Origin of the sequence: Micromonospora sp. NPDC093277, assembly GCF_044765245.1 — a bacterium.
Taxonomy (GTDB): domain Bacteria; phylum Actinomycetota; class Actinomycetes; order Mycobacteriales; family Micromonosporaceae; genus Micromonospora.
In genome coordinates this window covers 56,163-170,993 of record NZ_JBIWJO010000011.1, presented here as the reverse complement: position 1 = coordinate 170,993, position 114,831 = coordinate 56,163, and the positions used below count along the sequence as shown (strand labels likewise).

At 71.8% G+C, this 114,831-nt stretch carries 104 protein-coding genes, 1 tRNA gene and 1 pseudogene (1 of these 106 cut by a window edge); 65 read left to right on the top strand and 41 right to left on the bottom strand.

Translation table 11 applies throughout. From position 1 onward, the window contains the following. The 9 genes from ACIRG9_RS24005 to ACIRG9_RS23965 all read left to right on the top strand — a co-directional run. Positions 1–423, top strand: the end of a protein-coding gene (locus ACIRG9_RS24005; RefSeq protein WP_402859920.1) for an LCP family protein. The gene continues 819 nt to the left of window position 1, outside the view; 423 of the gene's 1,242 nt are visible here — the last part of the coding sequence; its start codon lies off the left edge, out of view; the stop codon is at positions 421–423. 204 nt (positions 424–627) lie between these two features. Then, entirely contained in the window at positions 628–1,839 is a 1,212-nt protein-coding gene (locus ACIRG9_RS24000; RefSeq protein ID WP_402859917.1) for an LCP family protein, read from the top strand. A gap of 182 nt (positions 1,840–2,021) precedes the next feature. Continuing rightward, positions 2,022–2,957, top strand: a complete 936-nt coding sequence (locus ACIRG9_RS23995; RefSeq protein WP_402860104.1) for an LCP family protein — start codon at positions 2,022–2,024, stop codon at positions 2,955–2,957. A 28-nt stretch (positions 2,958–2,985) separates the two neighbouring features. After that, positions 2,986–3,321: a rhodanese-like domain-containing protein gene (locus tag ACIRG9_RS23990; protein WP_402859914.1), complete on the top strand. Its 336-nt coding sequence runs from the start codon at positions 2,986–2,988 to the stop codon at positions 3,319–3,321. 15 nt (positions 3,322–3,336) lie between these two features. Continuing rightward, complete coding sequence (locus tag ACIRG9_RS23985) at positions 3,337–4,128, top strand: glycerophosphodiester phosphodiesterase (protein ID WP_402859911.1); 792 nt, start codon at positions 3,337–3,339, stop codon at positions 4,126–4,128. 80 nt (positions 4,129–4,208) lie between these two features. Beyond that, complete coding sequence (locus tag ACIRG9_RS23980; protein ID WP_402859908.1) at positions 4,209–5,657, top strand: ATP-binding protein; 1,449 nt, start codon at positions 4,209–4,211, stop codon at positions 5,655–5,657. A 63-nt stretch (positions 5,658–5,720) separates the two neighbouring features. Continuing rightward, the gene (locus ACIRG9_RS23975; RefSeq protein ID WP_402860102.1) at positions 5,721–6,137 is read left to right on the top strand and encodes an ATP-binding protein; all 417 of its coding nucleotides are present in this window, start codon (positions 5,721–5,723) and stop codon (positions 6,135–6,137) included. Positions 6,138–6,197: 60 nt separating this feature from the next. Next, positions 6,198–6,338: a hypothetical protein gene (locus ACIRG9_RS23970; protein ID WP_402859905.1), complete on the top strand. Its 141-nt coding sequence runs from the start codon at positions 6,198–6,200 to the stop codon at positions 6,336–6,338. Then, positions 6,335–7,222, top strand: a complete 888-nt coding sequence (locus tag ACIRG9_RS23965) for a DUF5926 family protein (RefSeq protein WP_402859902.1) — start codon at positions 6,335–6,337, stop codon at positions 7,220–7,222. The genes ACIRG9_RS23970 and ACIRG9_RS23965 overlap by 4 nt, the downstream gene beginning before the upstream one ends. A 55-nt stretch (positions 7,223–7,277) precedes the next feature. Here ACIRG9_RS23965 and ACIRG9_RS23960 read toward each other — a convergent pair whose 3' ends face one another. Further along, positions 7,278–8,489 carry an arginine deiminase gene (locus ACIRG9_RS23960; RefSeq protein ID WP_402859899.1) on the bottom strand — a complete coding sequence of 404 codons (1,212 nt, stop codon included), beginning with the start codon at positions 8,487–8,489 and terminating at the stop codon, positions 7,278–7,280. Positions 8,490–8,653: 164 nt separating this feature from the next. On the opposite strand from ACIRG9_RS23960, the gene ACIRG9_RS23955 reads away from it, so the two are divergent. The 4 genes from ACIRG9_RS23955 to pheA all read left to right on the top strand — a co-directional run bounded on the left by ACIRG9_RS23955 (position 8,654) and on the right by pheA (position 11,706). Then, on the top strand, positions 8,654–9,391 hold the full coding sequence (locus ACIRG9_RS23955) for a hypothetical protein (RefSeq protein WP_402859896.1): 738 nt from the start codon (positions 8,654–8,656) through the stop codon (positions 9,389–9,391). 234 nt (positions 9,392–9,625) lie between these two features. Further along, positions 9,626–10,081, top strand: coding sequence for a hypothetical protein (locus ACIRG9_RS23950; protein ID WP_402859893.1), 456 nt, complete (start codon positions 9,626–9,628; stop codon positions 10,079–10,081). 100 nt (positions 10,082–10,181) lie between these two features. After that, positions 10,182–10,739, top strand: a complete 558-nt coding sequence (locus ACIRG9_RS23945; RefSeq protein WP_402859890.1) for a hypothetical protein — start codon at positions 10,182–10,184, stop codon at positions 10,737–10,739. A gap of 10 nt (positions 10,740–10,749) precedes the next feature. Further along, positions 10,750–11,706, top strand: a complete 957-nt coding sequence (gene pheA, locus ACIRG9_RS23940) for a prephenate dehydratase (RefSeq protein WP_402859887.1) — start codon at positions 10,750–10,752, stop codon at positions 11,704–11,706. A 43-nt stretch (positions 11,707–11,749) separates the two neighbouring features. Here the strand turns inward: pheA and ACIRG9_RS23935 are convergent, their stop codons facing one another. From ACIRG9_RS23935 to ACIRG9_RS23925, 3 genes are all read right to left on the bottom strand, one after another. Further along, positions 11,750–12,472 (bottom strand): AIM24 family protein, encoded by a 723-nt coding sequence (locus tag ACIRG9_RS23935; protein ID WP_402859884.1) that lies wholly within the window; start codon positions 12,470–12,472, stop codon positions 11,750–11,752. 86 nt (positions 12,473–12,558) lie between these two features. Further along, positions 12,559–12,903 carry a metallopeptidase family protein gene (locus tag ACIRG9_RS23930; protein ID WP_402860099.1) on the bottom strand — a complete coding sequence of 115 codons (345 nt, stop codon included), beginning with the start codon at positions 12,901–12,903 and terminating at the stop codon, positions 12,559–12,561. 115 nt (positions 12,904–13,018) lie between these two features. Further along, entirely contained in the window at positions 13,019–13,447 is a 429-nt protein-coding gene (locus tag ACIRG9_RS23925) for an OsmC family protein (protein ID WP_402859881.1), read from the bottom strand. 171 nt (positions 13,448–13,618) lie between these two features. Here ACIRG9_RS23925 and ACIRG9_RS23920 point away from each other — a divergent pair, with 171 nt between their 5' ends. The 3 genes from ACIRG9_RS23920 to ACIRG9_RS23910 all read left to right on the top strand — a co-directional run bounded on the left by ACIRG9_RS23920 (position 13,619) and on the right by ACIRG9_RS23910 (position 16,155). Continuing rightward, positions 13,619–14,353 (top strand): hypothetical protein, encoded by a 735-nt coding sequence (locus ACIRG9_RS23920; protein WP_402859878.1) that lies wholly within the window; start codon positions 13,619–13,621, stop codon positions 14,351–14,353. Between the two features lie 168 nt (positions 14,354–14,521). After that, complete coding sequence (locus tag ACIRG9_RS23915; RefSeq protein WP_402859875.1) at positions 14,522–15,343, top strand: HAD family hydrolase; 822 nt, start codon at positions 14,522–14,524, stop codon at positions 15,341–15,343. Further along, complete coding sequence (locus tag ACIRG9_RS23910) at positions 15,343–16,155, top strand: HAD family hydrolase (RefSeq protein WP_402859872.1); 813 nt, start codon at positions 15,343–15,345, stop codon at positions 16,153–16,155. The genes ACIRG9_RS23915 and ACIRG9_RS23910 overlap by 1 nt, the downstream gene beginning before the upstream one ends. A 92-nt stretch (positions 16,156–16,247) precedes the next feature. On the opposite strand, the gene ACIRG9_RS23905 is transcribed toward ACIRG9_RS23910, so the two are convergent. Beyond that, positions 16,248–16,838, bottom strand: coding sequence for a bacterial proteasome activator family protein (locus ACIRG9_RS23905; protein WP_402859869.1), 591 nt, complete (start codon positions 16,836–16,838; stop codon positions 16,248–16,250). 85 nt (positions 16,839–16,923) lie between these two features. Here ACIRG9_RS23905 and ACIRG9_RS23900 point away from each other — a divergent pair, with 85 nt between their 5' ends. Both ACIRG9_RS23900 and ACIRG9_RS23895 read left to right on the top strand, forming a co-directional pair. Further along, positions 16,924–17,751: an alpha/beta hydrolase family protein gene (locus ACIRG9_RS23900; protein ID WP_402859866.1), complete on the top strand. Its 828-nt coding sequence runs from the start codon at positions 16,924–16,926 to the stop codon at positions 17,749–17,751. A gap of 49 nt (positions 17,752–17,800) precedes the next feature. Further along, entirely contained in the window at positions 17,801–19,015 is a 1,215-nt protein-coding gene (locus tag ACIRG9_RS23895) for an ABC transporter substrate-binding protein (protein ID WP_402859863.1), read from the top strand. A 76-nt stretch (positions 19,016–19,091) separates the two neighbouring features. On the opposite strand, the gene ddaH is transcribed toward ACIRG9_RS23895, so the two are convergent. Then, a complete protein-coding gene (ddaH, locus tag ACIRG9_RS23890; RefSeq protein WP_402859860.1) occupies positions 19,092–19,925 on the bottom strand; it encodes a dimethylargininase in 834 nt (277 codons plus the stop codon). A gap of 59 nt (positions 19,926–19,984) precedes the next feature. On the opposite strand from ddaH, the gene ACIRG9_RS23885 reads away from it, so the two are divergent. Next, positions 19,985–20,443, top strand: coding sequence for an Lrp/AsnC family transcriptional regulator (locus ACIRG9_RS23885; protein ID WP_402859857.1), 459 nt, complete (start codon positions 19,985–19,987; stop codon positions 20,441–20,443). A gap of 105 nt (positions 20,444–20,548) precedes the next feature. Beyond that, the gene (locus ACIRG9_RS23880; protein WP_402859854.1) at positions 20,549–21,505 is read left to right on the top strand and encodes a zinc-binding dehydrogenase; all 957 of its coding nucleotides are present in this window, start codon (positions 20,549–20,551) and stop codon (positions 21,503–21,505) included. A 130-nt stretch (positions 21,506–21,635) separates the two neighbouring features. Here ACIRG9_RS23880 and ACIRG9_RS23875 read toward each other — a convergent pair whose 3' ends face one another. The 3 genes from ACIRG9_RS23875 to ACIRG9_RS23865 all read right to left on the bottom strand — a co-directional run bounded on the left by ACIRG9_RS23875 (position 21,636) and on the right by ACIRG9_RS23865 (position 23,628). After that, complete coding sequence (locus ACIRG9_RS23875) at positions 21,636–22,733, bottom strand: T3SS (YopN, CesT) and YbjN peptide-binding chaperone 1 (RefSeq protein ID WP_402859851.1); 1,098 nt, start codon at positions 22,731–22,733, stop codon at positions 21,636–21,638. A gap of 89 nt (positions 22,734–22,822) precedes the next feature. After that, on the bottom strand, positions 22,823–23,080 hold the full coding sequence (locus tag ACIRG9_RS23870; protein WP_402859848.1) for a DUF6457 domain-containing protein: 258 nt from the start codon (positions 23,078–23,080) through the stop codon (positions 22,823–22,825). Continuing rightward, on the bottom strand, positions 23,077–23,628 hold the full coding sequence (locus ACIRG9_RS23865; RefSeq protein WP_402860096.1) for a molybdenum cofactor guanylyltransferase: 552 nt from the start codon (positions 23,626–23,628) through the stop codon (positions 23,077–23,079). Before ACIRG9_RS23865 ends, ACIRG9_RS23870 begins: the two co-directional genes overlap by 4 nt. 416 nt (positions 23,629–24,044) lie before the next feature. Between ACIRG9_RS23865 and fdhD the strand changes: the two genes are divergently transcribed. Continuing rightward, entirely contained in the window at positions 24,045–24,920 is an 876-nt protein-coding gene (fdhD, locus tag ACIRG9_RS23860; protein WP_402859846.1) for a formate dehydrogenase accessory sulfurtransferase FdhD, read from the top strand. Here fdhD and ACIRG9_RS23855 read toward each other — a convergent pair. Continuing rightward, positions 24,917–25,132 (bottom strand): DNA-binding protein, encoded by a 216-nt coding sequence (locus tag ACIRG9_RS23855; protein WP_402859843.1) that lies wholly within the window; start codon positions 25,130–25,132, stop codon positions 24,917–24,919. The genes fdhD and ACIRG9_RS23855 overlap by 4 nt on opposite strands. A 160-nt stretch (positions 25,133–25,292) precedes the next feature. On the opposite strand from ACIRG9_RS23855, the gene ACIRG9_RS23850 reads away from it, so the two are divergent. The 4 genes from ACIRG9_RS23850 to ACIRG9_RS23835 all read left to right on the top strand — a co-directional run bounded on the left by ACIRG9_RS23850 (position 25,293) and on the right by ACIRG9_RS23835 (position 27,535). Next, positions 25,293–25,466 (top strand): hypothetical protein, encoded by a 174-nt coding sequence (locus ACIRG9_RS23850; RefSeq protein ID WP_402859840.1) that lies wholly within the window; start codon positions 25,293–25,295, stop codon positions 25,464–25,466. Continuing rightward, positions 25,463–25,711, top strand: a complete 249-nt coding sequence (locus ACIRG9_RS23845; protein WP_402859837.1) for a flavin reductase — start codon at positions 25,463–25,465, stop codon at positions 25,709–25,711. The genes ACIRG9_RS23850 and ACIRG9_RS23845 overlap by 4 nt, the downstream gene beginning before the upstream one ends. A 103-nt stretch (positions 25,712–25,814) precedes the next feature. Continuing rightward, complete coding sequence (locus ACIRG9_RS23840; protein ID WP_402859834.1) at positions 25,815–26,360, top strand: RNA polymerase sigma factor; 546 nt, start codon at positions 25,815–25,817, stop codon at positions 26,358–26,360. Beyond that, positions 26,357–27,535 carry a CU044_5270 family protein gene (locus ACIRG9_RS23835; protein WP_402859831.1) on the top strand — a complete coding sequence of 393 codons (1,179 nt, stop codon included), beginning with the start codon at positions 26,357–26,359 and terminating at the stop codon, positions 27,533–27,535. Before ACIRG9_RS23840 ends, ACIRG9_RS23835 begins: the two co-directional genes overlap by 4 nt. A 79-nt stretch (positions 27,536–27,614) precedes the next feature. Here the strand turns inward: ACIRG9_RS23835 and ACIRG9_RS23830 are convergent, their stop codons facing one another. Then, complete coding sequence (locus tag ACIRG9_RS23830) at positions 27,615–28,658, bottom strand: DUF4192 domain-containing protein (protein ID WP_402859828.1); 1,044 nt, start codon at positions 28,656–28,658, stop codon at positions 27,615–27,617. A gap of 163 nt (positions 28,659–28,821) precedes the next feature. On the opposite strand from ACIRG9_RS23830, the gene ACIRG9_RS23825 reads away from it, so the two are divergent. The 5 genes from ACIRG9_RS23825 (at position 28,822) to ACIRG9_RS23805 (ending at position 35,560) form a co-directional block, all read left to right on the top strand. Continuing rightward, positions 28,822–29,736, top strand: a complete 915-nt coding sequence (locus tag ACIRG9_RS23825; RefSeq protein WP_402859825.1) for a fructosamine kinase family protein — start codon at positions 28,822–28,824, stop codon at positions 29,734–29,736. Next, a complete protein-coding gene (gene moaA / locus ACIRG9_RS23820; RefSeq protein ID WP_402859822.1) occupies positions 29,733–30,749 on the top strand; it encodes a GTP 3',8-cyclase MoaA in 1,017 nt (338 codons plus the stop codon). Before ACIRG9_RS23825 ends, moaA begins: the two co-directional genes overlap by 4 nt. Before the next feature lie 3 nt (positions 30,750–30,752). Beyond that, on the top strand, positions 30,753–30,998 hold the full coding sequence (locus tag ACIRG9_RS23815; RefSeq protein WP_402859819.1) for a MoaD/ThiS family protein: 246 nt from the start codon (positions 30,753–30,755) through the stop codon (positions 30,996–30,998). A gap of 19 nt (positions 30,999–31,017) precedes the next feature. Then, entirely contained in the window at positions 31,018–32,277 is a 1,260-nt protein-coding gene (locus tag ACIRG9_RS23810) for a metallophosphoesterase (RefSeq protein WP_402859816.1), read from the top strand. A 94-nt stretch (positions 32,278–32,371) separates the two neighbouring features. Beyond that, entirely contained in the window at positions 32,372–35,560 is a 3,189-nt protein-coding gene (locus tag ACIRG9_RS23805) for a UvrD-helicase domain-containing protein (RefSeq protein ID WP_402859814.1), read from the top strand. A 268-nt stretch (positions 35,561–35,828) separates the two neighbouring features. Here ACIRG9_RS23805 and ACIRG9_RS23800 read toward each other — a convergent pair whose 3' ends face one another. Both ACIRG9_RS23800 and ACIRG9_RS23795 read right to left on the bottom strand, forming a co-directional pair. Continuing rightward, the gene (locus ACIRG9_RS23800; RefSeq protein WP_402859811.1) at positions 35,829–36,524 is read right to left on the bottom strand and encodes a prepilin peptidase; all 696 of its coding nucleotides are present in this window, start codon (positions 36,522–36,524) and stop codon (positions 35,829–35,831) included. A gap of 11 nt (positions 36,525–36,535) precedes the next feature. Next, positions 36,536–37,543: an EamA family transporter gene (locus ACIRG9_RS23795; protein WP_402859808.1), complete on the bottom strand. Its 1,008-nt coding sequence runs from the start codon at positions 37,541–37,543 to the stop codon at positions 36,536–36,538. Between the two features lie 86 nt (positions 37,544–37,629). Between ACIRG9_RS23795 and ACIRG9_RS23790 the strand changes: the two genes are divergently transcribed. Further along, on the top strand, positions 37,630–38,400 hold the full coding sequence (locus ACIRG9_RS23790) for a flagellar basal body protein FliL (RefSeq protein WP_402859805.1): 771 nt from the start codon (positions 37,630–37,632) through the stop codon (positions 38,398–38,400). 134 nt (positions 38,401–38,534) lie between these two features. After that, the gene (locus ACIRG9_RS23785) at positions 38,535–39,770 is read left to right on the top strand and encodes an AAA family ATPase (protein WP_402859802.1); all 1,236 of its coding nucleotides are present in this window, start codon (positions 38,535–38,537) and stop codon (positions 39,768–39,770) included. A gap of 70 nt (positions 39,771–39,840) precedes the next feature. Here the strand turns inward: ACIRG9_RS23785 and ACIRG9_RS23780 are convergent, their stop codons facing one another. Next, entirely contained in the window at positions 39,841–40,383 is a 543-nt protein-coding gene (locus ACIRG9_RS23780; RefSeq protein WP_402859799.1) for a GNAT family N-acetyltransferase, read from the bottom strand. A gap of 146 nt (positions 40,384–40,529) precedes the next feature. Between ACIRG9_RS23780 and ACIRG9_RS23775 the strand changes: the two genes are divergently transcribed. Both ACIRG9_RS23775 and ACIRG9_RS23770 read left to right on the top strand, forming a co-directional pair. Then, positions 40,530–41,075 (top strand): DoxX family protein, encoded by a 546-nt coding sequence (locus ACIRG9_RS23775; RefSeq protein ID WP_402859796.1) that lies wholly within the window; start codon positions 40,530–40,532, stop codon positions 41,073–41,075. 202 nt (positions 41,076–41,277) lie between these two features. Then, positions 41,278–42,720, top strand: a complete 1,443-nt coding sequence (locus ACIRG9_RS23770) for a glycosyltransferase 87 family protein (RefSeq protein WP_402859793.1) — start codon at positions 41,278–41,280, stop codon at positions 42,718–42,720. A gap of 18 nt (positions 42,721–42,738) precedes the next feature. Here the strand turns inward: ACIRG9_RS23770 and ACIRG9_RS23765 are convergent, their stop codons facing one another. From ACIRG9_RS23765 to ACIRG9_RS23740, 6 genes are all read right to left on the bottom strand, one after another. Further along, the gene (locus tag ACIRG9_RS23765) at positions 42,739–43,170 is read right to left on the bottom strand and encodes a molybdenum cofactor biosynthesis protein MoaE (RefSeq protein ID WP_402859790.1); all 432 of its coding nucleotides are present in this window, start codon (positions 43,168–43,170) and stop codon (positions 42,739–42,741) included. 14 nt (positions 43,171–43,184) lie between these two features. Then, the gene (locus ACIRG9_RS23760) at positions 43,185–44,450 is read right to left on the bottom strand and encodes a molybdopterin molybdotransferase MoeA (RefSeq protein ID WP_402859787.1); all 1,266 of its coding nucleotides are present in this window, start codon (positions 44,448–44,450) and stop codon (positions 43,185–43,187) included. A 37-nt stretch (positions 44,451–44,487) separates the two neighbouring features. Beyond that, complete coding sequence (locus ACIRG9_RS23755; RefSeq protein WP_402859784.1) at positions 44,488–44,958, bottom strand: molybdenum cofactor biosynthesis protein B; 471 nt, start codon at positions 44,956–44,958, stop codon at positions 44,488–44,490. Next, positions 44,955–45,446, bottom strand: a complete 492-nt coding sequence (gene moaC / locus ACIRG9_RS23750) for a cyclic pyranopterin monophosphate synthase MoaC (RefSeq protein ID WP_402859781.1) — start codon at positions 45,444–45,446, stop codon at positions 44,955–44,957. The genes ACIRG9_RS23755 and moaC overlap by 4 nt, the downstream gene beginning before the upstream one ends. A gap of 346 nt (positions 45,447–45,792) precedes the next feature. Next, positions 45,793–48,843 carry an AfsR/SARP family transcriptional regulator gene (locus tag ACIRG9_RS23745; protein WP_402859778.1) on the bottom strand — a complete coding sequence of 1,017 codons (3,051 nt, stop codon included), beginning with the start codon at positions 48,841–48,843 and terminating at the stop codon, positions 45,793–45,795. A gap of 493 nt (positions 48,844–49,336) precedes the next feature. Next, positions 49,337–49,513 carry a hypothetical protein gene (locus tag ACIRG9_RS23740; RefSeq protein ID WP_402860117.1) on the bottom strand — a complete coding sequence of 59 codons (177 nt, stop codon included), beginning with the start codon at positions 49,511–49,513 and terminating at the stop codon, positions 49,337–49,339. Here ACIRG9_RS23740 and ACIRG9_RS23735 point away from each other — a divergent pair. The 4 genes from ACIRG9_RS23735 (at position 49,478) to ACIRG9_RS23720 (ending at position 54,418) form a co-directional block, all read left to right on the top strand. Then, entirely contained in the window at positions 49,478–51,916 is a 2,439-nt protein-coding gene (locus ACIRG9_RS23735; RefSeq protein ID WP_402860093.1) for a putative bifunctional diguanylate cyclase/phosphodiesterase, read from the top strand. The genes ACIRG9_RS23740 and ACIRG9_RS23735 overlap by 36 nt on opposite strands. A 102-nt stretch (positions 51,917–52,018) precedes the next feature. Beyond that, the gene (locus tag ACIRG9_RS23730) at positions 52,019–53,380 is read left to right on the top strand and encodes a glycosyltransferase 87 family protein (RefSeq protein WP_402859775.1); all 1,362 of its coding nucleotides are present in this window, start codon (positions 52,019–52,021) and stop codon (positions 53,378–53,380) included. A gap of 10 nt (positions 53,381–53,390) precedes the next feature. Next, positions 53,391–54,023 carry a phosphoribosyltransferase gene (locus ACIRG9_RS23725; protein WP_402859772.1) on the top strand — a complete coding sequence of 211 codons (633 nt, stop codon included), beginning with the start codon at positions 53,391–53,393 and terminating at the stop codon, positions 54,021–54,023. Between the two features lie 23 nt (positions 54,024–54,046). Then, positions 54,047–54,418, top strand: coding sequence for a zf-TFIIB domain-containing protein (locus ACIRG9_RS23720; RefSeq protein WP_402859769.1), 372 nt, complete (start codon positions 54,047–54,049; stop codon positions 54,416–54,418). Between the two features lie 41 nt (positions 54,419–54,459). Here the strand turns inward: ACIRG9_RS23720 and dnaB are convergent, their stop codons facing one another. After that, on the bottom strand, positions 54,460–57,279 hold the full coding sequence (dnaB, locus tag ACIRG9_RS23715; protein ID WP_402859766.1) for a replicative DNA helicase: 2,820 nt from the start codon (positions 57,277–57,279) through the stop codon (positions 54,460–54,462). 395 nt (positions 57,280–57,674) lie between these two features. Between dnaB and ACIRG9_RS23710 the strand changes: the two genes are divergently transcribed. Next, positions 57,675–59,084 carry a hypothetical protein gene (locus ACIRG9_RS23710; protein ID WP_402859763.1) on the top strand — a complete coding sequence of 470 codons (1,410 nt, stop codon included), beginning with the start codon at positions 57,675–57,677 and terminating at the stop codon, positions 59,082–59,084. A gap of 112 nt (positions 59,085–59,196) precedes the next feature. Here the strand turns inward: ACIRG9_RS23710 and rplI are convergent, their stop codons facing one another. From rplI to rpsF, 4 genes are all read right to left on the bottom strand, one after another. Further along, complete coding sequence (rplI, locus tag ACIRG9_RS23705) at positions 59,197–59,643, bottom strand: 50S ribosomal protein L9 (RefSeq protein ID WP_402859760.1); 447 nt, start codon at positions 59,641–59,643, stop codon at positions 59,197–59,199. Positions 59,644–59,657: 14 nt separating this feature from the next. After that, positions 59,658–59,897 (bottom strand): 30S ribosomal protein S18, encoded by a 240-nt coding sequence (gene rpsR, locus ACIRG9_RS23700; RefSeq protein ID WP_013289355.1) that lies wholly within the window; start codon positions 59,895–59,897, stop codon positions 59,658–59,660. A gap of 41 nt (positions 59,898–59,938) precedes the next feature. After that, on the bottom strand, positions 59,939–60,469 hold the full coding sequence (locus ACIRG9_RS23695; protein ID WP_172967885.1) for a single-stranded DNA-binding protein: 531 nt from the start codon (positions 60,467–60,469) through the stop codon (positions 59,939–59,941). A gap of 79 nt (positions 60,470–60,548) precedes the next feature. Continuing rightward, positions 60,549–60,839 carry a 30S ribosomal protein S6 gene (rpsF, locus tag ACIRG9_RS23690; protein WP_088643630.1) on the bottom strand — a complete coding sequence of 97 codons (291 nt, stop codon included), beginning with the start codon at positions 60,837–60,839 and terminating at the stop codon, positions 60,549–60,551. Positions 60,840–61,520: 681 nt separating this feature from the next. On the opposite strand from rpsF, the gene ACIRG9_RS23685 reads away from it, so the two are divergent. Together ACIRG9_RS23685 and ACIRG9_RS23680 are read left to right on the top strand one after the other, a co-directional pair. Next, positions 61,521–62,312, top strand: a complete 792-nt coding sequence (locus ACIRG9_RS23685; protein WP_402859756.1) for a deoxyribonuclease IV — start codon at positions 61,521–61,523, stop codon at positions 62,310–62,312. Beyond that, on the top strand, positions 62,309–64,396 hold the full coding sequence (locus ACIRG9_RS23680) for a hypothetical protein (protein ID WP_402859753.1): 2,088 nt from the start codon (positions 62,309–62,311) through the stop codon (positions 64,394–64,396). Before ACIRG9_RS23685 ends, ACIRG9_RS23680 begins: the two co-directional genes overlap by 4 nt. A gap of 25 nt (positions 64,397–64,421) precedes the next feature. Here ACIRG9_RS23680 and ACIRG9_RS23675 read toward each other — a convergent pair whose 3' ends face one another. The 3 genes from ACIRG9_RS23675 to ACIRG9_RS23665 form a co-directional block, all read right to left on the bottom strand. After that, positions 64,422–65,930, bottom strand: a complete 1,509-nt coding sequence (locus ACIRG9_RS23675) for a glycosyltransferase family 87 protein (protein WP_402859750.1) — start codon at positions 65,928–65,930, stop codon at positions 64,422–64,424. Positions 65,931–66,092: 162 nt separating this feature from the next. After that, positions 66,093–68,918: a transglycosylase domain-containing protein gene (locus tag ACIRG9_RS23670; RefSeq protein ID WP_402859747.1), complete on the bottom strand. Its 2,826-nt coding sequence runs from the start codon at positions 68,916–68,918 to the stop codon at positions 66,093–66,095. Positions 68,919–69,112: 194 nt separating this feature from the next. Further along, on the bottom strand, positions 69,113–69,577 hold the full coding sequence (locus tag ACIRG9_RS23665) for a DUF5318 domain-containing protein (protein WP_402859744.1): 465 nt from the start codon (positions 69,575–69,577) through the stop codon (positions 69,113–69,115). 175 nt (positions 69,578–69,752) lie between these two features. Here ACIRG9_RS23665 and ACIRG9_RS23660 point away from each other — a divergent pair, with 175 nt between their 5' ends. Continuing rightward, positions 69,753–70,391: a PadR family transcriptional regulator gene (locus ACIRG9_RS23660; RefSeq protein ID WP_402859741.1), complete on the top strand. Its 639-nt coding sequence runs from the start codon at positions 69,753–69,755 to the stop codon at positions 70,389–70,391. 23 nt (positions 70,392–70,414) lie between these two features. Further along, positions 70,415–71,494: an inositol-3-phosphate synthase gene (locus tag ACIRG9_RS23655; RefSeq protein WP_402859738.1), complete on the top strand. Its 1,080-nt coding sequence runs from the start codon at positions 70,415–70,417 to the stop codon at positions 71,492–71,494. An 84-nt stretch (positions 71,495–71,578) separates the two neighbouring features. Here the strand turns inward: ACIRG9_RS23655 and ACIRG9_RS23650 are convergent, their stop codons facing one another. Then, the gene (locus tag ACIRG9_RS23650; protein ID WP_402859735.1) at positions 71,579–72,058 is read right to left on the bottom strand and encodes a methylated-DNA--[protein]-cysteine S-methyltransferase; all 480 of its coding nucleotides are present in this window, start codon (positions 72,056–72,058) and stop codon (positions 71,579–71,581) included. A 71-nt stretch (positions 72,059–72,129) separates the two neighbouring features. On the opposite strand from ACIRG9_RS23650, the gene ACIRG9_RS23645 reads away from it, so the two are divergent. Genes ACIRG9_RS23645 through ACIRG9_RS23630 form a run of 4 tightly spaced genes read left to right on the top strand, consistent with a single transcriptional unit; the run spans position 72,130 to position 75,835 of the window. Beyond that, positions 72,130–72,642: a SigE family RNA polymerase sigma factor gene (locus ACIRG9_RS23645; protein ID WP_402859733.1), complete on the top strand. Its 513-nt coding sequence runs from the start codon at positions 72,130–72,132 to the stop codon at positions 72,640–72,642. Continuing rightward, positions 72,639–73,736, top strand: coding sequence for a hypothetical protein (locus ACIRG9_RS23640; RefSeq protein WP_402859730.1), 1,098 nt, complete (start codon positions 72,639–72,641; stop codon positions 73,734–73,736). The genes ACIRG9_RS23645 and ACIRG9_RS23640 overlap by 4 nt, the downstream gene beginning before the upstream one ends. Before the next feature lie 39 nt (positions 73,737–73,775). Further along, complete coding sequence (locus ACIRG9_RS23635; RefSeq protein ID WP_402859728.1) at positions 73,776–74,297, top strand: hypothetical protein; 522 nt, start codon at positions 73,776–73,778, stop codon at positions 74,295–74,297. 26 nt (positions 74,298–74,323) lie between these two features. Further along, positions 74,324–75,835, top strand: a complete 1,512-nt coding sequence (locus ACIRG9_RS23630) for a flotillin family protein (protein ID WP_402859725.1) — start codon at positions 74,324–74,326, stop codon at positions 75,833–75,835. A gap of 62 nt (positions 75,836–75,897) precedes the next feature. On the opposite strand, the gene ACIRG9_RS23625 is transcribed toward ACIRG9_RS23630, so the two are convergent. Further along, the gene (locus ACIRG9_RS23625; protein ID WP_402859722.1) at positions 75,898–77,358 is read right to left on the bottom strand and encodes a CCA tRNA nucleotidyltransferase; all 1,461 of its coding nucleotides are present in this window, start codon (positions 77,356–77,358) and stop codon (positions 75,898–75,900) included. Between the two features lie 129 nt (positions 77,359–77,487). Between ACIRG9_RS23625 and murJ the strand changes: the two genes are divergently transcribed. The 7 genes from murJ to ACIRG9_RS23590 all read left to right on the top strand — a co-directional run bounded on the left by murJ (position 77,488) and on the right by ACIRG9_RS23590 (position 85,905). Further along, positions 77,488–79,227, top strand: coding sequence for a murein biosynthesis integral membrane protein MurJ (gene murJ / locus ACIRG9_RS23620; RefSeq protein ID WP_402859719.1), 1,740 nt, complete (start codon positions 77,488–77,490; stop codon positions 79,225–79,227). Positions 79,228–79,645: 418 nt separating this feature from the next. After that, entirely contained in the window at positions 79,646–81,268 is a 1,623-nt protein-coding gene (locus ACIRG9_RS23615; protein WP_402859716.1) for a protein kinase family protein, read from the top strand. A 40-nt stretch (positions 81,269–81,308) separates the two neighbouring features. Beyond that, entirely contained in the window at positions 81,309–82,043 is a 735-nt protein-coding gene (gene sigM, locus ACIRG9_RS23610) for an RNA polymerase sigma factor SigM (protein ID WP_402859713.1), read from the top strand. Beyond that, positions 82,040–83,017, top strand: a complete 978-nt coding sequence (locus tag ACIRG9_RS23605) for a hypothetical protein (protein WP_402859710.1) — start codon at positions 82,040–82,042, stop codon at positions 83,015–83,017. The genes sigM and ACIRG9_RS23605 overlap by 4 nt, the downstream gene beginning before the upstream one ends. 194 nt (positions 83,018–83,211) lie before the next feature. Beyond that, complete coding sequence (trxB, locus tag ACIRG9_RS23600; protein WP_402859707.1) at positions 83,212–84,165, top strand: thioredoxin-disulfide reductase; 954 nt, start codon at positions 83,212–83,214, stop codon at positions 84,163–84,165. A gap of 35 nt (positions 84,166–84,200) precedes the next feature. Next, positions 84,201–84,524: a thioredoxin gene (gene trxA, locus ACIRG9_RS23595; protein WP_402859704.1), complete on the top strand. Its 324-nt coding sequence runs from the start codon at positions 84,201–84,203 to the stop codon at positions 84,522–84,524. A 199-nt stretch (positions 84,525–84,723) separates the two neighbouring features. Continuing rightward, positions 84,724–85,905, top strand: coding sequence for an N-acetylmuramoyl-L-alanine amidase (locus ACIRG9_RS23590; RefSeq protein WP_402859701.1), 1,182 nt, complete (start codon positions 84,724–84,726; stop codon positions 85,903–85,905). 126 nt (positions 85,906–86,031) lie between these two features. Here ACIRG9_RS23590 and ACIRG9_RS23585 read toward each other — a convergent pair whose 3' ends face one another. After that, positions 86,032–86,700, bottom strand: a complete 669-nt coding sequence (locus ACIRG9_RS23585; protein ID WP_402859698.1) for a GNAT family N-acetyltransferase — start codon at positions 86,698–86,700, stop codon at positions 86,032–86,034. A gap of 290 nt (positions 86,701–86,990) precedes the next feature. On the opposite strand from ACIRG9_RS23585, the gene ACIRG9_RS23580 reads away from it, so the two are divergent. Then, positions 86,991–88,304: a PLP-dependent aminotransferase family protein gene (locus tag ACIRG9_RS23580; RefSeq protein ID WP_402859695.1), complete on the top strand. Its 1,314-nt coding sequence runs from the start codon at positions 86,991–86,993 to the stop codon at positions 88,302–88,304. 7 nt (positions 88,305–88,311) lie between these two features. Then, positions 88,312–89,310, top strand: a complete 999-nt coding sequence (locus ACIRG9_RS23575) for a D-alanine--D-alanine ligase (RefSeq protein ID WP_402859692.1) — start codon at positions 88,312–88,314, stop codon at positions 89,308–89,310. A gap of 48 nt (positions 89,311–89,358) precedes the next feature. Here the strand turns inward: ACIRG9_RS23575 and ACIRG9_RS23570 are convergent. The 9 genes and pseudogenes from ACIRG9_RS23570 to rpmH form a co-directional block, all read right to left on the bottom strand. Then, positions 89,359–90,048 (bottom strand): annotated as a pseudogene (locus ACIRG9_RS23570) (hypothetical protein); the annotation flags it as partial. A 2,950-nt stretch (positions 90,049–92,998) separates the two neighbouring features. After that, positions 92,999–94,030: a ParB/RepB/Spo0J family partition protein gene (locus ACIRG9_RS23565; protein WP_402859689.1), complete on the bottom strand. Its 1,032-nt coding sequence runs from the start codon at positions 94,028–94,030 to the stop codon at positions 92,999–93,001. Positions 94,031–94,057: 27 nt separating this feature from the next. Continuing rightward, positions 94,058–95,428 carry an AAA family ATPase gene (locus ACIRG9_RS23560; RefSeq protein WP_402859686.1) on the bottom strand — a complete coding sequence of 457 codons (1,371 nt, stop codon included), beginning with the start codon at positions 95,426–95,428 and terminating at the stop codon, positions 94,058–94,060. A 251-nt stretch (positions 95,429–95,679) separates the two neighbouring features. Continuing rightward, positions 95,680–96,459: a 16S rRNA (guanine(527)-N(7))-methyltransferase RsmG gene (gene rsmG / locus ACIRG9_RS23555; RefSeq protein ID WP_402860090.1), complete on the bottom strand. Its 780-nt coding sequence runs from the start codon at positions 96,457–96,459 to the stop codon at positions 95,680–95,682. Positions 96,460–96,895: 436 nt separating this feature from the next. Beyond that, positions 96,896–97,483: a protein jag gene (locus ACIRG9_RS23550; RefSeq protein ID WP_402859683.1), complete on the bottom strand. Its 588-nt coding sequence runs from the start codon at positions 97,481–97,483 to the stop codon at positions 96,896–96,898. Between the two features lie 211 nt (positions 97,484–97,694). Beyond that, the gene (yidC, locus tag ACIRG9_RS23545) at positions 97,695–98,669 is read right to left on the bottom strand and encodes a membrane protein insertase YidC (RefSeq protein WP_402859680.1); all 975 of its coding nucleotides are present in this window, start codon (positions 98,667–98,669) and stop codon (positions 97,695–97,697) included. A 4-nt stretch (positions 98,670–98,673) separates the two neighbouring features. Then, the gene (yidD, locus tag ACIRG9_RS23540) at positions 98,674–98,913 is read right to left on the bottom strand and encodes a membrane protein insertion efficiency factor YidD (protein ID WP_402859677.1); all 240 of its coding nucleotides are present in this window, start codon (positions 98,911–98,913) and stop codon (positions 98,674–98,676) included. 44 nt (positions 98,914–98,957) lie between these two features. Next, positions 98,958–99,371 (bottom strand): ribonuclease P protein component, encoded by a 414-nt coding sequence (gene rnpA / locus ACIRG9_RS23535; protein ID WP_402859674.1) that lies wholly within the window; start codon positions 99,369–99,371, stop codon positions 98,958–98,960. 33 nt (positions 99,372–99,404) lie between these two features. Beyond that, positions 99,405–99,542 carry a 50S ribosomal protein L34 gene (gene rpmH / locus ACIRG9_RS23530; RefSeq protein WP_402859671.1) on the bottom strand — a complete coding sequence of 46 codons (138 nt, stop codon included), beginning with the start codon at positions 99,540–99,542 and terminating at the stop codon, positions 99,405–99,407. Positions 99,543–100,117: 575 nt separating this feature from the next. On the opposite strand from rpmH, the gene dnaA reads away from it, so the two are divergent. From dnaA to ACIRG9_RS23505, 5 genes are all read left to right on the top strand, one after another. Continuing rightward, a complete protein-coding gene (dnaA, locus tag ACIRG9_RS23525) occupies positions 100,118–101,935 on the top strand; it encodes a chromosomal replication initiator protein DnaA (protein WP_402859669.1) in 1,818 nt (605 codons plus the stop codon). A 764-nt stretch (positions 101,936–102,699) separates the two neighbouring features. Then, complete coding sequence (gene dnaN / locus ACIRG9_RS23520; protein WP_402859666.1) at positions 102,700–103,833, top strand: DNA polymerase III subunit beta; 1,134 nt, start codon at positions 102,700–102,702, stop codon at positions 103,831–103,833. A 41-nt stretch (positions 103,834–103,874) separates the two neighbouring features. Then, complete coding sequence (gene gnd, locus ACIRG9_RS23515; RefSeq protein ID WP_402859663.1) at positions 103,875–104,747, top strand: phosphogluconate dehydrogenase (NAD(+)-dependent, decarboxylating); 873 nt, start codon at positions 103,875–103,877, stop codon at positions 104,745–104,747. A 16-nt stretch (positions 104,748–104,763) separates the two neighbouring features. Then, complete coding sequence (gene recF, locus ACIRG9_RS23510; protein ID WP_402859660.1) at positions 104,764–105,897, top strand: DNA replication/repair protein RecF; 1,134 nt, start codon at positions 104,764–104,766, stop codon at positions 105,895–105,897. Between the two features lie 154 nt (positions 105,898–106,051). Beyond that, positions 106,052–106,558, top strand: a complete 507-nt coding sequence (locus tag ACIRG9_RS23505) for a DUF721 domain-containing protein (RefSeq protein ID WP_402860087.1) — start codon at positions 106,052–106,054, stop codon at positions 106,556–106,558. Between the two features lie 82 nt (positions 106,559–106,640). Here ACIRG9_RS23505 and ACIRG9_RS23500 read toward each other — a convergent pair whose 3' ends face one another. Next, complete coding sequence (locus ACIRG9_RS23500) at positions 106,641–107,195, bottom strand: hypothetical protein (RefSeq protein ID WP_402859657.1); 555 nt, start codon at positions 107,193–107,195, stop codon at positions 106,641–106,643. Positions 107,196–107,773: 578 nt separating this feature from the next. Between ACIRG9_RS23500 and gyrB the strand changes: the two genes are divergently transcribed. The 4 genes from gyrB to ACIRG9_RS23480 all read left to right on the top strand — a co-directional run bounded on the left by gyrB (position 107,774) and on the right by ACIRG9_RS23480 (position 114,815). Next, positions 107,774–109,720: a DNA topoisomerase (ATP-hydrolyzing) subunit B gene (gene gyrB / locus ACIRG9_RS23495; protein WP_402859654.1), complete on the top strand. Its 1,947-nt coding sequence runs from the start codon at positions 107,774–107,776 to the stop codon at positions 109,718–109,720. 235 nt (positions 109,721–109,955) lie between these two features. After that, positions 109,956–113,642 (top strand): intein-containing DNA gyrase subunit A, encoded by a 3,687-nt coding sequence (gyrA, locus tag ACIRG9_RS23490; RefSeq protein ID WP_402860084.1) that lies wholly within the window; start codon positions 109,956–109,958, stop codon positions 113,640–113,642. 3 nt (positions 113,643–113,645) lie between these two features. Continuing rightward, a complete protein-coding gene (locus tag ACIRG9_RS23485; protein ID WP_402859651.1) occupies positions 113,646–114,560 on the top strand; it encodes a DUF3566 domain-containing protein in 915 nt (304 codons plus the stop codon). 181 nt (positions 114,561–114,741) lie between these two features. Continuing rightward, positions 114,742–114,815: transfer RNA gene (locus ACIRG9_RS23480), tRNA-Ile, on the top strand. Positions 114,816–114,831 lie beyond the last annotated feature (16 nt).

The following is a 114,831-nucleotide window of genomic DNA, read 5'->3' as shown; positions in this document are numbered from 1 at the left end:
CACATGGACGGCGCCGAGGCCCTGGACTGGGTCCGGCAGCGCAAGCAGTTCCCCGACGGCGACTTCGCTCGGATGCGTCACCAGCAGGAGTTCCTGAAGGCGCTGATGGACAAGGCGGCCAGCACCGGCACATTGACCAATCCCAAAAAGCTGAACAGTTTCCTCAAGGCGGTCACCAAGGCGGTCACGGTCGATCAGGGATTCTCCGTCACCGACATGGCCTTGGAGTTCCGGAGCCTGCGCGGCGAGAACCTTACCTTCGTCACCAGCCCCAACCTGGGCGGACGGGACGTCGACGGCCAGTCGGTGGTGGTCTCCGACCGCGAGAAGGCGCTGTCGATGTACCAGGCCATCGGCGCGGACAAGATGGCCGACTGGGTGCAGGCCAACCAGCAGGGCAACGGTACGGGCAACGGCGGCTGACGCCGTCCCGAGGCATTCGGGCCGGTCGGCGGGCAGGTTCGTCACACGGCGAGCCAACCGCCGACCGGCCGCTTTCAATTAGCCGTTCGGTCAATTCACCGACACGAGTACCAGAATCTGCGGAAACGGTCGCCGAACGAGGTCGCGGGAACGGGAGCGGATACGTAAAGTAGTCCCGCCCCCGATCATCGAGCTGGAGCACGCATGCCGGTTCAGACCAGCCGTCGCCCTCCGTCACCGCAGCCCGGGGCACCCGGGCGGGTGCCCCCGATCATTCCGTCCCAGGGCGGCGCGGGAGGTCGTGGCCCCGGCGGGGCGCGGAAGCGCAGACGCAAGGATCCGCTGTGGGCACGGCTCACCCTGATCTTCGGTGCGGTGCTGATGATGACCAGCGGCGTCGCCATCGTCGGCGTCAAGGCGTTCATCGGTAAGGCCACCAGCAGCATCGACCAGGGCAACCTGCTCGGCGAGGCGGGCAAGACCAAGGCCGAGGGTGGCAAGAACCTCAAGGGCCCGATCGACATGCTGCTGCTCGGCGTCGACGCCCGTAAGTCCTGGGCCGCCGACGACGTCCGCTCGGACTCGATCATCATCCTGCACATCCCGGCCACCCACGACCAGGCGTACCTGATCTCGATCCCCCGGGACACCGAGGCGCACATTCCGGCGTTCGAGAAGAGCGGCTACAAGGGCGGCACCGACAAGATCAACGCAGCCTTCCAGGCGGGCGCCCGCAACGGCGGCGGCTGGGAGGGCGGCGCCCAGCTGATGGCCAAAACCATCAAGGGGATGACCGGGATCGGCTTCGACGGCGCCGCGATCATCAACTTCGGCGGCTTCAAGAAGATCATCGACACCCTCGGCACCGTCCACATCTGCGTCAGCCACGAGGTCAAGTCGAAGCACATGTCGTACGTCGACGGCAAGCCGATGTGGAACTCCGACGCCGAGAAGCTCCACAAGCCGATGACGGCGGTGGTGCACAAGGCGGGCTGCCGGGACATGAAGGGCTGGGAGGCCCTCGACTACGCCCGCCAGCGCTACGGCCTGCCGAACAGCGACTACGACCGCCAGCAGAACCAGCAGCAGCTGATCAAGGCGATGGCGAAGAAGGCCACCGAGAAGGGCATGCTGACCAACCCGATCAAGCTGAATCAGCTGATCAAGGCGGCCGGCGAGTCGCTCATCCTCGACACCGGCGGCGTACCGATGGCGGACTTCATCTTCACCCTCAAGGGCGTCACCGGCAACGACCTGGTCACCCTGCGGACCAACGGTGGCACGTACGCCACCAACGCGAACGGGCGGGAGTCGCTCAACGACCTGAGCATGCGGATGTTCGAAGCGGTCACCAAGGACGATCTCGCCAACTTCGTGGTGGCGAATCCGCGGGTCCTCTCCACCAGAAAGTCGTGACCCAGGGGTAGCTACGCCGAAAGCGTCCACCGCCGGGTGACCGGACCGTAGCCTGACGTGAGCGGGTCTCATGTCAGGGCTGCGGGAGGGATGTCACGGCCAGGCCAGCACGGACCAGACGCGGGCGGGGACGATCCGCCCGCTGGATCCGATTCCTCCTCGGCGGTGGCCTCGCCCTGGTCCTGCTCGCCACGCTCGGGCTGGCCGGGCTGCACTGGCTCACCCACCGGTACGACCGCTCGGTGGCCAAGCAGCAACTGCTCGATTCGGCCGCCCGGCAGCCGCGTACCGACCTGTCCCGCGCGCTCAACTACCTGCTGATCGGCTCGGACCACCGGCCCGGCGCCAATCCCGAGGACCAACGCTCGGACAGCATCCTGATCGTGCACGTGCCCGCCGGGATGCGGCAGGCGTACCTGATCTCGATTCCGCGCGACCTGCTGGTCACCATCCCGCCGGCGCCCGGCTACGGCGGCGGCCGGGACAAGGTCAACTCGGCGTACGAGCACGGCGGCGGCGGCGAGGCCGGCGCCCGGCTGCTCTCCACCACCCTGAGCCGGCTCACCGGGATCCGCTTCGACGGCGCCGCGTTGGTCGACTTCTCCGGTTTCAAGGAGGTCATCGACCTGCTCGGCGGCATCCGGATGTGCGTCGACACCGAGGTCCGGTCGATCCACACGAAGACCCTGTTCACCCCCGGGTGCCAGCAGATGGACGGCGCCCGGGCCCTGGACTACGTCCGGCAGCGCTACGACCTGCCCGATGGCGACTACGACCGGCAGCGCCACCAGCAGCAGATGCTCCGCGCGGTACTGGACAAGGCCGGCCAGACGCACCTGCGCGACGACCCGGTGAAGCTCGACCGGGTGCTCCGGGCGGTCGGCGGCGCGCTGACCGTCGACACCAACGGCGTGTCGCTGGACGACCTGCTCTTCGCGTTCCGCGGGCTGCCGGCGGACGCGCTGCGCGGCGTGCAGGTCCCGTCGTATCCGCAGATCATCGACGAGGTCTCGTACGTGGTACTGGACAACGGCGGCAGCGGACTCTTCGACGCGCTGCGGGCCACCCGGTTGCCGGAGTGGGCCGGGGCCAACCCCCGCTGGGTCAACCGGCTGTGACCGGTCGGGCGGGCTAGGCTTCATAGCCGTGTTCGGACCCCAGGTTCCCAGCGTGCCCGCGTCGGCCGTGCCCGACGACACCTATCTGCTCGACGTCCGGGAGGACGACGAGTGGGCCGTCGGCCACGCGCCGGCCGCCCATCACCTGCCGATGACCGAGCTGCCCGGCCGGCTGGCCGAGGTGCCCGACGACCGCGAGGTGGCCGTGATCTGCCGCTCCGGCGGCCGCTCCGCGCAGGTCGTCGCGTATCTCCTGCGCAACGGCTGGGAGCAGGTGTGCAACGTCGACGGCGGGATGGGCGACTGGGCCGCCGCGGGCCGTCCGGTGGTCACCGACGACGGGCAGCCGGGCCGGGTCGCCTGAGGCGCGCCGACCGACATGACCACGCCCCTGGTCTTCGCGCACCGCGGCTCCTCGTACGACCTGCCCGAGCACACCCTGGCCGCGTACCTGCGGGCGCTCGACGAGGGAGCCGACGGGCTGGAGTGTGACGTCCGGCTCACCCGCGACGGGCACCTGGTGTGCGTACACGACCGCCGGCTGGACCGGACCAGCAACGGGCACGGGCTGGTCAGCGCGCGTACCCTCGACGAGCTGGAGGCACTGGACTTCGGCTCGTGGCACCCCGGCGGGGTGGCGGCCGAGGGCGACGAACCGCTCGACGAGTCGCTCACCCGGCTGCTCACCCTGGAACGGCTGCTCGACGCCGTGCTGGACGCCGGCCGGCCGGTCCGGCTGCTGGTCGAGACCAAGCACCCCTCCCGGTACGGCGGGGACGTGGAACGCCGCCTGGTCACGCTGCTGCGCCGGTACGGCCTCGCCGAACCCGGCCCGGACGATCGGGTCCGGGTCACCGTGATGTCCTTCTCCCCGCTCGCCGTACGCCGGATCCGCGACCTCGCCCCCGGCCTGCCCACGGTGCTGCTCCTGGAGGTGCTCCCGCGCTGGCTACGGCTGGGCCGGCTGCCGTTCGGCAGCCGGATCGCCGGGCCGGGGATCGGCCTGATCCGGGCCCGTCCGCAGCTCGTTGCCGCGCTGCGGTCGGCCGGGAACCAGGTCTACGTCTGGACGGTGAACGAGCCGGAGGACCTGGAGCTGGTGCTGGAGGCCGGGGTGGACGGGGTGATCACCGACCGGCCCGCCCAGGCGCTGGCCCGGCTCGGCCGTTGAACCCGATCGATCCATCCGGCGGCCGGTCCGGCCCCGGCCGGGGGGTGTCCCCGAGCCGGCCGGCGCGGCACACTCGGGGCATGCCGGAGCGAACCGACTACCCCGCCCTCATCGCCGGGCACACCGGTGTGATCACGCTGATCAACTCTGGGGCCTCCGGACTGCCCGTGCTCACCCGCCTGCTCCGGGTGGTCCAGCCTGCGGTGGGCGCGGCCGGCATGGCGTTCGTCGAGTTCACCCCCGCCGGAGGGCGGGTGATCGCGGCGACCGGCAGCGCCGAGTTCGTCGTCGGCCGGCCGCTGCCGGCGAGCGACCCGGCCACCGTCTGCCTGCTCGCCGGACCCGTCCTGCGCCAGGTCCGGTTGGACGCCATCCCGGGGACCCTCGCCGACGAGGTGGCCGGGCGAGGGCTGCACCGGATGATCGTCGCGCGTGCCGAAATCGCCGGCCTCACCGTGGGCAGCCTGCACGCGCTCTATCCCGACGGGGAGCCGCTCGACGACTCCCAGTGCGCCGTCATCGGGTACGTCGCCGCCTGCATCGCGCACATGTACGGCGACCACACCGGCCTGCCGGTGCACGGCGACGGCCCGGTGGTGGCAGCGCTCGCCGACGGCCTCGCGGTGGTGGACCGCGCGGACCACGTACGGCTGTGGAACCCCGCCGCCGCGCAGGTGACCGGCCGTCCGGGCATCGAGGCGCTGAACCGCCCGTTCCCGTTCCCGCTGCCCCCGTGCGGGCAGGTGCTCGACCATCGGCTGCCGGACGGCCGCTGGCTGCGGATCACCTCCGGGGAGCTGCCCGCGGGCGCGCTCCGGGTGATCACCTTCCGGGACATCACCGACCAGCGGCACCGCGACCACGACCGGGACCTCTTCGTCGCGGTGACCAGCCACGAGCTGCGGACCCCGGTCACCGTGATCAAGGGGTACGCGGACACCCTCACCGACCACTGGGAGTCGCTGAACGACGACGACCGTCGGCACGCCGCCCGGATCATCGGACAGCGGGCCAACGAGCTGGCCCGGCTGGTCGACCGGCTGCTCACCGCCGCCACGGAGCACCGGCGCGGGGATCCGGCCGCCCCCTTCGACCTCGCCGACGCGCTGCGGGCGGCGGTCACCGACCTGCCGGCGGACGTCCGGCACCGGATCGTCCTCGACCTGCCGGGCGACCTGCCGAAGGCGCTCGGCGACCGGCACAGCCTGGCCACCGTGCTCACCGAGCTGGGCACCAACGCCGGGAAATACTCCCTGCCCGACACCCCGATCGAGGTCAGCGCCGGGGCAAACGAACGCACGGTGTCCTTCCGGGTCGCCGACCGGGGCATCGGTATCCGGCCGGAGCACGTGGAGCGGGCGTTCGACCGTTTCTGGCAGGGCGAGTCCGGCGACCGCCGGCGCTATCCGGGGGCCGGACTGGGCCTGTATCTCGTCCGCCAAATTGTTGAACAGCAGAATGGCTGGGTATCCCTCCGGCCGAGGGCCGGTGGGGGTACGGTCGCAGAGGTGTGGCTGCCCCGGGGATGACCAGGGCAGTTGCGGGGTGGAAGGACGGCGGTGGGGACGCGTTCGGCCGAGCGATCGTGGTGCGTGGTGGTGCCGCACCACGCGACCGGCGCGCGCCTGGCCCGGCACCGGCTCGCCGACGAGTTGGCGAACGTCGTACCCCCGGCGCTGCTGGCGGACCTGGTCGCGGTCCTCGCCGAGTTGGTCGGCAACGCCGTACGCCACGCCGATCCGCTGCCCGGCGGAGTGGTCCGGGTGGCCTGGCGGCTGCGCCCGGCGGCCGACGGGCAGTGCGTCCAGGTCCGGGTCACCGACGGCGGCTCCCCGTCGGGTCCGCTGATGCGTCCGTCGGCCCCGGAGGCGATCGACGGACGCGGGCTGCACATCGTCGCCGGCCTCGCCAGCCGCTGGGGGGTCGAGCGGGACGGCCTCGGCCAGAGCGTCTGGGCCGAGTTCGACCCGGCCGGCTCGACCCGACCTGACCTGGTCGTCGCCGGCTGAGCAAGCGGGCAAGCGGGTCCTGCCCACGCCGGCTCGGCGCGGCATCTAGGCTGTGTCGCCATGAGCGAGCGCAGCGAGCGAATCATCCGGCGCGGTGCCGGGGGTTCGTGCGGCCACCGAGCGAAGCGGGGCGGCAGCATGAGTGAGCGCAGCGAGCGAATCATCGGCCGCATGAGCGAACGCAGCGAGGTGCCTGCATGAGCAAGCGTCGGAAGTCCCAGCGGGACGCCGCCGAGGTGACCCCGAAGCGGGAGAAGGTGCGCGACGTCTTCGTGCCCCGACCGTTCGACGGGCTGGTCGACGAGCCGGAGTGGATCGCGCTGCGCGAGCTGGTCCCGGCCGCCAGCGCGCCGCTGCGGCTGACCCCCGAACTGGTCGAGGAGTACGGCGAGCGGCCGGTCATCCTGGCCACCGTGCTGCCGATGGCCGCCCCGGCGATGACCAAGCCGGACGGGCGGGTCTTCATCGGCCTGCAGCGGCACCAGCAGTCCGGCGACGTCTCCCGGGACCTGGCGGACGCGCTGCTCTGCGCCCTGCGTACCGAGCCGGGCGGCCAGGTGGCGGTGCCGCCGCTGCCCGGCCCCGGGCCTCGCCTGCAGGACGTTCTGGTGGACGGTCCGCTGGAGATCAGCATGCACGACGGGTTCGAGTTCTGGCTCGACCCCGGTGCGACCGACGACCCGAACGTGCAGGCGTCGCTGGAGCGGGCCAACGCGGCGGTCTACCCGACCGTGAAGCTGGCGGCGGCCCGGGCCGCGTACTGGTGCCAGGTGCCGGAGAAGGCGCACGTGCGCTGGGTCCTGCCGGACGACGAGGACAGGGCGCTCGACGCGCTGTCCCGGCTGAGCGTGGCCGGCAGGCTGCCCCTCGGCGACAACACCCGCTTCGCCGGCATGTTCCGGGCGCACGGCCGCCTGGTGCCGGTCTGGGACCTGCCCGAGGCGGTGCCGGCCGCCGACTGGGAGGAGCCGGTGACCGAGTTCGCCAAGCGGTACGCCGAGGCGCTGGAGGAGCGGGAGCCGCTGGACGCCGCCGGGCGCCGGGCCCGGCAGGGTCTTCTCGGCCGCCAGCTCACCCTGCGCTGAGGTGTGAGGAGGGGCCCCTTCTCAATAGACGTCTGTTGAGAAGGGGCCCCTCCTTTCAGCGGCGCAGCGGCTCGCGGAGCAGCGGGCAGGACATGCAACGCGGCCCGCCCCGGCCGGAGCCCAGCTCCGAGCCGGCGATCGCGATCACCTCGATGCCGGCCCGTTCCAGCTGGGCGTTGGTCTCCACGTTCCGTTCGTAGCCCACGCAGAGCCGGGGCGCGAGGGCGAGGGTGTTGTTGCCGTCGTCCCACTGCTCCCGTTCGGCGGTGACCGGGTCGAGGCCGGTGTCGATCACCCGGAGCTGGTCGAGGTCCATCGCGTCGGCGGCGGCGCGCAGGAACGGCGCCGGGCCGTCGACGCGCGGCTCGCCGCCGTCCGCCCCGGCGATCACCGTGTACGCCGACAGTTCGCTGGCGATGTTGGGGTACATCAGCACGGCGTCCACGTCGACCATGGTGCAGACCGTGTCCAGGTGCATGGTGGCCCGCTCCTGGGCGATCGGCACCACCAGGATCGTGTGCGCCAGGCCGGCGGCGAAGACCTGCCGGGCGAGCCGCTCCGCTCCGGCCGGTGTGGTCCGCTCGCCGACCCCGACGGCGAGCACCCCGGGTGCGAGCAGCAGTACGTCGCCACCCTCCAGGTGCTCGAGCTCGGAGTGGTAGACGAACTCCGTGCCGGCGAAGCGCGGGTGGTGGCGGTAGATGGCGTCGGTCAGCGTGGTCTCCCGCCGCCGGGCCGGCATGGCCAGGCTGGTCACCCCGACGCGGTCCCCGATCCAGACCGAGGAGTCCCGGGTGAACAGCAGGTTGGGCAGCGGGGCGACGACGAAGTCGTGCCGGTCCATCAGGGTCCAGACCAGGCCGCCCGGCCGATCGGCGCCGACCCGCAGTTCCTCGTGGGCGAGCCCGGCGATGAACACGTCGGCCAGGGCGGCCGGGTCGAGGTACCCGAGGTGGTCGGCGACCCGTCGGCGCAGCGTGTCGCCCAGCCGGGGCGAGCGCAGTACGGCTTGGGTCAGCTCGGCCCGGGCGTCCGGCACGGCGAGCGTCTCGGCCAGCAGGGCGGCGAGGTAGAGCACCTCCACCCCGCGGGAGCGCAGCGCGGCGGCGAACGTGTCATGCTCCTCCTGCGCCCGACCCACCCATGGGATAGCGTCGAAGAGCAACGCGTCGTTGTTGCGCGGCGTGAGGCGGGCCAGCTCCGGGCCGGGGCGGTGCAGCAGCACCGTGCCGAGCCGGGCGACCTCGCTGTCCACATAGTGGGTCACCCTCGCAGCGTAGGATGAGGTGGCTACGGCATCCGGGAAAAGAAGTGTGAATGAATATGGCATTCATCCGCACTCATTCCGGCGCTCCACCTTGCCGACCACCGGGGTGCGCAACGTAGGGTAGTGGAGACATAACTTCGAGAGACCTTTTGCCGGAGGTCGCGATGACTGTCTCACCCGCTCGTCGAGCCATGCCGACCCGAGCCCTGCCACCGGTCGCGGTGCCGCAGCCCCGAGTCGAGTCCACCTCGGTACTCGACCCGGCCCGCCCGACTCCGCTCGGGTGGGCCCGCCGCCGCCGCGCCGAGCGGGGTGCCCGCCGGCTGGAGGCGGCCGGAGCCCGGGCGCTCGGCCAGCTCGACCACCTCGGTCCCGCCTGGCACGTCGTGGAATGGCCCCGGACGGACGTGTCGGACGTCCTCCTCGACCGTGGCCAGGACGACCGGGCCGGGTTCCTCGCCATCGGGCCGAGCGGGCTCTTCGCGGTCACCGTCGCCGACCACGGTCGAGCCCGGGTGCTCGTCGCCGGCGACGTGGTGCAGATCAACGGCAAGCGTCCGCCCTATGTGGCCGACGCGCGCCGGGACGCCAAGCGGGCCAGCAAGGCCCTCTCCGAGGCGGTCGGCCTGCCGATCCCGGTCGCCCCGGTGCTGACCTTCGTCGGTTCCGGGGTCATCAGCGTCTACGGCCTGCCCAAGGACTGCCTCATGGCCACCCACCGGGAGCTGGACCGGCTGCTCGTGGCGGGCGGAAACCGGATCAGTCCGGCCACCGCCGAGAAGCTCTCCCAGGTCGCCCAGCACCCCTCCACCTGGTTCAACGGCACATACCGTCCAGCAGGCGACTACCGGTGGTACGAGGAGGGCCGAACGGCCGCTGACAAGCGCGCCGCCCGCCGGTAACGTCTGCGGGGGCGCCACGCGGCCTCCTGGCTCCGCCTCCGGCGGTTCCGTCGGCCCGCGCCGTCGCCGACCGCCCGACACCGGGCACCCGTCGCTCCGACCCCTGTCCCCTCGGTCCGTCAATGCTCCGGGGGCGCCCGGAGCAGCACGGCGACCGGTGCGCCCAGCGCGGTCGCGCGGTCGGCGCGCGGACCGGCTAGCGTGGACGGACCGTCGGTGTACATAGGAGGCGCGGTGGCCCACGTCGAACTCTCGCTCTCGGAAGTCTTCGTGCCCGCGCCGGGGACACCGACCGAGCAGGAGTCCGGCAACGTCGGGCAGTGGTCCGTCGCGGTCTACCGAGCGGCCGAGCCCTGCCTGCTGATCGACGCCGACACCAGTGTGGTGGCGATCTCGTCGTCGGGCTGCGAGCTGCTCTGCCTCGGCGCACCCGAGGACGTGATCGGGCGGCCGTTGCTGGACGGCGGCCTGCGCCTGGTCGACTTCACCGCCGTGCCGAACGAGCTGACCGAGCAGGACACCGACAAGATCCCACCGCTGCTCGCCCTGCACTCCAAGCGGCTGGCCCGCGGACTGCTCCGGGTCCAGGGGTCCGGCACCGAAGCCGGCACCACGGTCGACGCCATCTCCACGCCCGTGCTGGACAACGGCGAGGTGGCCGGTTCCCTCACCTTCTTCTCCAAGGTCTGACCTGGGTGCACCGGTGACCTTCACCTGAGCAGGTGATCCTCCTACGATGGGCTCGGCCAACCGGTCGCAATGACGCCCCTCGATACCCGAGGATCGAACCGTGCCACCCACCCCACACTGCCCCAGCACCCGCCGGCAGCCAAGGCGTCCGGCGGCGCCGCCACGCGCCCCACGGGCCGTCGCGGCGGCCCTGGTCACGCTGCTGTCCCTCGCCGCCTGCGACGCCCCGCCCGAACTGAGCGAGCCGGCCCGCCCGACGGCCACCGCCACCCCCACGTCCACGGCGACACCGACCGCGACGCCGACCGCCCCGGACATCCTGGACACCCCGCCCCGTAGCCCCACCCCAGACCCGAGCGCCACGCCCTGCGGGTCCGGCCCCACCGGCGACCGGGTGATCGCACTGCTGCGCGGCGACGCGCGGGTGTTGCCCCGGGACGTCCGGGTCACGGTCCGGAAGGGGCCGCTCTGCGCCGAGGACTGGCAGTACACCGTGCTGGCGGTGACCGGGCACGAGGAGCTGCAGGCGGTCACCCGGGGGAAGCCGACCGCCCTGGAGCTGGTGACCGCCGGGACCGACGTCTGCTCCGCCGAGGTACGCGCTGCCGGCCCGCCCGGCATCCGGACCGTGGCCTGTGACGGCGTACCGGGTGCGTAGGCTGGTCGGCATGCCGGGAACACCGCCGACCCGCTTCGTCTACCTGGGTCCCGAGGGCACCTTCGCCGAGCAGGCGCTGCGTACCGTCCCCGCCGCCGAGCGCGGCAGCCGGGAGCCGGCGCGCAGCGTCGGCGAGGCCCTGGACGTCGTTCGCGCCGGGGAGGCGGACGCGGCGCTGGTGCCGCTGGAGAACTCGATCGGCGGCGCAGTCGGGGTGACCCTCGACGAACTGGCCGAGGGGGACCCGCTGATGATCACCCGCGAGGTGATCCTGCCGGTGGAGTTCGTGCTCGCGGCCCGCCCCGGCGGTTCCCTGGCCGAGGTGCGGAGCATCGCCGCGCACCCGCAGGCGTCCACCCAGTGCCGGGGCTGGTTGCGCGACCACCTGCCCGAGGCGACCGTGGTCGACGTGCTGTCCAACGGCGCCGCCGCGGCCGGCGCGGCTGCGGGCGAGTACGACGCCGCCATCTGCGCCCCGATCGGGGCGGCCCGACACCGGCTGGCCGTGCTGGCCGACAAGATCGCTGATCACCCGGACGCGGTGACCCGGTTCGCGCTGATGTCCCGCCCCGGCCCGCCCCCGCCGCCCACCGGCGACGACGTCACGTCGCTGGCGGTCTACATCGCCCACGACCGGGTGGGCGCGCTGCTCTCGGTGCTCACGGAGCTGGCGGTACGCGGGGTGAACCTGACCCGGATCGAGTCCCGCCCGACGGGCGAGGCGCTCGGCCGATACGTCTTCTTCCTGGACTGCACCGGGCACGTCGCCGACGTACGCCTCGGTGAGGCGTTGCAGGGGCTGCACCGGGTCTGCGCCGGCGTACGCTTCCTCGGGTCGTACCCCCGGCACCGCTGGAACCCGGCGGCTAGCGAGCGGCCGGTCCCCGCTCCGGCCGGCCTCTCCGACGTCGACTACGCCGACGCGGCGGCGTGGCTGGCCCGGCTGCGCGCCGGCCGGCTGAGCTGACGCGGCGCGGGACGCCCGGGCGGACGCCCTGCGCCGCGGACGGTCACTGCAGCAGGCCGCCGAGCAGGCCGCCCTGTTCCTGCTGCTGGTTGCCGCCGTGCCGCCCCGGTCGCTCCTCGGACGGCTGGACCACGACGAAGCCCTGCCCTGCGAAGCTCATCGTGAACGCCTCACCGGTGGTCCGCCCGATCAGCGTGCCGAGGCCGAGCTGGTCGGCCCGGTGGTAACCGGTCTGGAGGCTGGCCGACCAGCAGACCGCCGCCTGTGGGTCGACGTACGTCGGGGCGTCCACGTTGAGCACCACCGGGGCGCCATCGGTGGTGATGGCGATCCGGCCCTGGCCGGTGAAGACGCAGTTGAACAGCCCGGAGGAGGCGAAACCCATGCCGCTGACCATCTTGATCTCATAGCTCAGCGTGGAGTCGAAGGCGAGGACGCTCGATCCGTTGATCGACAGGGCGTCACCGGGCTCCAGGTCGATGATGTGCACGTCCTTGGCGAAGTCGGCGAGGAAGACGTCGCCGCGACCGCTGACCTTCATCAGCGGGACACCCTCGCCGGTGAGCCGCTGCTTGAGATATTTGCCGATACCGCCGGAGCCGAGCGCCTGGAACTGCACCTGACCCTGGTACGCGACCATGGAGCCGACCCGGGCCATCGCCTCGCCGTTCAGCTCGATCTTCAGCATCTTGGAGTTCTGCAGCCGCATGCCCGGCTGCTGGGACTCCTTTTCCAGGTTCTCCGCGGAGAACAGCGCGCTACGCATGGGTTTCCTCCTGCATCGGGGTGCGCCTGTCCAGGAGGCTAAGAGACCCCCGCAATGCCGGGGAGCGGAGGGCGGCCGGGCGCCGGTCAGCCCCAGCCGAGGGCGTGCAGCCGCTCCTCGTCGATGCCGAAGTGGTGGGCGATCTCGTGCACCACGGTCACCGCGACCTCCTCGACGACGTCGTCCTCCGTGTCGCAGATCCGCAGGGTCGGGCGGCGGTAGATGAGGATCCGGTCCGGCAGGACGCCGGAGTAGTTCCAGCCCCGCTCGGTGAGGGCGTGCCCCTCGTAGAGCCCGAGCAGGTCCTCGCCCGGCGGTGGGTCGTCCTCGACCAGGATGACCACGTTGCTCATCAGCCCGAGCAGTTCCTCGGGCACCTCGTCGAGGGCCTCGCCGACGAGTTCCTCGAACCGTTCCCGGCTCATTTCCACGGCCACGCCACCCATCCTCCCCGACCCGCCGCCACCCGACCAGCCGTGTCCGGGTCGGGTCCGACGCCCGCCCGGGCGTACGCGGTCGTGTGGCGTGGGTCGGGTCGGGAGTGGTTCAGGCGAGGCGGGCGGTCAGCGTGATCTGGGCGCCCGGGGAGAGCAGCCGCGAGATGGGGCAGCCCTCCTTGGCCGCCTCGGCCAGCTTGGTGAACTGGGCCTCGTCCATGCCCGGAACCTGGCCGACGGTCTCCAGGTCGATCCGGGTCACGGTCATGCCCGCATCGGTCTTGTCGAAGTGCACCTTGGCGGTGGTGTCCACCGAGGTACCGGTCGCGCCCGCGTCGGCGAGCTGCTTGGAGAGGGCCATCGAGTAGCAGCTGGCGTGGGCGGCGCCGATCAGTTCCTCGGGGTTGGTCCCCTCACCCTCCTCGAAGCGCGACTTGAACGAGTAGTTGCCGGTGAGGCCGCCCTTACCGGTGCGGACCGTGCCGGCGCCCCCGGCGAGATCACCCTGCCAACGTGCGGAAGCGGTACGGATAGGCATGCCACCGACGCTAACCGAAACCGGACGTCCCCGCACTGCCCGTGGCGAGTCGGGCACAGCCCAACCGGCCACGATCCGCGGCGGAGCGGCCGGGCCGGCTCGCCGTCCCCGTCGCCGGGTGCCGGCTGTGCCATGATTCGACGCAGGCCCGCGCGGAGCGGAAGGTGGCCGATGTCTCAGGATCTCCCCATCCCAAAGCAGGACAGCCGGTCCGACGGCATGACCGTCGTGGAGTGGGGCGACGCCGAACCCCCGCCGCCGGGCCGGGCCGGCCGCTCGCTGGCCGGGCTGGGGCGGGACCGCCGGATGCCGCCACTGCTCGCCGGCCTCGGCGCGGTGGCCGCGGTCGCCTCGCTCATCGGCGAGTGGCTGGTGATGACGGTCCCGAACGACGGCCCCGCGGGGATCGGCACTGTCCGGGTGCCGGGCGGGGTGACGGACGTGGACGGCTTCGGGGTCGGCTACCTGGTGGGGCTGCTCGGCCTGGCCGGCGCGGTCGCGCTCGCCCTGCGCGGTACCGGCCCCGTGCGACAGAACGCGCGGGTGGCCGGTCTCGGCCTCGCGGCCGCGATGCTGGCCGTGCTGACGGCCACCGCGTTCACCCTGGACGACACGGGTCAACGCGCCCTGTTCGGCTTGCTCGCGGAGGGGTTCCATGTCGAGCGCGGGCGCGGCCTGGTCGCCGCCTTCGTGGCCACCGTGCTGCTCGCGGGTGCCCTCTACCTGTCCGGCCGGGAGGGCGGCGCGGCACCCGATCCGGACGGCGGGGCCAAGAAGTCGCCGCCGGAGCGTGACCGGACGGGCTGGGGCCCGCGCGGGGCGGTCGGGGACGAGTTGCCACCCGCCCCGGCCGACCTGACGGTCGAGCCCACCATGCCGTTCGCCCGGCCCGAACCGCCACACTGAGCCGGGGCGCGGCCGGACACCGGACCGCCGCCACGGGTTGGCGCCCGATTCGCCGAAAAGCCATGGTTGCGACCTGTTCCCCGAGATACGGTTGCGGCCCGCCGGTCGTGGGCCGAGGCACCGACGACCTGGACGGCTGGCGCGACGGCGGCGGGCGAAGGAGGAACCATGACCCGCCCGGGGCTGCCCAAGCTGATCGCCACCGACCTCGACGGCACGCTCGTCCGCAGCGACGACACCGTCTCGGCGTTCACCCACCAGGTGCTCGACCGGGTACGGGCCGCGGGGATCCCGGTGGTCGGCGCGACCGGCCGCGGACCGCGCCTGACCGAACTGACCCGCAACGACATCCGCGCCGCTGACTTCCTGGTGATGGCCGGCGGGGGACGGGTGGTCGACCAGAGCGACCCGACGGGCCCGCTGCTGCTGCGCGACGAGCGACTCTCCGGGGTGGCGCTCGCCCGGCTGCTCGTCGACCTGGAGGCCGCGGTCGGCCCGCTGACGGTGATGGTGGAGGCGTCCGACGAGCACGACGCGCCGCTCTGGGGCGACTACCACCCGAGCTGGCCGTACCCGGACCGGTTCGAGGCGCGCAGCCGCGAGGAATGCCTCTCCGGCGACGTGATCAAGGCGTTCGCCCGGACCGCCGACCACCACGTGGACGAACTGCTGTCGGCGGCCCGGCGGATCGTCCCGCCGGAGCTGGCCACGCTCACCCAGGCCGGCCTGGGCTTCATCGAGATCTGCCCACCCGGGGTGGACAAGTCCACCGGGCTCAGCGTGGTGGCCGAACGCCTCGGCGTCGACCCGGCGGAGGTGCTGGTCTTCGGGGACCAGCCGAACGACCTGCCGATGTTCGGCTGGGCCGGCTGGGCGCGGGTGGCCGTGGCCAATGCCCATCCGGAGGTCCGCGCGGCGGCCGACGAGATCACCCTGCGCAACGACGACGACGGGGTCGCGATCTACCTGGACCGACTACTCTCCCGGTGATGGGAGAGACACCTCGGCTGATCGCGACCGACATCGACGGCACGCTGCTGCGTGACGACCGGACGCTGAGCCCGCGCACCGTCGGGGTGCTGGCCCGGATCTCCGCGGCGGGCACGCCGGTCGTGCTGGTCACCGGCCGTCCGATCCGCTGGCTCCAGCTCGTGTACGACCAGCTCGCCGCCCCGCTGCCGGCGATCTGCGCCAACGGGGCGGTGGTGTACGAACCGGCCGCCGACGAGGTGCTCCGGGCCGACCCGCTCGCCCCCGAACTGCTCGCCGAGGTGGCCCGACGGCTGCGGGCCCAGGTGCCCGGGGTGAGTTTCGCGGTGGAGATCGTGGACAGCCGGCAGATGCGGCACGAGGCGCACTACCCGCTGCGCTGGGACGCCGACACCGACGCGATCCGGGCCATCGAGTCACCGGAGGAGCTGCTGGCCGTCCCGGCGGTGAAGCTGCTGGCCCGGGCCGGCGAGCAGGACCCGGACGCGTTCGTACGGGTGGTGGCCGGGGCGCTGGAGGGGCTGGCCGAGGCGACCCACTCCTCGTACAGCGGGCTGGTGGAGATCTCCGCCGCGGGCGTGACCAAGGCGGCGGGCCTGGCCTGGTACGCCGCCCGGTTCGGGATCGACGAGCGGGAGGTGCTGGCGTTCGGGGACATGCCGAACGACGTGCCGATGCTGACCTGGGCCGGGCGGGCGGTGGCGGTCGCCAACGCACACCCGGCCGTGCTGGAGATCGCCGACGAGGTGACCGGGTCGAACGCCGAGGACGGCGTGGCGGCGTACCTGGAGCAGATCTTCGGGGTGGCCTGAGCGCGACGGCTCCAGCGATGGCCTCAGGTCGCCGCGCGGCGTCAGACGCGCCGAACTGAAGTCGTCGTAGCGGCGCGGGCGCGCCCGGGCCGTCAGAGGTACTGGCCCGGGGCGTGCCCCTCATTGGTCGGCGGCATGCCCGGCATGCCGGGGACCGCCCCGCCGGGGCCGCTGGGCAGCGCGGCCCGGCCGGAACGCATCTGCTCCAGCTGGACCCGGGCGGCCATCTGCTGGGCCACCAGGGCGGCCTGGATGCCGTGGAACAGCCCCTCCAGCCAGCCGACCAGCTGCGCGTGGGCGATCCGCAGCTCGCTCTCGCTGGGTGCCTTGTCCTCGGTGAAGGGCAGCGAGATCCGCTCCAGCTCCGCACGCAGCTCGGGGGCGAGTCCCTCCTTCAGCTCGACGATCGACCGCTCGTGGATCTCCCGCATCCGGTGCCGGCTGGCGTCGTCGAGGGGGGCCGCCTTGACCTCCTCCAGCAGCTGCTTGATCATGCTGCCGATCCGCATCACCTTCGCCGGCTGCTCCACCAGCCGGGTCGGGTCCTCGCCCTGTCCCTCCTCGGTCAGCACCGTGCCGACCGGCCGACCGTCCGGCCCGACCACCACCACCGTGCCGGGGATACCGTCGTTGTCCTGTTCGTCGTGCTGTCCGGCAGAACGCGCTTCGGTCATGCCACCCATCTTTACCCAGCCGCCGCCACCCCCACGAGCCGGGACCGGCTCCGGAGCGGGAACCGTCCGGCCGGGGCGCGCTAGCGTCGCCGTCATGTCCACAGATCCGCGCGCCGTACTGACCCGGCCGGCCCCGCCGCCGGACGTGACGGTCGCCTACGGCGACCACCCGGAGCAGCTTGTCGACCTGCGCCGCCCGGCCGGCGGCGGGCCGGCCCGGCGGCTGGTGGTCGTGGTGCACGGTGGCTTCTGGCGAGCCGAGTACGACCGCACCCACACCGGCCCGATGGCCGCCGCGCTGGCCGCGCTCGACCACCCCGTCGCCCAGCTCGAATACCGGCGCACCGGACAGCCCGACGGGGGCTGGCCGAACACCCTCACCGACGTGCTGGCCGGGGTGGCCGCGCTGCCCGGGCTGGCCGCCGCGGCGCTGCCCGGCCTGGTGGCGCCCGCCCCGCCGATCCTGGTCGGGCACTCGGCGGGCGGGCACCTGGCGCTCCACGTGGCCGCCCACGCCCCGGCCACCGTCGGGGGCGTGCTCGCGCTGGCGCCGGTCGCGGACCTGGCCGAGGCGTACCGGCTGGACCTGGACGAGGGGGCGGTGGCCGCGCTGCTCGGCGGCGGCCCGGCCGAGGTCCCCGACCGGTACGCGGCCGCCGATCCATCCGCGTCGGTGGCGATCCAAGCGCGGACAGTAGTCATGCACGGTGCCCTCGACCGTCAGGTTCCGGTCACGATGAGCCGTTCCTGGGTGGCCGCGGCTCGGGCCGCCGGCACCCCCGCCACCCTGGTCGAGCTGCCCGAGTGCGAGCACTTCGGGCTCATCGCCCCCGACTCGGCGGCCTGGCCCCAGGTGGTCGCTGCGTTACGGTCCCTTCACGATGATCTTCCGAGCATTGACGCAGCGTCGCCGAGCAGGTAGAACGCCGGAGGGGTGTCCGCCCTGGCAGCCCTTTCTGGGAAGGAAATCGGTGTCGCAGATGAACCGCAGGCGTGCCCTTCAGCTGCTGGCCGCGCTGGGTACCACCGGCCTGGCGGCGGGCTGCGCCTCCGACTCCCAGGGCACCGACCGCCCCGGCAGCCCGATCAAGATCGGCCTCATCGTGCCGGGGAGCGGCCCGAACAAGGCCATCGGCGACGAGATCACCAACGGGTTCCGGCTCTTCCTCGGCCTCAACAACCAGCAGCTCGGCGGCCACCCGGTGACCCTGGTGACGGCCGAGGAGGGCGACAGCAAAGCGACCGGCAAGGCGGCCCTCGACCGGCTCCTCAAGGAGGGCGTGCTGGCGCTCACCGGCGTGGTCAGTCCCGCCGTCATGCTCGGCATCCGGGCCGACGTCGAGAAGGCCCGCATTCCGCTCGTCGGCTCCAACGCCTCCCCGATCAACCTGCAGAGCGTCGTCTACATCTGGCGCACGTCGTACGTGCTCAACGAGCCGGGCCAGGCTATCGGGCGGTACCTGCGGCAGAAGCTGGGCGAGAAAAGCAAGGTCGCCGTCTTCGCCTCGCAGAACCCGAGCAGCCACGACATCATCGAGGGCTTCCAGCGCGACTACGAGCAGGGCCGTCGCAAGATCAGCGATCCGGTCTACACCCCCGACACGGCCAACCCGGCCAAGGGCATGTACGCCTCAGCGATTCACAAGGCGTTGCTCCGCAATCCGGACGCGGTCTTCTGCAACTACACCGGTGCCGCCGCGGTGAGCTTCATCAAGCAGCTCTACGACGAGGGCTACCGGGGCCCGGTCTACGCGCCCGGATTCCTCACCGAGGGCACCGTGCTGGGCCAGCTCGACGACGGGGAGGGAGGCGAGCTGCGGGGGGAGATCCAGAAGTTCGGCATCGAGACCGCGCTGAACTACTCGGCCGACCTCAACAACAGCGCCAACCGGGTGTTCGCGTCCGAGTACCGGAAGGCCCACAACGCCACCCCGACCACCTACGCGATGGCCTCGTACGACGCCGCTCAGGTGCTCGACAAGGCGATCCGGCTGGCCGGCGCGGAGCCGAACTCGCAGCAGGTCAACCTGGCGCTCGGCAAGATCGGGCAGATCGACAGCCCGCGTGGGGCCTGGCAGTTCAACCAGTCGCGCACCCCGCAGCAGAAGTGGTACCTGCGCCGGGTCCAGCTCGACGGCCGGATGCTGTCGAACGTCGCGGTCAGCGAGCTGGACACGCTCGGCTGACCTCCCCCGCGTACGCCGAACGGGCGGCCTCCCCAGGAGGAGGCCGCCCGTTTCTGCGCTCGGCGTGGGACGCGCGTCAGTGGCGCAGCTCGGCAATGCAGCACTTCACGCTGCCGCCGCCCTTCTTCAGCTCGGCCAGCTCGACCGGCACGGGGGTGTACCCGGCCGTCTTGAGCTTGCCGGCCAGCCGGGTCGCCTCGCTGTTCAGCACGACGTTGAGCCCGTCGCTGACCAGGTTCAGGCCGAAGGCCAGGGCGTCGGAGTCGTCGGCGAGCACCGCGTTCGGGAAGAGCTGGGCGAGGACCTTCTGGCTGGCCGTCGAGAAGGCGCCCGGGTAGTAGACGATGTTCTCGTCGTCGATCGAGGCGAGCGCGACGTCCAGGTGGTAGAAGCGCGGGTCGACCAGGTGCAGCGAGACCACCGGTCGGCCGAGCGCCTCCTGCGCCTCGGCGTGCGCCGCCAGTTCGGTACGGAAGCCGTGCCCGGCGAGGATCAGGCCGCCGTGCGCGTCCGGCAGGTAGGCGAAGTCGCCCTCCCCCTCATTGGTCTCGCTCGGCGCGATGAACCGCCAGCCGTTCTCCTCGTAGAACGCCCGGTGCGCGGCGGCCTCGGCGGTCCGCTGTTCGTGCTTGAACTGGGCGCCGTAGACCGTGCCGTCCACCACGAAGGCGCCGTTGGCCGCGAAGACCATGTCCGGCAGGCCGCGCTCGGGCGCGAGCAGGTGCACCTCGTGGCCGAGGCCGACGAGGGTCTCCCGGAGGTGGTCCCACTGCTTGACCGCCAGCTCCGCGTCGACCGGCGTGGTCACGTCCATCCACGGGTTGATCGCGTACTCGACCGCGAAGTGCTCGGGCGAGCACATGAGATATGTCCGCTTTCGCGGGACTCGCTGCTGGTTCACGGTCACCAAGAGTAGGTACGGTACAACTTTGGTAACAGCCACAACCATTGCTTCCAAGGGGCGGAACGTTGCAGATAGACGCGGTCGACCAGCGAATCATTGCGTTGCTCGTGGCAGATGCCCGCGCCTCGTACGCGGACATCGGCGCCCGGGTGTCACTCTCCGCCCCGGCGGTCAAGCGACGCGTCGACCGACTCCGATCCGCGGGGGTCATCCGGGGCTTCACCGCGGTCGTCGACCCGGCCGCCGTCGGCTGGACCACGGAGGCGTTCGTCGAACTCTTCTGCGCCGGACGGACCACCCCGGCGCAGATCGGGGCCGCCGCACGCCGCCACCCCGAGGTGGTCGGCGCGTACACCGTCTCCGGGGAGGCGGACGCGCTGGTGCACCTGCGGGCCGCCGACATCGCTCACCTGGAGGAGGCGTTGGAGCGGCTACGGGCCGAATCCTTCGTCACCTCGTCCCGCAGCACCATCGTCCTCTCCCGGCTGGTCGAGTCCCCCGGCGTCGGCCCGTCCGGTTTCTGACCCGACTCCGCCCTCCCCGGCGGGTCGCCGGTCCCACCCGCCGCCAGTTGACCTCAACCCCCGTTGAGGTTGTTGGCTGAGAGCCGGCTATCGGAGGGGGCGGGCGTGCGCGCGGTGTGGTTACGGGAATTCGGCGGTCCGGAGGTGCTGGTGCCGGGGAGCGCGCCCGATCCGGTGCCCGGGCCGGGTCAGGTGGTGATCGACGTCGCGCACGCCAACCTCACCTTCGTGGAGACCATGTTCCGGTCGACCGGGTTCGGGCCGTTCGCCGGCTCGCCGCCGCTGATCCCGGGCAACGGGGTCGGCGGGGTGATCACCGAGGCCGGTCCCGGTGCCGATCCGGCGCTCGTGGGAAAAAGGGTGGTGAGCAGCACGGGCGGCTCCGGCGGGTACGCCGAGCGCGTGGCGGTGGACCAGGACGCGCCGTACGAGGTGCCGTCCGGGCTGCCGCTGGACCAGGCGGTGGCGTTGCTCGCCGATGGTCGTACGGCCGTCATGCTGGTGCACGCGGCCCGGCTGCGCCGTGGCGAGCGGGTGCTGGTCGAGGCGGCGGCGGGCGGGGTGGGCGGCCTGCTGACGCAGCTCGCCGAGGCCGCCGGGGCGCGGGTCGTGGCCGCCGCCGGAGGCGCCCGGAAGGTGGCCCTGCTCCGCGACCGTGGTCTCGACACGGTGGTGGACTACCGGCAGCCGGACTGGCCCGACCGGGTACGCGCGGCCGCCGGCGGGGTGGACGTGGTCTTCGACGGGGTGGGCGGCCAGCTCGCCCGCGACGCGTTCGACCTGCTCGCCCCGGGCGGACGGATGCTCAGCTTCGGGCTGGCCAGCGGTGCGTGGGCCGATCTGCCCGCCGAACTCGCCACGGCGCGCGAGGTGGCGCTGCTCCGGCCGTCCGCCGCGCCGGCCGAACTACGGGCGTTCACCGAACAAGCGCTCGCCGAGGCTGCGGCCGGGCGGCTGCGCCCGTTGATCGGGCAGCGCTTTCCGCTGGAACGGGCCGCCGATGCGCACGCCGCCATCGAGTCCCGCGCCACAGTCGGCAAGACCCTCCTAGACCTCCCGTAGCCCCCCTCCCCCTCCCCACGCCCCTCCCAAGATCTGGGCAAGTTCAGAGAAAGAGTGGTCATTCCATGCTCGGAGGCCACTCTTTCCCCGAATTTGTCGCCTCTGCGCGGCGGTGGGGGCGGCGGGGTGGTCAGAGGTACATGCCGGTGCGGTGTTCGGGTTGGGAGGGCTTGTCGGCCTCGCCGAAGAAGCGCTTACCGCCGAACTCGCCGTGCAGCCGGTCGTCCAGTTCGTCGGCCAGCCCGGTCATCACCTGCACGGCGAGCATCAGGTGGGTCGGCTGGAAGTTGCGGCCGAAGACCGGGATCGAGGCCCAGACCGTGTCGTCCGCACAGTAGAGGCGGCCGATCGGCATCCGGTTGGTCAGCTCGGAGAGCTTGACGTAGAGGCGCTCGGTCGGCTCGACCTCGGTGAGCACCGGGGAGAAGACGTCGACCAGGGGCGGGTTGTCGCGCACCCGGACGAAGACCATCGCCGAGCCGGCACGGATGTTGATGTCCCCGTCCGAGTCGACCTGCAACTGGTCGGACTTCGACCGCAGCATGGTGGAGACGACCGTACGCACCCGCTCCTCCAGCGCGAGCACGTCGCTGTCGTTGGTCTGGGCGGTCGCGGCGGCGGCCAGCGCCTCGTCGAGGTCGGCCTCCGCCTCCCGATCCGGGCCGAACTCGCTGCGGGCGGTGCCGAGCGGCTCCACCGGCAGCGGCTCCCCCTCGGCGTCCTGCATCAGATAGACGAGGAAGGCGGGGTGCGGGGCGCCGTACACGTCCCGGAGGGTCCGGGACAGCGCCGCCGCCAGCCGGGCCGCCTCCCCAGCGGCGCAGTCCAGGCCGAACTGCTCGCCGGAACCCTCCAGCACGCCGGGCGGGGACCAGCCGAGCGCGATCATGTCGGCGACGGCGGCCCGGTCCAGCCGGTAACCCGCCGGCAGCGTGGCGTTGCCGACGGCCCGCGCCGACAGTCGCCCTTCCCCGCCGACGTCAACGCTGATCGAGTAGACGGCGTCCCCGGTGCCGGAGGCGGTGGGATCGAGGGTCAACTCCAGGTGCGCACCCTCGGGCAGGGCGCGAAGCCGGTCGGCCAGCGCGCGGGCGAACTCCCGCCAGGCCTCGGTCACCTTGGCCCGGAGGTCGGCCGTGGTCGGCTCGTCGAGCAGAATCGACTCGTACTGCTCCGAAGCTGGGCCGGCGGGCTCGTCGGCGGGCGCCGAGGGGTGGTCTGCCGTCATGATCGTCTCCGTCCGTCATCGCCACCCTACCCACGGGCGCTGGAGATCCAATCACGCCGGACCAGGATCGGACACCCGACCGGAGGGGGCTACTCGGCCGGTGCGCTCCCGCCCAGTTCGATCGGCCAGGAGCCGGCCAGCTCACTGAGCCGGGCGGCCGTCGCGGCCGGGTCGGCCCCCCGCCCCACAGCCACCCCCAGGAGGTACGCGGTGACCGGCGCACCCGGACGCAGCACCTGGTGGGCGACGTCCCTGGCCAGGTCGAGCACGATCGGCACCGACACCTCACCCGGGTCCAGCCCCAGCTCGACGCAGGCCGCCGTGACCCAGTCGTCCATCACCGTCATCGCGTCCACTCCTCGGCCCGGCGTACGTCCTCGTCAGTGTCGCAGTCGAACCAGGGCGGCGGCCCCGAGCCGGACCAGGACACCTCCCGTACGGCCGTCCCGGCCAGCAGCCCGCGTACCGGAGCCCCGTCGACCGTGCCGCCCCGCTCGGCGGCCAGCCGGTCGACGGCGACCCGCAGGGCGGCGACCCGCCACACGGCGCAGAGCTGCTGCCGGCGGCCGTCCCCGTCGACGTAGCAGGCGACGTCGGCCGCCGACTCGTCGAGCGCGCGCCGGAGGTCGGCCACCGCCGCCGGGGTGAGCAGCGGCAGGTCGGCGGCGAGCAGTGCGACGACGTTCGTGCCCGGGTCGAGCAGGGCCAGCCCGGCTGCGGTGGCGGCGACCGGACCACCGCCGGGCGGATCCTCACGGGTCACCCGTACCCCGTCGGGGACCGGGCCGGCCGGGCCGACCACGATCCGCGGCGCCGCGTCGGCGACCGCGGCCAGCACCCGGTGCAGCATCGGCCGGCCACCGACCGCGCGCCCGGGCTTGTCCACGCCGCCCATCCGCCGGGCCGCACCACCCGACAGCACCACCGCCGCGTACGTCACCCGCCCAAGGTATCCGCGCCGGACCGCCTCCACCCGCCGGCCCGCCGCCTCGCGATCCGACCGGCGCGACCGGCGCGATCGGCACGACCGGCACGACCGGCGCGACCGGTGCGATCGGTCCCGCTGGCACCGGTCGGTGCGGCCATTCCCGCCAGCACGGTCGGCCCCGCCAGCACGGTCGGCCCCGCCAGCACGGTCGGTGCGGCCATGCGGCCGGTCTCGCTGGTGCGGTCGCAAGATCCACTCCACTTGCGGCGAGTCGGTGTCTCCGCGCCGGTTGAAGGGCCGACATGCCGCAAGTTGTGCGGGTTACCTCAGGCCGGGCGGGCGTCGCCGTGCGGGCGGCCGGTGGCGCGGGGCAGGATGGCGGGATGGGACGGGCGACTGACCGGCGTGGCGTGCTCCGGATCGACCTCGACGCGGCGGCCGACGGGCGCACCCGGGTACGCCGGCAGGACACCCTGGCCGTGGAGGAGCCGCTGGAGATCCGGGTCGGCCCGGCGGGCCCGGGTCGACGGAAGCCGCTGGCGGTCACCATGCGTACCCCCGGTGACGACCTGGACCTGGCGATCGGGTTCCTGCTCACCGAGGGGCTGATCCGGTCGGCCGAGGACGTGCACACCGCGCAGCTCTGCGCCGGCGCGGAGACGCCGAACACCTACAACGTGGTCGACGTGGTGCTGACCCCGGGCGTACCCGAACCCACCACCGACCCGGCCCGCAACTTCTACACGACCAGCTCGTGCGGGGTGTGCGGCAAGGCGAGCATCGATGCCATACGCACCCGGTCGCGGTTCGCCGTACGCGACGACGCGCTCAGCGTGACCGCGGCGACGCTGGCCGCCCTGCCGGACCGGCTGCGTGCGGCCCAGCGCGCCTTCGACCGGACCGGTGGCCTGCACGCCGCCGGGCTGTTCACCGCCGACGGCGAGCTGGTGGTGCTGCGCGAGGACGTCGGCCGGCACAACGCGGTGGACAAGGTGGTCGGCTGGGCGGTGCGGGAACGCCGGCTGCCGCTCGCCGGGCACGTGCTGCTGGTCTCCGGCCGGGCCAGCTTCGAGCTGACCCAGAAGGCGTGGATGGCGGGCGTGCCGCTGCTGGCGGCGGTCTCCGCGCCCAGCAGTCTCGCCGCGGACCTGGCCGAGGAGGCCGGGATGACCCTCGTCGGCTTCCTGCGCGGCCAGACGATGAACGTCTACGCGGGTGCCGAGCGGATCGTTGCCGAGGACGCCGTGCCGACCGCCTAGCTCGGGTCACCCTCGTCCGGCTCGGTGATCGGGACCGGCCGGCCGTGCCGTGCGGCCCATGCGCGAATGTCATCAGCGAGCCAGATTCGGCCGACGGCCAACGTAGCGACCGGAGTCGGGAAGTCGTGCCGGGTGGCAAGTTGCGACACGCGCTGCCGTGACACGTTCAGAAAATCCCCGATTTCCTGCGCAGCCCACAGCTCCAGCTCCATTACCTGAACCTCCGGTGGCCATGTCCTTGTCGCACGCCTACCGGGGCTTGACGCTTGCCTAGAGCTTCGTCAAGATGAGCCTATGTCCTTACACAGAGCCATTGGGCCGATACTGTCCAATCTCGCGCACCGGCGGCGGCACTGGTGGTCAAGGTGCTGCGTGTGCGGCCTGCGGTGGCCGTGCCCCGACCGGCACTACCGCCCCGCACCCGCCGAACCGCCGAACCAGGGCCGGTGGATCGACAACGCCCAGACAGCAGCCTTCCCGCAGGTCGGCCAAGCCAGCTGGTTGACGCTGGCGCAGACGTGGCGGGCGAACGGGGGCCGGTGGTGAGCCGACCCTCGCGCCCGCACCTGCCGATGCGCCCGCTCTGGCGCTGCCGGGTGTGCGGGTCCGACTGGCCCTGCCAGCCCGCCCGACTGGCCCTGCTGGTCGAGTACCGCAACGATCGAACCGCCCTGATGCTCTACCTGAGCGCCCTCCTGGCCGAGGCCGGCGCGCAACTCTCCCAGCTCAATGGAGAGGCTCCTCCGGAGGGCCTGACCGAGCGATTCCTGGGCTGGGCCCGCGCCCGATAGGTGGGGCCGGACGGCCGTGGACGAAAACGGCGGTAAGAAACCGATCCCTGCGCGCACTTCCTGGTGACGGCGTACCTTCCCGCGTACCAAGGAGCAGGAGTCAGTGACAGAAGCCGACGCGAGCAGACGATTCACCGCGATGTACGACGCGCACCACGCACAGGTGTACGCGTACGCGGTGAGCCGAGCCGGACGTCAACTCGCCGACGACGTGGTCAGCGACACCTTCCTCGTGGCGTGGCGCAAGCTGCCCACGGTGCCGGTGCCGCCGCTGCCGTGGTTGCTCGGGGTGGCCCGCAACGTGCTGCGGGAGCGATACCGCGACGAGGTGCGGCAGGCCAGCCTGGCGGCCGAGTTGCGGGCCTGGGCCGACGAGTCGGCGGCGGACGTCGCTGACGGGGTTACGGAGCGGGTCGCTGTGCTCGCCGCGCTCGCCCGGCTCGCCGACGACGACCGGGAACTGCTGACCCTGGTGGCCTGGCACAACCTGTCGGCCCGGGCAGCCGCTCGGCTCGTCGGCTGCTCGACGGCCGCCTTCTTCGTACGGCTGCACCGGGCCAGAAAGCGACTGCAAGCGGCGCTGGCCGGGGCGGATCAGGTCGCCCGTCGTTCCCCGATCGCCCTTCCTGTCGAGGAGTACAGCAAGTGAGTCCCCGTAGAGATGTCATGAAGGCGCTGGCCGACGCCCGCCCCGCCCGACTCGAACCTGACCTGGACAGCTGCCACGACCCGTACGCGATCATGGCGCACCCGCAGCCGACCGGAGCTGGGGCCGTGCGCCGGCCGACCCGCCGGCTGGTCATGGCGGGCCTGGTGCCCACCGTGGCCCTGGCGGCGGCCGGTGCCGTCTTCCTCACGCTCGGCGGGGGAAGCACCGGGCCGGCGGGCGTGGCCGGCGCGGGCAGCCGGGCGGCCGACCCGGCGACCGCCTCGGCCCCGCACACCGCCCGGGACGTGCTCCTGGTCGCGGCCGAGCGGAGCGCGGCCGATCCCACCACCGGCGGCCGTTACTGGGTCACCGACCAGGAACACGGCAACGTGCGCGAGGTCGGCCCGGCAAACCGGCGCTATCAGATCGTGGAGCGGCAGGGCCTGCGGGCGTGGGACGCGCTGTCCCCGAGTGCCCGGGGTGTGGGCTTCTTCCGCGACCTCGGCGCCGTGCCGTTCACCGCCGCGGACCGGGCCGCGTGGCAGGCCGACGGCGCACCGACACAGTGGGTGGAGCCCGCACCCAAGGGCATCCCCGACGCCAAGCCGATCATCATCCGCGGCACGCCCGGGCCGGAGACCGCCGAGTGGGGCGCCGCCAGGCCGATGCCGCCAGATGCGAAGAACGGCCACGCGCCCCACTTCCTCGCCGGCGGCCCCATCTCGCAGGCTGAACTGGCTGCGGTGCCCACCGAGCCGGCCGCATTGAAGGCATGGCTGCGCAACCGGCTGAAGGCCAGCGAGGTGCAGAAAGCCACCAACGACTCCCTCTGCTGGAGCGCCCAGGATCTCGTCTTCGACCTGCCGGTGTCGCCGCAGGTGCGGGCGGCCGCGTACCGGATGCTCGCCGACCTGCCCGGGGTGACCTCGCTCGGTGAGGTCACCGACCAGCGGGGACGCGCGGGTGTAGCGGTCGGGTTCGCCCGCAAGGGCGACGGCGGCCACTGGAGCCAGGCCCGGCTGATCATCGACCCGCGGACCGGCCAGGCGCTCGCCACCGAATCCTGGGACCTGGGCTCCGGCCGAACCCCGAACGCCACCGGGACGTTGCAGAGCTACGCCCTCCTGGTGAGTGCGCACTTCACCAACGACGACCCACCTGCCGCGCAGAAGTAACCTGCTCTCCCTCCCCGGTGTGCGGTGCGGACGCCTCGGTGCCCGCACCGCACACCTGTCTCGGCAGCCTGTCGGCGGGTCAGCGGGCGCCACGACGCCTCCGCCTGCGGCGGACGACCTCGCGGGAGGCGACCGCGGGCCAGCCGTCCAGCTCGGACGGGGGCAGTCCGCGCCGGAGCACGTCGTCCAGGAGCAGCGCGAGCGAATAGTCGGGGTGGGCGGCGAGCACCCGTTCCAGGGCCACCGCCGCCAGGGCGCCGTAGCCGGCACGCCAGGCCGCGAAGGCGAGCAGGCTGCCCGGGGCGGCGATCAGCTCCGGCTCGGCCCGGCGCAGCACCTCCGTCCAGAGGCCGATGTCGGTGTCCCGCCCGTCGGTCCGCTCCCACGCGTGGTCGCGTACCGGGAGGTGGGTGAGGAGCACGGTCAGCCAGGCCACCTCGTCGTCGCCGAGCCGCTCGCCACGCCGCTGCCGGCGGAACGCGCCGCGCAGGGCTGACACCCCGGCCGAGCGAACGGAACGCCCGCCCGCCAGTGCGGTCTCGGCCGCGTCCTCGGTCAGCTCGCCCAGCCGGCGACGTGCCCGGATGGTGGCCCGGCGCATGGCGACCCGGACCGGCCCGTCGAACGGGGACACCTGCGCGGTCAGCGCGGCCCGGTCGGGCAGGGCGACCTGACCGGCGAAGACGGCCGCCGCGCTGACCTCACTGGCCGTCGGGTCGTACGGGGTGCCGTCGGGCGGGCAGCATTCCGCGTCGGTGCAGAGGTAGGACCACCAGCGCCCGTCGGTGACCCGCAGCGCGTCGAGGACGTGCAGCCCGGACTCGTCCAGCGCCGCGCCGACCGCGTCGACCGCGCCGGTCACCCGGGCGGCCGGACCGTAGCCGATCACGGTGGCGGACTCCGTGCTCTGCCGGGCGACGACCTGCGCGAGATGCCGGGCGGCGGGTCGCGGGTCGGCACCCGGCTCGGGCAGGTCACCCCGGGCGGCGAAGACGACCCGGCGACCGCGCAGCGCCACCACGACCACGCTCTCGGCGGGATGGAAGCCGAGCAGGTACGGCACGGCGGCGATGAGGTCGGCGGGGGAACGGACGGCGAGCCGGGGGTGGTCGGTGGGAGTCATGCGGGCAGCGTGCGGCGGCGGGCCACCTGCTCGACAGGCCCTGTGGACGACACGCCGCTCATCCACAGATACGGAGAGTATCGGCGCAGGTGAGCGCGGTACGGCGGGCGCCTGGACGACGCACGACCCACCGGATGTCGGTCGGACCGGCTACCTTGCGCTCATGGACCTGGCGTACCTGCGGGCGCACCCGGAGCACCTGCCGACCTTCCTGACCCATCAACGGATCCGGGAGACGCCGGTCTCCGGCGGGGACATCTGCGTCGCGTCCCGGCTGACCCTCGACGACGGGCACTCGGTCTTCGCCAAGACCTGGCCCGAGCACGCGGGGCGCCCGCTGCCCGAGGGCTTCTTCGCGGCCGAGGCGGCCGGGCTGCGCTGGCTGCGCGAGGCCGGCGCGGTGCCCGTACCGGAGGTGGTGGTGGCGCTGCCGGAGCTGCTGGCGCTCGACTGGGTCGAGCCCGGCGAACCGACGCCGGCCGCGGCCGAACGGTTCGGGGCCGAACTGGCCGCGCTGCACCGGGCCGGCGCGCCCGCCCTCGGTGCCGAGTGGACCGGGTTCATCGGCGCGCTGCCGCAGGACAACACACCGGACTCGGGCCCGTGGCCGGAGTGGTTCGCCCGCCGCCGGCTCCTGCCTTACCTGCGGATGTCGGTCGACAACGGCGCGCTCGCCGGCGTCCGGGCCGCGCTGGTGGAGCAGGTGGTCGATCGGATCGGGGAGCTTGGCGGTGACGAGCCGCCGGCCCGGATCCACGGCGACCTCTGGCCGGGCAACCTGCTGTGGGGCGCGGACGAGCGGGTCTGGCTGGTCGACCCGGCCGCGCACGGCGGCCACCGCGAGACGGATCTCGCCCAGCTCGCGCTCTTCGGCGGCGCGCCGCACCTGGACCGGATTCTCGCCGCCTATCAGGAGGTGTGGCCGCTGGCCGACGGCTGGCGCGAACGGATCCCGTTGCACCAGCTCCACCTGCTGCTGGTGCACACCGCCCTGTTCGGCGCGGCCTACGCCGACGCGGTGGGCAGCGCCGCCCGGGCCGCGCTCCAGGGCGACCGACGCGCTACGGTCGACGGGTGACCGCCGCCCCGCCGACGCCCGACGGGGTCCTCGTCGACCGGTACGGCCGCGTCGCCCGGGACCTGCGGGTCTCGCTGACCGACCGGTGCAACCTGCGCTGCACCTACTGCATGCCGGCCGAGGGGCTGCCCTGGCTGGCCAAGCCGCAGCTGCTCACGGACGACGAGATCGTCCGGCTGGTCCGGGTCGCGGTGCAGCGGCTCGGCGTCACCGAGGTCCGCTTCACCGGTGGGGAGCCGCTGATCCGGCCCGGCCTGGTCGACATCGTGTCGGCGGTGGCCGAGCTGGCACCCCGGCCCCGGATCTCGCTGACCACCAACGGCCTCGGGCTGGCCCGGATCGCGGCCGCCCTGCGGGCCGCCGGACTGGACCGGGTGAACGTGTCGCTGGACACCCTGGACCGGGCCCGGTTCACCGAACTGACCCGGCGGGACCGGCTGACTGACGTGCTCGCCGGGCTGGCCGGAGCGGCGGCCGCCGGGCTGACCCCGGTCAAGATCAACGCGGTGCTGATGCGCGGGGTCAACGACGACGAGGCGCCCGCGCTGCTCCGGTTCGCCCTGGCCCACGGCTACGAGCTGCGCTTCATCGAACAGATGCCGCTGGACGCCCAGCACAACTGGGACCGCGCGACGATGGTCACCGCCGAGGAGGCTCTCGCCGCCCTACGCGCCGAGTTCGACCTGAGCGAGGACCCGGCCGAGCGGGGTGCGGCACCGGCCGAGACCTGGCTGGTGGACGGCGGGCCGGCCCGGGTCGGCGTGATCGGCAGCGTGACCCGCCCGTTCTGCGGCGACTGCGACCGGACCCGGCTCACCGCCGACGGCCAGGTCCGCGCCTGCCTCTTCGCCACCGAGGAGTCCGACCTGCGCGGCGCGCTGCGCGCCGGGGCGGACGACGCCGAGCTGGCCCGACGCTGGCGGACCGCGATGTGGGGTAAGCGGGCCGGGCACGGCATCGACGACCCGGCGTTCCTGCGGCCCGCCCGCCCGATGTCGGCGATCGGCGGCTGACCGGTGCAGCTCACCGTGCGCTACTTCGCCGGTGCGCGCGCCGCCGCCGGCCGCGCCGAGGAGACCGCGTCCGCCGGCCGTCCGCTCGACGAGCTTCTCGAAGAGCTGGCCGCGCGGCACGGCGAACGACTGGCCGTCGTGCTGACGGCGGCCAGCTTCCTGGTCGACGGGGTGGCCTGCCACGATCGTCGTGCGCCGCTGCCGGCCGGGGTGACGGTTGACGTGCTGCCGCCGTTCGCGGGCGGCTGAGGGAGGCTCCGTGGTGGCGATGACGGCGTTCGTAGGCTTCGTCGTGCTGGTGACCGGCCTGGTCCACCTGTATCTGTGGAAACGGCTGGTCCGGGACACCACCATGCCGGGGCGCTGGCGGCGGATCGGCGGTTTCGCCGCGCTGCTGCTGGCGGTGCTGATCCCGGTCACCCTGGCGGGCACCCACGCCGGGGCGTTCTGGCTGGCCTGGCCGGGCTACCTCTGGCTGGCGCTGATGTTCTACCTGCTGGTCGTGCTGTTGGTGCTGGAAGTACCGATGGCGGTGGCCAAGCTGGTGTCGCGCCAACGGGCCCGGCTCGCCGAGTCCAGCACCGCAGCACCCGAACCAGCCCTCGTCGGAGTGGGCGACTCCGCCGGCACCACCGAGCCGCCGGTCGAGCACCCCGCCGAAGCACCGGCCACCGCGCCGGCGGGCCACGACCCGTCCCGCCGGTTGCTGCTCGCCCGGGGAGCGGCGATCTTCGCCGGGCTCACCGCCGCCGGCGTCACCGGGTACGGCGTCCGCACCGCGCTGGGCCCGCCGCAGCTGGACCGGGTGCGGATCCCGCTGGCCAGGCTTCCCCGCAGCATGGACGGGCTGCGGATCGCGACCGTCTCCGACATCCACCTCGGGCCGCTGCGCGGTCGTTCGCACACCGAGCGGATCGTGGCGATGATCAACCGGCTCGACGCCGACGTGGTGGCGGTGGTCGGCGACCTGGTCGACGGCACGGTGGCCGAGCTGGGCGAGGCGGCGGAGCCGTTGCGCGGCCTGCGGTCCCGCTACGGCAGTTTCTTCGTCACCGGCAACCACGAGTACTACTCCGGCGTGGAGGAGTGGGTCCGCGAGGTGGACCGGCTCGGCCTGCGGGTGCTCCAGAACGAACGCCAGGAGATCCTCGCCCGAGGTGGCGTCCTGGACCTGGCCGGGGTGAACGACGTGTCGGCCGCCGGCACCGGGCTGGCCGCCCCCGCCGACTACGCCGCCGCCCTCGGCGACCGGGACCCGAGCCGCCCGGTGGTGCTGCTGGCACACCAGCCGGTGGCCGTGCACGAGGCGGCGAAGTTCGGCGTTGACCTGCAGCTCTCCGGGCACACCCACGGCGGGCAGATGGCGCCGTTCAACCTGCTGGTCGGGCTGCAGCAGCCGGTGGTCTCCGGCTTCGGCGAGGTGGACGGCACCAAGGTGTACGTGACCAACGGCGCCGGCTTCTGGGGCCCGCCGGTCCGGGTCGGCGCGCCGCCTCAGGTGACCCTGGTCGAGCTGCGTGCCCCATAGCCCGACCGGGCCGCCCAGTCCAGCACCGGATTGCTCAGGTCACGAGTACGCGTGGCGGAAGGCGGGCACCGGGTCGGCCGTGACAGGATGCGGCGTGCCTCCGTTCAGCGCCGTACCCCCCGGTGGCCTTTCGCCGTTCGTCGCGGATCTGCACATCCACTCGAAGTATTCGCGCGCGTGCAGCCGCGATCTGACCCTGCCGAACCTGGCCCGCTGGGCCCGGCGCAAGGGCATCGGCGTGCTCGGCACCGGCGACTTCACCCATCCCGCCTGGTACGACCACCTGCGCGAGACGCTGCGTCCGGCCGAGCCCGGCCTGTTCCGGCTCAGCCCGGAGGCGGAGCGGGACGTCGCCCGTCAGCTGCCGCCCCGGCTGGCCAGCGAGGCGGAGGCGGATCCGGCCCGGTTCCTGCTCAGCGTGGAGATTTCCACGATCTACAAGCGGGACGACCGGACCCGGAAGGTGCACCACCTCATCTACCTGCCGGACCTGGACGCGGTGGCCCGGTTCAACGCCGCGCTCGGGCGGATCGGCAACCTCGGTTCGGACGGGCGGCCGATCCTCGGCCTGGACTCGCGGGACCTGCTGGAGATCACCCTGGAGGCCAGCCCGGACGGATACCTGGTGCCGGCGCACATCTGGACCCCCTGGTTCTCCGCGCTCGGCTCGAAGTCCGGCTTCGACGCCATCGCCGACTGCTACGCCGACCTGGCCGAGCACGTCTTCGCGGTGGAGACCGGCCTCTCCTCCGATCCGGAGATGAACTGGCGGGTCGGCAGCCTGGACCGTTACCAGCTGGTGTCGAACTCCGACGCGCACTCCCTGCCGGCGCTGGGCCGCGAGGCCACCGTGTTCGCCTCGGCCCGCGACTACTTCGCCATGCGGGAGGCGCTGCGTACCGGGGACGGGCTGGCCGGGACCGTCGAGTTCTTCCCCGAGGAGGGCAAGTACCACGCCGACGGGCACCGGCTCTGCGGCGTGAACTGGTCGCCGGAGCGGACCCGGGCGGCCGGTGGCCAGTGCCCGGAGTGCGGCAAACCGCTGACGGTGGGCGTACTGAGCCGGGTCGACGAATTGGCCGACCGGCCCGAGGGGCACCGGCCGGCGCACGCCCGCGAGGTGACCCATCTGGTGCCGCTGGCCGAGATCCTCGGTGAGATCAACAAGGTGGGTGCCCGCTCGAAGAAGGTCGAGGGGAAGCTCACCGAGCTGATCGCGGCGCTCGGCCCGGAGCTGGAGATCCTGACCAGCGCCCCGCTGGACGAGATCGGCCGGGTCGGCGGCGAACTGCTCGCCGAGGGCATCGGCCGGCTGCGCCGGGGCGAGGTGCGCCGGGTTCCCGGATACGACGGCGAGTACGGCGTGATCACCCTCTTCGACCCGGAGGAGCTGGGCAGCCTCGCTTCCGCCGGGCAGGAGACGCTCTTCGACGTACCCGTGCCCGCGCAGCGGAAGCCCGCGGAGCCGGCGCCGAAACCGAAGGCCACCCGCCCGGCGGCGGCCAAGGCGGAGCCGAAGCGGAAGCCGGCCCCGCCGCCTCCGCCACCGATCGTGCCGGCGCCCTCCCCGCACGAGCCGTTCGAGCCGATGCTCGCCGGCATGGAGGAGGTCGGCACCGGCCTGCTGGACCGGCTCGACGCGATGCAGCGGGTGGCCGCCTCCGCGCCGGGCGGCCCGCTGCTCATCGTGGCGGGCCCGGGCACCGGGAAGACCCGCACGCTGACCCACCGGATCGCGTACCTCTGCGCGGAGTTGAACGTCTTCCCGGACCAGTGCCTGGCGATCACGTTCACCCGGCGGGCCGCCGAGGAGCTGCGGCACCGTCTGGACGGGCTGCTCGGCCCGGTGGCCGAGGACGTCACGGTCGGCACGTTCCACTCGCTGGGGCTGGCCATCCTGCGGGAGAACGCCGAGGCCGCGGGGCTGCCGGTGGACTTCCGGATCGCCGACGACGCCGACCGGGCGGCAGCCCGCGCCGAGGCCGGTGACGACGACGACCGGTACACCGCGCTGCTGCGGAAGCGGGACCTGGTCGACCTGGACGAGCTGCTCACCCTGCCCGTGGCGCTGCTCGGCGGGGACCGGAAGCTGGTCCGCGAGTACCGGGAACGCTGGAAGTGGATCTTCGTCGACGAGTACCAGGACGTCGATGCCGTCCAGTACGACCTGCTGCGGCTACTCAGCCCGGCCGACGGCAACCTCTGCGCGATCGGCGACCCCGACCAGGCGATCTACTCGTTCCGGGGCGCCGACGTCGGCTACTTCCTGCGCTTCTCCCAGGACTTCACCGACGCCCGGCTGGTCCGGCTGAACCGCAACTACCGCTCGTCGGCGCCGATCGTGGCCGCCGCGGTGCAGGCCATCGCACCGTCGTCGCTGGTCCGGGGCCGCCGGCTCGACCCGGCGCGGCTCGACCCGGAGGCCCCGCTGGTCGGCCGGTACGCCGCGGCGTCCGTCGCCGACGAGGCCGACTTCGTGGTACGCACCATCGACGAGCTGGTCGGTGGACTGTCCCATCGTTCGCTCGACTCGGGCCGAATCGACGGCCGGTCCACCTCGTTGTCGTTCTCCGACGTCGCGGTGCTCTACCGCACCGACGCGCAGGCCGCCCCGGTGCTGGACGCCCTGGCCCGGGCCAACATCCCGGTGCAGAAGCGCTCGCACGACCGGCTCCGCGACCGGCCCGGGGTGCTGGCCATCGCCCGCGAGCTGCGGCACTCCGGGCTCGACGGCCCGCTGGCCGCCCGCGTACGGCTGGCCGGGCAGGTGCTGGCGGAACGCTTCGCCGTGCCGACGCTCGACGGCTCCGGCTCGGTCCGACCGGAGGACGTACGCACGGCGGTGGATCTGCTCACGCCGCTGGCCCGACGCTGCGGCGACGACCTCGGGCTCTTCCTCTCCCAGCTCGCCACGGGGGCGGAGGTGGACGCCCTGGACCCGCGGGCCGAGGCGGTCACCCTGCTCACCCTGCACGCGGCCAAGGGGCTGGAGTTCCCGGTGGTGTTCCTGGTCGGCACGGAGGACGGCCTGCTGCCGCTGCGCTGGCCGGGGTCGGAGCCGGACGACGACGCGGTCGCCGAGGAGCGGCGACTGTTCTTCGTCGGCCTGACCCGGGCCCAGGACCGGCTGTACGTCAGCCACGCCGCCCGGCGTAGCCGGCTCGGCTCGGAACGCGAGTGCCGCCCGTCCCCGTTCCTCGACGTGATCGACCCGGGGCTCTTCGAACGCTTCGGCGAGGCGGAACCCCGCCGCCCGAAGGACCGCCAGCTCCGCCTCATCTGACGGGCCTGCCCCAGCACTGGCTCCAGCCCGACGTCGTCGAGGGCCTCGAGCGGCTCGTGCCTGCCTGGGACGGTGGCTGGCGAGCCGGCACCCCACCGACCGGCGGGGCAGGCGGCTAGTGGGAGATAACGATATGTCTCAGCGACATAATTATGTCGCTGAGACATACCGCTAGTCCGCCCTAGCTCGATCGGTCGGCTACCGAGCGTGGTTAGTCCTCGGACGCGTGGCGGCGGGCACCTGGCGGGAAAGGGGTAAGGCCCGGCAGTCAGGCGAGCAGGACCGCGAGCCAGGTGCCGACGAGCAGCGCCGGGCCGAACGGCAGGACGCTGTCCCGGCGTACCCGCCGGGTGACCAGCAGACCGAGCACCACGACGCCGTTGAGCACATGGGGCAGGATCAGCCCGAGCCACAGCGCGGGCCAACCGAGCCAGCCGAGCGGCAGGCCGAGCACGGCGGCGAGCTTGACGTCGCCGAAGCCGAGCCGCGACCCGGGCAGCAGCGCCAACAACACATAGCTGGCGAGGGAGACGGCCGCCCCGGCCAGCGCCGCCAGCAGGCGATTCGGGGCGCCGGCCGCCACCGCCGCGCCGAGCAGACCGAGGCCGCCGGCCAGCGCGGCCGCGCCGATCAGCGGGTCGGGCAGCCGGAGGCAGGACAGGTCCACCATCGCGAGCACCAGCCCGACGGCCGCCATCAACAGGAACGCCGGCAGCGCCGGATCGGCACCGCGGGCAGCGGAAAGGCCACCGAAGAGGGCCGCGGCGATCGGCACCAGCACCCATCGCCGCACGAGCATCCGCCCGGGAGCGTCCGCGGCTGCCACCTCCACGCGGCCCGCGTGGTCGTCGAGCACATGCACCCGGTCGCCGGCAAGGTACGCGAAACGGCGAGCGACCACCGGGGTGGCCCAGCCGGCCAGCGCGCCGAGGAGCGCGGCAACCATCAGCAACCCGGCGGACACGGACCGCAATGTTACCGGCGGGCCAGCTCCGGGGCTGCCCCGTCGGCCGGGTCCGGCACCCGCTTGCGGGGACGCTCGGTGCTCACCACCACCGCCACGCCGGCGACGATCACCGCCCCGCCGAGCAGCACCTGGTGGGTGACCGGCTCGGCGGCGAGCAGCGCGCCGAGCGCCACCGCGACCGCCGGGTTCACGTACGCGTAGGTGGCGACCAGGGAGATCGGGGCGTGGTGCAGCAGCCAGACGTACGCGGTGAAGGCGACCAGGGAGCCGGCCACCATCAGGTACGCCAGCGCCGCCCAGGAGCGCGCGGTCACCTCGGCGGGGGAGAAGCCGGCCAGCTCGCCCCGGACGCCGGCGACCACGGCGAGCGCCAGGGCACCGGCGGCCATCTCGTAGACGGTGGCCACGAACGGGTCGGCCGGCATCCGGATGCGCCCGGAGAGGAAGGAGCCGACCGACCAGCAGGCGGCCCCGACGACCACGGTGAACGCGCCGGCCAGCGGCACGGTGCCCGGACCGCCGGTGGGGAGCACGAGCAGCACGAGGCCGACGAAGCCGAGGGCCACCCCGGCGAAGGTCCACAGTCGGGGGCGATCGCCGCCGAGCGTACGCAGCAGCACGACCAGGAGCGGGACGGTGGCCACCAGCAGCGCGGCGATGCCGGAGGGCAGCGCCTCCCCGGCCGGCCCGGATTCGGCGAGCACCACCAGGCCGTTGCCGCCGGCGAGCAGCAGCAGGCCGACCAGCGCGGCGGAGCCGAGCTGCCGCCGGTCGACCCGGAGCGCCCCCGGTCCCCGGCGGAACCGCAGCACCACGGCCAGCACCAGGGCCGCCGCGGCGAACCGTGCCGCCGCGGAGGTGAGCGGTGGCAGCGACTCGACCGCGACCCGGATGCCCAGGTAGGTCGAGCCCCAGAGCACGTAGACGAGGGCCAGCGCGGTCCAGACCAGGGCGGGACGGACCGCGGTGGGGGCGTGGGCGACGGTCGGCGTCGCACTCTGGGGGCGTGAGCTCATCGGTCGACCACGCTACGGTGACCGGGGCGTCGGCGTCCCCCATTGGTGGCCGGCCTCTCAGCAACGGCGTATCCAGGAGGACGTTCATGGCGAACTTCGGACCACCGGGCGGCGGCTCCCGCGAGCCGTGGGACGCACGGCGACCCGAGGACCGGTACGCCGCCGACCCACGCTACGACCCCGGCTACGCCGACCAGCACGGCGGCTGGGGCGAACCACCGGCTCAACGGTACGAGTCACCGCCCCAGCACGGTGGCTGGGGCGAGCCACCCCCGCAGCACGGTGGCTGGGGCGAGCCGCCGGCCCAACGGTACGAGCCGGCCGTCTCCTGGGACGGCTCGCAGCCGGCCGGCCCGGCGGCATACCAGGGATACCCGGCGGACGACGGCTACGGGCAGCAGCCGTACGCCGAACCGGCGCCACCGAAGCGCGGCAAGGGTCCGCTGGTCGCGCTGCTGGCCGTGCTGGTGCTGCTCGGCGGCGCCGGGGCGTACTGGTTCCTCGGGCGGGAGGACCCGGCGAGCGGGACCGGTGACCTCACCTCGCCGGTCGTCGACCCGTCCGGGCAGGGGACCGATCCCGCGACCACCGCCCCGGCCCCGGCGTCCTCGACCGATCCGCGGTTCGTGAAGACCGGCCAGTGCGTACGCAACGAGGGGGCGGCCGACCAGCCGAAGCTGGCGATCAGCGAGTGCGGCGCGAAGACGTACCAGGTGGTGCGGCGGATCGACGGCCCGACCGACGGCGAGAAGGACGCCCAGACGAAGTGCGCCAAGGTCGAGGGCTACACCGACTGGTACTTCTACGACAGCGAGCTCGACACGCTCGACTTCGTGCTCTGCCTCAAGCGGCGCTGACCGATAACCGAAACTAGGACTCTCTAGCATCCACGCTAGACAGCCCTAGTTTTGTCTCGACGGTCGCGACACACCGATACCTGCATCTACGGATGTCTAGCCTCGCAGCTAGACCGCCCGATAGTCTGCGATTCGTGGATCCGGTCCGCAACCCGTACGCACCCGGCGCCGGCCAGCGTCCGCCCGAACTCGCCGGGCGGGGCCGCGAGCTGGACGTCTTCGACGTGGTGCTGGAACGAATCGCCCGGGGCCGCCCCGAACGCAGCCTGATGCTCACCGGCCTGCGCGGGGTCGGCAAGACCGTCCTGCTCAACACCCTCCGCTCGGAGGCGATCAACCACCTCTGGGGCACCGGCAAGATCGAGGCCCGGCCGGACCAGTCGCTGCGCCGGCCGATCGCCGCCGCACTGCACATGGCGGTCCGCGAGCTGGCCCCCAGACACCGCGCCCCGGACCGGATCGACGGCTTCCTCGGCGTGCTCAAGGCGTTCGCCCAGCGCGCCACGCCCAGCGGCCGGGGCGGGGCCGCGCCGAAGCTGCGCGACCGCTGGCAGCCCGGCATCGACGTACCGGCGGCCAGCGGCCGGGCCGACTCCGGGGACATCGAGATCGACCTGGTCGAGCTGCTCACCGACGCTGCGGCGGTCGCCACCGACGTGGGCACCGGCGTCGCCGTCTTCATCGACGAGATGCAGGACCTCGGCGCGGAGGACGTCTCGGCGCTCTGCGCCGCCTGCCACGAGCTGTCCCAGCTCGGCGCGCCGCTGATCGTCGTCGGTGCCGGACTGCCGCACCTGCCGGCCGTGCTGAGCGCGGCGAAGTCGTACTCCGAGCGGCTCTTCCGCTACCAGCGCATCGACCGGCTCGACCGGATCGCCGCCGACCAGGCGCTCTGCGCGCCGGCCGAGCGGGAGGAGGTCGAGTACGAGCCGAAGGCCCTCGACCTGCTCTACGAGAAGTCGGGCGGCTACCCCTACTTCGTCCAGGCGTACGGCAAGGCCACCTGGGACCACGCGCCGCGCTCGCCGATCACCGCCGCCGACGTCCGGGTCGCCGCGCCCGAGGCGGAAGCCGAACTGGCCGTCGGCTTCTTCGGTTCCCGGTTCGAACGGGCCACCCCGGCCGAGCGCGAGTACATGCGGGCCATGGCGTCCCTGTCCCTGGTCGAGGGGGAGGACAACGGGCGGGACGACATGGACGCGGCGGTGCCGACCGCCGAGATCGCCCGCGCGTTGGGCCGCAAGCCGGCCAGCCTCTCACCGGCCCGGGACGCGCTGATCAAGAAGGGGCTGATCTACTCCGGCGAGCGGGGCACGGTCGCCTTCACCGTCCCGCACTTCGGCCGCTACCTGCGTACCCAGCCGGCCTGACCGGGTGCCGCCGGCGCCACCGTCAACAGGGGGCCCCTGCCCTACCGGAGGCGTCAAGAGGGGCCCCTCCTTACACCCTCGACCAGGGCGGCGGGAAGATGACCTCGCCCTGCGGCGGCGGTGCCTCGTCGGCGGATGGCGGCAGCACCACCGCCTGCCACGGCTCCCCCAGCCCGGACCACGGGCTGGTCCAGCCCATCCGGTCCGCCCGGCTGAACCCGAAGCGGCGGTAGAAGGTCGGGGCGCCGAGCACCACCACCAGCCGCTCACTCAGCTCGGTGGCGGCGTCCAGGGCCGCCTGCACCACCGCGGTGCCGTGCCCGATCCGCTGCCGATGCGGTGCCACCGCCACCGGGCCGAGCGCGAGCGCCGGGAACGAGCCGCCGTCGGAACGCACCCGGACCCGGGTCAGCAGCGCGTAGCCGACCACCTCACCGCCGTACTCGGCGACCATGGCCAGCTCCGGAATCCAGGCGCCGCTGCGCCGGAGCTCGTCGACCAGACCCACCTCGGGCGGCGCGGCCACGTCGGGGCGGGCGAAGGCGCCGGCCAGCACCCGGGCGACCGGCTCCTCGTCCGCCGGATCCTCGGGTCGCAGTCGCAGCGTCGTCACCCGCGCGACGTTACAGTGCGTACCCGGTCCATCCGCGACGGTCGCTGAAATCGATACGCCGGCGAGCCGCCCCGGACGTCCACGGCGGCCGATCCCGTTCGGGCGTTGCCCGGGTGGCGACCCTCGCGACGGGGTATGACTGAGCCATGAAGCCCGTGCGTTCCCTCGCCCGCATCATGTTGAGCGGCATTTTCGTGGTCAGCGGTGCCAACACCCTCAAGAACCCCGGCCGGCTGGTCCCCGTCGCGAAACCGCTCACCGATCGCGCCGCTCCGATGATCCAGAGGCTGCATCCCCGAATCCCGACCGACACCGAGTCGCTGATCCGGGCCAACGCGGCGACCCAGCTCGTCGGCGGGTTGATGCTGGCCAGCGGCCGGTTCTCCCGGCCCGCCGCGCTCGTCCTCGCCGGCACCCTGGTGCCCACCACGTTCGCCGGCCATCCCTTCTGGAGCAGCGACGACCCGGTGCAGCGGAACCACAACCAGGTCCATTTCCTGAAGAACCTCGGACTCTTCGGCGGCCTGCTCCTCGCCGCCGCGGACACCGGCGGAAAACCCGGGCTGCGCTGGCGCGCGGGTCACCGGATCAACCACTCGCGACGCTCGGTGCAGCGCGCGGTCCGGACCGCCCGCCGGGAGACGAAGATCGCCGTACGCTCGGCCGCCACCGGCCGGCGGCTTCCCGGCTGACCTGTTCGAGACGGCCTCCACCCCCGCAAGGCCACTAATCACCTGAACCCCCCAGCACCCGTTAACGCGGTGTAAATCTCAAGAACATGTGTGGGATCGGACACGGTCGCATAATGCGGGAGGGAACAACGTGAGGCACCGTTCTAGGCTCCGTGCGGGACCTGGACGGACAAGACGATCTTGGTACGGGGGTAGCCACGCCATGCCGGCGACCGTTGGTCGGCGGACGGACCGCCTCGCTCCATTCCGCAACCGCAACCGCGCCCGTGCCACCGATCGCCGGGCAGTCGTACGCGCCAGCATGGTGGCCGCCGTCGCCTACGCCGCGTGGCTCGCCATCGGCGCCTTCGGCCGGCCGTACAACTTCTTCGACATGAAGATCTACCACGGTGCCGTGGTGTGGTGGGCGAACGGCAACGAGCTGTACAACTTCATCGCACCCGACACCAATCTGGGCTTCACTTATCCGCCCTTCGCCGCCCTGGTCATGCTGCCGATGTCCTGGCTGCCGGTCGACGCCGCCGGCTGGCTGAACGCGCTGGCCAGCATCGCCGCCCTCGCCGTCGCGCTCGCCGCGCTGCTGCGCCCGATCGTCGACCGGCTGGGCTGGTCGCTCTGGTTCACCGTCGGCATCGCCACGCCGATGGCCGTCGCCATCGAGCCGTCCCGGGAGACCCTCGGCTACGGCCAGGTCAACCTGCTGCTCTTCGCACTGGTCGTGGCGGACCTGGTCGGCCTGCGCTGGCGGGCGAAGCGGGGCACCCACCACGACACCGCCAACTCGGCGCTGGCCCGGTTCGTCTACGGCGGCGCGTGGGCCGGGGTCGGCATCGGTCTGGCCACCGCGATCAAGCTCACTCCGGCGCTGTTCATCGCGTATCTGATGATCACGCGGCAGTGGCGGGCGGCGATGATCGCCGTCGGCACCGCCATGAGCGTGACCCTCGGCACGTTCCTGCTGGTCGACACGGAGTCACGGGCGTATTTCACCGGCGTGCTCTGGCAGACCGGGCGGGTCGGTGCCGCCGACATGACCGCCAACCAGTCGCTCGCCGGCCTGCTCGCCCGGCTCTACGACTCCATCGAGGCGCCCGGCCTGCTCTGGCTGGCCTTCGCGGTGCTGGTGCTGGTGCTCGGGCTGTCCCGGGCGGCCAGCGCCCGGGCCGACGGCGACGAGCTGACCGCGTTCACCCTGGTCGGGCTGACCGCCAACGTGATCAGCCCGATCTCCTGGTCACACCACCTGGTCTGGGTCATCCCGGCGATCATCGTGCTGGCCGACGCCGCGGTACGCCGCCGCGAGGCCAGCCGCGGACACCTGCCCCGGGTCACGTCGGCACCGCCCACCAGCGGGGTGCCGGCGCTGCGCCCGCCGATCTGGTATCCGGCGCTCACCGGCCTGCGGCACGGAGTCGGCGCGCTCACGCTCTACCTGCTCTTCCTGATCTCGCCGATCTGGCCGTACGAGCACCAGCTCCCCGAGATGTCCCACTACCAGGACGGGCTGTTCGGCGCGCTGCTGGAGAACTCCCTGGCGATCGCCTTGATCGTGCTGGTCGCGGCCCTGCCCTGGCGCCCGGGCGCCGAGCCGGCGTTCTACCACGACCGGCTGGTCCGCGCCGCCCAGCTCACGGCCCGCCGCTGACCCTCCCGGGTCGGCAGCTCAGGGGCAGTTCACCCACTCCTCGGTGCCGTCGGCGAAGACCTGCCGCTTCCAGATCGGCAGCCGCGCCTTCACCTCGTCCACCAGCCGGGCACAGGCCGCGAAGCCAGCCGCCCGGTGGGCGGTGCTGACTGCCGCGACCAGGGCGACCTCGCCGATCTCCAGCCGACCGATCCGGTGCGACACGGCCACCGCGTACACGTCCGGGTCGGCGGCGACCCCGGCCGCCACCTCGCGCAGCACTGCCTCGGCGGTGGGGTGGCCCTCGTACTCCAGCACGGTCACCACGCGGCCGTGGTCGTGGTCGCGGACCACGCCCTGGAACGAGACCACCGCTCCGGCTCGACGGTCGGCGACCGCCGCCTCGTGCGCGGCCAGGTCGAGCGGCCGGTCGGTCACCGCACCGATGGCGACCACCTCGGCGGTGCTCATCGCGCCTCCCTCGATCATGACTGTGCGACCCGCTCCCCGGGGAGCAGCGGCAGCGGTACGACCGGCACCCGGTCCCCGGCCTCGCCCGAGGTGCCCGGCCGGATCACCGCGAATCCGTCCGCCCCGGCCAGCCCGCGCAACATCGCCGAACCGACGTGGCGCAACGGGTGGACGGTGCCGGCCGCCCGGTCGAACTGGACCAGGGCAAGATGGGTGTAGTCACCGCGACCGGGAATCGGCTCGGCGAGGGTGGCCTGCGGCAGCACCGGCATCGGCCGCCCCGCCAGGCCGGCGAGCAGCGGCGCGACCAGCGAGACCAGCGCCACGACGGCCGACTGCGGGTTGCCGGGCAGACCGGCTACGAACCGGACCCGGCCATCGCCGTCCACCAGCCGGGCCAGCAGCATCGGGAAGCCCGGACGGACCGCAACGGTGTTGACCACGTAGTCCGCGCCGAGCTCCGCCAGGGTCGGATGCAGGTGGTCGACCGGACCGTGCATGGTGCCGCCGGTGGTGCAGACCAGGTCGGCGTCGGCCAGCGCGCCCCGCAGGGCAGCCACGTGTGCGGGCAGCGTGTCGGCCACCGGGCCCACCACGTCGGCCGGACGCACCTGGCAGCCGTACCGCCGCAGCCACGCGGGCACCGCCGGGCCGAGCGCGTCGCGAACCCGGCCGGCCCCCGGCGGCCCGGAGGTCAGCAGCTCGTCGCCGAAGACCAGCAGCGCGGCGCGCGGCTGCCGGCGGACCCGCAGCGAGTCGTGACCGCAGGAGGCGGCCAGGCCGATCAACGCCGGGTCGACCAGCGTGCCGGCCGGCAGCAGCTCCTCACCGGCGTACGCCTCCTCGCCGGGCTCCCGCCACTCGAACGCCGGGCGCGGCGTGCCGGCGACCTGGCCGTCAGCGGTCCGGGTCGACTCCTCGATCCGCAGGATCGCCGTGGTGCCCGCCGGGACCATCGCGCCGGTGGCGATCTCGACGGTGCTGCCGTCGTCGGTCAACGGGGGCGGGGTCTGCCCGGCGAGCACCCGGCCCACCACCTGCCACGGGCCGTCCCCGCGCACCGCCCAGCCGTCCACGCTGGAAGTGGGGAACGCCGGCAGGTCCGTACGGGTGGTCAGCGGCTCGGCAAGGGTGTGGCCGTCGGCCTCGGCCAGCGGACGGTCGACCGCGGGGAGCGCGGCGGCGAGGCCGGCCGCGTACACCCGGGAACGGGCCTCCGCCCACTCGACCGGTGACAGCGCGGCGACCTGCGCCGCCGTGGCTGCGGTTTCCGTGCTCATCCGGCGAGCCTAACGCCGCGGCGACCGGCAGGTGCGGTCAGTGGTCACCACCGCGGAGCTGCTCGACGGCGTGGCGGAGGATCGGCCCGAGCACGGCAAGGCCGTCCTTCGCACCGCCCCGGGAGCCGGGCAGGTTCACCACCAGCATCCGGCCGGCCACCCCCGCCAAGCCCCGGGACAGGGCGGCGGTGGGGACGGCGTCACGGCTGTGCGCCCGGATCGCCTCGGCGATGCCGGGGATCTCGTAGTCGAGCAGGGCGCGGGTCACCTCGGGAGTCCGGTCGGTCGGGGTGATGCCCGTCCCGCCGCTGGTCAGCACCACGTCGACACGCTCGTCACGGGCGGACCGCAGCGCCACGCCGACCGGCTCCCCGTCCGGCACCACCACCGGCTCGTCGACCTCGCAGCCCAGCTCGCGCAGGCCGGCGACGAGCAGCGGGCCGCTGGTGTCCGCGTACACCCCGGCGGCGGCCCGGTTGGACGCGACGATCACCCGGGCCCGGATCACGGCCGGTCCTCCGGCCGCACCCACTCGCCGGTCTTGCCGCCCTCCTTGCGGAGCACGCGTACCGCGTCCACCGACGCCGCCGGGTCGACGGCCTTGACCATGTCGACCAGGGCGAGCCCGGCGACGGCCACCGCGGTCAACGCCTCCATCTCCACGCCGGTCCGGTCGGCGGTCTTCACCGTCGCGGTGATCTCGACCGTGTCGCCGGTCAGCCGAAGATCGACGGTGACGCCGTGCAGGGCGATCGGGTGGCAGAGCGGAATCAGGTCGGGGGTCCGCTTGGCGCCCATGATGCCGGCGAGCCGGCCGACCGCCAGCGCATCACCCTTGGGCAGGCCGTCGCGGCGCAACAGCTCCACCACCTCGGGCGTGGTGCGGAGGCGGCCGGCGGCGACCGCGCGCCGGCCGGAGACCGGCTTGGCGGAGACGTCGACCATCCGGGCCGCGCCGGCCGGATCGACGTGGGTGAGCTGCGCGGGATCGGTCACGGCCGCGAGCCTACCCACCGGGTACGACGTACCGAACGCGTCGTGGCCGTCGGTCGGTCGTACGTCGATGGGTCGTGACCGTCGTTGCGTCGTGGCAGTCAGTGGGTCGTGACGGTCGGTGCGTCGTGACGGATGGTGCGTCGTGACGGATGGTGGGGAGGAGCGCCGCGCTCGGGTGCCGCACACGCGACGCGGCGCTCCTCCCTCAGCTACCCGCCGTCCGGTCGCTGGGGAAACCGACGGCGGGCGTCTCGTCGACCGGGTCCCGCGTGGTGGCTGGACCGCCCCCGTTCGGTCGACACGCGTGGACGGTAGCGGGCCCCGCGATAAGAAATCGATAAGTCGGTTACCTGTTCCGCGAGGGCCCCGGTTCAGCCCCGTCGTCCTCGGCGAGACGCTGGCGGACCTCGTGCCGCTCGGGAACACCCATCCGTTCGAAGATCGCCAGTGCCCGCCGCCAGTAGCGGCGTGCCTCCGTGGGATCGACGGCGACCAGGTGCTCGGCAAGTCCGTTGAGTGCCCGGCCCTGCTCGTAGGGATGGGCGATGCGGGTCGCGATGCCGAGAGCCTCCTGGTACGTCGTCGCCGAGTCCTCGAAGCGCCCCATCGCCCGGAGGGTCATGGCCAGTTCGTTGCGCGCCTCGGCCTGCACATGGCGCTCGCCGGCGTCGGCGGCCGCCTCGAGAGCCGCGTGATGGCTTCTTATCGCCTCCTCGAAACGACCGAGCAGCCGGTAGGTCCCGGCGAGGTCGCTGAGTGTCTCGGCCCTGGCGTACATGCAGCCGGCACGGTCCCGTAGGGCCAGGGAGGCGTGGAGCAGTCGCTTCGCCTGTACGCCCTCTCCCAGGCGGTAGCGCACCCCACCGAGATGGCCGAGCGCGTTGGACATGTGGAATTGGTCGTGTCTAGCTCGGGCGAGAAAGAGATGCAGGCGATGAATCGCCATGGATTCCTCGTATCGGCCCAGGCATCTGAGCGTAAGGCCGAGGTTGGGTAGCACCGGGAGACTGTCCAGGACACCTGACCGCCGCGCCGACATGTCGATCTCCAGGGACTCCTGAAGCCGGCCGGTGAGCCAGTAGACGACGCCCAGATTGACCCGAGCGCGGTTGGCTCCCTCGATGTCGCCGAGGTCCGACCGAATCGACACCACCTCGTTCAAGTGCGCCAACGCTTCCTGATAGATGCCCCTGCGTACGCACGCCGAGGCTAGATAGTTGTGCATGAGGGCGACCGCATGCCGATCGCCCGCCCGCCGCGCTGCGGCGAGCCCCTCCCGGTGGGTTGCCGCGATGTCGTCGAAATAGCCACGCGTGTAGAAGAACCGCCAAGCCGCGCGCGCCAACCGCCACGCCAGCGCCTCGTGGCCCGCCTGCGCGGCCTGTCGAACCAGGAGGTCCAGGTTGAGTCGCTGCTTCTCCAACCAGTCCAGGTCGCCGGCCCGTCGGTCGGACAGGAGGTCGGGGCGTCGAGGGTTCGTCAGGCGAAGCTGCTGACCCACCAACCGCGGATCGTCGATCGACGCGGAAACCTTCACCACCGAGTGCACGAGGTGGTCCAAAAGGCCTTCCAGCGACGTTCTTCGAGTCGTTTCTGAATCCGCCTGCAGGCTCAACTCGAAGGCGTACTGCCGCATCAGGTCATGGAGGCGGTAGCGTCCAGCGGCGACCTCCTCCACCAGATGCCGGTCAACGAGTTCGTCCACCAACTCCGCCGCCTCGTTCATCGAAACATCTGCGAGGGCAGCGATCATCGCGGCGTCGAGATGACTCCCGGCGGCCAGACCGAGCGATCTGAAGACGTACTTGGCCGGGTCGGTGAGCGGCTCGTACGACTCGGCGAAAGCCTCGACCACGGTCCGGTCTTCGGCCTGCAACTTCGGCAGGAAGGCCGCCTTGCCGGCGAGCCGGCGAACCATGTCGGACATGCTCCAGGCGGGCCGGTGAGCGAGCCGCGTGCCGGCCAGCCGGATGGCAAGCGGCAGGCGACCACAGATGCGAACCAGCTCCATCGCGCTCTCAAGATCGGCTCTCACCCGGTCCTCGCCGACAAGTGCGGTGAGAAGGCTCAGCGCTTCGGGCTCGGCCAGCACCGGAAGCGACACCGGAAGGCGCTCCGTGAGAGTCAGGAGGCGGCGCCGGCTGGTCACGAAGACGACGCACCCACCGGAGGTAGGTAGCAGCGGCTCGACCTGAGCGCTGTCCGCCGCGTTGTCCAGGACCACCACGACTCTGCGGAGCGCCAGTTCCCGCCGCCACATCTCCATCCGTTCCGACAATTCGCCAGGGATCCGGCTGGCCGGAACTCCCAGCTGCCGAAGCAAGATGACCAGCGCTACGGCGGGTTGAACCGCTGCTTCCTCCGAATGCCCCCTCAGGTCGAGGAACAACTGTCCGTCGGGATAGCGGTCGGCGAGGCGAGTGGCCAGGTACACGGCCAAAGTCGTCTTCCCACAGCCCGCCATCCCATCGATCAGCCAGATCATCGGTTTCGTTTCCGCTTCGGCGGCGATCTCGGCGAGCATCCGCTCGACGATCTCCCGGCGTCCGACGATGTCCGGTACGGCCCGAGGCAACCAGTTGGCGGGCGGAGCATTGTCGTCGGACTGCCCGACCGCCTCCGATCCCGCGGATGGGGACCGTTCCCGAGACGCCTGCCGGTTGCCGACCGCCTGTCGCCGGAGCTGTTCCAGCTCGGCGCCGGGCAGCACGCCCAACTGCTCGTCGAGTGCGTGGCGGGCAGCCTGATAGACGGAGAGGGCACCGCTGAGGTCGTCGGCCTGGATGAGAGCGCGCATGAGCAGAGCCTGGGCGGGCTCCCGTACGGGCTGTTCCGACGCGTGCGTGCGAAGGAGGGGGATGGCGAGGTCGGCACGACCGGATCTGAGGTGCAGGTCAGCCAGAAACTCGACCGCCGACCGCCGGTCCCGATCCACGGTCTCCCGTCGAGCAAGCAGGGCCGGGCCGAGCGGCAGTCCGGCAAGCAGAGATCCCTGCCATGCGTCAACTACACGCCTGAGCAAATCCCCTGTCCGCGACAGGTCGCCCGCATCGGCCAACTCTCGGGCCTGTCCCCACTGTGCGGACAGACGCATGAGATCGACCCGGCTCTCATCCAGCGCCAAGCGGTAGCCGCCTTGTTCCCGGACGACAACCGCCTCTTCAACAGAGACGGACTCAAGGCTCCGTCGCAGGTTGGCGGCGTAGGTGCGGACGTTGGGGACGGCAGAACGTGGCGGATTCTCAGGCCACAGCTCATCCACCAGCTGATCGACCGTGACCAACCGGCCGGCATGCAGAGCAAGCATGGCCAGCACAAGTTGCTGTTTTGGCGTCCCCAGACGCAGGCTCCGTCGGTGGACCCGTACGGCGAGGCCACCCAGGACTCGAATTTCCACGGGTTCGACTCCGGTTCAGTCCGCCTCGACCGATCGCACCGGGCAGTTTACCGACAATTGTCGAAGACCTGGGATCCTGCGACGCGGAGCGGGCATCGGCGACAGCTCCGACTTTTCCCTCCGCGCGTGGGGCGCCGATCGAGGGGGCCGGAAGTATGCGGAGACTGATCAGTCTGGCAGGCTGGACAATGCCTTGCACAGGGGGTCGATTGCGGTCGGCGACCAGTTGGGCACGGTTGGGATCGAGCCAACTCCGCTCTGCACCACGGCGATGGACAGAACGTCATATAAGCACACAGTGTTGGCTAATATTGCGCATACCGACATTTATATCTTTGTAGCGGATGCGTCCCACTTCTAAGCTGCTTTCGAGGTTTTAGAACCTCTCGAACACTTCGAAAGACAGTCGGAAGGAGTCGGGCGATGCGCGGCAGCGAGTGGCACTGAATCCCGAGACTTCACGCAGGTATTTCCTAACGGTAGGCTTCCGACATCACTTGTTGGTTGATGCCGGTACAGGCGTCAGCCGTTCAGCCACTGGAGCTGAATGAGCCAGACCGACGAACGACGTGTTGTTGAGACCGATCGGCATCTCCTGGCGCTCGTCGGTCTCATCGTCGTTCTCGCGTCGGTTGTGGCAGCCGCCGCAGTCAGCTTCCTGGTTCAGCAACCACCTACCGCCGTCCGAGATGTCGCAACGCTCATCACGCTAATCTTCATGATCACGGTCGGCGGGATCGTCAAGACCTCCGTCCGGATACGCTCGACGACACACTCCATCGCCTGGGTCGAGACCGCCATCGTCATCGGAGTGGCGATCGCGCCGAGTTCCTGGGTAATCCTGAGCACCGGCCTGGGCGTCGCCGCGGCTTCAGCGATCCTGCGTCTACCGGCGATCAAGACCGCCTTCGGCATCGGCAAGAACGTGCTGATTGCCGGGGGCACCGTGGTGATCGCCCGGTTCCTGGACTGGCCTTCGGCCTATCCGTCGGTCGGCAACCTCATCGGCGTGCTGGGCATCGTCTACCTGGTCGCGGCGTTGCTCGATGACGTACTCGCGATCCCGGTGATCGCCCTTGCCTCAGGAACGCCGATCTCGCGGCAGTTCCGGAGCGACCTGGACCTGCGGGTCGCCGGCTTCGGAGTCCGATTCGTGGTGGCTGCCTGCACCTTGCTCATCCTGCAAGCCGACCCTCGGCTGCTACTCGCCGTACCGCCGTTGGTGCTCAGCCTGCATTTGGCGTACTCGACCCGGATCCGCAGCCGCACCGAGCAGCAGGCGTGGCAGCGGCTGGCCCAGACCACCGACGCGCTCAACGTGGTCGACCTCGATCAGGTGTTGACCACCGCCGTCACCCAGGCCGCAGAACTGTTCTCCGCCGACGAGGTCGAGATCGAGCTGCGCGAGGGCGACCGCACGGTCCGCGGCGGCACCGCCGGCATCTCGTACGACGGTGCGACTCCCGAGCCCAGCACGGTGGACGGCACGGTCATCCCGCTGGCGCTTGAGGGTCACGACCGGCTCGTCGACCTCGGTGTGCTCCGGCTTCGTTTCGCCGGGCCGGTCGAGCTCTCCGAGCGGGAGCAGTACACCCTGCGTACCTTCGCCTCCGCGCTCTGCACCGCGGTCCGCAACGCCCAGGCGTACGCCGAGTTGGCCCGGATCGCCGAGGAGCACGCGTACGCCGCCACCCACGACGCGCTGACCGGGCTCTCCAATCGGCGTCACCTGCTGGACGAGGGCACCGAGCAGTTGACCGCCCGCCACGCCGACGGCGTCACCGCCCTGGTGCTGATCGACCTCAACCATTTCAAGGAGGTCAACGACACCCTCGGGCACGGCGCCGGCGACCGGGTGCTGACGCAGGTGGCCCAGCGGCTACGCGCCGCGGCCCGCCCGGGTGACCTGGTGGCCCGCCTCGGCGGTGACGAGTTCGCCGTCCTGCTGCGCGGGCTGCCCGCTCCGGCGGTGGCCGCGCACCGGGCCGACACCCTGCTGGCCGCCCTGTGCGAGCCGCTCGAACTGGACGGCATGCGGATCAGCGTGGAGGCCAGCGGCGGCATCGCCGTCGCCCCGGCCAGCGGCGGGATGCCCGAGTTGCTGCGCCGTGCCGACGTGGCGATGTACCAGGCGAAGCGGTCCGGCCGGCGGATCTCCACGTATGCGCCGACTCGCGACACCGCCGACCTGGGCCGGCTCACCCTCGGCGGCGAGCTGCCGCGCGCCGTCGCCGACCACGAGTTCAACGTCAACTTCCAGCCGATCGTCGACCTGGCCAGCGGCGAGGTGATCGGCGCGGAGGCGCTGGCCCGCTGGCACCATCCGGTTCACGGCGTGATCGACCCGCTGCGCTTCCTGGAGGCCGTGGAGCGCTCGGGGCTGCTGCCCGCGTTCGCCGACGCGATCCTCGACCAGGCGCTGATCGCGGCCGGCACCTGGCGGGACGCCGGTTTCGACCTGCCGGTCTCGGTGAACGTGTCGCCGCGCAGCCTCCTCGACGCCCGTTTCCCCGGTGCGGTGCTGGCCCGCCTACGGGCACACGACCTGCCCCCGGACCGTCTCGTGCTGGAGCTGACCGAGACCCTGACGCTCAGCCAGCTCGACGTGGTGGACCGGGTGCTCAGCCGCTTGCGTGACTCCGGCGTACGGCTGGCCCTCGACGACTTCGGCACCGGCTACTCGTCGCTGTCGCTGCTGTCCCGGATCCCGGTGCACGAGCTGAAGATCGACCGTAGTTTCGTCAGCGTGATGGAGAGCGCGACCGAGGCCGCCGCCGTGATCCGCTCCACCCTGGACCTGGGCCGCAGCCTCGACCTCGTGGTGGTCGCCGAGGGGGTGGAGAACGAGCCGCAGCGCCGGGCGCTCTGGGAGCTGGGCTGCGCCGCCGGGCAGGGCCACCTCTTCGCCCGTCCGTTGCCGGCCGGGGCGCTGCTCGCCGCCCTTGCGCGGGGCGCGGGTGGGCGGCCGGGCGCGCTCGCGCCCCCGCTGCACGACGCGGGTGCGGTGATCCGCCTGCCGGATCGCCGGCCGGGCGGGCGCGCCCGAACAGCGACCGCAGACCCGACCGCCTGACCGTCCCGGATCTTGGAGAGTTGCCGTCAGCCGCGCACGGAAACTGTCCAAGATCCGCAAGCCGGCAGGGTGCACGACGCGCCGTCTGCCAGACTGGCCGGCGTGACCGCCGACCCCGACCGGCCCGCCACCGCCACCCGGTGCTGGGCGGCCATCGACTCCGCAGCCGGCGGCCTCGCCCTCGACCTGGGCCTCTACGCGTTCGCGGCGGCCTTCGCCGGGCTCACCGCCGCAACCTCCACCCTCATCCCGCACCGGGCCTGGGGGACCTTCGCCACCGCCGGGTACGTGCTGGCGGCGCTCGCCGTGGCCGGCCAGTTCCTCGCTCGGCGCCGCCACGCCGGCACGCGGTTCGCCGGGCTGGGCGCCCGCTGGGCGGTGACCGGGTTCGCCTGGGCCACCACCACCCTGCTGCCGCTCGTGGCGCAGAGCGTCCAACGGGCGGCCGGGCGTACCGACCGGGCGCAGGAGGAGGTGGTGGTGGTCGAGCACGCCGGCAGCCGGCTCGCCGAGCACGGCACCCCCTACCTGGGCCACGACGCGATCGCCGCGCTGCCGCCGGCTGAACAGTTGCTCGGCTACACCCCGTACCAGCCGGGGATGGCGCTGTTCGGGCTGCCCCGGGCCGCCACGGACGCCTGGTGGACCGACGCGCGGATCTGGTTCGCCCTGGTCACCGCCGCGGTGCTGGCCGCCGCGGTGGCGACGCTGCGGACCGCAGCCACCCCGGTCGGACCCACCCCGGTCGGACCCACCCCGGTCGCGGCCGGCCGGGGACCGGCCGTACTCCGGGGCGTACAGGCGGCCACCGTGCTGCCGGTCTGCGCGCTCACCCTGGCGACCGGCGGCGACGACCTGCCCGTACTCACGCTCTGCCTGCTCGCGCTGGCTCTCGCCGCGGCCGACCGGCCCGGTCGGGCCGGCCTGGCGGTCGGCGCGGCCGGCGCGCTGAAACTCTTCGCCTGGCCGGTGGCGATCGTGCTGGTCTGCTGGGCCGCCACCCGCCGGGCCGGCCTCCGCGCCGCCCTCGGGGCTCTCGGGCTGCCTCTTCTCGCGCTCCTACCCGCCCTGCTCGTCGACCGGGACGCCCTGGTCGAGAACGTGCTGCGCTTCCCGCTCGGGCACGGCCTGGTGACCAGTCCCGCGCAGTCCCCGTTCCCCGGCCATCTCATCGCCACCGCGCTGCCCGCCGGCCGGGTCGTCGCCGCCGCGCTGCTGGTCGCCACGGGGGTGGCGATCGCCGTCCGGCTCCTCCGCCGTCCGCCGCGCACCGCCGTCGCCACCGCCCTGATCTGCGGGTACGGGCTGCTCGCGGCGATCCTGCTGATGCCGTCGACCCGCTTCGGCTACCTGCTCTACCCGATCGCCCTGCTGGTCTGGGCACCCGCGCTGGCCGGGCCGCCGGCGCTCCGCCAGCCCGATTTTCAGGCGACTTCCGCCACGCGGCCCGCCGCGAAGGCGTAGACCTGAGCACATGACCACCTATCGCGACCGGGCCGAGGCGGGTCGCATGCTCGCCGGCCGGCTCACCGACCTCGCCGGGCGGCCGGACGTCGTCGTCCTCGGGCTGGTACGCGGCGGGGTGCTCGTCGCCCAGGTGATCGCAGAGCGGCTCGGCGTGCCGATGGACGTGCTGGTGGTCCGCAAGCTCGGCGTGCCGTGGGCACCCGAGGTGGCGTACGGCGCGCTCGGCCCCGGCGGGGTGCAGGTGCTCAACGAGATGGTCGCCGGCCGGCTCAGCGAGGCGGACCGGGCCGAGGTGCGGCAGCGCGAACAGACCGAACTGGACCGCCGGGAGAGCCGGTACCGGGTCGGCCGCCCTCCGCTGGGCCTGACCGGGAAGAGCGCGGTCATCGCCGACGACGGGCTGGCCACCGGAGCCACCGCCCGCGCCGCCGTGCAGGTCGCCCGCCACCTGGGAGCCGCCCGGGTGATCGTGGCCGTACCGGTCGGCTCGCGGGAGGCGTACGAGATGCTGGCCGCGGAGGCGGACCAGGTGGTCTGCCCCGAGACCCCACCCGACTTCGCCGCGGTGGGTGCCTACTACGACGATTTTCACGAGGTTTCCGACGACGAGGTGACGGTGGCGCTCACCGCCACCGCGTGAAAACACCCGGTACCGTCGATACCATGCAGCTCACCTGCCCCAAGTGCCATGGAGAAATGCGCCAGTACGAGCGCAGTGGCGTGATCATCGACCAGTGCGGCGAGTGCCGCGGCATCTTCCTCGACCGCGGCGAGTTGGAGAAGCTGTTCGAGGCCGAGGCGAACTGGAACCGGCAGCACGCGGCGCCGCAGGCCGCGCCGGCCGGTGCCTACACCCCGCCGCCCCCGCCGCCCGCCCCGCAACAGCCCGGTTACGGCACCGTCCCGCCGCCCCCTCCGCCGCCGCCCGGCCACGGGTACGCGCAGCCGGCCTACGGCCAGGGCGGGCACTACGGCTACCACGGCCACTACAAGCGCAAGAAGCGCCACGGCTTCCTCGGCGATCTGTTCGACTGACCGGCGCGGGCCGGGGCCACGCCCCGGCCCGTCCGCTCACGTCAGACGATGGCCATGTCCACGAATCGCGACAGATGCAGCTGCGCCGCCACCGTGATCGTGTCCGTTGGCCCGTTCCGGTGTTTGGCGACGATCAGGTCCGCCTCTCCGGCCCGCGGCGACTCCTTGTCGTAGTAGTCGTCGCGGTGCAAAAGGATAACAACGTCCGCATCCTGTTCAATTGACCCAGATTCGCGCAAGTCGGACAACTGGGGGCGCTTGTCGGTGCGCTGCTCGGGGCCACGGTTCAGCTGGCTCACCGCGATCACCGGGCACTCGACCTCCTTGGCCAGCAGCTTGAGGCCACGGGACAGGTCGGCGACCTCCTGCTGCCGGCTCTCGGTGCGCTTGGGTGAGGTCATCAGCTGGAGATAGTCGACCACGATCAGCTTGAGGTCGTGCTTCTGCTTGAGCCGCCGCGCCTTGGCCCGAATCTCCATCAGGTTCATGCTCGGCGTGTCATCGACGAAGAGCGGCGCCTCACTGATCTCGCCCATGCAGCGGGCCAGCTTGGTCCAGTCGTCGTCGGAGAGCTGGCCGCTACGCAACACGTGCAGCGGTACGCGGGCCTCGGCCGAGAGAAGTCGCATGACGATCTCGACCTTGCTCATTTCCAGCGAGAAGATCGCCGCCGCCTGGTTCGCGCGGATCGCAGCATTTCGGGCAAAGTCCATACTTGCGGTGCTGTTGTGCGTCGGAATCATGGACCGACCGGCCAGGTAGAGATGCTCGGAGTTGTCCACCGTGACGCAGCGCACCGGGACGCTGGCCACCGGCCGGACGTCCACGACAAAGCGAGCGGTGGTCCGTACGTCCGAGGACGTCCGCCGGCGGGCCGCGTGCGCCGTCCGCTTCCGCGCGAGCCGGAAAACCGGGTCCGGCGTGGAGAAGTTCAGGGTGTACGCGGTCGACGAATCCACCGTCCGTCCCCGTACCTGCTTCTCGTTGATCGTGCAGCGGTAGCCGAGGCTGACCACCAACTCCCGGACGCCCTCGATGAGGCGCTTGGAGGTGGATATGTACTGGAGGTTCCCCGCCGGAGCCACCGTGCCGTCGGTGTCCATCAAACCGGCGAGCAGCGCCCGACGTTGCGCCTCCGAGGCGCGGAGGTAGTCCAGCGGGATGTGCTTCTCGTGTGCCACGCCCGTTTGCCGGAGCAGGGCCAGGAAGGTGCCGTTGCGGTCGTGACACCCGGCGCACCGACGCGTTGAAGGGTTCTCACGAAGCGCCCTGGTGGAGCAGCCGCAGTCGACGCAGGTCCGGTCGGGGTTTCCGGCGGGAGTGGGCAACACGATGGTGTAGAGCATCGGCCCGCTGGGACGTACGGCGAAACCATCCTTCGCGACCAGGTCGATCATCTCGGCGTCCGCCGTGGTGAAGCGACTCGCCCCGGTGTGCCCGTCGCCGAGCCACACCCCGAGGGTGTACGGCGGGACCACCAGATCCCGCTCGGGCAGTTGAAGCGGCGCGCAGTTCTCCACCGCGTGGTTCAGCCGGCGGTCGGCCGTGTCCGTACGCAGCGTGGCGGCGATCTGCGCGGTCGTCACCACACCATCGTGGAGTGCCCGGGCACCGGCGTTGATGTGCCGTTCGGTCCGCTCGCGGAGGCCGGTCAGGAGTTCGCCGGCGGGATAGCCGGGAGCGGTCCAGTTCCGAACCTTGCCGGCCCGGGTCACCGGTCGGCTCACCCGACCGTTGGCACCGACCCGCCCCGCGACGATGTGCAGCACGTTGCGAAACTCGGTCCCGACCTGATCGAGGGTCTGCGCAAGGGTGATCAGACGCTGTGGCTCAGCTTCGGCCGTCGCCGCGGCCGCTCGCACCCTGGCCAGTGATTCCTCGGGCCAGTAGTGGCGCAGACGCGCCTCCGGCTGGCGACGGCTGGCCCGGGTGGTCGTCTTCCAGAGGTGCTCGGCGTCCGCCACGATGACCGAGCCGTCGGAGAACTCGACCTCGTAGCAGGGGCGGTCGTACCTGACGTCGAAGACGGCCGTGATGGTGGTCGGAGTGCCGTCCGCCGCGAGCAGCTTGTCTCCGACCATCACCTCACCCATCGTGGTCCAGCCCTCGGGAGTGGGCAGCGGGGTGTCGAGCGCGAGGGCCTTGCCCAGACCAGGCCTGCCGGCCACGATGATCAATTGGCCCGGATGCAGGCCGTTCAGCAGCCGGTCGAGGTCGCTGAAACCGGTCGGCACACCGGTCATCACCCCGCCCTGGGCGCCCACCGCCTCGATCTCGTCGAGGGTCGGCTGGAGCATGTCGGCCAGGACCGCGAAATCCTCACTGACCCGCTTCTCGGTCACCTCGTAGACGGCCTGCTGGGCGAGGTCGACGACGTCGTCGACGTCACGGCTGCCGCCCTGGCCGGTGCCGTACCCGAGCTGCACGATCCTGGTGCCGGCCTCGACCAGCCGGCGCAGCACCGCCCGCTCACCCACGATGCGGGCGTAGTAGGCAGCGTTGGCGGCGGTGGGCACGCTGGCGATGAGCGTGTGCAGGTAGGGCGCTCCGCCGATCCGGGCCAGGTCGCCGGAGTCGGCGAGGGCGGCCGCGACGGTGATCGGGTCGGCCGGTTCGCCGCGTCCGTAGATGTCGAGGATCGCGTCGAAGACGGTGGCGTGCACCGGACGGTAGAAGTCGTTGGACTTCAGGATCTCCACGACGTCGGCGATGGCGTCCTTGGAGAGCAGCATGCCGCCGAGGACGCACTGCTCTGCGGCCACGTCCTGGGGCGGAGTCTTCTCGAAGTGCGCGTCCCGTTGTGCCGGCGCGGGCGGTTGCCCACCGGTCCGCTCCGTACGCGTTTCATCGGTGACCGACACGGTCCCCCCTCGGTGCGTCGGATCGAAAACCAGCTCCGCCGCCGGGCCTCACAGCTCCGACGGCCCCTCCGGTCGATCGGGGGCCACCGCCCGGACGGTCGGGGATCCACGATACGGAACCCGAGGTCAGACCCTCAACAGTGCCGGTGGACGAGCCTCGGGACAACCTGTGGACGCCGGGGGACCAGCCTGTGCGCAGGCTGTGCACAGGGGTGTGGACAAGTGGTGGAGAATTTTGCTCAGATCGGCGCTGACCTGCGGTAACGCAATCCACACCCTGTGGACGACAGATTCTGGGTCAAGTCCTTGGCCCAACCGTCCCGTACCATCTGGCACGAACGGCTACACCTGGACAGCGGATTGCACTTTCGGTTGAGAAGGGTCACGCTCCGGCCGTGAGTTACCGGGACTGGGGAAGCGGGGAGGGCCCCGCGCCCGAGCAGCACCCCACCCCGAGCCGCTGGCGTGCCGCCGAACGCGGCCAGCAGGAGCCGGTCGACACGTACCTTCCTCGGTGGGCGGTGGATTCGGGCATCCGTCGTGCGGACGGCGGCCGACACGCCGCACCCGACGACGATGACGAGGTGGCGCCGCCGTACCCGGATGGCGGGTGGCGGGCTGGCACCGGATGGCGCCGGGAGACCGACCGGCGCGCCGCCGGCGCCGGCCCGGCCGGCGAACACACCGCCGAGTGGACCCTGGACACCCCACAGGAGCAGGGGTATGTGGGGACCCGGCGGGCCGAGTCCACCGAGGATGACCCGGTCATCGACGCGACCCCGCGCGGCCGACCGCGTCCCACGCTGCCCCGGCGGCCACCGGTCACCTGGTCGGGCCAGCCGGACAGCGCCTCCGCCGCCGAGGAGAGCGACCGTTGGGACGCAGAGCGGCCCGACCGGCGGAGCCGGCGGGCGGCCTCGGATCCCTGGGCCCGCCCCGCGGTCGGCCCCTGGGAGCAGCCTCGGCCGGTGGTCGACCCGTGGGACGCCTCGGGCGTGCACGCGTGGGGCCGACCCGTGCGGGCCCGCCCGGACGGGGCTGAGGTCGCCGGCCGCTCCGAACAGCCGGGTGCCACCGGCCGCTGGGACCCGGCGGAGGACTCCGGCCGCGGGGACCGCCCGGAGCACACGGGCGAGTGGAGCCGGTACGACACCGGGCAGTGGGACCGGTACACCGAGGCGGACCGATGGGACCGCACGATGCCGCCGGTACCGGTCCGAGAGGGCTGGGCATCGCCGGAGCAGGCCGAGGAGTTCTTCTCCGACACCCGGGCGGATGGCGGTCCGTGCTGGTCGGAGTCGACCTCAGCACCGGGCCCGGCTGCGACGTCGCCGCGGCGGTCGGCAGGCCCACGGGGCTCCGGAGCTGCCGGGGCGTCCCCCTATCGCCGGCGGGACGATCCCGTCGGCGGCGGATCCTGGCACGACCGGATCGAGGACGATCTGCTCGACCCGGATCCGGGCGGCCCGATCCGGCCGCTGGTCTACACCGCCGCCTGCTACCTGGTTCCGGCGCTGCTGCTCCTCGTCGGCGTGCTGTTCCTCGACGGGCGGGCTCCGGTGGGGTGCGTCACCGACCTCACCGGCGCCGGGTGCGACTCGCCTCGCGTACACGCCTTCGCGTCGATGGTCACGGGCGCGCCTCGGTTCGGGCTGGCGCTGGTGAGCAGCCCGGTCGTCGCGGTGGTGCTGCGCTGGGTCGGGACGAGTTGGCGGTCGGCGACGGTGGCACTGGCGGCGTCGGTGGTCGGGGGTGGCCTCTCGACCGTGCTGATCAGTGCGGTGACCGGTCAGCCGATCGGCTGACCGACCCGCCCGACCCGACCAGACCACCCGCACGCCGGCGACGGCAGCCGGAACATGCGGAAGGGCCCGCACCGGGATTCCGGTGCGGGCCCTTTCGTCGTGCTGCCGGGTGTCAGCCCTGAACGACGTTCAGGTTGAACTTGGCGGTCACCTCGGGGTGCAGCTTGATGCTCACCGGGTAGGAGCCGAGCGACTTGATGTGCCCGGGCAGCTCCAGCCGGCGGCGGTCCAGAGCCGGACCGCCGGCCGCCTTGACGGCGTCGACGACCTCGGCCGGGGTGACCGAGCCGAAGAGCCGTCCGCCGTCGCCGGCGCGGGCCTTCAGGCTGACCTTCAGGCCCTCGACCTGGGCCTTGACCTCGTTGGCGTGGCCGAGGTCCCGGATCTCCCGGGCCGAGCGGGCCCGCTTGATGACCGTGACCTGCTTCTCCGCACCCTTGGTCCAGGCGATCGCGAAGCCCTGCGGCAGCAGGTAGTTACGGCCGTAGCCGTTCTTCACCTCGACGATGTCGCCCGGAGTGCCGAGGCCGGACACCTCCTGAGTCAGGATGATCTTCATGTCCGTGCCTCCTCTCAGCGGGTCGTGGCCGTGTACGGCAGGAGCGCCATCTCGCGGGCGTTCTTGACCGCACGGGCGATCTGCCGCTGCTGCTGCGAGGTCACGCCGGTCACCCGCCGAGCGCGGATCTTGCCGCGGTCGGAGATGAACTTGCGCAGCAGCGCGGTGTCCTTGTAATCGATGTAGGTGATCCCGTCCTTGTCGAGCGGGTTCACCTTCTTCTTCGGCTTGCGAAGTGCCGCAGCCTTGGCCATTGCTCTTGCTCCTGGTTTGCGATCGCGGGCGCTCGGCGCCATTAGAACGGGGGCTCCTCGTCGAAGTTTCCGCCGCCCGAACCACCGCGCGAGGGAGCCGGGGCAGCCGAGGCCCAGGGGTCGTCGAAGTTGCCTCCGCCGCCGCCCTGGCCACCACCACCGCCGAAGCCGCCACCGCCGCCGCCGGAGCGGGACATCTTCTGCACCTTCGCCGTGGCGTAGCGCAGCGACGGGCCGATCTCGTCGACCTCCAGCTCGATGACGGTGCGCTTCTCACCCTCGCGGGTCTCGTACGACCGCTGACGCAGCCGGCCGGACACGATCACCCGGGCGCCGCGCTGCAGCGACTCGGCGACGTTCTCGGCGGCCTGCCGCCAGACCGTGCACGAGAGGAACAGCGGCTCGCCGTCCTTCCACTCGCCGGACGCCTTGTCCATGAAGCGGGGCGTCGAGGCGACCCGGAACTTGGCGACGGCCGCCCCGGAGGGGGTGAATCGCAACTCGGGGTCATCGGTCAGGTTGCCGATGACCGTGATGGTGGTGTCTCCTGCCATGACCATCTCCTCGCGCACTCATCTTTGTGCCCTACAGGCTCTCAGAGCCCTCCGACACCGCCGATGAGGTTGATCCGGACGTACCGGGTCGGAATGCTCAGCGCATCTCTGGGCGAATGACCTTGGTGCGCAGCACCGACTCGTTGAGTCGGAGCTGACGGTCCAGCTCGGCCACCGCCTCCGGCGTCGCCTGGAGGTCGACGACGGCGTAGATGCCCTCGGCCTTCTTGTTGATCTCGTACGCGAGGCGCCTGCGGCCCCACACGTCGGTCTTCTCCACCGAGCCACCCGCGGTCCGGATCACGTTCAGGTACGTGTCGAGCGACGGGGCGACGGTGCGCTCCTCGAGGCTGGGGTCGAGGATCACCATGACTTCGTAATGACGCAAGACGTGCTCACCTCCTGTGGGCTAAGCGGCCACGGTCCTTCCGTGGCAGGAGGTCGTGCGTCGTGGCCCGTGACCGAACCGGGGGAACCCGGCCGGGCGCGGACAACCGGACCAGGATACCCGGTCGGAACGATCATGCCCGGGCCGGTCGTACGGGGTGTCCGGGACGCGGCGACAGGGGCCCGCTCCCGGTTACGAGCACCGGAAGTGGACCCCTGTCCACGGGGCCGCGGGGCGTCCCGTCCGCATTCCTTGGGTGGGACCTGGGGAGGAACGACCACACCGATGAGGTTGGATCGAGGACGCCCCGCGGAGCTTTATCGTGTTGTCACGTGCTCTGACCATACAACCGGTCTCGTCACCTGTAGGGGGAATTGGAAGAATTTGCCCGGCTGTCTTGCTATTCAGCCGGTCGGCGGGTGACGAGGCGGATCCCGCCCCGTCGTGCCGGGCCGCACGGCGGGGCGGTCCCGTTTCCGGGTGGCCTCCCCTGCACCCGGAACGCCTGTGGACCGCGTCCGGGTGGAGCGTCGACCATCGATCCCACCTCGGACAACGACCGCCCGGCCGGCTGGTGACGCCGCCCGCTCCGCCTCCGTACCGGTTCTCCGAAGGCGACGCGCCCGCCGGCACCCGCCGCAGTCTGCCCGCTCGTCAGAAGCGCGACGTAGGCTGCGCTGCATGCGAATCGGAGCCCACGTCGATCCGACCGACCCACTGGCCGAGGCGGCCGCCCGGGACGCCGCGGCCGTGCAGTTCTTCCTCTCCGATCCACAGGGATGGAAGGCCCCGAAGGCCCGGGAGGACGCCGAGCGGCTGCGCGCGGCGGACCTCGACCTCTACGTGCACGCGCCGTACGTCATCAACGTGGCCACGCTGAACAACCGGATCCGCATCCCGAGCCGCAAGCTGCTCCTCGGCCACGCGACCGCCGCGGCGGCCATCGGGGCCAAGGGGCTGATCGTGCACGGCGGTCACGTCAACGCCGGGAACGACGTCGCCGTCGGCTTCGACAACTGGCGGAAGACCTTCGCGTACGCGGCGGAGTCCGGTGGCTTCCCGCTCCCGGTCCTGATCGAGAACACCGCCGGCGGCGACAACGCCTGCGCCCGGCACCTCGACGCGCTGGCCCGGCTCTGGGACGCGCTCGGCGACTACGAGGTGGGCTTCTGCCTCGACACCTGCCACGCGCACGCCGGCGGCGAGGAGCTGCTGGGTCTGGTGGACCGGGTCAAGGCGATCACCGGCCGGATCGACCTGATCCACGCGAACAACTCCAAGGGCGCCTTCAACTCGGGGCAGGACCGGCACGACAACCTCGACGGCGGAACCATCGACCCGGAGCTGTTGGTGACGGTGATCCGGGCAGCCGACGCACCGGTCATCGTGGAGACTCCGGGCGGCGTCGAGGGGCAGGCGGCGGACATCGCGTTCCTGCGCCGCGAGCTCGGGAACGGAGCGTCGGCGAAGTGACGACCGACCAGTCCGACGCCACCGGCGGCACTGGGCCGGCCGGAGGATTCTCCGGCGACCGCCCACAGCCGCCGAGCGGCGACGCTCGGCCGGCCGGCGGCGACGCGCAGCCGTCCGCCGACACCGGCCAGACGGGTGCCGACGCGATCGCCACGAAGACCGGCCCGGACGACCCCGGGGCGGCCGACGAGACCGCGAAGCCCGGCCGGGACGGCGGAACCGAGGGGCACGGCAGGACCACCGACGGCGGGGCCGGGACCGCCGGCGAGGCAAACGGGAAGGACCCGTCCACCGACGGTACGGAGTCCACCGATCCCTGGTCGGCGTTCGGCCCCGCCCCGGATCCCGTGCTCACCCGGCCGCGCCGGGCGATCCGCGCGGTGGGCCGATTCCTGATCCACGAGTGGACCCTGGCCACCGTCGCCTCGCTGGTGCTGGCCGTGCTGATGACCTGGCCCACCCTGCGCTACCCGCGTTACACGCTGCCGCAGGACTACTGGGACCCGAGCCTCCAGTCCTGGCAGATGGCCTGGTCCGGGCACATCCTGCGGACCAACCCCGGGCAGCTCTGGCACTCGAACACGTTCTTCCCCGAGCCGTGGAGCTTCGCCTTCTCGGACACCCTCCTCGGGTACGCGCCGGCCGGCCTGCTCGGCAGCGGCCCCCAGGACGCCGTGCTGCGCTACAACATCATGTTCGTGCTGGCGCACGCGCTCGCCACGCTCGGGGCGTACGCGTTGGCGCGGCAGCTCGGCGCGGGGCGGATCGGCTCCGCGGTGGCCGGGGTCTCCTACACGTACGCACCCTGGCTGCTGGCCCAGGCCGGCCACCTGCACATCATCTCCAACGGCGGCATCCCGCTGGCGCTGGCGATGCTCGCCCGGGGTCACGGCTGGTCCCTCCGGTACGGCTACCGGCCCGGACGGCGCCACGCCGGCTGGGCGTTCGCCGGTTGGTTGGTGGCGGCATGGCAACTCAGCCTCGGCTTCGGCATCGGGCTGCCGTTCGCGTACCTGCTGGCCGGTGTCGTGTTGGTTTCGGCCGTCATCTGGTTCGCCCGGCGCTGGGTGGTACGGCCGGTGAAGCGTCCCTTCGGTGGCCGGCTGTTCCTCGCCGACGTGCTCGGTGGCGTGGTCTTCGCCGCGGTGGGCGCGCTGCTGGCGGTGCCGTACTTCAAGGTCGCGGAGCTGCACCCGAACGCGGAGCGGACGATCGACGACATCAGGTTCTACTCGCCGCCGGTCCTCGGGTTCTTCACCGCCCCGGCGGAGTCCCGGATCTGGGGTGCGCTGCACGAGGGCGCGCGGGACGTGCTGCCCTGGCATCCGGAGATGACCCTGCTGCCGGGCTTCGCGCTGTACGCCCTGGCGGCCGGCGGGCTCTTCTTCTCGGTCTGGCGGGTCCGTCACCGGATCTTCCTGCTCGCCGGGGTGCTGGCGACGGTTGCCCTGGCCATGGGCACCCGGCTCCTCGACGGCCGGTTCACCTACGTGCCGCTCTTCGACTACCTGCCGGGCTTCAGCGGACTGCGTACGCCGGGCCGGCTGATGCTCTGGACCACGCTGCTGCTCGGCCTGCTCGCGGCCGGTGCCGTCACCGCGTTCTGCGCCCGGGTACGCGAACTCGCCGCCCAGCGGATTCCGTCGTGGCCCGGCCCGTGGCTGCGGCTGGCCACCCTGCTGCCGCTGCTGCTGGTCGTCGTGGAGGGGCTGAACGCCACGCCGCACCCGGTGGTGCCGCAGCAGCCACCGGTGATGCGGACGATCGACGGCCCGATGCTGGTCCTGCCCAGCAGCCAGGCGCTGGACGAACCGGTGATGCTCTGGTCCACCAGCCGGTTCCAGGACATGGTCAACGGCGGCAGCGGCTTCACCCCGACGAGCCAGGCCCGGGTACGCGACGCCAGCGTCAGGTTCCCCGATCCGTTCAGCGTCGACTACCTGCGTCAACTCGGCGTGAAGACCGTGGTCGTGGTGACCGGCCGGCTCAACGGCACCCCGTGGGAGGGGATCCTCGACCGCCCGGTCGACGGCCTGGGCGTCACCCGGGAAGAGGTCGACGGCGCGGTGGTCTACCGGCTCTGAGCCGCTGACCACCGGCCGCCGGTGGTCAGACGACCGCAGGCTCGGCCGAGCCGGAGTCGTCCGCCGGACGTCGACGCAGACGGTGATACCAGGGGGCGTCCTCGACACCATCGAGGACGCCCCCATCCGGATCGTCCGCGTACGTGGTGCGCACCGCGTCGCGGTCGGGGTGGAGGATGTCCCGGATCACGAAGCCGCAGAGCACCGCCACGGTGATCAGGCGCAGGCTGGCCGCCAGCACGAAGACTCCCTCGGGGAAGACCGGCTTGCCGGTGGCCGAACCGAGCAGTTCCCCGTAGAAGGCGACGAAGTAGCAGACCTCGGCGACCTGCCAGGCCAGGAACGCTCCCCAGCGCGGCCGGGCGAGCACCGCGAGCGGGAGCAGCCAGAGCACGAACTGCTGGGACCAGACCTTGCTGAAGATCAGGAAGGCGGCGACCACCAGGAAGGCGAGCTGCGCCAGCCGGGGCCGGCGCCGGGCGAAGAACGCGAGCGCGGCCACACCGGCGCACGCCAGCCCGAAGAGCAGGTACGACACCCAGTTGAGGGTGGAGATGTGGGCGCTCAGCCACTCGAACGGCCCCAGCTCGCCCGGTTTCGACGGGTTGATCTTGCCGTCGAGGTAGCGGCCGATGTACCAGAGGGTGCCCCAGTCGATGTCGCGGGTGGTGCTCAGGTCGAAGAAGCGGTTCCAGTTGTCCCGGTACGGGATCGCGATAGGCAGGTTGACCGCGACCACCGCCACCAGGCCCGTTCCGGCGGCGGTGAGCGCGGCGCGCAGCCGGCCGGCCCGTAGCCCGAGCACCAGGATCGGGCCGAACAGGAACAACGGCCACAGCTTCGCCGCCCCGGCCAGGCCGAGCAGGACCCCGGCCGTCGCCGGACGGCGACGCGCCCAGGCCAGCAGTCCGAACGCGGCCAGCCCGACGGCCAGCAGGTCCCAGTTGACGGTGGCGGTGAGCACCAGGGCCGGCGCGAGCGCGAACATCGCCGCGTCCCAGGGTCGTCGGCGGCGCAGGTTGAGGATGACCGCGACGGTGGCGACGGCGAGCGCGCCAAGGACCAGGGCGTTCAGGTTGTAGAACCACTGCCCCTGGTTGATGCCGGGGTGGTCCACGCCGAAGGCGTGCACCGGCAGTCCGAGCGCGCCCATGAAGTAGCCGGTCAGCACCGGGTACTCCACCGGGTGGTCGACGTAGGGCACCTTGCCCTCGTTGAGGCCCTCGGCGTAGTAGAGCGCCAACACGTCGCTGTAGCACATCCGGGTGTACTGCACGTTGTTCTGCCAGGCGCCGTCCTGGCAGGGCGACTTCTGCACCCAGTGCAGCGCGAGCGTCAGGCACACCAGGGCCAGCACGATCCTGGCGGCGGTCCAGAACCGGCCCTCCCGGCCTGCCGGCCGGTCGAGGGCGACCGCGTGATCGCCGAGCGGGCCACCGATCAGTTCGGAGGCGCCGCGGACGAAGCCGTCCGAGCGGGACGGGTGGTCGATGGGACCACTGTCGTCGATGCCTGACGTCGACTGGATGCTCATGAAAAGGCATCCTGCCCTATCTCGGAGCCGCCGACGAGATCTGACGACAGAGCACATCGACATCCCGGCGGAGGAGGCAAGATCCATTCCGCCGGACGTCAGCAGGCATTGACGCCGACGGCGGCCGGACCAGTGGTCCGGCCGCCGTCGTCAGCCCTGCCGTCAGTACGTCTGGCGTGGTGGTGTGCTGGGCAGGAGCCCACCACCGCGACCACCGCCGCCGGTGCCCGGGCCGCCGGGGCCGCCCGGGAAGATGTTGCCGCCGTTACCGTTGCCGCCGTTGTTGCCGCCGTTACCGTTGCCGCCGTTCGGGCAGAAGAGGCCGAGGTCGTCGCAGACCGGCTGCCCGTCATTCTCCGCCGGCGGCGGGTCACCGTTTCCAACGTCGTCCTTGCCGACGTGCGCGGCGGGCGCGAAGTCCATTTTCTCCTTGCCCTTGAGCGCGTCGTCCATGAACCGCTGGAAGATGCGCCCGGGCACGCTGGCTCCGCTGATCTTCGCGCCGTCCTTCGTCTTGATCGCCTTGCGGTCGCCCTTGTTGCCGACCCAGACGGCGGTGGCGAGCTGCGGCGTGTACCCGATCATCCAGGCATCGCCGTTGGCCAGCGGATCCTTCGGGTCGCCGAGTTCCCAGGTGCCGGTCTTCTCGGCCACCTTCCGGCCGTTCTCGAGCTTGCGCTTCACCTGGGCCGGGTACTTCTCCAGGACCGAGGTCACGTCCGCCACGATGCTCGGGTCGATGCGCGGACTGCCCTTCAGTTTCGGGCCAGTCTTGATCTTCCACGTTCCGGTGGCGATGTCCTGCTTCTCCACCTTCTTGATGAAGTGCGCCTTGTAGTAGGTACCGCGGTTGGCGAAGGTGGCGACGCCGTTGGCGTGGTCCAGCACGGTGATCGGGTACTGGCCATAACCGAGGACGTGGTAGAAGGGATCCGGCGCGAGTTCCTTCGAATCCGTCTTGGTGAGGTCGTACGCCTTGGCCGGGTTCGTGTCGGTGCGCCACATCGTGGTGACGCCGGCCTGCTTGGCCATATCGAGGACCTTGTCCGGACCGATCTGCTGGGTGATGTAGTAGAACGGCACGTTCAGCGACTTCAGCGTCGACTGTTCGAGCGTGCAGGAGTCGCCGCAGGAGACCTTGTCGGCGCCAGCGTTACTGACCTTGAATTCCACCCCCTCCGGGGTGAACGCCGAGCCCTTCCACCGTGTCTTGATGGAGATGTCCGCCTTGAGGGCTGCCGCAAGGGTGTAGATCTTGAAGCTTGAACCCGGGGAGTGGCCGCCGCTGAGCACGCCGTTGTCGACGTTCTTGCCGGCGTAGTCGGTACCGGTGCCGTTGTCGCCGCCGTAGTAGGCGCGCACCTCACCATTTGTCGGGTCGACCGCCACCACGGCCGCCATCAGGTGCTTCGGCTGCCCGTAGAGCTCGGAGCCCTTCTTCGACGGCTGGGCCGCGTCGAGCGCCGCTTGCTGCATCTTCGTGTCGATGGTGGTGGTGATCCGGTAACCGCCCCGGCTCAGCGCCTTGGAACAGAGCGGCTTGTCCTGCGTGGCCTCGGCCTCGTCGTCGGTGCAGAGCTTCATCTCGCGCAACTCCTGCGAGACGTAATTGACCACGTTGCCGTAGGGCGTGTCGATACCGAAGCCCCCGGCGCTGCTCTTGGTGGGCGGCTGGACCTTGGGGTATTCAGTGGGATGCGCGGGCATGCCCGCCGCGTCGAGCCACTTCTCGGTGATCATGCCCTGGATGACGTAGTTCCACCGCTCCAGCGCGGCCGTGTCGTTGATCGCCGGGTCGTAGCCCCTGTGGGTGGCGCTCGGCTCCGGCTGCTTGATCAGCGCGGCGAGCACCGCGCCTTCCGCCACGGTCAGGTCCTTGCTGTTCTTCTTGAAGTACGTCAGGGCCGCCGCCTGGATGCCGTACGCGCCCCGGCCGAAGTAGATCACGTTCAGGTAGTGCTGCATGATCTGCGGCTTGTCGTACCGGTCATTCAGCTTGGAGGCGAGGATCGCCTCCTTCACCTTGCGGCCGTACGTGTCCTGGTTGAGGTTGTCGAACGCGTTGCGGGCGTACTGCTGGGTGATGGTCGAGGCGCCCTGCTTGTCGCCGCCGCTGAGGTTGTTCCAGGCGGCCCGGGCGATGCCCTTGTAGTCCACGCCGGAGTGCCGGTAGAAGTTCCGGTCCTCCGCGGCTGCCACCGCGTGCTGCACGTGCAGCGGGATGTCCTTGATGGTGACGAACTGCCGGTTCTCCTCACCGATCCGGGCAATGGTCTTGCCGTCCCGGGAGAGGATCGCCGTGGACAGCGGCGGCACCGTGTCCTCGGGCAGGATGACGTTCGTCGAGTAGTAGGTGAAGCCGACGACGCCGATGCCGGCGAGCATGATGAAGACGGCGAAGCCGGCGATGATGATGTTCATCCGACGACGCTTCTTCGCCCGGGCCTGCGCGGCCGGGTCGTCACCGCGGCCGCTGCGACCGCCCCGGCCGGGGCCACCCGGGCCACCCGGGCCGCCGGGTCCACCGCCGACGCCGCGTACACCGGCCCGCGCCGCCACGGGCCGACCGCCGACGGACGCCGAGCCGACGCTCGCCCGCCCGGCCGTGCCCACGCCAGCCGCGCCAACCGTGGCGCGCCCGGACGGGGCACCCGGCGACACCGGCACCGAAGCCCGGCCTCCTGTGCCGGCCCGGCCGGTGGCGCCGCCGGGTGCCGGCGAGACCGGCACCGAGGCTCGGCCTCCCGTGCCGGCCCGGCCCACCGACGCCGAGCCCGATGCGCCACGTGGCGCCGGAGCCGCGCCGCCGACCGAGGCGCGTCCGCCGGACGCGGCACCCGGTGGAGTTACCGAGGCACGGGCCGAGGCACCGCCTTCCGGCCCGGAGGACCAGCCGCTCCCGGGTGGACGGCCGCCTTGATCGGGGCCGCCGCTCGGGCCCGGGATCTGGGCCCGCCCACGCGAAGAACTGGAATCGCCGTAGTTCATTCCTCACACCCTGCCGGTCGCGGTGGGACGCGGGGGCGCCGCCACCGGGTTGCCGTGAGCTGGAACACGAGACGCTACGCCACGGGCATGCCAGGGCGCAGCCGTCGAATCCGAGCTAATCGGACCAATCAGACGCAATGACTGTCGGTCGTCCCGCCCGTACGTCGGGCCGGGATCGACCGGTACAGCCAAGTTCACCGTTGCGCCTCTCGCCTTCGACGAGGGGCAGAACCCGCGGGAGCGGACGATCCGCTCACCGCCTCCTGCTCCGACCCGTCATCCACGCCACCGGCCAACCCGTCCCGGCCGAGCAGGTACTGCTCGACGAGATGGTTCCAGTCACAGCCGGGGCACACCTCCACCACGAAGACCTGAAACTCACGCAGCGTCATCGCAAGGACCGACAACTCGGCGCGGGTGCGCGCCTGGCCGGCGGACTGCTTGAGTTCGTCCCCGTAAATGTAGTGGACGTGTACGAGGTTCTCGCTGCGGCAGATCGGGCAGCGCTCCTCGGTGGGCTCGCCGTGGAACCGAGCTGCGTTCTTCAGGTACGGAGAGGCGTCGCAGACGTCGTACCTGGCAACCCGGGCGGCGAGGAGGTCACGCAGCGCCGCTCGCTTCCGGAGCGAGTAGTCGACGACCTGGCGCTGCGTACGCATGCGGCAAAGGGTACGCGGTCCGGCCGGAGTAGGCGACCACCGTCACGATCCGTGACGACAGGATCGCGTAACCAAATGTTTGCCCTGACCATGCGTCTCCGCTAACGTGCGATGTATCGGTCCGATACATCGCGGCGGTTTCGACTCCGCGCCGGGGGTAAAGAAGGGGTGGTCCGTGCTCGAGCTCGCCATCCTCGGCCTCCTGCAGGAGGCTCCGATGCACGGCTACGAGCTGCGCAAGGAGTTGACCGCCAAGCTCGGCGCCATCCGCGCGGCGATCAGCTACGGCTCGCTCTACCCGACGCTACGCCGGCTGCAGGCGGCAGGCTGGATCGCCGAGGCCACCGAGACACCCGCGACCGCCGAGGAGGTCCCGGCGCTGACCAGCCGACGCGGTCGGGTGGTCTACACCATTACCGCGGAGGGCAAGGAACGCTTCGCCCAGCTGATAGCGCAGGCTGGGCCCGAGACGTACGACGACACGGGCTTCGGCGTGCACTTCGCGTTCTTCGCCCGGACCGACCAGGCCACCCGGCTACGGATCCTGGAAGGTCGTCGTCGCAGGATCGAGGAGCGTCGCGAAGGCCTTCGTGACGTGCTCGGCCGCGCCGCCGAGCGACTCGACGCGTACACCCTGGAACTGCAGCGCCACGGCTTGGATGCATGTGAGCGCGAGGTCCGCTGGCTGGAGGAGCTCATCGCCAACGAGCGCTCCGGCCGAGCCCCGACGGTCCCGCAACCCGGGACGGCCGGTGGTCGACGAGAAAACGAAAGCCCGCCCCAGCCTGGAGAGTCCAGGACAGAGCGGCCGTGATGAAGAAGAAGGAGGCAGACGCTATGGGCTCCGTCCGCGTCGCCATCGTCGGTGTGGGTAACTGCGCCTCGTCCCTCGTGCAGGGTGTGGAGTACTACCGGAACGCCAACCCGACCGACCGCGTCCCGGGTCTCATGCACGTCACCTTCGGCGACTACCACGTCTCCGACGTGAAGTTCGTCGCGGCGTTCGACGTGGACGCCAAGAAGGTGGGCATGGACCTCGCCGAGGCGATCGTCGCCAGCGAGAACAACACCATCAAGCTGTGCGACGTGCCGCCGACCGGCGTGACCGTGCAGCGCGGTCCGACCTTCGACGGTCTCGGCCTGTACTACCGCGAGATCATCGAGGAATCGGACGTCGAGCCGGTCGACGTGGCCCAGGCGCTGCGCGACGCGCAGGTCGACGTGGTCGTCTCCTACCTGCCGGTCGGTTCCGAGCAGGCCGACAAGTTCTACGCCCAGGCCGCGATCGACGCCGGCTGCGCGTTCGTGAACGCCCTGCCGGTATTCATCGCCTCCGACCCCGAGTGGGCCAAGAAGTTCACCGACGCCGGCCTGCCGATCGTCGGTGACGACATCAAGAGCCAGGTGGGCGCCACCATCGTGCACCGCGCCCTCGCCAAGCTCTTCGAGGACCGCGGGGTCGAGCTGCTGCGCACGTACCAGCTCAACTTCGGCGGCAACATGGACTTCATGAACATGCTGGAGCGCAACCGCCTGGTCTCGAAGAAGATCTCGAAGACCCAGTCGGTGACCTCCCAGATCCCGCACGAGATGGCCAAGAGCGACGTGCACATCGGCCCGTCGGACCACGTGCCGTGGCTCGACGACCGCAAGTGGGCGTACATCCGCCTGGAGGGCCGCTCCTTCGGTGACACCCCGCTCAACGCCGAGCTCAAGCTCGAGGTGTGGGACTCGCCGAACTCGGCCGGCGTCATCATCGACGCCGTCCGGGCCGCGAAGATCGCGCTGGACCGGAAGATCGGCGGCCCGATCCTCTCCGCCTCCTCGTACTTCATGAAGTCTCCGCCGGTGCAGTACGCCGACCACGACGCGCACGCCGCCGTGGAGGAGTTCATCAAGGGCGAGATCGAGCGCTGACGCGCTGACCACCAGCACCGTCGAGGGCCGGGTCCACACGGACCCGGCCCTCGCGCGTTCCCGCCAGCTTCCCTCCGGGGTACGTCAGGACCAGGCGCGCTGGAACGCCACCCGCGCCTCCAGCTCCAACAGCGTCACCTTGCGCGGCAGCCCACCGCCGAAACCGACCAGCTTGCCGCCGGCGCCGACGATCCGATGACAGGGCACGATCACCGGAACCGGATTCCGGTTGCAGGCCACCCCGACCGCCCGCGCACCGCCCGGGTCGCCGACCGCCGTGGCGACCTCGCCGTAGGTCCGCGTCTCCCCGTACGGGATGAGGGTCATCTCCCGCCACACCGCGCGCTCGAACTCCGACCCCCGCGGCGCCATCACCGGCACGGTGAACTCGGTCAGCTCACCGGCGAAGTACGCACGCAGCTCGGCCAGCGCGCGAGCGGCGATCTCGTCGCCGGGTCGGCCGGTCGCCGACTCCACCCGGCCGAAGTGCGCCCCCCGGACGGCCTCGCCGTCCGTGGCGACGGAGAACTCCCCGATCGGCGAGTCGAGCACGGTCCAACGCATGCCCCCATTCTGATCCGCCCGGTCGGGCAAAGTTCTCGCGGCCCCGTGCGTCTGAGGTACGGAGGTGGGCGGTGGCAGAGGTGACCGACAGGGAGTTCACCGCGTTCGTCAACGAACGGGGTGGTGCCCTGCTGCGCGTCGCGTACGCGCTCGCCGGTAATCAGCACGCGGCGGAGGACCTGCTCCAGAACGCGCTGGCCAAGGCGTACGCGCGCTGGCCGCGGATCCGGGGCGACGCCGAGCCGTACGTGAAACGGATCCTCTACCACGACCAGATCTCCGGCTGGCGGCGCCGGTCCCGGCGCGCGGAGGTCCCGGTCGCGGAGCTGCCGGAGCGGTCGGCGGCCGGCCCCGACCCCGACCTGCGGCTGCTGTTGCGCGACGCGCTGCGGGCCCTGCCGCCCCGGCAGCGGGCCGTGCTGACCCTGCGCTACCTGGAGGACCTCAGCGTCGAGCAGACCGCGGCGCTCCTCGGCTGCCGGGCCGGCACGGTGGCCAGCCAGTCCGCCAAGGCGCTGGCCCGGCTGCGGCAACTGGTGCCGGGGCTGGACGAGCTGACGAGCCGCACGGAGGTGACCCGATGACCAGAACCCTGGACGAGTTGCTCCGGGCGGCGGCGCACGACCTCGCCGACGGGGTGGGGCCCGCACCCGGCCTGGCCGCCGGGGCGCTCGGTCGGGGTCGCCGCCTGCGTCGCCGCCGGCGGGTCACCGCTGCCAGCACCGCCCTGCTCGCGGTCGTCGTCGTGACGCTGCCCTTCGTGCTGCTCCGACCCCGTCCGGCCGCACCCCCGGCGACACCGCCCCCGACCGTCGCCCCCTCGCCGACGATGCTGGAAACGCCGGGGGCCGACTGGGCGACCAGGCCGCTGGCGCTGCCCGGCGACTGGGTCGTCACCCGGGCGCAGACAACCGGCGGGTCCGGCAAAGGCTTCCTGCTCGACCGGAAGCGGGGCCGCTACGTCACCACCGACCGCTACGACGGCATCTTCCCCGCGCCCACCGGCTCGCTCGTCGCGGTCCACGACGACAGTCGGCCCAAGGACATCGGCCTGATCGACATCACCAACGGAAAAACCCGCTGGTACCAGGTGGATGGCGCGCTCTCCGTGCCCCGCTGGTCACCGGACGGCCGGCGGCTGCTCTTCACCACCCACCGGGTCGACCATTTCGGCTTCATCGTGCTGGGCACCGACGGTACGAAACACACCTACCTGGTGGGCCCGCTGGGTTGGTCCTGCAGCAACTTCTGCGACTTCACCTGGCTGCGGAACGGCCGGGAGGTGGCGCTCACGCTCACGAAACAACGGGTCCCGGAGAGCTCGCAGCTTCGGGATCTCGCGAAGGGCGTGCAGATCTTCTCGGCCGACAACGGCCGCCGTACCCGCTTCGTCGACATGCCGGGCGCGCCGGCCGGCCCGGATGCCTGGTCGCCGGACGGGAAGCTGGTGGTCGTCCTGGGGCAGGAGGAGCCGCTGCTGGTCGAGACGGCGACCGGCCGGGTGGTGAACCCGCTGCCCGCCGCCGACGTCGCCTGGGTCTCCGACGACCGGCTGCTCTACCGGCGGCCGCACGGATCGGGGGATTTCGTGCTCGCCGACCCGACCGGCCGGGAACTCGTCCGCCAGCCACTGCCGAAACCATTGGTCGATCTTGAGCTGACCGTCGCTCCGGGCTGAGCGACCGCGGCACCCGACGATTTGCATGGCATCGATATCGTGCAGGTCGTGGCCACCGGGACGCTCATTTTCCTGATCATCGGCGGGGTTGGGGTCGGTGTGCTGGCGCTCGCCCTGCTCGGCGCCGAGGTGTTCACCTTCGGCCATCCGGACGTCGACGGACCCGTGTCGCTGGAGGCGGTCGCCGGGTTCACCGGGGCCTTCGGCTTCGGTGCCGCCATCGTCAACGAACTGATCGGCGGGCGTACCCCCGGGATGATCGCGGCGGCGGTGGCCGGCGGCGTGTTCGCCGCCGTGCCCACCGGGTGGCTGGCGACCCGGCTCGGCCGGGCGGCCCGCAACATGCGCACGGACGCCACACCGACCCGAAATCATCTGGTCGGCGCGGTCGGCCTGGTGGTGACGCCGGTCCCCGCCGACGGCTACGGCGAGGTCCGGGTACGCCTCGCCGGCCAGCCGGTCAAACTCAACGCCCGCGCCGACAATCCGATCCCGGTCGGCGCCCAGATCTTCGTGGTCGAGGCGCTCAGCGAGACCAGCGTGCACGTCGAAACCTACTGAATCCCCCAAGCAAGAACGGAATTGCCATGCCCCTGCTCGTCGCCATCGGCGGCGCGGTCCTCCTCGCCGTCCTTCTCCTCCTCTTCGTGCTCTCCCGGATCAAGGTGGCCGGCCCGAACGAGGCGTTCATCGTCACCGGCCGCAAGGGCCGGACCACCCAGACCGCCGACGGTGGGCGCTCCACCGACATGTCCGGGCAGAAGGTCGTGCTCGGCGCGTCGGTCTTCGTGCTGCCCGTGGTGCAGAAGCTGCAGTCTCTCGACCTGTCCAGCCGGCGGATCGACGTCGGCATCCGGGGCGCGGTGAGCAAGCAGGGCATCCGCGCCGACCTGCACGGCGTCGCGATCGTCAAGGTCGGCGGCACCGAGGACGCGATCCGCGCCGCCGCCCAGCGGTTCCTGCACCAGCAGGACGAGATCGACAACTTCACCCGCGAGGTGCTGGCCGGCGCGCTGCGCTCGATCGTCGGCCGGCTCACCGTCGAGGAGGTCATCCGGGACCGGGCGGCGTTCGCCAGCGCGGTGGCCGAGGAGGCCGAGCACTCGATGACCAACCAGGGCCTGGTGCTGGACACCTTCCAGCTCCAGGACATCCTGGCCGAGGGGTCCTACCTGCAGGACCTGGGCCGGCCGGAGGCGGCCCGGGTGCTCAAGGACGCCTCGATCGCCGAGGCCCGCGCCCGGCAGGCGGCCGAGCAGGAGCGGCTGCTCGCCGAGGAGGCGATCGCCGAGGCGAACCGGAACCTGTCCCTCAAGCAGGCGGCCATCCAGGCGGAGATCGACGCGGCCAAGGCGAAGTCGGCGGCAGCCGGCCCGCTCGCCCAGGCCGAGCGGGACCAGGCGATCCTCTCCGAGCAGCAGAAGGTGGCCGAGCGGAACGCCGAGCTGAAGCAGCGCCAGCTCGACACCGAGGTGCGCAAGCCGGCCGACGCGGCCCGCTACAAGGTCGAGCAGGAGGCCGAGGCGGACCGCAACGCGGCGGTGCTGCGGGCCGACGCCGAGCGGCAGGCCACCATCGCCGCCGCCCAGGCCGCCGCCGAGCAGTCCCGGCTGACCGGTGAGGGCGAGCGGGCCCGGCGGGCCGCGCTGGCCGAGGCGAACGCGATCGAGGGCGCCAAGGAGGGTGAGGCGGAGCAGCGCCGGCGCTCCGCGATCGCCGAGGCGGTCGAGCGCGAGGGCCAGGCCGAGGCCGCCGCCATCCTGGCCAAGGGGCAGGCCGAGGCCGACGCGATGGCCCGCAAGGCCGAGGCGTTCGCCGCGTACGGCGAGGCCGCGGTGCTGGATCTGCTGGTCAAGGTGCTGCCGCAGGTGGTCGGGGCGGCCAGCGCGCCGATCGGCGCGATCGACAAGATGACCGTCATCTCCACCGACGGCGCCTCGTCGCTGACCAAGTCGGTGGCCGACAACGTGGCCCAGGGCCTGCAACTCGGCACCGACCTCACCGGCATCGACCTGGCCGGCCTGCTCGCCAAGCTGGGCGGCGCCCACACCGGCGGCAACGGCCAGCCCGCCGTGGACGGCAGCACCGTAAAGCACTGAGCGGTAAGGAAGGGCCCCCTGTTAACGCCTGGCGTTGTACAAGGGGCCCTTCTTAACGCGATTCAGGAGACGATGCCCTGGTCGCGGGCCCAGCGGAGGAGCTCCGCCTCGGCCTCGTCGCGGTCCAGCGGGCCGCGCTCCAGTCGCAGCTCCTTGAGGTACTGCCAGGCCTTCCCCACCACCGGACCCGGTGGCACGCCGAGCAGCTCCATGATCGCGTTGCCGTCCAGGTCGGGGCGGACCCGGGCCAGGTCCTCCTCGGCGGCGATCCGGGCGATCCGCTCCTCCAGCGCGTCGTAGTCGGCCGCGAGCAGGGCCGCCTTGCGCCGGTTACGGGTGGTGCAGTCGGAGCGGGTGAGCTTGTGCAGGCGGGACAGCAGATCGCCGGCGTCGGTGACGTACCGGCGCACCGCCGAGTCGGTCCACTCGCCCCGGCCGTATCCGTAGAAGCGCAGGTGCAGGCCGACCAGCTTGACCACCTGTGCGGTGACGTCCTTGGGATAGCGCAGGGCCTTCATCCGCGCCTTGGTCAGCCGGGCACCGACCACCTCGTGGTGGTGGAAGCTGACCCGGCCGTCCGGGCCGACCGCCTTGGTGGCCGGCTTGCCGACGTCGTGCATCAACGCCGCCATCCGGAGCGCGAAGTCGCAGCCGTCCTCTTCCATGGACATCGCGTTGCTGACCACGGTCAGGGTGTGCTCGTAGACGTCCTTGTGCTGGGCGTGCTCGTCGATCTCCAGCTTGAGCCCGGTCAGCTCGGGGATGAAGCGCTCGGCCAGCCCGGTGTCGACCAGCAGCCGCAACCCGGTGATCGGGTCGGCGCCACAGAGCAGCTTGGTGAACTCGTCCCGGATCCGTTCGGCGGTGATCCGGTCCAGGTCGGCCGCCATCCGGGTCATCGCCTCGCGGACGTCCGGGTGCACCGCGAACTGGAGCTGGGCGGCGAACCGGGCCGCACGCAGCATCCGCAGCGGGTCGTCACCGAACGACTCCCGGGGCGTGCCCGGGGTACGGATGATCTTGGCGGCCAGGTCGGCCAGGCCGCCGTACGGGTCGGTGAAGCGGTGCTCGGGGACACTGACCGCCATCGCGTTGACGGTGAAGTCCCGGCGCTTGAGGTCGTCGACCAGGCTGGTGCCGTACTCGACGATCGGGTTCCGGCTGACCTGGTCGTACGCCTCGGCACGAAAGGTGGTGATCTCCAGCCGGAGCCCCTCGCGCTGGCAGCCGATGGTGCCGAACTCCCGGCCGGTCTCCCAGATCGCCTCCGCCCACCCCTTGACGATGGCGAGCGTCTGGTCCGGATGGGCGTCGGTGCAGAAGTCGAGATCCTCGCCGAGGCGGCCGAGCAGCGCGTCGCGTACCGAGCCGCCGACCAGGTGCAGTTCGTGGCCGGCCCGGGCGAAACGCCGGCCCAGCTCGTCGGCGACGGGCGAGACGCGGAGCAGCTCGGCGACGGCGTTGCGCTGTGCTGTGGTCAGCTCGCGACGGTCGGCGGCGTGGGAGGCGGAGGCTTCGGACATGGGATCGCCAGCCTATCGGTCCGGGGCGGGATCTACTGCGCCGGGCGCGGGTATGCGGTCGGGGTTGACTAAGGTCGTGGACGTGCGGGCCCGGAGGTCCGGCTCCGACGTACCCCTTGGAGGCTGGAGATGAGCGGCGGGCTCTACCGCAGCGCGAACGCGCACCGCGGCGGCCAGCCGCCGGACGACGGGGCCGTCTTCATCTCCGCCGAGCCGCTGAACCAGCCGGGCGTCGAGGCCATCGCGCCGCCGCAGGAGGTGGTCGCGGAGACCAGCGCCGCGGCGAACAGCGCGGTGATGGCGATCGGCAGCCTGGTGAGCCGGGGTACGGGCTTCATCCGCAACCTGATGATCGGCGCCGCCCTGGGCAACGCGGTCGGCAACGTCTACACCACCGCCATCTTCCTGCCCAACCAGGTGTACGAGTTCCTGCTCGGCGGGGTGCTCACCAGCGTGCTGATCCCGGTGCTGGTCCGGCGCCGCAAGCTCGACCCGGACCGCGGCGAGGCGTACTCGCAGCGGCTGCTCACCCTGGCGGTGCTCACCCTGGCCGCCGCCGCGCTGATCGCGGTGATCCTGGCCCCGGTGATCACTGCGATCTACGCCGGCGGCAAGGACGCCACGTATCAGGGTCTGGTCAACGACCTGTCCCGCCTGATGCTCCCGATGCTCTTCTTCACCGGGCTGAGCGCGCTGATCGCGGCGGTGCTGAACACCCGGGGGCACTTCGCCGCCCCGATGTGGGCACCCATCCTCAACAACCTGGTGGTCATCGGCGTCCTCGGCCTCTACATCGGCGTCTACGGCGCCAAGGCGCTGCAGCCGGGGGACATGACCCCCGGGCGGATCCTGCTGGTCGGCGGCGGCACGCTGCTCGGCGTGGCGGTGCAGAGTGCCGGCCTGCTGCCGGCGCTGCGCAAGGTGGGCTTCCGGTGGAAATGGCGGTTCGACTTCCGCGAGCTGGGCCTGCGCGAGCTGGGCCGGCTCGGGGCCTGGATGTTCTGCTACGTCGGGGTCAACCAGCTCGGCCTCTTCGTGGTGGTCAACCTGCTCACCCGCGCCGCCGGCAAGGAGAACGCCGGCCTGTTGATCTACAACAACGTCTTCCTGCTGCTGATGATGGCGCACGGCATCATCGCCGTCTCGATCATCACCGCGCTGATGCCCCGGATGAGCGCCGCCGCTGGCGAGGGCCGGTTCCGTGACGTCACCGCCGACCTGTCCCGGGGCACCCGGATGGTCACCGCGGTGCTCGCCCCGGTCGCGGTCTGCTACGCGGTGCTGGCCGGCCCGATCTCGGTCGTGATCTTCCGGTACGGCGCGTTCAGCGGCGAGAACGCGGTGGCCACCTCGACCGTGCTGCTGGTGGCGGCGGTCGGCCTGGTGCCCTTCGCGATCAGCCAGCTCTTCACCTTCGCCTTCTACGCGCTGCCGGACACCAAGACCCCGGCGCTGGTCAACATCCCGGTGGTGGCGCTGCGGGTGCTCCTGCAGATCGGCCTCTTCCTCGCCTTCTCGGCCACCTTCGCGGCAGCCGGCATGATGCTCGGCAACGCGATCTCGTACGTGGCGGCGGCGGTGATCTCGGCGATCCTGCTGCGTCCCCGGGTGGGCCGGATCGGGCTGGGCGAAATCATGCGGACCATGGGCCGGGTGCTCGTCGCCGCGCTGGGCGCGGCCCTGGTCGGCCTGCTGGTGGTCAAACTGCTGCCCGGCGACCCGGCGCACCTGAGCTGGATGGCCGCCGCGGTCCGGCTGGTCATCGGCGGCGCCGTGATCGGTGCGACGTACCTCGGGTTGGCCATGGTGCTGCGGATCGGCGAGATCACCGAGGTGGTCGGCATGGTGCGCCGCCGGCTCGGTCGCTGAGCCGGCGCCGATGACAGACGGTGAACGACGATCACCAGCCTGGGGATACGGCTGTGGATAACTCGGAGTTTTGCCGCTGGACGGGCCTCTCAGCCTGTGGACAACCAACCGTAAGGACGAGGGCGACCAACCGAACCGGGGGACCGGCCGTCCATGGAATCGCCGGCCGCGGCAACCGTTGCGCCCATGCGCCGACCACTTGCCGTCAACCTCTAGATTGGCTGGTGCGTGTACCGGTGACGGGCGGCGGAGCCGATCCCGTGGCCGGCCAGCCGCCGCGGTCACTGGCGTCCCAACGGCCACGGCGGGAAGATGACATGTCGAGGAACCGGGCATCCCGGGTAAGGTCGCTCTCGACGGGTACGGCAGGCGTCGAGACCAGCCCGCCGGTTCCTTCGAAGGCAGAGCGGACAGCCACATGCCCAGCAGCACGGGTCCATCGATCGACACGATCACCGAGGGAGGACGGGTGACCCAGGTCGGCGAGGGTCAGGAGGCGGAGGAGACTGCCCCTCCGGTCATGACCTTCGGTGCTCCCACGGCCGGTGAACTCCTTGCCGAGCGGTACGAGCTGGTAGAGCACATCAACAACGACAGCGCGGGCCGGCTGGTCTGGCGCGGAGTCGACGTCGTGCTGCGCCGTCCCGTCGCCGTGATCCTCCGCTACCCGGGCGGCGACTCCGCCACCGAGATGCTTCAGGCCGCCGTCGCGGCGAGTCGGGTGATCCACCCCAACCTGGTCGGCGTCTACGACGCGATCGACGAGGCCGACCGGGCGTACGTCGTCCGCGAGTGGGTGGACGGCCAGTCCCTGCGTGAGCTGGTCACCGCCGACGGGCCGCTCGATCCGGCGCGGGCAACCGCCATCGGCAGCGCCGTCGCGAGTGCTCTCGCCGCGGTGCACGCCACCGGCATGGTGCACGGCAACGTCCACCCCGGCACCGTGATGATCAGCGACGACGGCCGGGTCGTGCTGGCCGACGCGCGCACCGACGGCAAGGACAGCCAGGAGAACGACGTCCGGGCCATCGGCGGGGTGCTCTACTTCGCTCTGACCGGGTACTGGCCGCACGGCGAGGCCCCGCTGCACGGCGCCACCGCCGGGCACGGCCGCGCCGCGATCCCGGACGCGGTCCGGGACGCGGGCGGCGCGATCGCCGCGCCCCGCCAGGTACGCGCCGGCGTGCCGGCGTACCTCGACGACCTCACCATGGACCTGCTCGACACGCAGATCGCCCCGCCGTCGTCGGACGTGCTGTCGGCCGAGCTGAGCCGGCTGGACGTACCCGCCGAAGACCAGTTCCTGGAGCCGGCCGGCCCGCTGCGGTTCACCGCCGACGCCGGTGAGGTGCCCTCGCCGCTGGCCGCCGCCGGTGGCCGCAAGGTGGCCCTCGGCATCGCCGGGCTGCTGGCGGTGGCCCTGGTCGGGCTGCTCGTCGGGATCAGCGTGCTCAGTGGCGACGACAAGAAGGGCACGGACACCAAGCAGGTGGCCGGCCCGTCCAGCAGTGCCCCCGCCACGGACGGGTCGACCCCACCCGCCGCGCCGGCGCAGAAGCTCAACATCCAGGACGTCCGGATCATCGACCCGGACAGCCGGGACCGCGCCGAGGTGCGCAACGCCGAGAAGGTGATGGACGGCGACGAGGACAAGGGCTGGGAGACCCAGACCTACAACTCGGCCGACTTCAGCCACTTCAAGAGCGGCATGGGCATCTGGATCGACCTGGGTGCCCCGCACAGCGTCAAGACGGTGCAGGCCGTCCTCTCCGCCACCGGCGTCACCGCCCAGCTCTTCGCCGGCACGAAGGACGACTTCGACTCGAACTCGGCCGGCGACAAGAACCTCGTGGCGAGCTACAAGAAGACGCCGATCGGGCAGGCGTACGAGAAGCACAACGGCACCAAGATGATTTTCGACGCGTTCGACCCCGAGCAGAAATACCAGTACCTGCTCTTCTGGATCACCGAACTGCCGCAGAAGGACTCGGGCTCCGGCTACAAGGTCGGCGTCCAGGAAATCACGGTCACGGGCTCGTGAGCCGCCCGCCGCGCCTGACGCACCGCCGCTCCTGGGCGTGGTGACGGTGGGTCGCGGCGGGCGTACGCTCCGGCCGGCGACCGGGGACGACCCCCCGGCCGGGGCGTCCGACCTCGACCTGCTCCGGGCCCACGTCGCCGGCGACCGGGACGCCTTCACCGAGCTGTTCCACCGACACCGGGACCGGCTCTGGGCGGTGGCGCTGCGTACCCTCGGCGACCGCGAGGAGGCGGCCGACGCGCTCCAGGACGCGCTGCTGTCCGCGCACCGGGCGGCGGCCCGGTTCCGCGGCGACTCGGCGGTGACCACCTGGCTGCACCGGATCGTGGTGAACGCCTGCCTGGACCGGATGCGGCGGCGCCAGACGCACGCCACGGTGCCGCTGCCGGACGGGGTGCACACCGACGGGGAGCCCGGCCGGCACACCGGCGGAGTGGAGCCGATCGCCCCGAGCCGTGACCACGACACCGCGCTGGTGGTCCGGCAGGCCCTCGCCGAGCTGCCGGTCGAGCAGCGAGCGGCGCTGATCCTGGTGGACGTGCAGGGCTACCCGGTGGCCGAGGTGGCAAAGATCCTCGGCGTGGCCGAGGGGACGATCAAGAGCCGCTGCGCCCGGGGGCGGGCCCGGCTGGCCGTGCTCCTCGGGCATCTGCGTACCGGCTCGGAGGAGGTCACGGACGTGCCCCGCGTCACCGGAGGGAACCGCCGGCCGGCAGAGGGCGTCGGATCGACGTCGGGGTGGTCCCGGCGGGACGCCAGCCAGGAGGAGCCGTGACTTCCCGGGAGTTCAGCGAGGTCGACCACGACCTGCTCGCCGACTACGTCGGCGGGGTGCTGGACGACACCCCGGAGCAGGCGACCATCGCCCGGCTGGTCGAGGAGGACCCGGCCTGGGGTGAGGCGTACGGCGCGCTGGCCCGGGCGGTGGACCTGGTCCACGCCGACCTGGCCGACTGGGCGACCGCCCCGGCGCCGGAGATGCCGGTGGCGGTGGCAGACCGGATCGCGGCAGCGCTCGCCGGCGCCGGGCCGGCCCCGGTCGGCGCCGGCGAACCCGTCGAGCCGCCGCTGGCTGCCTCAGGGCACGGGCCCGGCGAGGCTCGGCGTGCCGGGCGGACACCGACCGCGGTGCCGGCCCAGCCGACCGGGCGACGCGCCGGTGGGGCGGAACGGCCGGGCGAAGGGTCGGGCGGCAGCACCGGGCCGGGCCGACGCTCCCGGCGCTGGGTCCGGATCGCCGGCCCGGTCGCCCTGGCGGCCGCCTCGGTCACCGCGGTCGGGTTCGGAGTCAACAGCCTGATCGGCGCGGGCCGCAGCGACACCAGCGTGGCGGCCGACAGCGGCCCGGCCGCCGGCCAGGCCCTGGCCGCCGCTCCCTTCCGGACCTCCGGGCCGGCCCTGCACAGCGGCACCGACTACACCCCGGAGCAGCTCTCCGGCAGCCCACACGCGCTCCTCGGCGTCCCCGACGCCGGGCGGGAGTCGACGATGTCCGCGTTCTCCGGGTCGGACCTGGACCGGCTCACCGGTCCCGGGGCGTTGGAGAGCTGCCTCAGCGCGATCAGCGCCGAGCACGCGGGCGGGCCGCTCACCGTCGAGCTGGTCGACTACGCGTCGTTCCAGGGAAGTCCGGCGCTGGTCGTCACCTTCCTCGACGCGGGTGGCGGACGCTGGGCGTGGGTGAGCGGCCCGGAGTGCGGGGCGCCCGGAACCGACGCGGACACCCGCTTCCGTACGCGGGTAGGGTGAGGTCGCCGGTCGCCGGGCGTGTCCCACCGCGTGACGTGACCCACCGGATGACCGGCTCGGGAATCCCCACTTCGTACGATGACGTTCTGCAAGTCAGGCGCCGACGCCACTGAACCGTCGGCACTCGGGATCGGCATCGTCCCGGCAGCGCATCGGCCGGAGCGGATGGCGAACACACACATCGGGAGACGGCAGTGGACGAGGTCCGCAACCTGATCATCATCGGCTCCGGGCCGGCCGGCTACACCGCGGCGGTCTACGCCGCACGCGCCAACCTCAATCCGCTCGTCATCGAGGGCGCGCAGTCCGGTGGCGCGCTGATGACCACGACCGAGGTGGAGAACTTCCCCGGCTTCGCGGACGGCATCCTCGGCCCCGAGCTGATGGACAACATGCGCAAGCAGGCTGAGCGGTTCGGGGCCGAGTTCCTGACCGACGACGTGACCCGGGTCGAGCTCAAGGACACCGGCGAGGTCGGCTCCGACGCGGTCAGCACCGTGTGGGTGGGCGCGAACGAATACCGGGCCAAGGCCGTCATCCTCGCTACCGGCTCCGCGTGGCGTCCGTTGGGCGTGCCCGGCGAGCAGGAATACCTCGGCCACGGCGTGTCGTCCTGCGCCACCTGCGACGGATTCTTCTTCCGCAACCAGCACATCGTGGTGGTGGGCGGCGGCGACTCGGCAATGGAGGAGGCAAGCTTCCTCACCCGGTTCGCCGAGTCGGTGACGATCATCCACCGCCGCGACTCGTTCCGGGCCAGCAAGATCATGGCCGAGCGCGCGCTCGCCAACGACAAGATCAAGGTCGAGTGGAACACCGTGGTCGAGGAGATCCTCGGCGATGACGGCAAGGTCAGCGGCGTTCGGCTCCGCAACGTGCACACCAGCGAGAGCAAGGTGCTCGACATCACCGGCGTCTTCGTGGCGATCGGCCACGACCCGCGTAGTGAGCTGTTCCGCGGGCAGGTGGAGCTCGACGACGAGGGATACGTGAAGGTGCAGGCGCCGAGCACTCGGACCGACATCCCGGGTGTCTTCGCCGCCGGCGACGTGGTTGACCACACCTACCGGCAGGCGATCACCGCGGCCGGTACGGGTTGCGCCGCCGCGCTGGACGCCGAGCGTTTCATCGCCACACTGCAGGGCTGAAGAATTTAAGAGAAACACCCGGAGGAGGGGTCATAGTGGGAGCAACCAAGGCGGTCACCGACGCGAGCTTCGCCAGTGACGTGCTGAAGTCCGACAAGCCGGTCCTGGTGGACTTCTGGGCGGAGTGGTGCGGGCCGTGCCGCAAGGTCTCGCCGCTGCTCGAGGAGATCGCGGGCGAGATGGGCGACCAGGTCACCATCGTCAAGGTCAACATCGACGAGAACCCCGAGACCGCACGGACCTACCGGGTGATGTCGGTGCCCACCCTCACCGTCTTCAAGAACGGCGAGCCGGTGCGGTCCATCGCCGGCGCCAAGCCCAAGGGCGAACTGGTCAAGCTCATCGAGTCGGCGCTCTGAGCCGACCCTGACCCACGCGGAACCCCCGCCCCCGTACCCGGGCGCGGGGGTTCCCGCATTCCCGGCCACGACGCCGCTGACCTGAACGAACCCAAGGCCCCCCGGTGATCCGCACGGTACGCTCCGTAGGCGTCCCCAGCGAGGGAAGCACCTCCGTCGGAGTCTCCGGCCAGCCAGTGTCCGTGCAGAGGGGGTCGTCGTGCGTCCCATCCGACCCGGTGACCGGGGACCCGCGGTGGCCGAGATCCGTACCGTGCTCACCGGCCTCGACCTGCTGCCCGCCGACGGCCAACACGACGAGTTCGACGCCGAAACCGAACGCGCGGTCCGCGCGTTCCAGCAGTCCCGCGGGCTGAGCGTGGACGGCAGGGTCGGCGCGGAGACCTGGCGGGCGCTGGACGCGGCCCGCTGGCGACTCGGCGCCCGCACGCTGTACCACGCCGTACCCGAGCCGCTGATCGGCGAGGACGTCCGGTCGCTCCAGGAGCGTCTGCTGGAGATGGGGTACGACGTGGGCCGCGCCGACGCCGCCTACGGGATCCGTACCGCGCGGGCGGTCGCGCAGTTCCAGCGGGAGATGGGGCTGAAACCGGACGGTGCCTGCGGCCCGCACACCATGAACGCGCTGCGCCGCCTCGGCCGCAAGGTGGTCGGTGGACGCCCACAGTGGCTCCGCGAGTCCGACGCCATCCGCCAGGCCGGGCCCACCCTGGTCGGGCGGACCGTGGTGATCGACCCGGGACACGGCGGCACCGACCCCGGTGAGGTGGTGCCCGACGGCCCGCTGCGCTGGACCGAGGCGGACATCGTGCACGACCTCGCCAGCCGGCTGGAGGGGCGGCTCGCCGCGGCCGGCGTACGGGTGCAGCTCACCCGCGGACCGTCACCGCAGACCTGCCTGCCGGACGCCGACCGCGCCCAGCTCGCCAACTCCCTCGGTGCGGACGTCTTCATCTCGCTGCACACCGACGGACACGCCAACCCGGCGGCCAACGGGGTGGCCACCTACCACTACGGCACCAACAACGGCGTCACCTCCGCCACCGGTGAGCGGCTGGCCGGCCTGGTACAGCGGGAGATCGTCGCCCGGACCGGCCTGCGGGACTGCCGTACCCACGCCAAGGCATGGGACCTGCTGCGGCTGACGAAGATGCCGGCGGTCCGGGTCGAGGTGGGCTACCTGACGTCGCCGGAGGACCGGGGCCGGCTGGTCGACCCTCGCTTCCGGGACCGGATCGTCGAGGCGATCGTCGCCGCGGTGCAGCGGATGTACTTCCCGATCGAGCGGGACGTCCCCACCGGCTCGATCGACGTGAGCGCGCTACGGGCGATCGTCGTCGCCGGGCAGGGTGGCGGACTGAGCCGGACGGCGGCGGAGTGAACCACCCGGCGACGGCTGCCGGGCCGCCGAAGGGCCGGCTCCCCAGTCTCCGCCGTCCCGCCTCCGCCTGTTCCGCCCGTTGACGGCCTGAGCCGCCCTGCGGGCGCCGGTGGCGTGCGGTGCGGCTCAACCCATGGCGCGGGTGGCCGGGGCCGGGCGTACCGGGCGCAGCAACGTCTCCGGGCTCATCGAGCCGAGCAGCTTCTCCAGCGCGTACTCGACGTCGGACTTCCAGCTCAGCGCGGTACGCAGCTCCAGCCGCAGGCGCGGGTAGCGGGGATGCGGGCGGACCGTCTTGAAGCCCACCGAGAGGAAGAAGTCGGCCGGCGCGAGGCAGGCCCGGGTGGGGTCGTCCTCCCCGTCGTCGCCGAACTTCGCGTCGCCGAACGCCTCGATCGCCTTGATGCCGCGCTTGGTGAGGTCCCGGGCCACCCCCTGGACCAGCATCCGGCCCAGGCCGCCACCGGCGAAGGCGGGCACCACGCTGGCGGTCATCAACAACGCGGCGTCCGCGGAGACCGGCGAGGTGGGAAAGGCCATCGAGCGCGGGACGTACGCCGGCGGGGCGTACATGACGAAACCGGCGGGCATGCCGTCGACGTACGCGAGTTTGCCGCAGGAGCCCCACTCCAGCAGCGTCTGGGAGACCCAGGCCTCCTTCTCCAGCCCGGGATCACCGGCGGCGCAGGCCCGTTCGGCGGAGACCGGATCGAGCTCCCAGTAGACGCATTGCCGGCAGCGGCGGGGCAGATCCTCGAGGGTGTCGAGGGTCAGACTGACCAGACGTCGCGACATCAGCGCATCCCCACCATAGGCTCGGAGCCGAAATCGGCGCGGTGTTTCACGGCGCCGCCTACCCTGCCCCCGACGAGCGATCGTACGCTCCCAGCCGACCGTACGGGAGAGGACGCACGAACGCCCACCCGTGCCGGTGAGGTCCGGGATGTGGACGTTCACCACACGGTGGACGCGGACTCTGGCCAGCACGGATTACCATCGACCAACGGCGTCCCGCGCCGCCATGGTTGCCGGCATTGCGGGTACCACACCGGGCAGCCCCGCCGACACCCGATCGAGGTGATGTCATGACCGGCACGACGCTCGACGACTACACCGACCGGTACGCCCGTCGAGTCCGGGGGATGACGGCCTCCGAGATCCGGGCACTCTTCGCGGTGGCCAGCCGGCCCGAGGTGGTCTCGCTCGCCGGCGGTGCCCCGTACATCGCGGCGCTGCCGCTCGACGCGGTCGGCGAGATGCTCGGCCGGCTCGGCAGCGAGCACGGCGTCACCACCCTCCAGTACGGCATCGGGCAGGGCACCCTGGAGCTGCGCGAGCGGATCTGCGAGGTGATGGCCCTCTCGGGGATCGACGCCTCGTGCGGCGCCTCGCCGGAGGACGTGGTGGTCACCGTCGGCGGCCAGCAGGCGCTCGACCTGGTGGCCCGGCTCTTCCTGGATCCGGGCGACGTGGTGCTCGCCGAGGGCCCGACGTACGTCGGCGCGCTCGGGGTGTTCCAGGCCGCCCAGGCCCAGGTGGCGCACGTGCCGATGGACGACCAGGGGCTGATCCCGGAGGCGCTGGAGGCGGCCATCGCCGACCTGGCCCGCACCGGCCGGCGGGTCAAGTTCCTCTACACCATCCCGACGTACCAGAACCCGACCGGCGTGACGCTCAGCGAGGAACGGCGCGAACGGGTGCTCGACATCTGCGAGCGGGCCGGCCTGCTGGTGGTCGAGGACGACCCGTACGGCCAGTTGGGCTTCGAGGGGGAGGCACCCGCACCGCTGCGGGCCCGCCGGCGCGACGGCGTCTTCTACCTGAGCACCTTCTCCAAGACCTTCGCGCCCGGCCTGCGGGTGGGATGGATCCTCGCCCCGCACGCCGTGCGCGACAAGCTGGTCATCGCCAGCGAGGCGCAGATCCTCTGTCCCAGCGGGTACGCGCAGGCCGCCGTCGCGACGTACCTCGGCACCATGCCGTGGCGGGAGCAGCTCAAGGTCTACCGGGAGGTCTACCGGGAGCGCCGCGACGCCATGCTCGACGCGCTGGCGGACCTGATGCCGGCCGGCACCACCTGGACCACCCCGGCCGGCGGCCTGTTCGTCTGGGCGACCCTGCCCGACGGCCTGGACGCCAAGGCGATGATGCCCCGCGCCATCACCGCCCGGGTCGCGTACGTCCCGGGCACCGGCTTCTACGCCGACGGTACCGGGGTCGGGAACATGCGGCTCAACTTCTCCTTCCCCCCGCCGGAGCGGATCCGGGAGGGCGTCCGCCGGCTGGCCGGTGTGATGGGGCAGGAGATCGCCATGCGCAAGGTCTTCGGCGCGGTCGGCGGCTCGGGGCCGCGGCGCCGGCAGGGTGGCTCCGACGCGCCCGGTCCCGACTTGGCATGATTCCCGCATGGCCGTCAGCCCTGCCACCCAGACCTTCGTGACCGACCTCGCCGGCATTGACGAGCTGCACGTGCTGGTGCTCGCCGGCGGCCTCTCGTACGAGCGGGACGTCTCGCTCCGGTCCGGCCGGCGGGTGCTCGACGCGCTGCGGGCGGTCGGCGTGGAGGCCGAGCTGCGGGACGCGGACGTGGCGTTGCTGCCCGCCCTGGCCGCCGACCCGCCGGACGCCGTGGTGATCGCCCTACACGGCGCCACCGGCGAGGACGGCTCGCTGCGCGGGGTGCTCGATCTCTGCGACGTGCCCTACGTCGGCTGTGACGCCCGCACCTCCCGGCTCGCCTGGGACAAGCCGTCCGCGAAGGCGGTGCTGCGGGAGGCCGGTATCCCCACGCCCGACTGGGTGGCCCTGCCGCACGACCGGTTCTCCGAGCTGGGTGCGGTGGCCGTGCTGGACCGGATCGTCGACCGGCTCGGCCTGCCGTTGATGGTCAAGCCGGCCCAGGGCGGCTCCGGGCTGGGCGCCGCGGTGGTCCGGGAGGCCGGGTCGCTGCCGGCCGCGATGGTCGGCTGTTTCGCGTACGACCAGACGGCGCTCGTGGAACGCTACGTGCCGGGCATGGACGTGGCGGTCTCGGTGATCGACCTGGGCGAGGGTCCGCAGGCCCTGCCCCCGGTCGAGATCGTGCCCCGCAACGGCGTGTACGACTACGCCGCCCGGTACACCGCCGGCCGGACCACCTGGCACGCGCCCGCTCGACTGGACCAGGAGACGACCGAGCGGGTGGCCGAGGTGGCCCTCGCCGCGCACGGCGCACTCGGCCTGCGCGACCTCTCCCGGGTCGACCTGATCGTCGACGCGGCCGGACAACCGCACGTACTGGAGGTCAACGTCTCCCCGGGGATGACCGAGACCTCGCTGTTGCCGCTGGCCGTCCAGGCGGCCGGGCTGGACTTCGGGCGGGTGCTCGGCGCACTGGTCCGCCGAGCCGCCGCCCGCCGCCGATAGAACCTCTCCGCTCCGGTTTCCTCAGCCCGGCCGCTGCTCCGTCGTCGGGTCACCCGACGGTTCCGGAATCTCCTCGGCGGCCTCGATCACCGAGACCGTCTCCTCGTCGGTGGTCTCCGCTTCCGCCGCCTCGGACGGCGCGGAGAGGCTCGACGGCGCCTGCCACTGGATCCGGGGCGGCTCCGCGAGCGGACGGCCGCCGAACTCGGCCAGCCACGCGGCGACCAGGGCCAGGTTCTCCCGCCACTGCGCCTCGGAGATCGGGGGCAGGATCGAGTCCCACAGGGACAGGAACGTGCCCCGCAGTTGCAGCCGCCCGTACGGCCGCGCCAGGAACCACATGTGCAGGTGCGCCGAGCCGTCGCCCCAGCGGTTGACATGCACCCGGGCGACGCCGTCCAGCGAGCGGATGGCGCGTTCCAGGCGGACGGTCATCACGCCCAGCTCGGCCGCGAGCAGGTTCGGCAGATCACCGAGATCGAGGTGCGAGCGGGACTCCAGGATCAGCACCATCGGCAGGCCGGTGGGCCGGTCCATCGTGCGTACCCGCCACCGCTCACCGACCCAGATGTATGCCTCGTCCGGGGCGCTGCAGGCGGTGCATTCCCGGTTGCCCTCGCCCCGCCGGGGCGGTTCGACCGGGACCGGATCGTCGAGCTGCTTGACCCGAAGGTCGCCCTCGAAGGGGAAGGATGGCCATTGAGTGAAGTCCGGAGCTGAGGGAGGCGTGTCCTGCACGACGCTGACCCTAGCCCAGTTGTCGATCCCTGTCCCTACCCGAATCGTCGTACACCGAGAGCCCCTTCCCGGTCACTGCCAGGGTTATCCACCACGTTATCCACAGGCTGCCGAGATTGGCGGCGCACCGCGTCATACACAGGTCAGTACAGGTTTCACGGCTCCGTTTCACGTGAAACATGGCCGCCCTGTGGAAAACCGCTGTGGATAACCGAGCCGGGTACGGAGCCGATGTTCTCCACCGGTTGTGAGCCCTTCTCTCTTAACGATCGAACCGGCGATCGGCACCGGCCTCCAACCCACTTTCCTGCCGCCGGGCCACCCACCCCGCCCACCACCCGCTCACCCCGCCCCACCGCCCGCCCACCTGGTTGATCAAGGAGTTTGCGTCAGGGAATCGCTACTCCGCGACGCAAACTCCTTAATCACCGCGAGCCGGGTGAGGCCGAGGCCAGGTAGACGGGATGTGCCGGCGACCGAGGACGAGTTCGGTCGGTGGACGGGCCTGGCGGACGGCCAGCCGGGCCGAGCCGGGTGGACGGCAGGGTCGGGTTCGGCAACGGCGAGGCCGGCTGTGAGGGCGCGGTCCTGACGGGGTGCTGCCGGGTTGGCCCTTATGCCGGCCGGCGGGAGGGCCGGCGGGAAACGCGGCAAGCGTGAGAGACGGCGTGGACCGGGGGCGGAACGCATTACTGAACCGGCGCCCTCGCCTCTGTCGCCGGCACCCACCGTCGACGTCGACAACCGACCGCCTGTTTCACGTGAAACGAGCCGGCCGCTCACGTTGAACGCCCGGTCGAGGACGGGTCGATCGAGTCCGGCTGGCACGCCGTGATGGTGGTGCGCCGTCCCGGGCGTCGTGCGCGGGTCCCGGTGCCTTCGTCCGCCGCTCCGGGCCATGGTGCACCCGGGCCCACCAACCGGATGTGGCCCGCTGCCCTCCCGGCTGCTGTCATCTGCCGCCCCGGGCTTTGGGTGCCGACCTGGTCCACCGTCCGGGGCGCGGGCTCCGCCCCGGACGCGATCCTCCGGCGATCCGGGCGTGGTGCGCTGTCCCGCACGCCGTCCTCCGCCGACCCGGGGTGGTGCGCTGTCCCGGGCACCGTCCCTCCGCCGGCCCGGGCACCGTGGTTCGCCGGCCCGGGGCGTAGTTCGCCGGCCCGGGGCGTAGTTCGCCGGCCCGGGGCGTAGTTCGCCGGCCCGGGGCGTAGTTCGCCGGCCCGGGGCGCGGTTCGCCGGCCCGGGGCGTAGTTCGCCGGCCCGGGGCGCGGTTCGCCGGCCCGGGGCGCGGTTCGCGGTGGTGGCGCGCACCCCGGTGCCGGTCCGGAGTGCGCCGTGCTGTTGCTGTCGGGCCCGGGCACCTGGTCGCCTCGCAGCAGCTGTAGGACGCCGGAAAGAAGGTATCGAGGTGGTGGGGCTGCAAACGGCTCGGCGCGGGCCGCCCGGGGCGCACGGCTTCGGCTGGACCGCGCACCGCACTTGGGGGTGCTGAGTGCCGCATCTGGGCGCTCGACGACGAGCCCGCCGATGCAGCCACGGTTACTCGGCCTCCGGGTGGTCCGCCGGAACCTGCGCCCAACGTTCGGCGGCAACGGCAGGGCCAGCGCTCGCACCGCTTGACCGACCGGGTTTCACGTGAAACCAGGACGCCCAGTTGCCCACCGACACCGTTTCACGGGAAACGGTCGACCTACTCAAGGCGGCCGAACGTCGCAGACGCCTATCGACGACCCCCTCCTCGGGGACAGTTGCCGACCGCCGCTCAACCGCCGTCGTCCGCTGCCCCGCTGGCATGGTGCGCCGTCCCGATGCCATCGTCCGCCGCCCCGGTGGCCTGGTGCGCCGTCCCGGGCGCCATCGTTCGCCGCCCGGGTTGGCGTGGTGCGTCGGCGCCAACTGCCCCGGCAACCGGGTCGGATGGATCCTCGGCCGCTGCCGTGCTCGCCGCCAAGCACCATGTCGGGTGTCTGCGTCCGAACCGCAGTCGAAGCGACGGCCGCCCCAGAGCCGCCCGCCCATCACACGTCGGCCGCCAGTGCCTGAGTCCGGTCGGCGGCGGACACGGGCAAACGGTCGGCCAGTTGGGACCCGCCTGCCGTGGGCGGAGCGGCGCGCGTGGAGCTGACGCTCCAGGGATGACGGATGTCAGGCGCCAGGGCTGGCGTAGCCGCTCAAGCCCACCGGCAACCGGTCGCCGGAAACCACCGCCTCACGACACGACCAGGAGCGGCGGCGAGTCGAGTCAGATCAACGTAGCCGCCGAACCACCAGGAGATCCTCAACGGCCACACTCGGCCAGGTCCTCGACCGTGCCCCCGACCGGAATCCCCGTCGCCAACGATCGGCCGGGCTGGCCGGTAGTCCGGGCGGGCTGATTCGGCGACAGCGTCGTCCATCAGCGCCGCCATCTCCTCGTTCCGTTCCGACGAGCCACGAATCACATGACGGGGGCAGGTCCGGCCCAGCGGCGAGGCCCGCGTGGAGTTGGCGCCAGTGGCGAGGCACGAAAGGTGGCGGCGGCCGGCGGCGAGCCCCGTGAGGTGACGGCCAAAAGGCGGAGGCGGCGGACCCCGCGAGGTGGCGGCCAACGAGCGCCAGCCGCCGCCCTTCGAGGCAGCGCGGTGTGGTGGGAGATCCCCCGGTTCTTTGACGACCTCGGCCTGGACCGCACCGGCCGCCGCCTGACGGCCGTACCGTTCAGGAGACGGCCCTGTTCGGCTCGCCCCGCGGGAGGTCTGGATGGCCGGCTTGATCGACTCGTCTTGCGGCAAGTTGGGGTCTTGCTCGGCTTGGACACCGCGTCATGCCGCATGTCGCGCGGGCCACCCTGCCGTCCCGAGCGGAGACGGCCAACCGAACGGAGCAGGCCATCCCGTTCCAGGGCACACCCCGAATACGACTCGACCGCGCGGTCCCCTGGGGACCGCGCGGTCGATGGGACCGGGTCGGCTCACTCCTCGGGCTGGTCCTCCTGGCCCACGCCGATGATCCCGACGATCCGCTCCAGGTCGTCGACCGTCGCGAACTCGATGGTGATCTTGCCCTTGCTGCGGCCAATGTCGACCTTGACGTGGGTGTCGAACCGGTCGGAGAGCCGGTCGGCGAGGTCCGACATGGCCGGCGCGTGCGGCTTGGGCCGCCGCTTCGCCGTCGGATTCTGCGCGGGGCCGTCAGCCAGCGCCAGCGCCACCAGTTCCTCGGTGGCGCGTACGGAGATGCCCTCGGCGACGATTCGCTTGGCGAGCTGTTCCTGGGCCTCCCCGTCGTCCAGGCTGAGCAGCGCCCGGGCATGGCCGGCGGAGAGCACCCCGGCGGCGACCCGGCGCTGGACCTGGGCGGGCAGGTTCATCAGCCGGATGGTGTTGGAGATCTGCGGCCGGCTGCGGCCGATACGGCGAGCCAGCTCCTCATGGGTGGCCCCGAACTCCTCCAGCAGCTGCTGGTAAGCGGCCGCCTCCTCCAGCGGGTTCAGGTTGGCCCGGTGGATGTTCTCCAACAACGCGTCCCGGAGCATCGCGTCGTCTCTGGTGTCCCGCACGATGGCGGGGATGCTCTCCCGGCCGACCGCCTGGGCCGCCCGCCAACGCCGCTCACCCATGACGAGTTCGTACTTCTCACCGTCGAGCTGGCGTACGACGATCGGCTGGAGGAACCCGACCTCCTGGATCGAGACCTTCAGCTCCTCCAGGGCATCTTCGTCGAAGACCTGGCGGGGCTGCTTCGGGTTCGGCACGATCGCGTCGACCGGGATCTCGGCGAAGCGGGCTCCGGGTACCGGGCTCAGCTGCTGCGGCTCGGGCTCCACAGCCGGGGCGGCGGCAGCGGCTCCGATGGCGGCGGCAGCACCAGCCACGGGCGGGGCCGGAACGGCCGCCGCGGTGCGCTCCGGCTCGGCAGCCGCCGGGGCGCTACCCGGCACTGGACCGGTCGGAATAAGGGCACCGAGCCCCCGGCCCAGACCGCCACGAGGACGGTTCTTCATGCGACGCCTCCCAGCGACTTCTCCGCACTACGCATTCCGGCTCACCGGCTCCTTGACCCCACGCTCGGCGATCTCCTGGGCGGCTTCGAAGTAGCTCGTCGCCCCCCGCGAACCGGGATCGTAGGTCATCACCGACTGGCCGTAGCTCGGCGCCTCGGAAACTCGTACGTTCCGGGGGATGACCGCCTGGAGCACCTTGTCGCCGAAGTGGTTCCGCACGTCCTGCTCCACCGCGTCGGCCAGCCGGGTACGCCGGTCGTACATGGTGAGCAGGATGGTGGAGACCTCTAGCCGCGGGTTGAGGTGCTGGCGAACCAGGTTGATGTTGTTGATCAACTGGTTGAGGCCCTCCAGCGCGTAGTACTCGCACTGGATGGGGATCAGCACCTCCTGCGCGGCGACCAACGCGTTGACGGTCAGCAGGCCGAGCGAGGGCGGGCAGTCGATGAAGACGTAGTCGAAGTGCCCCGGGTACGCGGAGATGGCGCGGGCCAGCCGGGACTCCCGGGCAACCACCGAGACCAGCTCGATCTCGGCGCCGGCGAGGTCGATGGTGGCCGGTACGCACCACAGGTTCGGGATGCCCTCGACCGCCTGCGCCACCTCCTCCAGCGGCACGCTGTCGATCAGGCAGTCGTACACGTCGGGCACGCCGGTGTGGTGTGGGACGTTGAGCCCGGTGGAGGCGTTGCCCTGCGGGTCCAGGTCGACCACCAGGACCCGGTTCCCGTGCAGGGCGAGGGACACCGCCAGGTTCACCGTGGTCGTGGTCTTTCCCACGCCGCCCTTCTGGTTCGCGACGCACATCACCCGCGTCCGTGGGGGCCGAGGCATGATCACCTCGCCACTGGGATTCAGGATCTGCACGGCGCGCATCGCCTCCATAGCCAACGGTGGGTCATCCTCTTCGCGCGTCGGGGTTTCACGTGAAACGTACGTGCTTGCGGGGGGTTCAGCAGCGTGGCCGGTGGCCGGTGGCGTGTCGGACGACGGCGCAGCCACGCCGGCTGCTTCGTCCGGCGCGGGCGACGGGCCGGACTGCTGCGGTAGGGCCGCCCCCGGCGGTTGCGGCTCATACCGTCCGGGGAGCGCCGCGTTGCCGCGCGCGTAGCCCGGACGCGTGCTGGCGGCATTTGCCGGGCCGCCGGTCGGATCGTGCGGCTCCCGGGCCGGCGGCACGTTCGCCGGCCCGGAGGAGGTCGGCCGGACGCCACCCGCGACGGGCACGTCCCGAGGCGCCGACGGATCGGCTCCCGCCGGACCCGTGGCCGGGCCACGGGAGTCGTCGCCCAGCGGCCAGCCCCGGTAGTCGGTTTCACGTGAAACGGGGTCGGTGGCAGAGGGTTGCCCTGCCGGCCCGGTCACCCGCGGATCGTCGTACCTGCCGTCGTCATGCACCTGTCATCCCTGCCCGCTCCGGATGGTCGGTCCGCACCCCGTCGATCGGGCCCCACGCGCTTCCGGCGCGGTGGACGGCCCGGCGGGAAACGGTCGGGTTCGGGTGCCGCCCGGCACCGCCGTTCCACATTATCGACGCGCGGCCAGCCTACGGCGCACGGACGCGGCGGGTCCACGTCGGGTTCCAATCGGTCAGCTACGTCGCACCGTTTTCGACCGCCGGAACAACAACGCGGGAACCCCGGATGGCGTCAGCGGTCCCGGCCGGATCCGCCACGGCGGCGCCCGCCACGCGACCGCTTCGGGCTCTTCTTCCGCACCGGAGCGATCACCCGCTCCCGGACCACCTCGATCACCACGGCCGGCGGGTCGATGATGCCGACTCCGCACCGCTGCAGCTCCGGCTCGCCTCCACCGAGCCGGGTCACCGCCTCGGCATGTTCGGTGATCTCCTCGGCGGCCGAGGCGCCCTTGAGCGCCACCAACCGCCCGCCGGGCACCACGAGCGGGAGGCACCAGGTAGCCAGCCGGTCCAGCGCGGCGACCGCCCGGGCGGTCACGATGTCGGCGCTGAGCGGCGCGGTGTCGCGGGTACCGGCAGCCGCTTCCTCCGCCCGCCCCCGGAACACCCGGACCGTGCGGGTCAGGCCGAGCTGCTGCACCGCCTCGATGAGAAAGGCGGTCCGCCGGGCGAGCGGTTCGACGAGGGTGACCGTGAGATCGGGCCGGGCGATCGCGAGTACCAGACCGGGCAGCCCGGCGCCGGACCCGACGTCGAGCACGCTCGCTCCCTCGGGAATCCGCTCGGCCATCGCCGCACAGTTGAGCAGGTGCCGCTCCCAGATACGGGGCGCCTCGCGGGGGCCGATCAGGCCGCGTACCACGCCGTCCGTCGCCAGCAGTTCCGCGTACGCGGCGGCCAGGTCGAGGCGATCGCCGAACAGGGTACGGGCGGCCTCCGCCGCCTCGGGCGGCAGCGTCGCCGCCCCCGGTGCCGGCCGCTCCTCGGCCGCCGACACCGGACCGTCCATGAGGGACAGATCAGCTGGCGGCGCCGTAGGCGGGCCCGCCAAGCCACTGTCGTCACCGGTGGCGGCCGGCTCGGCGAAGAGCGGCTCGACGGCACCGACCGGCACCGCCGCGGCCGACTCGTCCGCAACCGCGGCCGGTTCGGTCGGTGCCGTGGGCTCACTTGAGAAGGCCGGGGTCACCTCGCCCGAGGGCTCCGCCGGATGCGCCTGGGACTGGTCGGCAGGCCGGTCCGCCGCCGTACCCGATTCGGCGGAGAAGCTCGGGTCGCTCGCGGTGGCCGGCGTACCGGGAAGGGCCGGATCGGTCGCAGGGGTCGCGTCGCCGTCGGAGAAGACCGGGTCAATGGTCGGGTCGTGCCGGACAGGCGACGGCCCGGGTGGCGTACCACCCGGGCCGGCCACGGCATCCGCCGTCGTTTCGTCGTAGGTCACCCGGTCAGTCCACCGGCCGGACGACGATACGGCGGTTCGGCTCCACGCCCTCGGACTCGCTCTCCACGCCGCTCATCGCGTTCACCACGTCGTGCACACACTTGCGCTCGAACGCGGACATCGGCTCCAGGCGCACCGGCTCCCCGTACTCCTTGACCTTCTCCACCGCGTTCTTGGCGACGGCGGCCAGTTCCTTGCGCCGCGCGGCCCGGTAGCCGCCGACGTCGAGCAGCAGGCGGCTCGGCGTACCGGTCTGCCGGAACACCGCCAGCCGGGTCAGTTCCTGGAGCGCCTCCAGGGTCGCGCCACGCTGGCCGACCAGGTTCTGCAGGCGTGCGCCGACCACCTCGACGACCGGTCGGCCGCCGGAGACCAGCTCGTCGATGTCGCCGTCGTAGTCGAGGATGTCGAGCAGGCCCTCGACGTAGTCGGCCGCGATCTCACTCTGCCGGAACAGGTCGCTGTCGGCCGGGGCCTTCTTCTCGGCGGCCTCCGGCTCGCCCTGGCTCTCCTCCGCCTCTTCGGTGGCGACGGACGCCACGGTCTCCTCGTCCAGGGACTGGTCGGCGCTGGGGATGCTGGTGTCGGTCACGGTCTCATCTCCGTACTCGCTCGGCCGGACCGTCGGGTCCGCTGGTCTCCCGGGGCCGGCGGGAGCTTCGCCGGTGCCCTCGGGCACGTCTGTACGGGCAGTTTCGCCCGTGACCGCGCTCGGCGCGGCGGTTCCGGCCCGGCGCCGACCGTACGGTGGCAGCTCGGGGGCCGGAAGGGCCGCCACCGTCACCGGTGGCGGCCCCGCAGGCTCAGCCCTGTCGCTTGGCGGGCCGGCTGCCCTTCTTCGGGTTGGTCGGCTTGGCACCGGGCTTCGGCCCGGCCACCTTCGGCGCGGTCGCCGGGGCCTTCGCGACCGGCTGGGCGGACTTGCGGCCGAGCAGGCCGCCGCTCTTGGCCGGCTGGGCGGTCTTTCGCGCCGGGGCCGTCTTGGCCGTCACCAGCGGCGGGAACTTGCGCAGCACCCACTGCTGCTGGCCGAGCGTGAACAGGTTGTTGGTGACCCAGTAGATGATCACGCCGATCGGAAAGATCGAACCGGAGACCAGCAGGGAGACCGGGATGCCGTAGAGCATCAGCCGCTGGATCATGCGCTGCTGCGGGTCCTCGGCCCAGCCGGTCTTCAGAATCATCTGGCGGCTGGTCAGGTAGGTCGTGGCGATCATGATGAGCACCAGCACGCCGGCAACGATCTTGACCGTCCCGCTGTTCGCCCCCAGCCGGCTCAGCTCCTCGGCGGTCGAGCCGAACCGGCCGGAGAGCGGAGCGGTGAAGAGCTTCGCGCTGGACGCGCTGTTGAACTGGTCGACCGTCCAGCCGTACAGGGTCGGCTGGGGATTGTCCGGGCGGAGCCGCTTGAGCGTGTGGAACAGACCGAGGAAGACCGGGATCTGGAGGAACATCGGAAGGCAGCCCATCAACGGGTTGGCCTTTTCCTTCCGGTAGAGCTCCATCATCTCCTTCTGGAGCGTCTCCCGGTCACCCTTGTGCTTCTCCTGGAGCTCCTTGACCTTGGGCTGGAGCGCCTGCATCGCCCGCTGCGACTTGATCTGCTTGACGAAGACCGGGAAGAGGATCACCCGGACCGTCACCACCAGGAAGACGATGGCGAGGATCCACGACCAGTTCGTGCCGATCACCGCTCCGGCCGACACAAGGGCGTCCCAGGCCGAGTGCCAGGTCAGCAGGATCCACGAGATCGCGTAGTAGATCCAGTCAAGACTCAATTTCTCAGGCTCCAGTCACGTCGGCGCGGCGGCGCTCGACCGGCTCAGGCACCGGGTCGTGTCCACCTGGGTGAAAGGGGTGGCAGCGCGACAGCCGCCGGACCGTCAGCCAGGCCCCCCGCAGCGCACCGTGCCGGGAGACCGCCTCCACGGCGTAGGCACTGCACGACGGGTAGAACCGGCAGCGGGCCGGCAGCGCCGGACTTATCCACCGACGGTACGCGATGATGGGTACCAGCAGCATGCGGGCACCGGTTGTCATCGGCCGAGGCACGGAGGTCACCCCGTTCACCGGGACCGTCGCCCCCGGGAGGCCCGCGCGGCGGCGACGGCGGCGTCCAGATCGGCCCCCAGTCGAGCGTACGTCGCCTCGGCGGCCTGCGGCAGCGCGCGGACCACCAGGGTGCTCCCGGCGGGCAGCTCGCCCATGCGCTCGCGGGCCAGGTGGCGGAGGCGGCGGCGGACCTTGTTCCGGACCACGGCGTTGCCGACCGCCTTGGACACGACGAAGCCGGCGCGGCTCGGCACGGAGGTCTCCGCACCGCTGTTCCGCGCCGGCTCCGGCGGGTTTGTCGCTGGGTGTCCGGTCTGCTCGGGAAGGGTCAGGTGCACCACGACGGCACCTCGGCCGACGCGTCGGCCACCCCGGACCGCCGCGGCGAAATCGCTACTGCGCCGCAGTCGCTGCGCGGCGGCCAGCACGATTGCCCGTGTCCCGGACCGGACCGGTCGGCCTCAGGCCGACAGGCGGGTGCGGCCCTTGGCGCGACGGGTCGAGAGGATGGCACGGCCGGCACGGGTGCGCATGCGCAGCCGGAAGCCGTGGGTCTTCGCGCGCCGGCGGGTGTTCGGCTGGTAGGTGCGCTTGCTCACGTCAGGCTCTCCGTTGTCCTACGCCCCGCGCGGGGCATCGCCCGGGGTCGTGTGGTGGTCCAGGCCACCGCGCCGGTGGCCTCCGATCGGTGCTGCCCGGCGAAGCGACACCTCGGCGATGCGGGGCAGCAACCACGGACAGCAAGCAGCCATCACCTTAGCAGAGGGCGACAGAGCAGCCGATCCAGCCTACGCAGGCGGGCAAAGACCGTCAAACATCACACCCGATACCCCGACAGCGCCCGGAGCACGACCGAAGGGGCGGTTTTCACTGATGTTGACAAGGCTGCGCCGGTGTCGACGGTTGATGGCGCGGGGTCCGCACTGTTAGCGTGCCCGATTGCGGTCAGCGTCGGGGGTCCGGGTTGTCGTGACCGGCAAGACCAGACAGGGTAGTGAATCGTTCGGCACGGTGAACCCGCTTCAACGCCTCCGGAACCAGGGGGGGTAGCCCCGACCCCGCGTCCGGTGGGCGGCCACAATCGGTCGGTACACACAGGCTGTGGATAACTTGTGGATGACGACCGGTGAGCCGTCCGGGCGGGCGTGAGTAGAGGCGAGGGGGTGGCACGACGGTGACCGGAACGACCGACCTGGCCGCGGTGTGGTCGGCAACGACGGACGAGCTCGCCGACGAGATCATCTCGGCGCAGCAGCGGGCGTACCTCCGGCTCACCCGGCTGCGGGCCATCGTCGAGGACACCGCGCTGCTCTCCGTACCGGACGCCTTCACCCGGGACGTGATCGAGTCGCGGCTCCGCCCGGCCATCACCGAGGCCCTGAGCCGGCGGCTCGGCCGGCCGGTCCAGGTCGCCGTCACCGTACGGGTGGCCGACGACGCCGGAAGTCGCCCGGCCGGCACCGTCTACCGCAGCACCCCGGAGGCGGCCGACCGGGACGCTCCGCCGGACCTGCTCGCCGGCCTCGGCCAGCCCGGTCCGATGGCCGAGGCGCCCGGCTTCCCCGAATTCGGCTACCCGCCCCGGCCCGAGCCCTCGGCGTACGCAGAGGATCGACCGCAGCCGACGGCGGAGGAGCCGGCCCCGCGGCAGCGCACGCCCGACGGCGGCCGAACGCCACTCATCCCCGGCAGCCGGGACGGCCAGGACACCCTGTTCAGCACCGCTTTCGCCGAGCCGCTGCACGACGACTCCGAGCGCCGGGCCTTCGACGACCGGATGGATCCGCTTCCGGACACCGGTGGGTACGAGGCCCGTTACCGCGACACCCCCGGGCCGGCCGACGGGTCGCCGCTGCGCGGCCTGCCCCGGGCCGGTGCCTCGGACAGCGGCCCCGGCCGTAGTGGCACGGATCACCGCCCAGGTGGCCCGGTCGACCGGAGGCTCCCGGGCGGGGTGGAGACCGGCGGTAACCGGCTCAACCCGAAGTACATGTTCGAGACGTTCGTCATCGGCTCCTCGAACCGCTTCGCGCACGCGGCGTCGGTGGCGGTGGCGGAGTCGCCGGCGAAGGCGTACAACCCGCTGTTCATCTACGGCAGCTCCGGGCTGGGCAAGACCCACCTGCTGCACGCCATCGGGCACTACGCCACCACGCTGGGCAACGCCCGCTCGGTCCGGTACGTCTCGACCGAGGAGTTCACCAACGACTTCATCAACTCGCTGCGTGACGACAAGACCAGCGCGTTCCAGCGCCGCTACCGGGACGTGGACATCCTCCTGATCGACGACATCCAGTTCCTGGAGAACCGGGAGCGGACCCAGGAGGAGTTCTTCCACACCTTCAACACCCTGCACAACGCCAACAAGCAGATCGTGATCACCTCCGACCGGTCGCCGAAGCAGTTGGCGACGCTGGAGGATCGGCTGCGTACCCGGTTCGAGTGGGGGCTGCTCGCCGACATCCAACCGCCGGACCTGGAGACCCGGATCGCGATCCTGCAGAAGAAGGCGGCGCAGGAGCGGCTGTACGCCCCGCCGGACGTGCTGGAGTTCATCGCCTCCCGGGTGTCGAACTCGATCCGGGAACTGGAGGGCGCGCTGATCCGGGTCACCGCGTTCGCCAGCCTCACGCGCTCGTCCGTGGAGCTGTCGCTGGCCGAGGAGGTGCTGCGGGACTTCATCCCGGACGGCGCCGGTCCGGAGATCACCGCGGACCAGATCATGGTCTCCACCGCCGACTACTTCGGGGTGAGCCTGGAGGACCTGCGTGGGCATTCCCGGTCCCGGGTGCTGGTCAACGCCCGGCAGGTGGCCATGTACCTGTGCCGGGAGCTGACCGACCTGTCGCTGCCCCGAATCGGGCAGGCTTTCGGCGGCAGGGATCACACCACCGTCATGCACGCCGACCGGAAGATCCGCCAGCAGATGGCAGAGCGCCGCTCGCTCTACAACCAGATCGCCGAGCTGACCAACCGGATCAAGCAGACCTGAGTCGTACGCGACGACGCAGCGCCCGGCCGGAGACTCCGGCCGGGCTTCCTCGTATCTGCGGACACCCGGCGGAGCTTGACCCTCGACCCGGTCGAGGACGCACGATCGGCGTCATGGCCGTCCACAGACCGACCCGGTTTTCCACACCCCCTGTTCCACAGGCGGTGGACAACCACGCTACGTCCGGACCTGGTTATCCACAGACTGTGGACAACTCCTGGGGACGGAGCTGTGGACGCCTGGGGACAACGACGGCGTTGTCCACCGACGACGGTCGGCCTGTGGGTGGCCTGTTGAAGGTTCTGGGGACAACGCCGATCAAGAACGTTCCGGTCGTCCACAACGCTGGGGAGAAACCCGGTGGATTAGCGGTGGACAACCGGTGGATAACCGTGGACAACCTGGGGACCGGCCGCGCCTGTGGATCGGGACACGAGTTGTCCCCCTGGTTCTCCACAGCAAAACCACCGGTGGATAACCTGTCCGACCTGCGCAGACGCGGGTTCTCCACAGTTTGCACAGGTGCGATGAAGACGATGAGTTATCTCTTCTAAACAACAAAAACCAATCATCACCGTTGGACTTCCTGTGGATCGGGCCGGAACGCCGCCGACGGCGGTCGCCCCGGCACCTGATCCACGGGGTCGGGCGCACAGCCGATGCCCACGCGCCCTAAGGTGCGATGGGTACCCGCACGGTCGGGCGGGACGGGTGGCAGCGGTCGGCATGAGAGAGTTGTCGCTGACGTCGACGCGGAGGCATTGATGAAGTTCCGAGTGGAGCGCGACGCGCTCGCCGAGGCGGTCGCGTGGACCGCCAAGAGCCTGCCCAACCGACCCTCCGTACCGGTGCTGGCCGGAGTGATGCTCCGGGTGACCGACGGCAACCTTCAGGTCTCCGGCTTCGACTACGAGGTCTCCAGCCAGGTCACCGTCGAGGTGCAGGGGGACGCCGACGGCGCCGCCCTCGTCTCCGGCCGCCTGCTCGCCGAGATCACCAAGGCGCTCCCGGCCAAGCCGGTGGACATCGCCGCCGTCGGTGCCCACCTGGAACTGGTCTGCGGCAGCGCCCGCTTCACCCTGCCGACCATGCCGGTCGAGGACTACCCGGCCCTGCCGGAGATGCCGGAGAGTGCCGGCACCATCGACTCCGCCGCCTTCGCCGCCGCCGTGGCCCAGGTGGCCGTCGCCGCCGGCCGGGACGAGACGCTGCCGATGATGACCGGCGTACGCATCGAGCTCTCCGGCCGCACCCTGGCGATGCTCGCCACCGACCGCTACCGGCTCGCGCTGCGCGAGATGGAGTGGAACCCGGACGACCCCGAGATCAGCCTCAACGCGCTGGTGCCGGCCCGGACGCTGCACGACACCGCCAAGGCGCTCGGCCCGCTCGGTGGCCAGGTGACCATGGCGCTCTCCCAGGGCGGTGCCGGCGAGGGCATGATCGGGTTCTCCGGCGGCACCCGGCGGACCACCAGCCGGCTGCTCGACGGCGCCAACTACCCGCCGGTCCGCTCGCTCTTCCCCGCCTCCCACAACGCCGAGGCCCGGGTTCCGGTCAGTGCCCTGATCGAGGTGGTCAAGCGCGTCGCCCTCGTCGCCGAGCGGACCACGCCGGTGCTGCTCAGCTTCAGCTCGGACGGGCTCGTGGTCGAGGCCGGCGGCACCGAGGAGGCCCGGGCCAGCGAGGCCATGGAGGCCACCTTCACCGGCGACCCGCTGACCATCGGCTTCAACCCGCAGTACCTGATCGACGGCCTGACCAACCTGGGTGCCCAGTACGCCCGGCTGGAGTTCGTCGACGCCTTCAAGCCCGCGGTGATTTCGCCCGCCGGCGAGGATGGCGAGGTCATCCCGGGGTACCGATACCTCATCATGCCGATTCGCGTGTCCCGCTGATCGCACCCCAGCACGACCCAGACGTACGGAGGTAGGAGCAGATGCAGCTCGGCCTGGTAGGACTCGGCCGGATGGGCGGCAACATGCGCGAGCGGTTGCGCGCCGCCGGTCACGAGGTGGTCGGTTACGACCGCGACGCGGAGCTGAGCGACGTCGCGAGCCTCGCGGAACTGGCCGAGAAGCTGGAGGCCCCGCGTGCGGTCTGGGTGATGGTTCCGGCCGGCGTCACCGACGCCACCATCGACGAACTCGCCGGCGTGCTCGGCGAGGGCGACATCATCATCGACGGCGGAAACTCGCGCTTCAGCGACGACGCCCCGCGCGCCGAGCGTCTCAACGAGCAGGGCATCGGCTACATCGACGTCGGCGTCTCCGGCGGCGTCTGGGGCCGCCAGAACGGGTACGCGCTGATGGTCGGCGGCGCGGAGGAACACGTCGAGCGGCTGATGCCGATCTTCGAGGCGCTCAAGCCGGCCGGCGAGTACGGCTTCGTGCACGCCGGCCCGGTCGGCGCCGGGCACTACGCCAAGATGGTGCACAACGGCATCGAGTACGGCCTGATGCATGCCTACGCCGAGGGCTACGAGCTGATGGCCAAGTCCGAGCTGGTGACCAACGTGCCGGGCGTGTTCAAGTCCTGGCGCGAGGGCACCGTGGTCCGGTCCTGGCTGCTCGACCTGCTCGACCGCGCGCTGGACGAGGACCCGGAGCTGGCCGAGCTGAGCGGCTACACCGAGGACACCGGCGAGGGCCGCTGGACCGTCGACGAGGCGGTCCGGCTCGCGGTGCCGCTGAACGTCATCACCGCCTCGCTGTTCGCCCGGTTCGCCTCCCGGCAGGACGACTCGCCCGCGATGAAGGCCGTCGCCGCGCTGCGCCAGCAGTTCGGCGGTCACGCCGTCCGCAAGAGCTGACCGGCCGCCACCGCCTGTGTACGTCCGCCGGCTTGAACTGGTCGACTTCCGCTCGTACGAGCGGGTCGGCGTCGACCTGGAGCCGGGTCCGAACGTCCTGATCGGCCCCAACGGCGTCGGCAAGACCAACCTGGTCGAGGCGCTCGGCTACGTGGCGACCCTGGACTCGCACCGGGTCGCCACGGACGCCCCGCTGGTCCGGATGGGCGCCTCCTCGGCGGTGATCCGTTGCGCGGTGGCGCACGAGGGCCGGGAGCTGCTGGTCGAGCTGGAGATCGTTCCCGGCAAGGCCAACCGGGCCCGGCTGGGTCGTTCCCCGGCCCGTCGCGCCCGGGACGTGCTCGGCGCGTTGCGGCTGGTGCTGTTCGCCCCGGAGGACCTGGAACTGGTCCGCGGTGATCCGGCCGAGCGCCGCCGCTACCTCGACGACCTGCTGGTCACCCGCCAGCCCCGGTACGCCGGCGTGCGCGCCGACTACGAGCGGGTGGTCAAGCAACGCAACGCCCTGCTGCGGACGGCGTACCTGGCCCGCAAGACGGGCGGGTCACGGGGCGGAGACCTGTCCACCCTCGCGGTCTGGGACACCCACCTGGCGCAGCACGGTGCCGAGCTGCTCGCCGGCCGGCTGGAGCTGGTCGCCGCGCTCGCCCCGCATGTCGGCAAGGCGTATGACGCGGTGGCGGCGGGTCGGGGTGCGGCGGGGATCGCGTACCGGCCGTCGGTGGAGCTGGCCGAGCCGACCACCGACCGGGCGGCGCTGGCCGAGGCGTTGCAGGCCGCGCTGACCGAGAACCGGTCGGCGGAGATCGAACGTGGCACCACCCTGGTCGGCCCGCACCGCGACGACCTCGTGCTCACCCTCGGCCCGCTGCCCGCCAAGGGGTACGCGAGCCACGGCGAGTCCTGGTCGTTCGCGCTGGCCCTGCGGCTGGCCGGGTACGACCTGTTGCGTGCTGACGGCATCGAGCCGGTGCTGGTCCTCGACGACGTCTTCGCCGAACTGGACGCAGGCCGCCGGGATCGGCTGGCCGATCTGGTCGGCGGTGCCGGTCAGCTCCTGGTGACCTGTGCAGTGGACGACGACGTGCCGGCGGCGCTGCGCGGCACCCGGTACGCGGTGGGCGAGGGGACGGTGCGTCGTGTCGGATGAGGTTCAGCTCCCGCCGGCCCGGCTGGGTCCGGGAGGCGGTGGGCGTACCCCCGAGGGGGGCCGGGGCGCGGCGGACGGTGCGGCGGCGGACGGGCGTGGGCGGCGGGCCGACTCGTCCGGCGGCGCCGGGGCGGACACCGACGGTGCCGGAGACCTGCCGGCCGGGGCGTCCGGGCCCGAGCTGGCCCGGGCGGTGCTGGACGCGGCGAAGGCCCGCCGGCAGGCGGCCACCACCCGTCGGCGCGGCGCGGTACGCGGCGACGGCGAGCGGCGGCTACGCGGCTACTCCGGTCCGGGGCCGGACCCGCGCGACCCGCAACCGCTCGGCGCGGTGCTGGATAAGCTGGTCAAGGCGCGGGGCTGGCAGCAGCCGGCGGCCGAGGCGACGGTTTTCGGCGCCTGGGAACGGGTGGTCGGGTCGGAGGTGGCGCAGCACAGCCGCCCGGTCAAGCTGGAGAACGGCGAGCTGACCGTGGAGGCGCGCTCGACCGCGTGGGCGACCCAGCTCCGGTTGCTCGCCGGCTCGCTGCTTCAGCAGATCGCCCGTGAGGTGGGCCACAACGTGGTGCGCAAGCTGCACATCCACGGCCCGGCCGCGCCGTCCTGGTCGCGTGGCCCGCGTCGGGTTCGCGGCCGCGGCCCGCGCGACACCTACGGCTGACCGGCTCCTTGATCGACTCAATGTGCGGCGAATCGTGGTCTCGTCATCGGGTTTGACCCCAACACGCCGCACATCAAGGTGCTTACGCGTCGGCGTAGACCGCGAATCCCCGGTCGGCGCAGCGCCGGTAGAAGGCGGCCAGGACGCTCAGCTCGGCGCAGGTGAAGGTCCACTGCGGCGGATCGCCGTTCTCGTCGCGCAGCTTGTCGAGCCGGCTGTCCAGCCAGCGCAGCTGCTGCTCGGCCAGCCGGCCGTCGCCCAGCAGCGACCGCAGTACCTCGCTGACCGACTCGAAGGTCACCGCCTCGTCGATCGGCCGGTGCCGGGCGACGAACTTCTCCAACCCGTCGGCGATCCAGGAACAGCCGTCGGGGTCGATCACGGGGTCCTCGTCCTCGGCCGCGTTCTCCGTGGCGTAGAGCACATTTTCCAGCCCGAGGATCAGGTCGACCAGCTCGGTGTACGCGGTCGCGCGGACCGTGCCGGTCTTGGCGATCAGCTCGGCGAGCGCCGCGGTGGGGCCGGAGATCCGTGGCATGTCCACGATCTCCCCGAAGTCGACGAACTCGGCCGGCGCGACCGGGTCGTAGAAGCGGCCGGTTCGCGGCCAGTGCACCGCGACGTTGTCCAGCCCCATCTGGCGTCACCTCTTGTAAGGAAGTTGTCGGACCGATCGGGTCGATCGTCCCGGTTCAGGGCGGGAAAGATCAAGACCACAGCGGCAGGCGCCGCAAAGGTACGGCACCGCGGGTTACGCCGCGACCCCCGGTCGGCCACGTGCCGGTACCGATCCGGTGGCCGCCGACTACTCCGGGTCGCAGCGTGACATCGGACCCGCCGAGCCGGAGCGGTCAGAAGCGCCCCCGATGAAGGTGTGGTGTGTAGGGGGAGTCGTAGACAGCGCGGTTCGGCCGGCTACGGAGTTCTCAGCCGCCGCGCAGGGGTGCCGAGTGGCGGTTTCGTCGCCTTCGCAGAGTAAGATTGACGGCGAGACGAAAGACCCGACACGGAGTGATGCACAAGGGCCGCAGGGCCCTTGATCATTGTCCCGGATCGGGTCGAGCCGATCGCGATCCGCGGGCGACCGCGGCGCCCGGCGTACACGATCCGCGACCTGGACATCCGGGGACGGGCCGTGCGCGCCGACGTCGCGTGATGTCCGCCGAACCCGCGCCCCCGCGCCCTGGCGTGGCCGGTGCGAGAAAGTGGCCGAGGGTGGCAGCGGAGGACAACAAGAAGTACGGCGCCGAGTCGATCACCGTCCTCGAGGGGTTGGAGGCGGTCCGGAAGCGGCCCGGTATGTACATCGGGTCCACCGGTGAACGCGGCCTGCACCACCTCGTGTGGGAGGTCGTCGACAACGCGGTGGACGAGGCGCTGGCCGGATACTGCGACACCATCGACGTGGAGTTGCTCGCCGACGGCGGCGTACGGGTCACCGACAACGGGCGTGGCTTCCCGGTCGACCTCCACCCGAAGCTGAAGAAGCCGGGTGTCGAGGTCGCGCTGACCGTGCTGCACGCGGGCGGCAAGTTCGACGGCAAGGCGTACGCCGTCTCCGGCGGCCTGCACGGTGTCGGCGTCTCCGTCGTGAACGCCCTCTCCACGAAGATGGCCGTGGAGATCCACAAGGACGGCTTCGTCTGGCGGCAGCAGTACCACAACTCCAAGCCGACCCCGCTGGAGAAGGGCGAGCCGACCGACCGGACCGGCTCGGCGGTCTCCTTCTGGCCCGACGCGGACGTCTTCGAGACCGTCGACTTCGACTTCCAGACCATCTACCGCCGCCTGCAGGAGATGGCCTTCCTCACCCGCGGCCTCACCATCCACCTGCTCGACGAGCGGGTCGAGGAGAGCGAGGAGGGCAAGCCGCGCGAGGTGACCTTCCGCTACGAGGGTGGTATCGCCGACTTCGTCCGGCACCTCAACGCGTCGAAGAACCCGATCCACAAGACGGTGGTCGAGTTCAGCGCCGAGGAGGAGGGCATGTCGGTCGAGATCGCCATGCAGTGGAACGAGTCGTACGGCGAGTCGGTCTACACCTTCGCCAACAACATCAACACCCACGAGGGCGGCACCCACGAGGAGGGGTTCCGGGCCGCGCTGACCAGCGTCGTCAACCGGTACGGCGCGGACAAGAAGCTGCTCAAGGGTGACGAGAGGCTCTCCGGCGAGGACATCCGCGAGGGGCTGGCCGCGATCATCTCGGTCAAGCTGACCAACCCGCAGTTCGAGGGCCAGACCAAGACCAAGCTCGGCAACACCCCGGTGAAGAGCTTCGTGCAGCGGGTCTGCAACGAGTCGCTGGTCGACTGGTTCGACCGCAATCCGGCCGAGGCGAAGATCATCATCACCAAGGCGTCCCAGGCGGCCCGGGCCCGGATCGCCGCGCAGCAGGCGCGCAAGCTCGCCCGCCGCAAGTCGCTGCTGGAGTCCGGCTCGATGCCGGGCAAGCTGGCCGACTGCCAGTCCACCGACCCGCGTGAGTCCGAGGTCTTCATCGTCGAGGGCGACTCGGCGGGCGGCTCGGCCAAGCAGGGGCGTGACCCGCGTACCCAGGCGATCCTGCCGATCCGCGGCAAGATCCTCAACGTGGAGAAGGCCCGGATCGACCGGGTGCTGAAGAACAACGAGGTCCAGGCGCTGATCACCGCGCTGGGCACCGGCATCCACGACGACTTCGACATCGAGAAGCTGCGCTATCACAAGATCGTGCTGATGGCCGACGCCGACGTGGACGGCCAGCACATCCAGACGCTGCTGCTCACCCTGCTGTTCCGCTTCATGCGGCCGCTGGTCGAGCTGGGGCACGTCTACCTGGCCGCCCCGCCGCTCTACAAGATCAAGTGGAACAAGAAGGGCGACGACGCCCAGTACGCGTACTCGGACCGCGAGCGGGACGGGCTGATCGCGCTGCGCCAGCAGAAGAAGCCCAACGCCAAGCCGGACGACATCCAGCGGTTCAAGGGCCTTGGCGAGATGAACTACCCCGAGCTGTGGGAGACCACGATGAACCCGGCCACCCGTACGCTGCGCCAGGTGACGCTCGACGACGCCGCAACCGCCGACGAGCTGTTCAGCGTCCTCATGGGTGAGGACGTCGAGGCGCGTCGTTCGTTTATCCAGCGCAACGCCAAGGATGTGCGGTTCCTGGACATCTGACGGACCGCGCCGGGCCGGGCGGTGATCCACCGGCCGGCCCGGCGGTCCACAGGGTTATCCACAGCCTGGCCGGTTTCCACAGCCGTTATCCACAGCACGAACACGACTCTGAGTCTGATAAGGGTTAACAGTGACCGATACTCCCGAGTCCACCCCGAACGAGCCGGAGACCCCGGAGACACCGGCCGCGGTCGTGCAGCACGACCGCATCGAGCCGGTCGGCCTCGAGGTCGAGATGCAGCGCTCGTACCTCGACTACGCGATGAGCGTCATCGTCGGGCGGGCCCTGCCGGACGTCCGGGACGGGCTCAAGCCGGTTCACCGCAAGATCCTCTACGCGATGTTCGACTCCGGCTACCGGCCGGACCGCGGGTACGTGAAGTGCTCCCGCGTGGTCGGCGACGTGATGGGCCAGTTCCACCCGCACGGCGACTCGGCCATCTACGACGCGCTGGTCCGGATGGCGCAGCCCTGGTCGCTGCGCTACCCGCTGGTCGACGGCAACGGCAACTTCGGCTCGCCCGGTAACGACCCGGCCGCGGCGATGCGCTACTGCATCACGGCAGATGCCCGGATTCGTACCGCTGAAGGCAGCCTGCGGATCGGCGATGTGCTGCCGGATGCCGCGCCGAGCAGCGAGACGGACATCGAGCTGAAGGTCCGGGACCGCAACGGCGACCTGGTCCGGGCCTCGAAGTTCTTCCACTCCGGCGAGCACCCCACGCTGCGGCTGCGCACCCGCGAGGGGTACGAGCTGACCGGCACCCACAACCACCCGGTGCTCTGCCTGGTGGACGTGGCCGGTGTGCCCACCCTGCTCTGGAAGCTGCTCGCCGAGATCTCCCCCGGCGACCGGGTGGTCATCCAGCGCACCGTGCCGGACGAGATCGGCTACCCGATGCTCGAGCACGTCGAGGCGGCGTTCCTCGCCGGCGCCTTCGTCAGCGAGGGCTGGGTGTCCGTGGGGCGGGCCGGCTTCAACAACGTGGACCGGGAATTCTTCGTCCGCGTTCTTGCCGCCTACGACCTTGCCGTCGGCGGTCCCCGCTACGTCAGCGAACGCACGATCGCCTCGGGCAGCCTGCTGCACGAACTTGACGTTCAGAACCTGTCGGCGCTGCGGAAGAGCCTGCTCGGTGAGCTGGTCGGGGCGCGCAGCGCCGGCAAGTTCGTGCCGGAGTTCGTCTGGCAGGGGCCGGCCGCGGTCAAGCGAGCGTTCCTGCAGGCGCTCTTCGAGGGCGACGGCTCCTCCTCGCTGCTGCCGCGCAACAGCATCCAGATCTCGTACTCGACCCGCAGCGAGCGGCTGGCCCGCGAGGTTCAGCAGCTCCTGCTGGAGTTCGGCGTGATCAGCAAGCAGTGCCGGTACGACAACGGCGAGATCAAGGTCGTGGTGACCAACCGCCGCGATGCCCGCATCTTCGCCGCCCAGGTCGGCTTCCTCGGCCGGAAGCAGTCGAAGCTGGAGTCCGAACTGGCTGCCGTCCCGGAGTGCAGCATCGCGCTCTCCAGCGACCACGTGCCGTTGGTCGGTGACTTCATCCGGGAGCACGGCGCGCAGCGCTGGACCGAGCGGGACTGGCTGCGCCGGCACAACGTCGACCGGATCGAGCGGTGGGAGCGGGACCGCGACGAGATCGCCGCCCGGATCACCGACCGCGAGGTGCTCGACGTGGTTGAGCCGCTGGTCGACGGCCGGTTCTACTACGCCGAGGTGGCCAGCGTCACCGACGCGGGCGTGCAGCCGGTCTACAGCGTCCGGGTGGACACCGACGACCACTCGTTCATCTCCGACGGCTTCGTCAGCCACAACACCGAGTGCAAGCTCGACCCGCTGGCCATGGAGATGCTGCGGGACATCGACGAGGACACCGTCGACCTGCAGGACAACTACGACGGCCGGGCCAAGGAACCCACCATCCTGCCGTCCCGCATCCCCAACCTTCTGATCAACGGCTCCGAGGGCATCGCGGTCGGCATGGCCACCAAGATCCCGCCGCACAACCTGCGGGAGATCGGCGCGGCGGTGCAGTGGTGCCTGGAGAACCCGGAGGCGGACGAGGCGACCACCCTCGAGACGCTGCTGGAGATCGTCAAGGGCCCGGACTTCCCGACCCATGGTCTGATCGTCGGCACCTTGGGCATCCAGGACGCGTACCGGACCGGGCGTGGCTCGATCCGGATGCGCGCCGTGGTCGAGGTCGAGGAGGACAAGCGGGGCCGCCCCGCGCTGGTGGTCAGCGAGCTGCCGTACCAGGTCAACCCGGACAACCTCGCCGAGCGGATCGCCGAGCTGATCAAGGAGGGCAAGCTCGGCGGCATCGCCGACATCCGGGACGAGTCGTCCGGGCGTACCGGCATGCGGATCGTGCTGGTGCTCAAGCGCGACGCGGTCGCCAAGGTGGTGCTCAACAACCTCTACAAGCACACCCAGCTCCAGGAGACGTTCGGCGCCAACATGCTGGCCCTGGTCGACGGGGTGCCGCGCACGCTCAACCTGGCCCAGTTCATCCGTTACTACGTCGAGCACCAGATCGAGGTCATCCGCCGGCGGACCGCGTTCCGGCTGCGCAAGGCGGAGGAGCGGGCGCACATCCTGCGCGGTCTGGCCAAGGCCCTCGACGCGCTCGACGAGGTGATCGCCCTGATCCGGCGCTCGCCCACCGTCGAGGATGCGCGCCAGGGCCTGATCCGGCTGCTGGAGATCGACGAGGTCCAGGCGACCGCGATCCTGGACATGCAGCTGCGCCGGCTGGCCGCCCTGGAGCGGCAGCGGATCCTGGACGACCTGGCCAAGCTCGAGGTGGAGATTGCCGACCTCAAGGACATCCTGGCCAAGCCGGAGCGGCAGCGGAAGATCGTTTCCGAGGAGCTGGGCGAGATCGTCGCGAAGTGGGGCGACGACCGGCGTACCAAGATCGTGCCGTTCGACGGTGAGGTCTCGATGGAGGACCTCATCGCCCGCGAGGACGTGGTCGTCACCATCACCCGCACCGGGTACGCGAAGCGCACCAAGGTTGACCTCTACCGTTCGCAGCGCAGGGGTGGCAAGGGCGTCAGCGGTGCCACCCTCCGTCAGGACGACATTGTCAGCCACTTCTTCGTCTGCTCGACGCACGACTGGATGCTGTTCTTCACCAACAAGGGTCGGGTCTACCGGGCCAAGGCGTACGAACTTCCGGAAGCCAGTAGGGTGGCCAAGGGCCAACACGTGGCCAATCTGCTCGCGTTCCAAGCGGACGAGCAGATCGCGCAGATCATCCAGATCCCGAACTACCAGGTGGCGCCCTACCTGGTACTGGCCACGAAGAACGGCCTGGTGAAGAAGACGCGGCTTGAGGAGTTCGACTCCAACCGATCCGGCGGCATCATCGCGATCAACCTGCGCGATGAGGACGAGATGGTCGGTGCTGCCCTCGTGGGCCCGGAGGACGACTTGCTGCTGGTCTCCCAGAACGCCCAGGCCATTCGCTTCAACGCCACGGACGATGCGCTGCGCCCGATGGGCCGGGCCACCTCCGGCGTCATCGGCATGCGGTTCAGCGAGGAAGACGTCCTGCTCGCCATGGAGGTCATCCGTAGCGAGGGCATGGAAGACATGGACGTGCTGGTCGCGACAAACGGGGGATATGCGAAACGTACCCCGATCGAGGAATACCCGGTCCAGGGCCGGGGAGGTAAGGGCGTGCTGACTGCGAAGATCACTGAGCGGCGTGGTGGTCTGGTCGGCGCGGTGGTGATCAGCCCGGAGGACGAACTGTTCGCCATCACCAGCAACGGTGGTGTCATCCGGACTCCGGTGAAGCCTGTACGCCGTACGCGTGACCGGAACACAATGGGGGTCAAGCTGATGGACCTCCCGGACGGCGTGACTATCGTGGCGATTGCTCGCAATGCCGACGAGCCTGACGAACAGGACTAGTTGATGACGGAGACACAGGCGAAGTCGGGGAACAAGGGGACCTCGGCCAACCCGGTCGACGAGGAGGCCGCAAAGGGCGGTACACCAGCGACCGGCCGTGCGGCCGTGGGCCGGGCCACCGTCCCCGCCGACGCGCCTGCCCCGAAGTTCACCCGGGCACCCGGCATGGCTCCTCCGCCGGACAAGCCCGGGGAGGACTCGGGGACGACCGAGAAGGCCGACCAGACCAAGGTCGACGCCCCGAGCTCCGCCGACGGCCCGGCCGCCCCGGCGGCCAACGCGGCGAAGCCGGCCACGACCCAGCCGATCAAGACGACCGGTACAGCTCGGCCGTCACCCGGCACGACCGGCACCCAGCCGCGCATCGGAGCCGGCCTCGGCACCGCCCCCACCAAGCCGTCGGACGGCGCCCGGGCCGGCGCGCCGGGCCGACCGGCCAACGGTGGGGGCCTGCCGCCGGGGATCAGCGGCGCGGCCGCCGTCGGGGCCGCACGCGTCGGTGAGGCGGTACGCGCCGCGCGTACCTCGGTCAGCTCGGCCGCGTCGCGGGGGCCGCGCCGGGCCCGGCTGAACCTCAAGCGGATCGACCCGTGGTCCGTGATGAAGTTCGCGTTCGCCGTCTCGGTGGTGCTCTTCATCGTGGTGGTCGTCGCAACCTCGGTGCTCTACCTGGCCCTGGACGCGATGGGCGTGTTCAAGAGCGTCAACGACAGCCTGACCGACCTGGTGAGCGCCAGCGGCGGCTCGGGTGGAGGCGGCTTCCGGATCACCGCCAAGGGCGTGATCCTGAGCTCCGGGCTGATCGGCCTGGTCAACATCGTGCTCTTCACCGCGCTCGCCACGCTCGGCGCGTTCGTCTACAACGTCTGCGCCGACCTGGTTGGCGGGATCGAGCTGACGCTCGCCGAACGGGACTGATCTGCCACGCCGGGGCGCGCACCACGCACGCCCCGGCGTGATCATCACCGCGTGCGGCATGTTGCGGTCTCCCATCGCCCGGAGACCCCGACATGCCGCACACGGAGTGGATCAGGCTTCGGGGGCCACCCCGATTTGGGTACGGAGAAGGCGATGGGTTAATCTTTCTCGGTCGCCATGCGGGGCTATAGCTCAGTCGGTTAGAGCGCAGAGCTGATAACTCTGAGGTCGCTGGTTCGATTCCAGCTAGCCCCACCGCACTGTCGTCCGA

What these genes read in the sequence shown, in the direction of transcription:
- ACIRG9_RS23640 (WP_402859730.1), top strand. Translation starts at nt 72,639, where the DNA reads ATGACCAGAACCCTGGACGAGTTGCTCCGGGCGGCGGCGCACGACCTC.
- ACIRG9_RS23790 (WP_402859805.1), top strand. Translation starts at nt 37,630, where the DNA reads ATGGCGAACTTCGGACCACCGGGCGGCGGCTCCCGCGAGCCGTGGGAC.
- ACIRG9_RS23910 (WP_402859872.1), top strand. Translation starts at nt 15,343, where the DNA reads ATGGGAGAGACACCTCGGCTGATCGCGACCGACATCGACGGCACGCTG.
- ACIRG9_RS23760 (WP_402859787.1), bottom strand. Translation starts at nt 44,450, where the DNA reads ATGAGCACGGAAACCGCAGCCACGGCGGCGCAGGTCGCCGCGCTGTCA.
- ACIRG9_RS23770 (WP_402859793.1), top strand. Translation starts at nt 41,278, where the DNA reads ATGCCGGCGACCGTTGGTCGGCGGACGGACCGCCTCGCTCCATTCCGC.
- ACIRG9_RS23855 (WP_402859843.1), bottom strand. Translation starts at nt 25,132, where the DNA reads ATGGAGCTGGAGCTGTGGGCTGCGCAGGAAATCGGGGATTTTCTGAAC.
- ACIRG9_RS23830 (WP_402859828.1), bottom strand. Translation starts at nt 28,658, where the DNA reads ATGACTCCCACCGACCACCCCCGGCTCGCCGTCCGTTCCCCCGCCGAC.
- rpsR (WP_013289355.1), bottom strand. Translation starts at nt 59,897, where the DNA reads ATGGCCAAGGCTGCGGCACTTCGCAAGCCGAAGAAGAAGGTGAACCCG.
- ACIRG9_RS23500 (WP_402859657.1), bottom strand. Translation starts at nt 107,195, where the DNA reads ATGGGGCTGGACAACGTCGCGGTGCACTGGCCGCGAACCGGCCGCTTC.
- ACIRG9_RS24000 (WP_402859917.1), top strand. Translation starts at nt 628, where the DNA reads ATGCCGGTTCAGACCAGCCGTCGCCCTCCGTCACCGCAGCCCGGGGCA.
- ACIRG9_RS23720 (WP_402859769.1), top strand. Translation starts at nt 54,047, where the DNA reads ATGCAGCTCACCTGCCCCAAGTGCCATGGAGAAATGCGCCAGTACGAG.
- rsmG (WP_402860090.1), bottom strand. Translation starts at nt 96,459, where the DNA reads ATGGACGGTCCGGTGTCGGCGGCCGAGGAGCGGCCGGCACCGGGGGCG.
- ACIRG9_RS23670 (WP_402859747.1), bottom strand. Translation starts at nt 68,918, where the DNA reads ATGAACTACGGCGATTCCAGTTCTTCGCGTGGGCGGGCCCAGATCCCG.
- ACIRG9_RS23905 (WP_402859869.1), bottom strand. Translation starts at nt 16,838, where the DNA reads ATGGGTGGCATGACCGAAGCGCGTTCTGCCGGACAGCACGACGAACAG.
- ACIRG9_RS23935 (WP_402859884.1), bottom strand. Translation starts at nt 12,472, where the DNA reads ATGCGTAGCGCGCTGTTCTCCGCGGAGAACCTGGAAAAGGAGTCCCAG.
- ACIRG9_RS23900 (WP_402859866.1), top strand. Translation starts at nt 16,924, where the DNA reads ATGTCCACAGATCCGCGCGCCGTACTGACCCGGCCGGCCCCGCCGCCG.
- ACIRG9_RS23970 (WP_402859905.1), top strand. Translation starts at nt 6,198, where the DNA reads ATGAGCGAGCGCAGCGAGCGAATCATCCGGCGCGGTGCCGGGGGTTCG.
- gnd (WP_402859663.1), top strand. Translation starts at nt 103,875, where the DNA reads ATGCAGCTCGGCCTGGTAGGACTCGGCCGGATGGGCGGCAACATGCGC.
- ACIRG9_RS23795 (WP_402859808.1), bottom strand. Translation starts at nt 37,543, where the DNA reads ATGAGCTCACGCCCCCAGAGTGCGACGCCGACCGTCGCCCACGCCCCC.
- gyrA (WP_402860084.1), top strand. Translation starts at nt 109,956, where the DNA reads ATGCAGCGCTCGTACCTCGACTACGCGATGAGCGTCATCGTCGGGCGG.
- ACIRG9_RS23675 (WP_402859750.1), bottom strand. Translation starts at nt 65,930, where the DNA reads ATGAGCATCCAGTCGACGTCAGGCATCGACGACAGTGGTCCCATCGAC.
- dnaN (WP_402859666.1), top strand. Translation starts at nt 102,700, where the DNA reads ATGAAGTTCCGAGTGGAGCGCGACGCGCTCGCCGAGGCGGTCGCGTGG.
- ACIRG9_RS23655 (WP_402859738.1), top strand. Translation starts at nt 70,415, where the DNA reads ATGGGCTCCGTCCGCGTCGCCATCGTCGGTGTGGGTAACTGCGCCTCG.
- ACIRG9_RS23585 (WP_402859698.1), bottom strand. Translation starts at nt 86,700, where the DNA reads ATGTCGCGACGTCTGGTCAGTCTGACCCTCGACACCCTCGAGGATCTG.
- ACIRG9_RS23625 (WP_402859722.1), bottom strand. Translation starts at nt 77,358, where the DNA reads ATGTCCGAAGCCTCCGCCTCCCACGCCGCCGACCGTCGCGAGCTGACC.
- ACIRG9_RS23875 (WP_402859851.1), bottom strand. Translation starts at nt 22,733, where the DNA reads ATGACGGCAGACCACCCCTCGGCGCCCGCCGACGAGCCCGCCGGCCCA.
- ACIRG9_RS23925 (WP_402859881.1), bottom strand. Translation starts at nt 13,447, where the DNA reads ATGCCTATCCGTACCGCTTCCGCACGTTGGCAGGGTGATCTCGCCGGG.
- ACIRG9_RS23965 (WP_402859902.1), top strand. Translation starts at nt 6,335, where the DNA reads ATGAGCAAGCGTCGGAAGTCCCAGCGGGACGCCGCCGAGGTGACCCCG.
- ACIRG9_RS23565 (WP_402859689.1), bottom strand. Translation starts at nt 94,030, where the DNA reads ATGAAGAACCGTCCTCGTGGCGGTCTGGGCCGGGGGCTCGGTGCCCTT.
- ACIRG9_RS23985 (WP_402859911.1), top strand. Translation starts at nt 3,337, where the DNA reads ATGACCACGCCCCTGGTCTTCGCGCACCGCGGCTCCTCGTACGACCTG.
- ACIRG9_RS23775 (WP_402859796.1), top strand. Translation starts at nt 40,530, where the DNA reads ATGAAGCCCGTGCGTTCCCTCGCCCGCATCATGTTGAGCGGCATTTTC.
- ACIRG9_RS23725 (WP_402859772.1), top strand. Translation starts at nt 53,391, where the DNA reads ATGACCACCTATCGCGACCGGGCCGAGGCGGGTCGCATGCTCGCCGGC.
- ACIRG9_RS23825 (WP_402859825.1), top strand. Translation starts at nt 28,822, where the DNA reads ATGGACCTGGCGTACCTGCGGGCGCACCCGGAGCACCTGCCGACCTTC.
- yidD (WP_402859677.1), bottom strand. Translation starts at nt 98,913, where the DNA reads ATGCTGCTGGTACCCATCATCGCGTACCGTCGGTGGATAAGTCCGGCG.
- ACIRG9_RS23650 (WP_402859735.1), bottom strand. Translation starts at nt 72,058, where the DNA reads ATGCGTTGGACCGTGCTCGACTCGCCGATCGGGGAGTTCTCCGTCGCC.
- ACIRG9_RS23920 (WP_402859878.1), top strand. Translation starts at nt 13,619, where the DNA reads ATGTCTCAGGATCTCCCCATCCCAAAGCAGGACAGCCGGTCCGACGGC.
- ACIRG9_RS23665 (WP_402859744.1), bottom strand. Translation starts at nt 69,577, where the DNA reads ATGCGTACGCAGCGCCAGGTCGTCGACTACTCGCTCCGGAAGCGAGCG.
- ACIRG9_RS23810 (WP_402859816.1), top strand. Translation starts at nt 31,018, where the DNA reads ATGACGGCGTTCGTAGGCTTCGTCGTGCTGGTGACCGGCCTGGTCCAC.
- ACIRG9_RS23630 (WP_402859725.1), top strand. Translation starts at nt 74,324, where the DNA reads ATGCCCCTGCTCGTCGCCATCGGCGGCGCGGTCCTCCTCGCCGTCCTT.
- ACIRG9_RS23915 (WP_402859875.1), top strand. Translation starts at nt 14,522, where the DNA reads ATGACCCGCCCGGGGCTGCCCAAGCTGATCGCCACCGACCTCGACGGC.
- ACIRG9_RS23955 (WP_402859896.1), top strand. Translation starts at nt 8,654, where the DNA reads ATGACTGTCTCACCCGCTCGTCGAGCCATGCCGACCCGAGCCCTGCCA.
- ACIRG9_RS23615 (WP_402859716.1), top strand. Translation starts at nt 79,646, where the DNA reads ATGCCCAGCAGCACGGGTCCATCGATCGACACGATCACCGAGGGAGGA.
- ACIRG9_RS23575 (WP_402859692.1), top strand. Translation starts at nt 88,312, where the DNA reads ATGGCCGTCAGCCCTGCCACCCAGACCTTCGTGACCGACCTCGCCGGC.
- ACIRG9_RS23870 (WP_402859848.1), bottom strand. Translation starts at nt 23,080, where the DNA reads ATGACGGTGATGGACGACTGGGTCACGGCGGCCTGCGTCGAGCTGGGG.
- ACIRG9_RS23685 (WP_402859756.1), top strand. Translation starts at nt 61,521, where the DNA reads ATGCGAATCGGAGCCCACGTCGATCCGACCGACCCACTGGCCGAGGCG.
- ACIRG9_RS23865 (WP_402860096.1), bottom strand. Translation starts at nt 23,628, where the DNA reads ATGGGCGGCGTGGACAAGCCCGGGCGCGCGGTCGGTGGCCGGCCGATG.
- pheA (WP_402859887.1), top strand. Translation starts at nt 10,750, where the DNA reads ATGCCGGGAACACCGCCGACCCGCTTCGTCTACCTGGGTCCCGAGGGC.
- murJ (WP_402859719.1), top strand. Translation starts at nt 77,488, where the DNA reads ATGAGCGGCGGGCTCTACCGCAGCGCGAACGCGCACCGCGGCGGCCAG.
- rplI (WP_402859760.1), bottom strand. Translation starts at nt 59,643, where the DNA reads ATGAAGATCATCCTGACTCAGGAGGTGTCCGGCCTCGGCACTCCGGGC.
- ACIRG9_RS23980 (WP_402859908.1), top strand. Translation starts at nt 4,209, where the DNA reads ATGCCGGAGCGAACCGACTACCCCGCCCTCATCGCCGGGCACACCGGT.
- ACIRG9_RS23580 (WP_402859695.1), top strand. Translation starts at nt 86,991, where the DNA reads ATGACCGGCACGACGCTCGACGACTACACCGACCGGTACGCCCGTCGA.
- ACIRG9_RS23765 (WP_402859790.1), bottom strand. Translation starts at nt 43,170, where the DNA reads ATGAGCACCGCCGAGGTGGTCGCCATCGGTGCGGTGACCGACCGGCCG.
- fdhD (WP_402859846.1), top strand. Translation starts at nt 24,045, where the DNA reads ATGGGACGGGCGACTGACCGGCGTGGCGTGCTCCGGATCGACCTCGAC.
- ACIRG9_RS23485 (WP_402859651.1), top strand. Translation starts at nt 113,646, where the DNA reads ATGACGGAGACACAGGCGAAGTCGGGGAACAAGGGGACCTCGGCCAAC.